General features: G+C 71.6%; 94 protein-coding genes (1 of these 94 running past the window's edge). 33 read left to right on the top strand and 61 right to left on the bottom strand.

Features of this window, described 5'->3' with window-relative positions; translation table 11 throughout:
- Positions 1-486 precede the first annotated feature (486 nt).
- From proC to QQM67_RS29770, 3 genes are all read right to left on the bottom strand, one after another.
- A complete protein-coding gene (gene proC / locus QQM67_RS29780) occupies positions 487-1296 on the bottom strand; it encodes a pyrroline-5-carboxylate reductase (RefSeq protein WP_314178359.1) in 810 nt (269 codons plus the stop codon).
- Between the two features lie 134 nt (positions 1297-1430).
- Positions 1431-2168, bottom strand: a complete 738-nt coding sequence (locus QQM67_RS29775) for an ABC transporter permease (RefSeq protein ID WP_314178357.1) — start codon at positions 2166-2168, stop codon at positions 1431-1433.
- A 71-nt stretch (positions 2169-2239) separates the two neighbouring features.
- Entirely contained in the window at positions 2240-3034 is a 795-nt protein-coding gene (locus QQM67_RS29770) for an ABC transporter ATP-binding protein (RefSeq protein WP_314178355.1), read from the bottom strand.
- A 207-nt stretch (positions 3035-3241) separates the two neighbouring features.
- Between QQM67_RS29770 and QQM67_RS29765 the strand changes: the two genes are divergently transcribed.
- The gene (locus QQM67_RS29765) at positions 3242-3616 is read left to right on the top strand and encodes a hypothetical protein (RefSeq protein WP_314178353.1); all 375 of its coding nucleotides are present in this window, start codon (positions 3242-3244) and stop codon (positions 3614-3616) included.
- A gap of 209 nt (positions 3617-3825) precedes the next feature.
- Positions 3826-5322, top strand: coding sequence for a SulP family inorganic anion transporter (locus QQM67_RS29760; RefSeq protein ID WP_314178351.1), 1497 nt, complete (start codon positions 3826-3828; stop codon positions 5320-5322).
- A 105-nt stretch (positions 5323-5427) separates the two neighbouring features.
- On the opposite strand, the gene QQM67_RS29755 is transcribed toward QQM67_RS29760, so the two are convergent.
- From QQM67_RS29755 to QQM67_RS29735, 5 genes are all read right to left on the bottom strand, one after another.
- Positions 5428-5721: a hypothetical protein gene (locus tag QQM67_RS29755; RefSeq protein WP_314178350.1), complete on the bottom strand. Its 294-nt coding sequence runs from the start codon at positions 5719-5721 to the stop codon at positions 5428-5430.
- A 256-nt stretch (positions 5722-5977) separates the two neighbouring features.
- On the bottom strand, positions 5978-7819 hold the full coding sequence (gene ilvD, locus QQM67_RS29750; RefSeq protein ID WP_314178348.1) for a dihydroxy-acid dehydratase: 1842 nt from the start codon (positions 7817-7819) through the stop codon (positions 5978-5980).
- 248 nt (positions 7820-8067) lie between these two features.
- On the bottom strand, positions 8068-8685 hold the full coding sequence (locus QQM67_RS29745; protein ID WP_314178346.1) for a TetR/AcrR family transcriptional regulator: 618 nt from the start codon (positions 8683-8685) through the stop codon (positions 8068-8070).
- Positions 8682-9536: a sugar phosphate isomerase/epimerase family protein gene (locus QQM67_RS29740; protein WP_314178344.1), complete on the bottom strand. Its 855-nt coding sequence runs from the start codon at positions 9534-9536 to the stop codon at positions 8682-8684. The genes QQM67_RS29745 and QQM67_RS29740 overlap by 4 nt, the downstream gene beginning before the upstream one ends.
- Before the next feature lie 158 nt (positions 9537-9694).
- Positions 9695-10627 carry a Ppx/GppA phosphatase family protein gene (locus QQM67_RS29735; protein ID WP_314178342.1) on the bottom strand — a complete coding sequence of 311 codons (933 nt, stop codon included), beginning with the start codon at positions 10625-10627 and terminating at the stop codon, positions 9695-9697.
- Between the two features lie 48 nt (positions 10628-10675).
- On the opposite strand from QQM67_RS29735, the gene QQM67_RS29730 reads away from it, so the two are divergent.
- A complete protein-coding gene (locus QQM67_RS29730) occupies positions 10676-11671 on the top strand; it encodes a hypothetical protein (RefSeq protein ID WP_399067911.1) in 996 nt (331 codons plus the stop codon).
- Between the two features lie 67 nt (positions 11672-11738).
- Here the strand turns inward: QQM67_RS29730 and QQM67_RS29725 are convergent, their stop codons facing one another.
- The gene (locus QQM67_RS29725; RefSeq protein WP_314178341.1) at positions 11739-13622 is read right to left on the bottom strand and encodes a hypothetical protein; all 1884 of its coding nucleotides are present in this window, start codon (positions 13620-13622) and stop codon (positions 11739-11741) included.
- Positions 13623-13842: 220 nt separating this feature from the next.
- On the opposite strand from QQM67_RS29725, the gene radA reads away from it, so the two are divergent.
- Both radA and disA read left to right on the top strand, forming a co-directional pair.
- Positions 13843-15288, top strand: a complete 1446-nt coding sequence (radA, locus tag QQM67_RS29720) for a DNA repair protein RadA (protein WP_314178339.1) — start codon at positions 13843-13845, stop codon at positions 15286-15288.
- Between the two features lie 70 nt (positions 15289-15358).
- Positions 15359-16486, top strand: a complete 1128-nt coding sequence (disA, locus tag QQM67_RS29715; protein ID WP_314178337.1) for a DNA integrity scanning diadenylate cyclase DisA — start codon at positions 15359-15361, stop codon at positions 16484-16486.
- 80 nt (positions 16487-16566) lie between these two features.
- On the opposite strand, the gene QQM67_RS29710 is transcribed toward disA, so the two are convergent.
- Complete coding sequence (locus QQM67_RS29710; protein WP_314178335.1) at positions 16567-17430, bottom strand: hypothetical protein; 864 nt, start codon at positions 17428-17430, stop codon at positions 16567-16569.
- Positions 17431-17856: 426 nt separating this feature from the next.
- Here QQM67_RS29710 and QQM67_RS29705 point away from each other — a divergent pair, with 426 nt between their 5' ends.
- Positions 17857-18813, top strand: a complete 957-nt coding sequence (locus QQM67_RS29705; protein ID WP_314178333.1) for an HhH-GPD family protein — start codon at positions 17857-17859, stop codon at positions 18811-18813.
- A 70-nt stretch (positions 18814-18883) separates the two neighbouring features.
- On the opposite strand, the gene QQM67_RS29700 is transcribed toward QQM67_RS29705, so the two are convergent.
- From QQM67_RS29700 to QQM67_RS29690, 3 genes are all read right to left on the bottom strand, one after another.
- Complete coding sequence (locus tag QQM67_RS29700) at positions 18884-19366, bottom strand: VOC family protein (RefSeq protein ID WP_314178331.1); 483 nt, start codon at positions 19364-19366, stop codon at positions 18884-18886.
- Positions 19367-19446: 80 nt separating this feature from the next.
- Positions 19447-19926, bottom strand: a complete 480-nt coding sequence (locus QQM67_RS29695) for a helix-turn-helix transcriptional regulator (protein WP_314178329.1) — start codon at positions 19924-19926, stop codon at positions 19447-19449.
- Between the two features lie 12 nt (positions 19927-19938).
- The gene (locus tag QQM67_RS29690; RefSeq protein WP_314178327.1) at positions 19939-21555 is read right to left on the bottom strand and encodes an MDR family MFS transporter; all 1617 of its coding nucleotides are present in this window, start codon (positions 21553-21555) and stop codon (positions 19939-19941) included.
- A gap of 112 nt (positions 21556-21667) precedes the next feature.
- Here QQM67_RS29690 and QQM67_RS29685 point away from each other — a divergent pair, with 112 nt between their 5' ends.
- Positions 21668-22228 carry a TetR/AcrR family transcriptional regulator gene (locus tag QQM67_RS29685; protein WP_314178325.1) on the top strand — a complete coding sequence of 187 codons (561 nt, stop codon included), beginning with the start codon at positions 21668-21670 and terminating at the stop codon, positions 22226-22228.
- Between the two features lie 129 nt (positions 22229-22357).
- Here QQM67_RS29685 and QQM67_RS29680 read toward each other — a convergent pair whose 3' ends face one another.
- Positions 22358-23104: a M23 family metallopeptidase gene (locus tag QQM67_RS29680; protein WP_314178324.1), complete on the bottom strand. Its 747-nt coding sequence runs from the start codon at positions 23102-23104 to the stop codon at positions 22358-22360.
- A gap of 454 nt (positions 23105-23558) precedes the next feature.
- Between QQM67_RS29680 and QQM67_RS29675 the strand changes: the two genes are divergently transcribed.
- The gene (locus QQM67_RS29675) at positions 23559-26237 is read left to right on the top strand and encodes an NACHT domain-containing protein (RefSeq protein ID WP_314178322.1); all 2679 of its coding nucleotides are present in this window, start codon (positions 23559-23561) and stop codon (positions 26235-26237) included.
- A 391-nt stretch (positions 26238-26628) separates the two neighbouring features.
- The gene (locus tag QQM67_RS29670) at positions 26629-29286 is read left to right on the top strand and encodes an NACHT domain-containing protein (protein WP_314178320.1); all 2658 of its coding nucleotides are present in this window, start codon (positions 26629-26631) and stop codon (positions 29284-29286) included.
- 839 nt (positions 29287-30125) lie between these two features.
- Here QQM67_RS29670 and QQM67_RS29665 read toward each other — a convergent pair.
- Positions 30126-32654 carry an ATP-dependent Clp protease ATP-binding subunit gene (locus QQM67_RS29665; RefSeq protein WP_314178319.1) on the bottom strand — a complete coding sequence of 843 codons (2529 nt, stop codon included), beginning with the start codon at positions 32652-32654 and terminating at the stop codon, positions 30126-30128.
- A gap of 570 nt (positions 32655-33224) precedes the next feature.
- Here QQM67_RS29665 and QQM67_RS29660 point away from each other — a divergent pair.
- Positions 33225-33728 carry a hypothetical protein gene (locus QQM67_RS29660; RefSeq protein ID WP_314178317.1) on the top strand — a complete coding sequence of 168 codons (504 nt, stop codon included), beginning with the start codon at positions 33225-33227 and terminating at the stop codon, positions 33726-33728.
- Here QQM67_RS29660 and QQM67_RS29655 read toward each other — a convergent pair.
- From QQM67_RS29655 to QQM67_RS29615, 9 genes are all read right to left on the bottom strand, one after another.
- On the bottom strand, positions 33707-34039 hold the full coding sequence (locus tag QQM67_RS29655; protein ID WP_314178386.1) for a histone-like nucleoid-structuring protein Lsr2: 333 nt from the start codon (positions 34037-34039) through the stop codon (positions 33707-33709). The two genes, QQM67_RS29660 and QQM67_RS29655, sit on opposite strands and share 22 nt — an antisense overlap.
- Positions 34040-34230: 191 nt before the next feature.
- Positions 34231-34758: an amino-acid N-acetyltransferase gene (locus QQM67_RS29650; protein ID WP_314178314.1), complete on the bottom strand. Its 528-nt coding sequence runs from the start codon at positions 34756-34758 to the stop codon at positions 34231-34233.
- Between the two features lie 199 nt (positions 34759-34957).
- Positions 34958-35365, bottom strand: coding sequence for a BlaI/MecI/CopY family transcriptional regulator (locus QQM67_RS29645; protein WP_314178313.1), 408 nt, complete (start codon positions 35363-35365; stop codon positions 34958-34960).
- Positions 35366-35416: 51 nt separating this feature from the next.
- Positions 35417-35587: a hypothetical protein gene (locus QQM67_RS29640; RefSeq protein WP_314178311.1), complete on the bottom strand. Its 171-nt coding sequence runs from the start codon at positions 35585-35587 to the stop codon at positions 35417-35419.
- Positions 35588-35688: 101 nt separating this feature from the next.
- Positions 35689-36486 (bottom strand): type III pantothenate kinase, encoded by a 798-nt coding sequence (locus tag QQM67_RS29635; protein ID WP_314178309.1) that lies wholly within the window; start codon positions 36484-36486, stop codon positions 35689-35691.
- A complete protein-coding gene (gene nadC, locus QQM67_RS29630) occupies positions 36486-37646 on the bottom strand; it encodes a carboxylating nicotinate-nucleotide diphosphorylase (RefSeq protein ID WP_314178307.1) in 1161 nt (386 codons plus the stop codon). Before nadC ends, QQM67_RS29635 begins: the two co-directional genes overlap by 1 nt.
- On the bottom strand, positions 37643-39553 hold the full coding sequence (locus QQM67_RS29625) for an L-aspartate oxidase (protein WP_314178304.1): 1911 nt from the start codon (positions 39551-39553) through the stop codon (positions 37643-37645). Before QQM67_RS29625 ends, nadC begins: the two co-directional genes overlap by 4 nt.
- Complete coding sequence (panC, locus tag QQM67_RS29620; RefSeq protein WP_314178303.1) at positions 39550-40617, bottom strand: pantoate--beta-alanine ligase; 1068 nt, start codon at positions 40615-40617, stop codon at positions 39550-39552. The genes QQM67_RS29625 and panC overlap by 4 nt, the downstream gene beginning before the upstream one ends.
- On the bottom strand, positions 40617-41570 hold the full coding sequence (locus QQM67_RS29615) for a DUF2520 domain-containing protein (RefSeq protein ID WP_399067906.1): 954 nt from the start codon (positions 41568-41570) through the stop codon (positions 40617-40619). Before QQM67_RS29615 ends, panC begins: the two co-directional genes overlap by 1 nt.
- A 292-nt stretch (positions 41571-41862) precedes the next feature.
- Between QQM67_RS29615 and QQM67_RS29610 the strand changes: the two genes are divergently transcribed.
- Positions 41863-43020, top strand: a complete 1158-nt coding sequence (locus QQM67_RS29610; protein ID WP_314178301.1) for a threonine aldolase family protein — start codon at positions 41863-41865, stop codon at positions 43018-43020.
- An 11-nt stretch (positions 43021-43031) separates the two neighbouring features.
- Here QQM67_RS29610 and QQM67_RS29605 read toward each other — a convergent pair whose 3' ends face one another.
- Both QQM67_RS29605 and QQM67_RS29600 read right to left on the bottom strand, forming a co-directional pair.
- Positions 43032-43760, bottom strand: coding sequence for a response regulator transcription factor (locus QQM67_RS29605; protein WP_314178299.1), 729 nt, complete (start codon positions 43758-43760; stop codon positions 43032-43034).
- Between the two features lie 61 nt (positions 43761-43821).
- Complete coding sequence (locus tag QQM67_RS29600) at positions 43822-45087, bottom strand: sensor histidine kinase (RefSeq protein WP_314178298.1); 1266 nt, start codon at positions 45085-45087, stop codon at positions 43822-43824.
- A 121-nt stretch (positions 45088-45208) separates the two neighbouring features.
- On the opposite strand from QQM67_RS29600, the gene QQM67_RS29595 reads away from it, so the two are divergent.
- On the top strand, positions 45209-46378 hold the full coding sequence (locus QQM67_RS29595; RefSeq protein ID WP_314178297.1) for an SAM-dependent methyltransferase: 1170 nt from the start codon (positions 45209-45211) through the stop codon (positions 46376-46378).
- Positions 46379-46388: 10 nt separating this feature from the next.
- Here QQM67_RS29595 and QQM67_RS29590 read toward each other — a convergent pair whose 3' ends face one another.
- Both QQM67_RS29590 and QQM67_RS29585 read right to left on the bottom strand, forming a co-directional pair.
- Positions 46389-47933 (bottom strand): PH domain-containing protein, encoded by a 1545-nt coding sequence (locus tag QQM67_RS29590; RefSeq protein WP_399067921.1) that lies wholly within the window; start codon positions 47931-47933, stop codon positions 46389-46391.
- A 5-nt stretch (positions 47934-47938) separates the two neighbouring features.
- Positions 47939-48361: a PH domain-containing protein gene (locus QQM67_RS29585; protein WP_314178381.1), complete on the bottom strand. Its 423-nt coding sequence runs from the start codon at positions 48359-48361 to the stop codon at positions 47939-47941.
- 360 nt (positions 48362-48721) lie between these two features.
- On the opposite strand from QQM67_RS29585, the gene QQM67_RS29580 reads away from it, so the two are divergent.
- Positions 48722-49915 (top strand): NADH-quinone oxidoreductase subunit D, encoded by a 1194-nt coding sequence (locus QQM67_RS29580; RefSeq protein ID WP_314178294.1) that lies wholly within the window; start codon positions 48722-48724, stop codon positions 49913-49915.
- Between the two features lie 103 nt (positions 49916-50018).
- Here the strand turns inward: QQM67_RS29580 and QQM67_RS29575 are convergent, their stop codons facing one another.
- The 4 genes from QQM67_RS29575 to QQM67_RS29560 form a co-directional block, all read right to left on the bottom strand.
- Positions 50019-52217 (bottom strand): hypothetical protein, encoded by a 2199-nt coding sequence (locus tag QQM67_RS29575; RefSeq protein ID WP_314178292.1) that lies wholly within the window; start codon positions 52215-52217, stop codon positions 50019-50021.
- 417 nt (positions 52218-52634) lie between these two features.
- A complete protein-coding gene (locus QQM67_RS29570) occupies positions 52635-53609 on the bottom strand; it encodes an ABC transporter substrate-binding protein (RefSeq protein WP_314178290.1) in 975 nt (324 codons plus the stop codon).
- Positions 53610-53704: 95 nt separating this feature from the next.
- On the bottom strand, positions 53705-54529 hold the full coding sequence (locus QQM67_RS29565) for an ABC transporter permease (RefSeq protein WP_314178288.1): 825 nt from the start codon (positions 54527-54529) through the stop codon (positions 53705-53707).
- Positions 54530-54531: 2 nt separating this feature from the next.
- Positions 54532-55332, bottom strand: a complete 801-nt coding sequence (locus QQM67_RS29560; protein WP_314178379.1) for an ABC transporter permease — start codon at positions 55330-55332, stop codon at positions 54532-54534.
- 356 nt (positions 55333-55688) lie between these two features.
- Between QQM67_RS29560 and QQM67_RS29555 the strand changes: the two genes are divergently transcribed.
- The 8 genes from QQM67_RS29555 to QQM67_RS29520 all read left to right on the top strand — a co-directional run bounded on the left by QQM67_RS29555 (position 55689) and on the right by QQM67_RS29520 (position 61563).
- Positions 55689-56927 (top strand): ABC transporter ATP-binding protein, encoded by a 1239-nt coding sequence (locus QQM67_RS29555; RefSeq protein WP_314178286.1) that lies wholly within the window; start codon positions 55689-55691, stop codon positions 56925-56927.
- Positions 56928-57286: 359 nt separating this feature from the next.
- Complete coding sequence (locus tag QQM67_RS29550; RefSeq protein ID WP_314178284.1) at positions 57287-57865, top strand: cupin domain-containing protein; 579 nt, start codon at positions 57287-57289, stop codon at positions 57863-57865.
- Positions 57862-58326 (top strand): rhodanese-like domain-containing protein, encoded by a 465-nt coding sequence (locus QQM67_RS29545; protein ID WP_314178282.1) that lies wholly within the window; start codon positions 57862-57864, stop codon positions 58324-58326. Before QQM67_RS29550 ends, QQM67_RS29545 begins: the two co-directional genes overlap by 4 nt.
- The gene (gene folP, locus QQM67_RS29540) at positions 58323-59327 is read left to right on the top strand and encodes a dihydropteroate synthase (RefSeq protein ID WP_314178280.1); all 1005 of its coding nucleotides are present in this window, start codon (positions 58323-58325) and stop codon (positions 59325-59327) included. The genes QQM67_RS29545 and folP overlap by 4 nt, the downstream gene beginning before the upstream one ends.
- Positions 59324-59803 carry a nuclear transport factor 2 family protein gene (locus QQM67_RS29535; protein WP_314178278.1) on the top strand — a complete coding sequence of 160 codons (480 nt, stop codon included), beginning with the start codon at positions 59324-59326 and terminating at the stop codon, positions 59801-59803. The genes folP and QQM67_RS29535 overlap by 4 nt, the downstream gene beginning before the upstream one ends.
- 301 nt (positions 59804-60104) lie before the next feature.
- Complete coding sequence (gene folB, locus QQM67_RS29530) at positions 60105-60464, top strand: dihydroneopterin aldolase (protein ID WP_314178275.1); 360 nt, start codon at positions 60105-60107, stop codon at positions 60462-60464.
- Positions 60461-61057, top strand: a complete 597-nt coding sequence (folK, locus tag QQM67_RS29525) for a 2-amino-4-hydroxy-6-hydroxymethyldihydropteridine diphosphokinase (RefSeq protein ID WP_314178274.1) — start codon at positions 60461-60463, stop codon at positions 61055-61057. The genes folB and folK overlap by 4 nt, the downstream gene beginning before the upstream one ends.
- A gap of 14 nt (positions 61058-61071) precedes the next feature.
- Complete coding sequence (locus QQM67_RS29520; RefSeq protein ID WP_314178272.1) at positions 61072-61563, top strand: DUF3180 domain-containing protein; 492 nt, start codon at positions 61072-61074, stop codon at positions 61561-61563.
- Between the two features lie 37 nt (positions 61564-61600).
- Here QQM67_RS29520 and folE read toward each other — a convergent pair whose 3' ends face one another.
- From folE to dacB, 6 genes are all read right to left on the bottom strand, one after another.
- Positions 61601-62209: a GTP cyclohydrolase I FolE gene (folE, locus tag QQM67_RS29515; protein WP_314178270.1), complete on the bottom strand. Its 609-nt coding sequence runs from the start codon at positions 62207-62209 to the stop codon at positions 61601-61603.
- A 120-nt stretch (positions 62210-62329) separates the two neighbouring features.
- Positions 62330-64354 carry an ATP-dependent zinc metalloprotease FtsH gene (ftsH, locus tag QQM67_RS29510; protein WP_314178268.1) on the bottom strand — a complete coding sequence of 675 codons (2025 nt, stop codon included), beginning with the start codon at positions 64352-64354 and terminating at the stop codon, positions 62330-62332.
- 172 nt (positions 64355-64526) lie between these two features.
- Positions 64527-65066, bottom strand: a complete 540-nt coding sequence (gene hpt, locus QQM67_RS29505; RefSeq protein WP_314178377.1) for a hypoxanthine phosphoribosyltransferase — start codon at positions 65064-65066, stop codon at positions 64527-64529.
- Between the two features lie 83 nt (positions 65067-65149).
- Entirely contained in the window at positions 65150-66235 is a 1086-nt protein-coding gene (gene tilS, locus QQM67_RS29500) for a tRNA lysidine(34) synthetase TilS (protein WP_314178266.1), read from the bottom strand.
- 309 nt (positions 66236-66544) lie between these two features.
- Positions 66545-67678, bottom strand: a complete 1134-nt coding sequence (locus QQM67_RS29495; RefSeq protein ID WP_314178263.1) for a zinc-dependent metalloprotease — start codon at positions 67676-67678, stop codon at positions 66545-66547.
- A 108-nt stretch (positions 67679-67786) separates the two neighbouring features.
- Positions 67787-69415, bottom strand: coding sequence for a D-alanyl-D-alanine carboxypeptidase/D-alanyl-D-alanine endopeptidase (gene dacB / locus QQM67_RS29490; protein WP_314178261.1), 1629 nt, complete (start codon positions 69413-69415; stop codon positions 67787-67789).
- An 85-nt stretch (positions 69416-69500) separates the two neighbouring features.
- Here dacB and QQM67_RS29485 point away from each other — a divergent pair, with 85 nt between their 5' ends.
- Positions 69501-69992, top strand: a complete 492-nt coding sequence (locus QQM67_RS29485) for an inorganic diphosphatase (RefSeq protein ID WP_028432807.1) — start codon at positions 69501-69503, stop codon at positions 69990-69992.
- A gap of 190 nt (positions 69993-70182) precedes the next feature.
- Here QQM67_RS29485 and QQM67_RS29480 read toward each other — a convergent pair whose 3' ends face one another.
- From QQM67_RS29480 to QQM67_RS29450, 7 genes are all read right to left on the bottom strand, one after another.
- On the bottom strand, positions 70183-71838 hold the full coding sequence (locus QQM67_RS29480; protein WP_399067898.1) for a threonine/serine exporter family protein: 1656 nt from the start codon (positions 71836-71838) through the stop codon (positions 70183-70185).
- Between the two features lie 212 nt (positions 71839-72050).
- The gene (locus tag QQM67_RS29475; RefSeq protein WP_314178373.1) at positions 72051-72815 is read right to left on the bottom strand and encodes an ABC transporter permease; all 765 of its coding nucleotides are present in this window, start codon (positions 72813-72815) and stop codon (positions 72051-72053) included.
- An 11-nt stretch (positions 72816-72826) separates the two neighbouring features.
- Entirely contained in the window at positions 72827-73903 is a 1077-nt protein-coding gene (locus tag QQM67_RS29470; RefSeq protein ID WP_314178258.1) for an ATP-binding cassette domain-containing protein, read from the bottom strand.
- A gap of 105 nt (positions 73904-74008) precedes the next feature.
- A complete protein-coding gene (locus QQM67_RS29465; RefSeq protein WP_314178256.1) occupies positions 74009-74629 on the bottom strand; it encodes a PadR family transcriptional regulator in 621 nt (206 codons plus the stop codon).
- A gap of 171 nt (positions 74630-74800) precedes the next feature.
- Positions 74801-75385, bottom strand: coding sequence for a DinB family protein (locus tag QQM67_RS29460; RefSeq protein WP_314178255.1), 585 nt, complete (start codon positions 75383-75385; stop codon positions 74801-74803).
- Between the two features lie 193 nt (positions 75386-75578).
- Complete coding sequence (locus QQM67_RS29455; protein WP_314178253.1) at positions 75579-77036, bottom strand: aldehyde dehydrogenase family protein; 1458 nt, start codon at positions 77034-77036, stop codon at positions 75579-75581.
- 99 nt (positions 77037-77135) lie between these two features.
- On the bottom strand, positions 77136-78002 hold the full coding sequence (locus tag QQM67_RS29450) for a helix-turn-helix domain-containing protein (protein ID WP_314178372.1): 867 nt from the start codon (positions 78000-78002) through the stop codon (positions 77136-77138).
- A 323-nt stretch (positions 78003-78325) separates the two neighbouring features.
- On the opposite strand from QQM67_RS29450, the gene QQM67_RS29445 reads away from it, so the two are divergent.
- A complete protein-coding gene (locus QQM67_RS29445) occupies positions 78326-78853 on the top strand; it encodes an ATP-binding protein (RefSeq protein ID WP_314178251.1) in 528 nt (175 codons plus the stop codon).
- 203 nt (positions 78854-79056) lie between these two features.
- On the opposite strand, the gene QQM67_RS29440 is transcribed toward QQM67_RS29445, so the two are convergent.
- Complete coding sequence (locus QQM67_RS29440; RefSeq protein WP_314178249.1) at positions 79057-79296, bottom strand: DUF397 domain-containing protein; 240 nt, start codon at positions 79294-79296, stop codon at positions 79057-79059.
- Between the two features lie 401 nt (positions 79297-79697).
- Between QQM67_RS29440 and QQM67_RS29435 the strand changes: the two genes are divergently transcribed.
- The 4 genes from QQM67_RS29435 to QQM67_RS29420 all read left to right on the top strand — a co-directional run bounded on the left by QQM67_RS29435 (position 79698) and on the right by QQM67_RS29420 (position 84963).
- Positions 79698-81686, top strand: a complete 1989-nt coding sequence (locus QQM67_RS29435; protein ID WP_314178248.1) for an ABC transporter ATP-binding protein — start codon at positions 79698-79700, stop codon at positions 81684-81686.
- Positions 81687-81741: 55 nt separating this feature from the next.
- Complete coding sequence (locus tag QQM67_RS29430; protein WP_314178370.1) at positions 81742-82773, top strand: rod shape-determining protein; 1032 nt, start codon at positions 81742-81744, stop codon at positions 82771-82773.
- Between the two features lie 113 nt (positions 82774-82886).
- A complete protein-coding gene (locus QQM67_RS29425) occupies positions 82887-83093 on the top strand; it encodes a DUF2277 domain-containing protein (RefSeq protein WP_314178246.1) in 207 nt (68 codons plus the stop codon).
- Positions 83094-83241: 148 nt separating this feature from the next.
- Positions 83242-84963: a BCCT family transporter gene (locus QQM67_RS29420; protein ID WP_314178368.1), complete on the top strand. Its 1722-nt coding sequence runs from the start codon at positions 83242-83244 to the stop codon at positions 84961-84963.
- Between the two features lie 204 nt (positions 84964-85167).
- Here the strand turns inward: QQM67_RS29420 and QQM67_RS29415 are convergent, their stop codons facing one another.
- Positions 85168-86109 carry a DUF389 domain-containing protein gene (locus tag QQM67_RS29415; RefSeq protein ID WP_314178243.1) on the bottom strand — a complete coding sequence of 314 codons (942 nt, stop codon included), beginning with the start codon at positions 86107-86109 and terminating at the stop codon, positions 85168-85170.
- Positions 86110-86379: 270 nt separating this feature from the next.
- Here QQM67_RS29415 and QQM67_RS29410 point away from each other — a divergent pair, with 270 nt between their 5' ends.
- From QQM67_RS29410 to QQM67_RS29400, 3 genes are read left to right on the top strand one after another with little or no spacing between them, the layout of a single operon-like run.
- Positions 86380-87363 (top strand): Bug family tripartite tricarboxylate transporter substrate binding protein, encoded by a 984-nt coding sequence (locus QQM67_RS29410; protein WP_314178241.1) that lies wholly within the window; start codon positions 86380-86382, stop codon positions 87361-87363.
- The gene (locus tag QQM67_RS29405) at positions 87360-87947 is read left to right on the top strand and encodes a tripartite tricarboxylate transporter TctB family protein (protein WP_399067893.1); all 588 of its coding nucleotides are present in this window, start codon (positions 87360-87362) and stop codon (positions 87945-87947) included. The genes QQM67_RS29410 and QQM67_RS29405 overlap by 4 nt, the downstream gene beginning before the upstream one ends.
- Positions 87948-87950: 3 nt before the next feature.
- On the top strand, positions 87951-89534 hold the full coding sequence (locus QQM67_RS29400; RefSeq protein ID WP_314178239.1) for a tripartite tricarboxylate transporter permease: 1584 nt from the start codon (positions 87951-87953) through the stop codon (positions 89532-89534).
- 125 nt (positions 89535-89659) lie between these two features.
- On the opposite strand, the gene QQM67_RS29395 is transcribed toward QQM67_RS29400, so the two are convergent.
- Complete coding sequence (locus QQM67_RS29395) at positions 89660-90403, bottom strand: DedA family protein (protein ID WP_314178237.1); 744 nt, start codon at positions 90401-90403, stop codon at positions 89660-89662.
- 194 nt (positions 90404-90597) lie between these two features.
- Complete coding sequence (locus QQM67_RS29390) at positions 90598-91572, bottom strand: hypothetical protein (protein ID WP_314178235.1); 975 nt, start codon at positions 91570-91572, stop codon at positions 90598-90600.
- Between the two features lie 870 nt (positions 91573-92442).
- On the opposite strand from QQM67_RS29390, the gene QQM67_RS29385 reads away from it, so the two are divergent.
- Complete coding sequence (locus QQM67_RS29385; protein WP_314178233.1) at positions 92443-93264, top strand: alpha/beta fold hydrolase; 822 nt, start codon at positions 92443-92445, stop codon at positions 93262-93264.
- 58 nt (positions 93265-93322) lie between these two features.
- On the opposite strand, the gene QQM67_RS29380 is transcribed toward QQM67_RS29385, so the two are convergent.
- From QQM67_RS29380 to QQM67_RS29340, 9 genes are all read right to left on the bottom strand, one after another.
- Entirely contained in the window at positions 93323-94135 is an 813-nt protein-coding gene (locus QQM67_RS29380) for an N-acetylmuramoyl-L-alanine amidase (protein ID WP_314178231.1), read from the bottom strand.
- 158 nt (positions 94136-94293) lie between these two features.
- Complete coding sequence (locus tag QQM67_RS29375) at positions 94294-94806, bottom strand: VTT domain-containing protein (protein WP_314178229.1); 513 nt, start codon at positions 94804-94806, stop codon at positions 94294-94296.
- A gap of 219 nt (positions 94807-95025) precedes the next feature.
- A complete protein-coding gene (locus QQM67_RS29370; protein ID WP_314178227.1) occupies positions 95026-95850 on the bottom strand; it encodes a hypothetical protein in 825 nt (274 codons plus the stop codon).
- The gene (locus QQM67_RS29365; protein WP_314178225.1) at positions 95847-96191 is read right to left on the bottom strand and encodes a PadR family transcriptional regulator; all 345 of its coding nucleotides are present in this window, start codon (positions 96189-96191) and stop codon (positions 95847-95849) included. Before QQM67_RS29365 ends, QQM67_RS29370 begins: the two co-directional genes overlap by 4 nt.
- A gap of 77 nt (positions 96192-96268) precedes the next feature.
- Positions 96269-96613 (bottom strand): VOC family protein, encoded by a 345-nt coding sequence (locus QQM67_RS29360; RefSeq protein WP_314178224.1) that lies wholly within the window; start codon positions 96611-96613, stop codon positions 96269-96271.
- Between the two features lie 257 nt (positions 96614-96870).
- Entirely contained in the window at positions 96871-97500 is a 630-nt protein-coding gene (locus tag QQM67_RS29355) for a hypothetical protein (protein WP_314178222.1), read from the bottom strand.
- Between the two features lie 190 nt (positions 97501-97690).
- Positions 97691-97873, bottom strand: coding sequence for a hypothetical protein (locus QQM67_RS29350; protein WP_314178220.1), 183 nt, complete (start codon positions 97871-97873; stop codon positions 97691-97693).
- Between the two features lie 184 nt (positions 97874-98057).
- On the bottom strand, positions 98058-98864 hold the full coding sequence (locus QQM67_RS29345) for a hypothetical protein (RefSeq protein WP_314178218.1): 807 nt from the start codon (positions 98862-98864) through the stop codon (positions 98058-98060).
- Complete coding sequence (locus QQM67_RS29340; protein ID WP_314178217.1) at positions 98861-99241, bottom strand: hypothetical protein; 381 nt, start codon at positions 99239-99241, stop codon at positions 98861-98863. The genes QQM67_RS29345 and QQM67_RS29340 overlap by 4 nt, the downstream gene beginning before the upstream one ends.
- Before the next feature lie 84 nt (positions 99242-99325).
- Between QQM67_RS29340 and QQM67_RS29335 the strand changes: the two genes are divergently transcribed.
- Complete coding sequence (locus tag QQM67_RS29335) at positions 99326-102781, top strand: CHAT domain-containing protein (RefSeq protein ID WP_314178216.1); 3456 nt, start codon at positions 99326-99328, stop codon at positions 102779-102781.
- A gap of 68 nt (positions 102782-102849) precedes the next feature.
- Positions 102850-103743 carry a tetratricopeptide repeat protein gene (locus QQM67_RS29330; protein ID WP_314178213.1) on the top strand — a complete coding sequence of 298 codons (894 nt, stop codon included), beginning with the start codon at positions 102850-102852 and terminating at the stop codon, positions 103741-103743.
- 185 nt (positions 103744-103928) lie between these two features.
- On the opposite strand, the gene rox is transcribed toward QQM67_RS29330, so the two are convergent.
- From rox to QQM67_RS29315, 3 genes are all read right to left on the bottom strand, one after another.
- The gene (gene rox, locus QQM67_RS29325; protein WP_314178211.1) at positions 103929-105365 is read right to left on the bottom strand and encodes a rifampin monooxygenase; all 1437 of its coding nucleotides are present in this window, start codon (positions 105363-105365) and stop codon (positions 103929-103931) included.
- A 412-nt stretch (positions 105366-105777) separates the two neighbouring features.
- A complete protein-coding gene (locus QQM67_RS29320) occupies positions 105778-106581 on the bottom strand; it encodes a hypothetical protein (RefSeq protein WP_314178207.1) in 804 nt (267 codons plus the stop codon).
- A gap of 287 nt (positions 106582-106868) precedes the next feature.
- Positions 106869-107377, bottom strand: partial view of an ROK family protein gene (locus QQM67_RS29315; protein ID WP_314178205.1) — the 3' portion only. It continues 448 nt past the right edge of the window; only the last 509 of its 957 coding nucleotides appear in the window; its start codon lies beyond the right edge, outside the window — the gene reads right to left on this strand; it ends in the stop codon at positions 106869-106871.

The following is a 107377-nucleotide window of genomic DNA, read 5'->3' as shown; positions in this document are numbered from 1 at the left end:
CCCCAAGACAAACAACATCCCGGAGGCACGGGGTATCAACATATCTGGCGTTGACTTTTGGCACACTGTTGAGTTCTCAAAGAACGAACGCTTCCATCACAACCCATATCCCAGGGCCACTCCGGGCGCATCCCTCTCGGTAAACCCCGACTCTACCAGAGGCTTTTCCGGCCTGTTTCCAGGCCCGGATTCACACATCCGATTCCCCGTCGGGCGGGGGCGCCTTCCGGCGCGACCGCTACTTTAGAGGCAACTCCCCGACACCTCAAAATCGAGACGCCACACACCCCACACCGAACTGATTTCCGCACACGAACACACGAAAAACAGCCCCACAGGGGGCCAGGAAACACACCCAAAGAAACAGCCGACGAACGGCGGAAGTGCTGCCGGGCAAACCATTACGGCTGACTGGCAACTGTTGGAGCCTACACCACCCTCGAACGTGTCCCAAACCGGCACCTGGTCGAGGGACGTAGGCCCGAATCAGCCCTTGCCCGCGGCCAGTTCGCGGCTGCGGTCGCGTGCCGCCTCGAGGGCGTCGAGCACCGCTGCGCGCACCCGGTGGTTCTCCAACTCGCGGATCGCGTTGATGGTGGTACCGGCGGGGGACGTCACGTTCTCGCGCAGGGTCACCGGGTGGTCGCCGCTGTCGCGGAGCATCACGGCGGCCCCGATCGCCGCCTGGACGATGAGGTCGTGGGCCTTGTCGCGAGGGAGCCCCAGCAGGATCCCGGCGTCCGTCATCGCCTCGACCAGGAAGTAGAAGTAGGCCGGGCCGGAGCCCGACAGGGCGGTGGCCGCGTCCTGTTGGCTCTCCGGGACGCGGAGCGTCTTGCCGACTCCGTTGAAGATCTCTTCGGCGAGGGCGAGATGGGCCTCGGTGGCGTGTGTGCCTGCCGAGACCACGGACATGGCCTCGTCCACGAGGGCCGGGGTGTTCGTCATCACGCGGACCACGGGGGTGCCGGGCTGGAACCGCTCCTCGAAGAGCGAGGTCGGAATGCCGGCGGCGCCGCTGATCACGAGGCGTTCGGCAGGGGTGTGCGGTGCCAGCTCGTCGAGCAGGGTGCCCATGTCCTGCGGCTTGACCGTGAGGATGAGGGTGTCCGCGCGCTTCGCGGCGTCCGTGTTGCTGACGGCCTCGACGCCGTGCCGCTCGCGGAGTTCCCGTGCCCGCTCCGGACGGCGCGCGGTCACCAGCAGGTTGGACGGTGACCAGCCGCCCCTGAGCATTCCGGAGAGCAGGGCCTCACCGATCTTGCCGGTGCCGAGGACGGCGACTTTCTGGGTCATGGGGTGGTTCACCTCGTCCAGTGCGTACGCGTGCTCTCCTCATCCTCGCACCGGCCGGACGGCCGCAGCGCAACCGTCCGGCTGGTGGATGCGCCGTGGCCGCGTCGTCAGGACCCAGTCGTCAGGGAGTGCCGTCAGGGAGTACGGCGGCGGAGCGTCGCCGCGCCCACGAGGAGTACGAGGAGCGCCGAGCCCGCGACGATGACGGCGTCGCGTACGAAGTCGCCGGTGGGGTCGGTGTGTTGGAGCACCTCGTTCATGCCGTCGACCGCGTACGACATGGGCAGGACGTTCGAGATGTACTCCAGGACCGGCTGCATGGTGTCGCGCGGCGCGAAGAGACCGCAGAGCAGGATCTGCGGAAAGACGATCGCCGGCATGAACTGCACCACCTGGAACTCCGACGAGGCGAAGGCGCTCACGAAGAGCCCGAGGGCCGTGCCGAGGATCGCGTCGAGCAGGGCGATCATGAGCAGCATCCCGGGCGAGCCCGCGAAGTCGAGGTCGAGGAGCCAGACGGCGACCCCGGTGGCGATGGACGCCTGCACCACGGCGAGCACGCCGAACGCGAGCGCGTACCCGGCGATCAGGTCGCCCTTCCCCAGCGGCATCGACAGCAGCCGCTCCAGCGTGCCGGAGGTGCGTTCGCGGAGGGTGGCGATGGAGGTGACCAGGAACATCGTCACCAGCGGAAAGATGCCGAGCAGGGACGCGCCGATGCCGTCGAAGGCCCGGCGGTCGGCGTCGAAGACGTAGTACAGGAGGACGAGGAGCAGGACGGGCACGAAGAGCAGCAGCGCGATCGTGCGACGGTCGTGGCCGAGTTGGCGCAGTACGCGCCGGGCGGTGGCGAGGGTTCGGGCCGGCTTCATGGCTGATGTTCTCCATGGGAGGGAAGTTCGGAGTTCTGGGGTCGGCGGTGGCCGGACGGGCCGGGCGCCGTTCAGGAGACGGCGGATTCGGCCCTGCGTGCCTCGTCCACGAGATGCAGGAAGGCGTCTTCGACCGATTCGGTGTGCGTACGGGTGCGCAGCGCGTCCGGGGAGTCGTCGGCCAGCAGCCGGCCCGAGCGCATGAGCAGGAGGTTCTGGCAGCGGTCCGCCTCGTCCATCACGTGGGAGGAGATGAGGAGCGTGGTGCCGCGCTCGGCGAGGCGGTGGAAGAGGTTCCACAGGTCGCGGCGGAGCACGGGGTCGAGGCCGACCGTGGGCTCGTCCAGGACCAGCAGCTCGGGCGAGCCGAGCAGGGCGACGGCGAGCGAGACGCGTGAGTGCTGGCCGCCGGAGAGGTTCGAGGTGAGGGAGTCGGCGTGGGAGGAGAGATCCACGTCGTGCAGGGCGCGGTCCACCATCCCGGCGCGCTCCCTGCGGGGGATGCCGAGAACGGCCGCGTAGTAGTCGAGGTTCTGGCGCGCGGTCAGGTCCCCGTACACGGACGGGTCCTGCGTGACGTAGCCGACGCGGGCGCGCAGCGGTGCCGTGCCGGCGGGGCGGCCGAGCACGTCGAGGGTGCCGGTGACCTTGGCCTGGGTGCCGACGATCGCGCGCATGAGCGTGGACTTGCCGCACCCCGAGGGCCCGAGCAGGCCGGTGACGGTGCCCGGTGGGACGTCGAAGGTGAGGTCGTCCACGACCGTACGGCCGCCTCGGACGACGCTGAGGCCGGCGGCGTGGATGGCGGGGCGGCCCGGCCCGGCCGGCTCCTGTGAGACCGGCCCTGCGGGACGTTTATTCATCATGCGATGAATTGTGTGACGGGTCTCCCGCCCGCGTCAAGCGCGAGATGACGCCTCCTTCGTGGGCCCTCGCACGGCGGGGTCGGGATACAGCCATCTGTACGTCGCTTTTCACGCACGGTGCATGTGCCGACTTGCAAACACACACGGGCTTCTCGACAAAATGAAGTCTCCTGTCAACGAGCCGGGAAGCGAGCCGAGGGAGCCTTGATGCCGGTGAGCGCGGACCGCGCGATGCGCGGACTCGTGACCGCCGTCGTGCTGCTGCTCGCCGCGCTGCTGGGCATGGAGACCGCATCCGCGCAGGCCATCGGGCAGGACGGACGTACGGCCGCGACGGCGCCCGCATACGCGGCCGTCCCGCACGAGCACTCCGGCACCGCCGAGGACGACTGCAAGCCGAGGCACGGACCGCGCCGCGCGACCGCCGTCCAGGCTCCGGCGAGGGCGCCGGCGCGCATGTGCGGCTGCGATGCGGAGTGGCGGACGGGCCGCCGCTGGGCGGATTCGGTCACCGTGCGTGAAGGGCCGCCCAGGAGTCGTTCCGTCGGCGTGCCCGTACTCCACCAGACGTTCCGCTGCTGATCGTTCGCGCGTTCCCGCGTCCGTTCGACCACCGCCCGGAGGAATCCGGCTGAGCGGGCCTGCCGCCGCCAAGCGCGCCCGCTGCCCTCGCCCTCTCCGGGCCGGCGAACCCTCCCTTCAGCGAACCCTCAGCGAACCTCGCAGCGACCCGCTCGCCGTGCCTCCGTGCGCTCTGCGCGCCGGGCGGCGGAGCGGGCTGGAGATGCCTCATGCGTACGCAGTTCACGGCCCACGCGAACCTGCGGGCCGATGTCACCGCTTCCCTCGTCGTCTTCCTCGTCGCAATTCCGTTGTGCGTGGGCGTGGCCGTCGCGTCCGGAGTACCGGCCGAACTGGGCCTGGTCACCGGGATCGTGGGCGGCCTCGTCACCGGGCTGCTGCCGGGCAGCAGCCTCCAGGTGAGCGGCCCCGCGGCGGGTCTCACCGTGCTCGTGTACGAGGCCGTGCAGTCGTACGGGCTCGGGGTGCTCGGCGTGCTCGTGCTGGGCGCCGGAGTGCTCCAACTGGCCATGGGCGCGCTGCGCCTGGGCCGATGGTTCCGGGCGATCTCCGTCGCCGTCGTGCAGGGCATGCTCGCCGGAATCGGGATGGTGCTGATCGCCGGACAGGTCTACGCCCTCGCGGACGCGGAGGCGCCGGGCAGCGGCCCCGGAAAGCTCATGGGGCTGCCCGGCCTCGTGGACGGGCTGCTCAGCGACGGCGCCGCCCGGACCGCCCTCCTCGTGGGGACGGGGACCATCGCGGTGCTGGTGATCTGGCCGAAGTGGCGGCGCGCCGCGCAGGTGCTGCCCGCGCCGCTGGCCGCCGTGGGCCTCGCGACCGCCGTGACGGCCGTCCTCGATCTGCCGGTCGCGCGCGTACGGGTGCGGGGCCTGCTCGACGCCGTACAGCCGCCCGGCGCCGAGGACTTCGGGGCGCTGGCGTCCTTCGGCGTGGCCACGACCCTCCTCGCCTTCACGCTCATCGCCTCGGCCGAGTCGCTCTTCAGCGCGGCCGCCGTGGACCGGCTGCACGACGGTCCGCGTACGGACTACGACAAGGAGCTGATGGCTCAGGGCGCGGGCAACACCGTATGCGGCGCGCTGGGCGCGCTCCCGATGACGGCCGTCATCGTGCGCAGCTCCGCGAACGTGTCGGCCGGTGCGCGTACGAAGCTGGCGCGCGTGCTGCACGGCGCGTGGCTGCTGCTCTTCGTGGCGGTGCTGCCGGGTGCGCTGGGGATGATTCCGGTGGCGGCGCTCGCAGGGGTGCTGGTGCACGCGGGCTGGAAGCTCATCCCCGTACGGGAGTTCGTGCCGCTGTGGCGTGAACACCGCGCGGAGGCGGTGGTGTTGGGTGTGACGGCCCTCGCGATCGTGGGGATCAACATGTTCGAGGGGGTGCTGATCGGGCTGCTGCTGGCGGTGGTCAAGACCGCGTGGGAGATGTCGCACGTACAGGTCGAGACGGACGACGCGGGCGGCGAGGGGGCGCTGCGGGTACGGGTGCTGGGCAACGCGACGTTCCTGCGGCTGCCCAAACTGCTGGACCAGCTGGAGGCGCTGCCCGCGGACCGCGCGGTGGAGCTGAACCTGGCGGGACTCCGGCACGTGGACCACGCGTGCGGGATGGCTCTGGCGGCGTGGGAGGAGGAGCACAACTCGCGGGCCGCCGCGGCGGCTTCGGGTGCAGTGGCCGCGGCGCGGTCCTCGTCGCCCTCGACGTGACCGAGGTGCCCGAGGAGACCGAGGTGACCGGCGGTCACAAGCTTGGCCGTACGGCGTTCGCCGTCCGGCGTCCGGCGTCCGGCGTCCGGCGTCCGGCTCAGGCCGTCATTCGACCTCGCGCATCAGCTTCCGGTCCATCGCCTCGATGGACCGGCGGGCCGTCGTGAGCTCCTCGGCACTGCGGCGGTGCAACTCGACGTTGTCCTCCAGCAGTTCGGCGTACTTGCGGGCGAGCTCCTTGTACTGCTCCTCGCGCGCCGCGAGCATGCGGGCCCGCCAGGTCGCGGCGATCTGCCACACCAGCACGATCAGGAGGGTGAACACGCCCGCGGTGCCGATGGCCGCCGCCCAGACGCCGGCGGGGTCGGCGGCTGCGAGGCCGAGGGGATGCTGACTCACGGTGCTGCCTCTCTCCGGCTCCTGCGGGGACGTGTGCGGACTCGATGATGCGCACCGCGGGAGGGACGGGAAAGACAAAACGACGGATATCGGGGGCGGTTCAGGGTTCTCCCCGAGGCCCTTCCGGGTGGTTCACCGGAGCACACCCGGAAGCGCCGGGCGGACGGGAGTCCGTCCGGCGTACGTACGGACGGGCCGCCGAAGCCTTCTGAAATCCGAACCGGGCGAGGAGCCGCGGCCCGCTCGCCCGGGCGGATCAGCCGCCGAGCTGCGTCAGATCGCGCACCGCGCCCTTGTCGGCGCTCGTGGCCATCGCCGCGTACGCCCGCAGGGCCGTGGAGACCTTGCGCTCGCGGTCGCGGGGGGCGTACGTGCCGTTCAACGCGGCCCGGCGCGCGGCCAGTTCCTCGTCGGGCACGTTCAGCCGGATGGTGCGGTTCGGGATGTCGATGACGATCTCGTCGTCGGTCTCGACGAGCGCGATCGCGCCGCCGCCTGCCGCCTCCGGTGAGACGTGGCCGATGGACAGGCCCGAAGTGCCGCCCGAGAACCGCCCGTCCGTGACCAGCGCGCACGCCTTGCCGAGCCCGCGGCCCTTGAGGAACGACGTCGGGTAGAGCATCTCCTGCATGCCGGGGCCGCCCTTGGGGCCCTCGTAGCGGATGACGACGACGTCGCCCTCCTTGACCTGCTTGGCCAGGATGGCCTCGACGGCCTGCTCCTGCGACTCGCAGACCACCGCCGGGCCGGTGAAGGTGAGGATCGACTCGTCGACGCCGGCCGTCTTCACGACGCAGCCGTTCTCGGCGAGGTTGCCGTAGAGGACGGCGAGGCCGCCCTCGGTCGAGTAGGCGTGCTCGATGTCGCGGATGCAGCCGCCGGCGGTGTCGGTGTCGAGCGCGTCCCAGCGCTCGGACTGGGAGAACGCCGTCGCGGAACGGACGCAGCCGGGCGCGGCGTGGAACAGCTCCGTCGCCTTCGAGGAGGGCGAACCTCCGCGGATGTCCCAGCTCTTGAGCCAGTCGGCGAGGGACGGCGAGTGCACGCTGTGCACGTCCTCGTTGAGCAGGCCCGCGCGGTACAGCTCGCCGAGGATGGCGGGGATGCCGCCGGCGCGGTGCACGTCCTCCATGTAGTACGTACCGTTGGGCGCGACCTTCGTCAGGCAGGGCAGCGCGCGGGAGAGCGCGTCGATGTCCGCCATGGTGAAGTCGAGTTCGGCCTCCTGGGCCGCGGCCAGCAGGTGCAGGATCGTGTTCGTGGAGCCGCCCATGGCGATGTCGAGGGCCATGGCGTTCTCGAAGGCGGCGCGGGAGCCGATGCTGCGGGGCAGCACGGTCGTGTCGTCCTGCTCGTAGTAGCGCCGGGCCAGCTCGACGACGGTCGCTCCGGCGTCCTCGTAGAGCGCCTTGCGGGCGGTGTGCGTGGCGAGCACGGAGCCGTTGCCGGGGAGGGAGAGGCCGATCGCCTCGGTGAGGCAGTTCATCGAGTTGGCGGTGAACATGCCGGAACAGGAGCCGCAGGTGGGGCAGGCGCTGTCCTCGATGCGGCGCATGTCCTCGTCCGAGACGCTGTCGTTGGCCGACTCGGAGATGGCGCTGATCAGATCCAGCTTGCGGACCGTGCCGTTGACCAGCGTCGCCGTGCCGGACTCCATGGGGCCGCCGGAGACGAAGACGGTGGGGATGTTCAGGCGCATCGCGGCGTTGAGCATCCCGGGCGTGATCTTGTCGCAGTTGGAGATGCAGATCAGCGCGTCCGCGCAGTGCGCCTCCGTCATGTACTCGACGGAGTCCGCGATCAGGTCGCGCGAGGGCAGCGAGTAGAGCATTCCGCCGTGGCCCATCGCGATGCCGTCGTCGACGGCGATGGTGTTGAACTCGCGGGGGATGCCGCCCGCGGCGTGGACGGCCTCGCTGACGATCCGGCCGACCGGCTGGAGGTGCGTGTGGCCCGGCACGAACTCGGTGAAGCTGTTGGCCACCGCGATGATCGGCTTGCCGAAGTCCTCACGCGCTACGCCCGAGGCCTGCATGAGGGCTCGGGCGCCCGCCATGTTGCGGCCGTGTGTGACGGTACGGGACCTCAGCTCGGGCATGGTGGCACTCCTCGTACGGTGCGTGCGCTCTCGGACGGCGCGCGGGGACGCCCGGTGCGTGCCGTCCGGCGCCTGCGGCGCCTCGGCTCGGGCGGCAGCTCGCACATCGGTAGCCCCCGAGGGTACGCCTTGCCGACCGGGATCCGGACCCGGGGATCACATGCTGAGACCCTTCGGGACCGGGCTCCGGACGGGTCGGGGCGATGGTCCGGGGCCGGTCCCCCGACGCACCGCCGGGGACCCGGGCCTCAGCCGGTCAGATGCCGCTGCACCACCGGCGCGAGCCGCGGGATCAGCTCCTCCGCCGGGACCGAGGCGATCGGCTCCACCTTGATCACGTAACGCAGCATGGCGGTGCCCACGAGCTGGGCGAGGGCCAGCTCCACGCGCAGGGCCGCGTCGGGCTTGTCGAGCCCGGAGGCGACCCGCTGAAGGAGGTTCCGGGAGATGAGGCCGCGGAAGATGGAGGCGGCCGTCTCGTTGCTGACGGCCGAGCGCATGATGGCCAGCAGCGGATCGCGGGTGACCGCGTTCTCCCAGATCCTGAAGATGTGGCCCACGAGCCGCTCGCCCCACTCCTCGGGGCTGCCGGCCAGCAGCATGTCGGGGACGCCCATGGCCGGGGCGAACGCGCCCTGGACGGCGGCGGCGAAGACCTGCTCCTTGGTGCCGAAGTAGTGGTGCACGAGAGCGGAGTCCACGCCGGCGCCGCGCGCGATGGCACGGATCGAGGCCCTGTCGTAGCCGCGTTCCGCGAACTCCGTGCGCGCCGAGCTGAGGATCCGGTCCCGCGTGGCCGGCTCTCCCGCGGCCTTCTCCGCGGAGGCGGGGCGGCCGCGTCTGCGCACCGGTCCGTGCGGGGTCATCGCTGCCCCTGAGGGGACGCGCCCTGCGGGGCGGCGCCGCCCACGGCCGCCGAGGCGAGGTGGAGCCGGGTGTAGGCGAGCGCCTCGGCGAGGTCGCTCTCGCGCTCGGTCGATGACATCGCGCGGCGGGTGTTGACTTCCACGACCACGTGACCGTCGAAACCACTCTCCCCCAGCCTCTCCAGGAGCTCCGCGCACGGCTGCGTGCCGCGGCCCGGGACGAGGTGCTCGTCCTTGTTGGAGCCGTTGCCGTCGGCGATGTGTACGTGGCCGAGCCGGTCGCCCATGCGGTCCACCATGGCGAGGGTGTCGGTGCGGGAGGTCGCCGTGTGCGAGAGGTCGATCGTGAAGTGCCGGTAGTCGTCCTGCGTGGGGTCCCAGTCGGGCGCGTACGCCAGCATCTCGCGGTCGCGGTAGCGCCACGGGAACATGTTCTCGACGGCGAAGCGCACATCGGTCTCGCCCGCCATCCGCCACACGCCGCGCACGAAGTCGCGGGCGTAGTTCCGCTGCCAGCGGAAGGGCGGGTGCACGACGACCGTCGACGCACCGAGCCGCTCCGCGGCATAGCGCGCCCGCTGGAGCTTGACCCACGGGTCCGTGGACCACACGCGCTGCGTGATCAGCAGGCAGGGGGCGTGTACGGCGAGCACGGGCACGCCGTGGAAGTCGGAGAGGCGGCGCAGCGCCTCGATGTCCTGGCTGACCGGGTCCGTCCACACCATGACCTCGACACCGTCGTAGCCAAGGCGTGCGGCGATCTCGAAGGCCGTCGCCGTCGACTCCGGATAGACGGAGGCCGTTGACAGGGCGACCTTCACATCGGGGACGCGCGCAGCAGGTTGAACCACAGCAGACAGCCTAAGGCTCCGGACGGACGATCAACCCGGGAGCGGAAGAGCACCCCTCCACGGCACACCCCCTGGTCGTCCCGCTGGTCACGACGGTGCCACGAGGGCGAGCGGAGGCCGCGGCCGTGCCCGTACGGCCGCCGCCTCCGTGAGGGATCTCACGACCCGCGCAGATGGTCGAGGCGGCGCAGGATGACCCCCTCGCGCAGCGCCCAGGGGCAGATCTCGACCTCCTGGACCCGGAAGAGGTCCATCGCGCCCTCCGCGACGAGGGCGCCGGCGAGGAGTTGGCGGGCACGGCCCTCCGAGACGCCGGGCAGCTCCGCGCGTTCGGCGGTGGGCATGCCGGCGAGGCGCGGGACCCACTCCTCCAGCGCCTCGCGGGTCAAGCGCCGGTCGACGTACGGGCCTTCGCCGGTGCGTGCCGCGCCCGCGATGCGCGCGAGCTGCTTGAACGTCTTGGACGTGCCCACCACGTGGTCCGGTGCGTTGAAGCGGCTGAACTCGCCGACGACGCGGGCGATTTCGGCCCGCACATGGCGGCGCAGCGCCCGCAGGTCCTGCGAGTCGGGCGGGTCGCCGGGCAGCCACGCGGTGGTGAGGCGGCCCGCGCCGAGCGGCAGGGAGACGGCGGCGTCCGGCTCCTCGTCCTGGCCGAACGCGACCTCCAGCGAGCCCCCTCCGATGTCGAGGAGCAGCAACTGGCCCACGGACCAGCCGAACCAGCGGCGCGCCGCGAGGAACGTGAGCCGCGCCTCGTCCTCGCCGGTGAGCACCTCCAGCTTGACGCCGGTCTCCTCGGCGACGCGGGCGAGGACGTGCTCCGCGTTGGAGGCCTCGCGCACCGCCGAGGTGGCGAACGGCAGAAGGTCCTCGACGCCCTGGTCCTCGGCGACCTGGAGGGCGTCGGTGACGGTGGCGGCGAGGCGGTCGACGCCGTCGGAGCTGATCGCGCCCTCCTCGTCGAGGAGTTCGGCGAGTCTGAGCTCCGCCTTGTGCGAGTAGGCGGGAAGTGGCCGCGCACCCGAGTGCGCGTCTACGACGAGGAGGTGGACCGTGTTTGAGCCCACGTCGAGGACACCGAGTCTCATGTGGTCACGCTAGCCGTACAAGGCCACGCCGCGGTTACGCTGGGGCACGTGGGAAAGACGAAAGCGGCGAAGCGCCGGAAGCAGGGCGGAAAGATCAAGCCGGGGCAGTCCAGACAGTCAGGGCAGCCGGGGCAACAGGCCCGGGAGGCGCAGAGAGTTCAGGAGACACACGAGGCTTACGAGGCACCCGACGGCGCCGGTCCGCGCGCCGAGGAGACGGGCCTGGACTTCCCCCGGGCCTGGGTCGAGTTCCCCGACCCCGCCGACGACGAGCAGCTCTTCCGCTGCGATCTGACATGGCTCACCTCGCGCTGGCACTGCGTCTTCGGGCAGGGCTGCCAGGGCATCCGGCCCGGCCGGGCGGACGACGGCTGCTGCACGCTGGGTGCGCACTTCGCCGACGAGGAGGACGAGGAGCGCGTGGCCTCGCACGTGGCACGGCTGACGCCGGAGATCTGGCAGTTCCACGACGTGGGCACGGAATCCGGCTGGGTCGAGAAGGACGAGGAGGACGGCGAGCGCCAGACGCGCCGCTGGGAAGGCGCCTGCATCTTCCACAACCGGCCGGGGTTCTCCGGCGGCCAGGGCTGTGCCCTGCACAAGCTCGCGCTGCGGGAGGGCCGGGAGCCCCTGGAGACCAAGCCGGACGTGTGCTGGCAGCTGCCGATCCGCAGGACCTTCGAGTGGGTCGAGCAGGCCGACGGCGAACAGATCCTGGTCGTCTCGATCGGCGAGTACGACAGGCGCGGTTGGGGGCCGGGAGGACACGACCTGCACTGGTGGTGCACCTCGGCACCCTCGGCGCACGGTGCGGGAGAGCCCGTATACGTCTCGTACGGGCCGGAGTTGACGGAGCTGATGGGCGAGGCGGGATACGAGATCCTCGCCGGGCTCTGCGAACAGCGCCTCGCCGCGGCGGGGCCGGGCTCCGGGGCCGACGGCGCGGGCTCCGGGACGGAGGCGGGTTCGCGGTACGCCCCGCTGCCGCTGCTGGCCCCCCACCCGGCCGACCCGCCGCAGCGGGCGCAGCCGGCGCGGAGCTGAACGGCGGCCGGGGGCAGGCCCGTTCGGGATTGACCGCCTGCCGGCGTCCCGACCGGGCGGCCCGCGCTCAGCCGGGCGACGAGCTCGGGTCGCCGGAGGAGGGGGGATCCGACGGCGGCGGCGAGCTCGGATCGTCCGAGGGCGGGGGGCTCGAAGGGTCGTCCGACGGCGGCGGCGAGCTCGGATCGTCCGACGGCGGAGGGGTCGGGGAGCTGGATCCGGAGCCCCGGCCCTGAATCGTCACGACGGCACCGGACGGCGCGACCCGGATGTGCGCGGCCCAGGCCCCCGCGGGCTCACGGCTGCGCAGGACGGTGACCCGGACCGTCGCGGTCTCGCCGGGGCGCAGCACCCCGCTCGTACGGCTGTAGGCGAGCCATGACGCGTCGCCGGACATCGACCAGCGCACGGGCGAACTCCCGCTCGCCGTCAGCCTGATGAGGGTCGCGCCCCCGACGGGCTGCGCGTCGACCGTGAGCCTGCCCGCGCCGGTGCCCGGGGCGTCGCTGCTCTTGCCGTCCTTGTCGTCGGCGCCCGCGCGGCGGTGCTTCTTGCGGTCGGAGGCGTCCTTGTCGTGCTTACGGTGACCGTCGTGCGCGCGCGTGCGGTCCTGCGCGGCGTTCTCGAACGGCTGCCCGCGCAGGGCGGATTCGTCGTCGGGGCCCGACGCGGAGATCGAGGAGCCGTCCGACTCGCCGGTCAGCGGCGCACCCCGGTAGGCGGCCCACAGCGCGAGCACGGGAGCGGCGATGACGGTGGCCACGACGGTGGTGGTCACGGCCCTGCTGCGCAGCCTGTCGCGGCGGGCGCCGCGGTCCTTGATCTCCACCGGGAAGCCGGTCTTGTCGAAGCGGGGCGTGTGCCGGCAGCGCGCCCGCTGCACGGCCAGCACCGCCGCCTCGACGGCGGGGACCGGAGCTTCGAGCACGGCCAGCACCGACGTGCCGGCCGGAGCCGTGCCGGGCCAGGCGACGCCCGACATCGCGCGCTCGGCGGCACGGCGGCAGTGCGCGCACTCGTCCACGTGCTTGACGAGTTCACGCCTGAAGGCCGGGCCCAGGAGCAGCTGGTCCTCACCGGCGAGGCCCGAAACCGCCGGGCAGCCACCGGACTTGACGACGGCGAGCGCGGCGCGGGTGCGCTCCACCTCGCAGGCGGCCTGTGAGAGCAGCGCACTGGCGGCCTCGGCGGTCAGCGACAGCACGGCGGCGACCTCGTGCGCGGGCAGCCCGTGGCGGACGGCCAGCTCCAGCGCCTCGCGCTGCTCGGGCGTGGTGCCCGCGGCCTCCGGCCACGCGAGGGCGGCGAGGTCGCGGCGGCGCTGCGTGCGGGCGGCGTCCGTGAGGTGGGGCGCCGTGGAGGGGACCGTGCCGCGGTCGCCGCCGCGGCTGTTCTGCTCGGCCAGACGGCGCAGGCAGACCCAGCGGGCGAGCGCGTACAGCCACGGGCGGTGGAGCGTGCGGCGCGACGGTGCGCGGTCGCGGTCGTGCTGCCGCTCCGCGATCACGAGCGCCTCGGCGACGGCACTGATCGCCGCGTCGTGCTCGCACATCACCGACAGGCAGTACGTGAACAGGCCGTCCAGATACGGCTCGTAGCGCGCCATGCCGCGGTCCGGCGAACCCTCGGCGGGCGCCGCACCGGCGGTGGCCGTCGCAACGGAGGCCGGGCCCGGGCCGGTTGAGTGCCCGTCCGCCCCGGCCTTGGCGGGAGAGGGGACGGTGCCGGCCGTGGCGCCCGCCGTCCGCGCGGTGCCGCGGGTGCCGTGCGTGCCGTCGGCGACGGCCGAAGTCGCCGCCCGGGCGGGGCTGTTCGCCTCGGCCTTCAGGGACGCTCCGGCTCTGCTGAAGACCTTCGACGGACCGGAACGCTGGTGCTGCTTCGGCCGCCGCACCGAGTGCGCACGGTGTGCGCCGGTGGTGTGCGTGGAGTGGTCGCGCCTGCTGCTCATCACCCGGAGACGGTAGGCGGGCCGCGCGTCCGGTGCGGACCCAGTTGCCCAGGTTTAATCCTTACGGGTGACGATCTCCCACGAAAGGGGACGTGCGGCATCTCGAAGGGCCCAGAGGCGTCCCCTCGTGGGTGACGGGCGCGGGCGCGCAGCGGGCGCGTGGCCGGGCGGACGGGCGGCCGTGGTCCCGATGTCACCGCGCCCGTCTACGGTGACGTCCATGGCTGCCCGCAAACCCTCCGCCAAGGACCGCCCGTCGTACCGCTGTTCAGAATGCGGCTGGCAGACGGCCAAGTGGCTCGGCCGCTGCCCGGAGTGCCACGCCTGGGGCACGGTCGACGAGGTGGGCGGCGCCCCCGCAGTGCGCACGACCGCTCCCGGCCGCGTCTCGGCGTCCGCGCTGCCCATCGGCCAGGTCGACACCACGGAGGTCGCCGCCCGCAGCACGGGCGTCCCCGAGCTGGACAGGGTGCTCGGCGGCGGGCTCGTGCCGGGAGCGGTGGTGCTGGTCGCGGGCGAGCCCGGCGTGGGCAAGTCGACGCTGCTGCTCGACGTGGCGGCGAAGGCCTCCGACGAGGCCCACCACACCCTCTACGTCACGGGCGAGGAGTCCGCGGGCCAGGTGCGGCTGCGCGCCGACCGGATCGGCGCGCTCGGCGACCACCTCTATCTCGCGGCGGAGACGGACCTGTCGGCCGTCCTCGCGCATCTCGACGAGGTGAAGCCCAGCCTCCTGGTCATGGACTCCGTGCAGACCGTCGCGTCTCCCGAGCTCGACGGCTCGGCGGGCGGGGTCGCACAGGTCCGCGAGGTGGCCGCGGCCCTGATCCGCGCCTCCAAGGAGCGCGGCATGTCGACGCTGCTCGTCGGCCATGTCACGAAGGAGGGCTCGATCGCCGGGCCGCGCCTGCTGGAGCACCTCGTCGACGTCGTCCTGCACTTCGAGGGCGACCGGCACGCGAGGCTGCGCCTGGTGCGCGGCGTGAAGAACCGGTACGGGACGACCGACGAGGTCGGCTGCTTCGAGCTGCACGACGAGGGCATCACCGGCCTCGCCGACCCGTCGGGCCTCTTCCTGACCAGGCGGGCCGAGCCGGTGCCGGGCACCTGTCTGACGGTGACCCTGGAGGGCCGCCGCCCCCTGGTCGCTGAGGTGCAGGCGCTGACCGTGGACAGCCAGATCCCCTCGCCCCGGCGCACGACCTCCGGGCTGGAGACGTCCCGCGTCTCGATGATGCTGGCCGTGCTGGAGCAGCGCGGCCGGATCAGCGCCCTCGGCAAGCGCGACATCTACAGCGCGACGGTCGGCGGTGTGAAGCTCTCCGAGCCGGCCGCCGATCTCGCGGTGGCGCTGGCGCTCGCGAGCGCCGCCAGCGACACCCCGCTCCCGAAGAACCTCGTCGCGATAGGCGAGGTGGGCCTCGCGGGCGAGGTGCGCAGGGTCACGGGCGTGCAGCGCAGGCTCGCCGAGGCTGCTCGTCTGGGCTTCACCCACGCCCTCGTACCGGCGGACCCCGGGAAGATCCCCGAGGGCATGCGGGTGCGCGAGGTCGCGGACATCGGGGAGGCGCTGGCCGTGCTGCCCGCACGGTCCCGGGCGTCCGGCAGGCTCCAGCCCGGTGCCGAGCCCGGTAGTCAGCCCGGTACCGCCGCGCCAGCGCAGTAGGGTGCGGCGCGCGCCGCCGGTAGACTTTGCCCCGGTCCCGCCCGTACGCACGAACGACCGAAGGAGTGCCGTGGCAGCCAATGACCGGGCAGCAGCTCCCGGCAGGACCGGTGGGGGAGGATCCGGTGCCGAGGGCCTGATGCGCGCCACGCTGAGCGCGGTGGCGCCCGGTACGGCCCTGCGTGACGGCCTTGAGCGGGTCCTGCGGGGCAACACCGGCGGACTCATCCTCCTCGGCATGGACAAGAACGTCGAACCGCTGTGCACCGGCGGTTTCATCCTCGATGTGGACTTCACCGCGACGAGGCTGCGCGAGCTGTGCAAGCTCGACGGCGCGCTGATCATCGACCGGGACGTCACCAAGATCGTGCGCGCGGGCGTGCAGTTGGTGCCCGACGCCTCGATCCCCACGGAGGAGACGGGCACCCGGCACCGCACCGCGCAGCGCATCTCGATCCAGACGGGATATCCGGTTGTCTCGGTCAGCCAGTCGATGCGGCTGATCGCGCTGTACGTGGACGGGCAGCGCCGCGTGCTGGAGGACTCGGCCGCGATCCTCTCCCGCGCCAACCAGGCCCTGGCCACGCTGGAGCGCTACAAGCTGCGGCTGGACGAGGTCGCGGGCACTCTCTCCGCCCTGGAGATCGAGGACTTGGTGACGGTGCGCGACGTCTCCGCGGTCGCGCAGCGGCTGGAGATGGTGCGCCGCATCGCCACGGAGATCGCGGAGTACGTCGTGGAGTTGGGCACGGACGGCCGTCTGCTCTCCCTCCAGCTCGACGAGTTGATCGCGGGCGTGGAGCCGGAGCGCGAGCTGGTCGCGCGCGACTATGTGCCGGAGCCGAGCGGGCGCCGCTCCCGCACGGTCGGCGAGGCGCTCGGCGAGCTCGACAGGCTCACCCACTCCGAGCTGCTCGAACTCCCCACGGTGGCGCGGGCGCTGGGCTACAGCGGCGCCCCGGAGACGCTGGACTCGGCGGTCTCGCCGCGCGGCTTCCGGCTGCTGGCGAAGGTGCCGAGGCTGCCGGGCGCCGTCATCGAGAGGCTCGTCGAGCACTTCGGCGGTCTCCAGAAGCTGCTCGCGGCGAGCGTCGACGATCTCCAGACGGTCGACGGGGTGGGCGAGGCGCGGGCCCGTTCCGTGCGGGAGGGCCTCTCCAGGCTCGCGGAGTCCAGCATCCTGGAGCGGTACGTCTAGGACGGGCGTTCACGGGGCGGGCGTTCGCACGGACGAGTGGCGCACGGACGCGTGCGCGGCCCACCCGGCGGGCCGGGCTCCTATTTCAGTTCGAAGGAGGCGTCGAGCTTCTTCAGGCCCTTGACGTCCACCTCGATCTCGTACTCTCCCGACTTCACCGAATCCTCCGCGGGCGTGCCGCAGTTGGGTGCGCTGGGCTCGCGGTACCAGGTGAACGTGTGGGTCGTGGTCCCGCTCGCGGGCAGCTGGAAGAGGGCGGGCTCCTCGTCGCGCAGGCAGTCGTCGGAGGCCCAGATCTTCTTTCCGCCGGCGCTCTTGATGGTGACGACCGACGCCGCACGTCCCAGGTCGAGCTTGCAGGCGGTGCCGCGCTTGTTCGTGGCCGTCAGCTCGAACTCGGGCTTCTCACCTGCCTCGTACTCCTTGTGCACGGTGCGCAGGGAGACGGTGACGCCGGAGCCGCAGCCCGGCAGCTTGGAGTCGGCCGGTACCGCCGCGCCGCCGGCCGAACCCCCGCCGGAGCCGGAGCCCCCGCCGCTCGCGGAACCGCCGCCCGCACTGTCGCCGCCGCCGGAGCCCGAGGAGCCGCTGCCGCCGGGCCGCCAGCCCGAGCCGCCGTCGGACCCTCCGCCGTCCGCACCGCCGGAACCGCCGACGTCGCCGCCGCCGGAGCCGCCCTGTGAGCCGCCGCCTTCCGTCGACTCGTCGCGCCCGCCGGGGTGTTCGGTGATCGCAGGACCGGAATCCGTCGGCCCCGGGGTGATGGTGCTGACGGGCGGCTTGTTGTCGTCGCCCTTGCCCTGGTTGCCGCTGGGACCGCCGCCCAGGCCGAGCGCCCAGACCGACAGCAGAACCAGCAGCGCGAGGACGGCAAGAGCAACTGCCCTTCTGCGCCAGTAGATGGAGGAAGGGAGGGGTCCGATCGGATTACGCAGTGATCCCACGCGGAAACCTTACGAGACGGCGCGGATCCCATAGCCCGGTACCCGTCGCACGATGCGGCAACTTTTATGATGAACGTGCGTGCCACTCGTGGCGGAACGGCGAAAGCCCTGCACACGCACGTCTCATCGGCTGATGTGACGACCGTGCCGACAGGGCGCCGCTCGCCCCGCGCCGGCCCTCTGTACAAATCCGGCCGCACGAACCCGGCCGCACGGAACCGGAGGCCGGCCCCGCCGTGTCCAGAGGGCCCGGCACGACCCCGTACACCCACGATCTCGCCCGCGCCGCCGCGCACTTCACGCCGCCCGGCCCCAACTCGCCGTAGCGCGAGGCGCCGACGTGCGCCGACAGTCTGAGGACCACACTCGCCGGCCTGTGCGTCGCGTTTCCCGGGCGGCTGCCTCCGTGTCAGGATCGGTCCTGCCATGACTGCGACCACCGAGACCGCACCCCCCGAGCCCGAGCCCGGCCCCGAGTCGGCAGAGACCGCCGGCTCCTTCGAGCAGACCGCCCGCGCACTCCACTCCCCCGTCGTCGACTGGTTCGACGCGAACGCCCGCGACCTTCCCTGGCGCCGACCCGAAGCGGGGGCCTGGGGAGTCATGGTCAGCGAGTTCATGCTTCAGCAGACCCCCGTCAACCGGGTTCTGCCGGTGTACGAACAGTGGCTGAGCCGCTGGCCGCGCCCCGCAGACCTCGCCGCCGAACCGCCCGGCGAGGCCGTACGCGCCTGGGGCCGGCTCGGCTACCCGCGGCGTGCGCTCCGGCTGCACGGCGCGGCGGCCGCCATAGCGGAACGGCACGGCGGCGACGTACCGCGGGAGCACGCACAACTGCTCGCGCTGCCCGGCGTCGGCGAGTACACGGCGGCGGCCGTCGCCTCCTTCGCCTACGGACAGCGGCACGCGGTCCTGGACACCAACGTCCGCCGCGTCTTCGCGCGTTCGGTCAGCGGCCGCCAGTACCCGCCGAACGCGACCACCGCCGCCGAGCGCAAGCTCGCCCGCGCGCTGCTTCCCGAGGACGAGGCGACGGCGGCGCGCTGGGCCGCGGCGACGATGGAACTCGGCGCGCTCGTGTGCACCGCACGCGCGCCCGACTGCTCGCGGTGCCCGATCACGCAGCTCTGCGCGTGGCAGCTGGCGGGCGCTCCCGAGCACGTCGACCCACCCCGGCGCACCCAGACCTACGCGGGCACCGACCGCCAGGTGCGCGGCAAGCTGCTGGCCGTGCTCCGCGAGGCGGTGACGCCCGTACCGCAGGCCACGCTCGACCGCGTGTGGAACGACTCCGTCCAGCGGGCCCGCGCCCTGGACGGGCTGGTGGCCGACGGCCTCGTCGAGCCGCTGCCCGGCGGGGTCTACCGGCTGCCGCTCGGCTGACGCCTCCTGCCATACGGCTCCGCCGGTGCCGGACACCGGCGGCGCCACCCGCCTCGGCCTCCCCGTCCGCCTACTTCGCCGGCCCCTCCGGCTCCGCCTCGTCCGAGACGCAGTCGCTCCATGGCTTGCTCAGATCGAGCCCCTCCATGTCCCGCTGCTGCGTGAGCGAGTACCAGTTGCCGGACGGGTCGCGGAAGAGGGCCTCGATGCCGTACGGACGCTCCTGCGGCTCCTGGACGAACTCCACGCCCTTCGCCTTCAGTTCGGCATACGTGGCATGGCAGTCGTCCGTGCTGAACACGCCCGCGCTGAGCGCGCCCTTGCTGACCAGCTTCAGAACCGCCTCCTGCGACTCCGGGTCGAGGCCCGGACCGTCCGGGCGCATCAGCGTGAGCTGCACCTCCGGCTGGCCGGGTGGGCTGACGGTGACCCACCGCATGTCGCCCATGTGCATGTCCATGCACTCGGTGAAGCCGAGCGTCTCGACGAAGAACTTCTTGTCCCGTTCCTGGTCGGTGGACCAGACGGTGGCGATGGCCAGACTCTTGATCACGGCTGACTCCGGATCTGTCGCAGTGGAAGTGACGGAAGAGAGGGCCGGGAGCGCTGCGCCCCCGGTGCCGCTTCACGGTGTCAGAGCCGCTTCTGCTCCGCTTCTCCGTTGTTGCGCTCTTGCCCGTCCGGCGGCTGGGGTGGCAGGAAGCCGCGCTCCTTGAACCCGCCGGTGAACAGCATCGCGTAACAGCCCGGGATCATCGCCGCCGCGCGGCGCCCGTGCCGGCTGCGGTACTCGCTGGGGCTGGTGCCGGTGTGCTTCTTGAAGCGCGCGGAGAAGGTGCCGAGGCTGGTGAAGCCCACCGCCATGCAGATCTCCGTGACCGACAGGTTCGCCGAGCGCAGCAGCTCCTCCGCGCGCTCGATGCGGCGGCGGCTGAGGTACTGGCCCGGCGACTCCCCGTACGTGGCCTTGAAGGCGCGGACGAAGTGATAGCGCGAGTAGCCGGCGTGGGCCGCCACCGCGTCCAGGTCGAGACAGGGGTCCGACCAGTCGCGGTCCATGGCGTCCTTGGCGATGCGCATCGCGCGCAGCCGTGCCATACCCGGCGTGTTCATGCGCTCAGGCTGTCACACGGGGCTGACACTGCCCTCCGGCTCGGGCGAGGGCTCCGCGTCCTCCTCGGGGGGCTGCTCGCCGCCCTTGAGCGGAACTTCCTTGACGAACCACGCGGCGACGAAGCTGAGCAGCGCGGCGGTGGCCGCGACGAGGAACACGACGTGCGTGCCGTCGGCGACCGCGTGTTCGTACGCCTCTCGCACCTGCGCGGGCAGGCGTTCCAGGGAGGCCGCGTCCAGCTGGGCGGGCGAGCCGTCGCCGCCCGGTGCGCCACCCGGTCCGCCGCCGGAGCCGCCGGCCGCGGCGGCCCGCTCGGTCATGGTCTCCCGTACGCGGTCCGCGAAGAGGGTGCCCATGAGGGCGACGCCGAAGGAGCCGCCGATCGTCCGGAACAGGGTGGTCGTGGACGAGGCGACTCCCATGTCCTTCAGCTCCACGCTGTTCTGCGCGATGAGCATCGTGAGCTGCATGAGGAAGCCCATGCCGGCGCCGAGGACGACCATGTAGAGCGCGGAGGTGATCCGGCTCGTGCCGACGTCGAGCTGTGCGAGCAGGAAGAGCCCGGCGGGGATCAGGGCGCCTCCGATGAGCGGATACGCGCGGTACCTGCCCGTACGCGTCGTGGCCCGGCCCGTGGCCACGGAGACGACCATCATCGGAAGCAGCACGGGCAGGAGCAGCAGCCCGGAGTTGGTGGCCGAGGCACCCTGGACGCTCTGCTGGTAGAGCGGCAGGAACGTGATCGCCCCGAACATCACGAAGCCCAGCAGGAAGCCGATGATCGTCATCAGCGAGAAGTTGCGGCTGCGGAAGATGCCGAGCGGCAGGACGGGCTCCGCGGCCCGCCGCTCCACCAGGAGGAACGCCACGATCGCGGCCAGGGCCAGCACGGAGAGCCCGATGATCTCGGGCGAGGACCAGTCGTACTCCGTACCGCCCCAGCTGGTGACGAGGACGGCCGAGGTGATCCCGACGGTGAGCAGTGCCGCGCCGGTGTAGTCGATGCTGCCCTCCGCCCGCCTCCTGGGCAGGTGGAGCAGGGTGACGACCATGGCGAGCGCGATCCCGCCGAGCGGGACGTTGATGTAGAAGGCCCAGCGCCAGCCGAGGTGGTCCGTGAGAGTGCCGCCCACCAGGGGCCCGCCGATCATGGCGAGCGACATCACACCGGCCATCATGCCCATGTACTTGCCGCGCTCGCGGGGTGGCACCAGCTCGCCCATGATGGCCATCGCGCCGACCATGAGCCCGCCGGCGCCGAGGCCCTGGAGCGCGCGGAAGCCGATGAGCTGGGCCATCGACTGCGCGGCACCCGAGGCGACCGAACCGGCGAGGAAGACCACGATGGACGTGAGGAAGACGCCCTTGCGGCCGTACATGTCGCCGATCTTTCCCCACAGGGGCGTCGAGGCGGCGGTGGTGAGGGTGTAGGCGGTGACGACCCACGAGAGGTGCTCCAGGCCGCCCAGCTCGCCGACGATCGTGGGCATCGCGGTGCCGACGATCATGTTGTCGAGCATGGCCAGCATGACGGCGATCATCAGGGCGAACACGGACATCCGTACGCTCGGCCCCGGCCCCCCGGCGGGCGCCTCCGCGGCCGGCTCTCTTGCCGTTCCGGTGCTCATTCCGCTCCCCCAGTTCCTTACTTGCCGCCCGGCTGGTTCAGTACGATGAGCAACGTAAGACGTCGCTAGCCGGGCGTCAAGTAAGTTCTGTGGAGACGAGGAGCCAAGGCTCATGAGCAGGGGCAATACGCGGCAACGGATTCAGGACGTGGCCCTGGAGCTGTTCGCGGTACGCGGTTACGAGAAGACCTCGCTCCGGGAGATCGCAGAGCATCTGGGCGTCACGAAGGCCGCGCTCTACTACCACTTCAAGACCAAGGAAGACATCGTCGTCAGCCTCTTCGACGATCTGGGCCGCCCCTGCGACGAGTTGATCGCCTGGGCCGCGGAGCAGACTCCCAGCCTGGAGACGAAGCTGGAGGTGCTGCGCCGCTACAGCCAGGTGCTGCACGATGCCGCCCCCGTCTTCCGCTTCATGCAGGAGAACCAGGCGACGATGCGGGAGCTGAGCATCGGCGAGTCCTTCAAGGGCCGGCTGATGAAGCTCCTCGGCTTCATCCAGCTGCCGGACGGCGAGCTGCGCGATCAAGTGCGCTGCTCCGCGGCGCTGTTCACGATGCACGTCGGGATGTTCACGTTGCAGACCATCGAGGGCGATCCCGAGGACAAGCGGCACGCGGTCCTCGAAGTCGCCCAGGAGATGCTGACGACCGCACACGAAGGGCACGGCTGACGCCTTCGCAGCGCAGCGGCGGCGCTCGCCGTCGGCGTCCTCCGCGTCCCGGCATGACAGCGGGACCGCGACGGCCACACCGGCCGCCGCGGCCCCGCTTCCGGGTCCCGTGGTCGCGGGTTCCGGTCGTCACACCTTGACGCCGTGCGAGCGCATGACCTGGATCGGCTCCTTGCCGGACCCGTAGTCGGGCGTCGTGCGGATCTCGAAGTGCAGGTGCGGACCGGACGAGTTGCCGGTCGAGCCGGACAGGCCGATCTTCTCGCCCGTCCCGACGTGCTGACCCGCCGTCACGTTCAGCTTCGAGAGGTGCGCGTACTGCGAGTACGTGCCGTTCTTGTGCTTGATCACGACCGCGTTGCCGTACGAGGAGCCGTCTCCGGCGCCGTTCGGGCCCGCCTTGACGACAGTGCCGCTGTGCACGGCCTTCACGGGAGTGCCGGTCGGCACCGCGAAGTCCTGGCCGGAGTGCTTGTGCGACCAGCGGCCGCCGCTGTTGCCGAATCCGGCGCTCAGCTCGTACTCGCCGGAAACGGGCTTCGTCCACGCGTTGGCCTTCTTCTTCGCCTCGGCCTTCTTCCCGGCCGGGGTCTGGCGGTCGGCGTTGCGTGAACTCCGGTCGTCCTTGCGGTCCTTGTCGCGCTGCTCGGCCTTCTTCTTGACCAGGGCCTCCTTGGTCTGCTGGTCGGCCTGTGCGCGGGCGGAGTCGGCCAACTGCGACGCGGTTCCTGACGCGAAGACGTCGCTCTGCCCGTCCATGTGGGCGGCGACAGCCGAGCCCGCGCCCAGCAGCATCGAAGCGCCGAGACCGGTCGCTATTACGGCGACTCTGGTGCGGCCACGAGGCTTGTGCGCGTTCTTGGGCGTCTTCGGCATACGGGTACTACCTCCGGAAATGGCTTGGGTGACCCCGAGGCGTGGGATCTCGGGGGACAAATCATTGGTAACCCGCCCGATCCGGCATACCAAAGAGCGTTATTACTAATAGGGCCCGTATGGACAGAGCAGACAGCAAGGCACCCTTACGGATTATTCGGGCGCCAGCCATGCGGACGCGCCGCGCGCGGCGCTCTGTGCCGCGTCCGTTCCGGTGCGCGGGAGGCCCGCACTCCGTCTCGCGTGGCTCCTACTCCTGCTCGTAGAGGCCCGCGGGGCTGTGCCGCACCTCACGCGCGGGGCGCCCGTACGCCCCGAGAACTGGCGCCGGAATGTGACCCGCGTCGCGTGACCGTGTGTGCGCCGGGGATCGGGGAGCGTGCACGCCCGGGTGGCCGCCCCACTATCCGACTCCCTGCGCAGGGTGCCCGCCCCGTCACCTACGATCCCGCCCATGGAGCCTGTCACGGTCGCCACGCGCATCGCCTCGGCCGCGGTCGCACCGATCGTCAAGAAGCTGTTCGTGCAGGAGGGGGCGGGGGCGGGGCTGGCCGACAGGCCGGTGCGCATCTCGTCCCTCGTCTCCTTCCGGGGAGAGCAGCGCACCCTCACGGAGCGGGATCTGCGCAAGCTCGCCGCCGAGTTGACGGAGCGTGCGGCACTGTCGTCGGGACCGCGGGACGGCCCCGGCGAGGAGACCCGGCGCGAACTGGCCGACGCGTTGACGACCGCGCTGCACAGCCTCGGCGATCTGGAGATGGACGACGTGCAGGCCGTACGCCTCGGGCCGCAAGGTCTGGCCCGGCGGCTCACCCGCCCCCGCTCGCTCTCGGCCGACGCCGACGCGTACTTCGGATCGCTGCTGAACACGGCCTGCCTGCACATCCTGGACTTCTTCAGCCGGCGTTCGGCGTTCATCCCCCGCACCCTCACCGAGCAGACGCACCAGCTCGACCGCCTCATCAGCGCCGCCGACCTGCTCCTCGAACGCATCCCCGCACGCTCGGCGGAGGACGCCCGCTTCGAGCAGCGGTACGCCGAGCACATAGCGCGCGGGTACGGCGAACTGACCATCTACGGCCTGGACTTGGGCCACGCCCGCGAATGGCGCCTCGACACCGCCTACATACCCCTGGAGGCCACGCGGGACGAGCAGGAGCCGCGGGACGCCGAGGCCGCCGCCGCGCCGCACGCCGACGCGCCCCGGCCTCCCCGCCCGGGCACACCGCTTCCCGCCGACCGCGTACTGGCCGCCCACAATCGCGTACTGCTGCGCGGAGGCGCCGGTTCTGGCAAGACGACGCTGATGCAGTGGCTGGCCGTGACGGCCGCCCGGCAGGCCTACGACGAGCAGATGACCCATCTCCTGGGCCGGGTCCCCTTCGTACTGCCGCTGCGCCGGATCGCGCACGGTGACCGGCGCGACGGCGGCCTGCCCACCCCGGACCGCTTCCTGCACGCCGTACGCAGCAACCTGGCCGGAACGCAGCCGGACGGCTGGGCCGAGCGCGTGCTGAGCGCGGGGCGTGCGCTGCTCCTGATCGACGGAATCGACGAGGTGCCCGCGGACCGGCGGGACGAGACGCGGCGCTGGCTGCGGGAGCTGACGGGCGACTTCCCCGGAAACCTCTGGCTGGTGACGTCCCGTCCGTCCGCGGTGCCGGAGAACTGGCTGACCGGCGAGGACTTCGCCGAGCTGTCGCTCTCGCCCATGTCCCGATTCGACGTGGCAGCGTTCATCAACCGCTGGCACAGCGCCGCCGAGGCCGAACCGGGACTGGCCGAGGCCCTCGTCCATGCCGTGCGCACCAACCCCGACCTCGGGCGGCTGGCCGTCAACCCGCTCATGTGCGGGCTGCTGTGCGCGCTCAACCGCGAGCGGCGCGGGTCTCTTCCGTACGGCCGCAGGGACCTGTACGACGCCGCGCTCTCGATGCTGCTGGAGACCCGCGACCGCGAGCGCTCCGTCGAGGTGCCCGACCGGCTGGACCTGACCAAGGACGCCAAGATCCTGCTGCTTCAGCGGCTCGCGCACTGGATGATCCGCAACGGCCGTACGGAGATGGACGAGGACGACGCCGCCGCGCAGCTCGCCCGTTCGCTCCCGATGGCCGGGGTCGAGTCCGGGCTCGCGTCGCCCAGGGGCGCCACTCCGTACGAACTGCTCAGGCACCTCCTCGACCGCTCCGGGGTGCTGCGCGAACCGGCCGAGGGGCGAGTCGACTTCGTCCACCGCACCTTCCAGGACGCGCTGGGCGCCAAGGCCGCCGTCGAGGAGGGCGACTTCCCGCTGCTGCTCGACAACGCGCACAAGGACCAGTGGGAGGACGTGATCCGCATGGCGGTCGCGTACGCCCGGCCCATGGAACGCGCGCGGCTGCTTCGCGGGCTCGTCGCGCAGGTGCCGGACGAGGAGACGGCGCAGGGCGGTACGGCCGGGCGCGGGTCCGGCGGCGTACGGAACCTGCTGCTCGCGGCGGCCTGTCTGGAGCACGCGACCGATCTCCATCCGCAGGTGCGCGAGGAGGTCACGGCCCGTACGTCGCGCCTCTTCCCGCCCCGGAGCATGGCTGCGGCCCGTCATGTGGCCGACGTCGGCGGGCCGATGCTGCTGGGGCTGCTGCCGGGGCCCGAGGGGCTCACGGACGCCGAGGCCACCTGCGCGGTCGTGGCCGCGTCGCGTACGGGCACGGAGGCCGCGCTTCCCGTGCTGGCCCGGTTCCGCGGACACCGCTCGCTCGACCTCAGGCGCCAACTGGTGTGGGCGTGGCACCGGTTCGACACGCAGGAGTACGCACGCGAGATCATCGCCCATCTCGACGAGACCGATCTGTACTTCACCGCGCACCACACCGACCATCTGCGGGCGCTGCGAGCGATGGGCGGCCGGGCGCGCGTACAGATCGTCGGCCGGTACCACCCCGCTCAGCTGGTCGAGCACCTCGATCCCGGGAAGCTGACCCATCTGTGGCTGCGGGACGGCTATGCGCGCCACGGAGGGGAGGACTGGCTCTCGGCGTTCCCGCATCTGCACACGCTCGTCCTGCCGGAGACGACGCCGCGCTATCCGGGCGCCACGCTGCCCTCGCATCTGACCGTCGTCGCGGAGAGCGAGCTGGCCGCGGCCGGTTGAGAACGGTGAGGAACTCCCGGCCGGCGTGGGCGAGTTGCGTCGCCGGGCCGGACGCGGGCACTTCGGGATGCACGTGTCGTCGCTCGTGTGCAGGCTCGCGTACGCGAGCCTGCGGGCGCGTGAGTCCATGCGCCCCCGTGCGCCCGGAGGGGCGTGAAGCGGCATGGTCCCGTCGTGCCGTGCCCAATAGGCTTGGCATTCCCGCTTCCTGACAGGTGTTCAGTTCAGGGCTCTTTCTTGCCTGTCCGTCCGTTGGTCGTCCGTCCGAGAGTTGTCCGTCCGATAGTTGTCCGTCCGAGAGTTGTCGGTCGTTCCCGCACGCCTCACATCTCAGACCGCAGAGCACAGACCTCACACCGAACCCGCAGCCCGGCCTGGAGCCCCCAAGCTCATGGAACCAGTCGTACGACTCGCGTCCTCCGTCGCCGATCCGCTCATCGGCAGACTCCTCAGCCCCGAGCCGCCGCGCACGGAGCCGTCCGGTTCGGGACGGCTGATCGCCGGCCTCGTCTCCTTCCGGGGAGGCGATGCGGCCGTCGGCTGGGAGGAACTGCTGGAAGTGGCACGCGAGTTGGTGACTCTGGGGCTGGCCGCTGCGGGCCAGCGCCTGCCCGCCGAGGAGGAGGCGGGCGTGGCCGCGGTCCTCGCGCGTACGCTCTGGGTCATCGGCGAGCTGGACACGACCGACGCACAGGCCGTACGACTGGGGCCGCAGGACTACGCCCGCCGGCTGCGCTCGGCCGTGCCGGGCGCCGACCGCGAACTGACCTCCGAAGCCGCCTGGTTCCACGACAGCCTCCTTGTGACGATCTGCCTCCACCTCCTCCATCTTCTGATCGTGCGCTCACCCGACCTCGCCGAGCGGATGCCCGAGCGCAGCCACCGCATCGGCCAGCTCGTCGACCTCAACGACGTGGAAGCGCTGCGCGGCCGTTCCGAACCGGCCGTCCAGGACGCCGAGTTCGAGGAGCGGTACCTGCGGCACGTCGCGGAGCAGTACAACCGCCTCACCATCTACGGCATCGACCTGCCGAACCCGAACACGCCCGACAACTGGTCCCTGGACGCGAGCTATCTGAGCCTCGCTGCGGAGTTCAGCTCGGGCGGGGAGGCCGGCGGCGACGAGGCGTCCGCGGAGGGCGGGGAGAGCGCCGGAGGCGGTGACGACGACACGGCGGTCACGGGCTCGGGCGGCACCGCGCCGGCCGAGCCCGTGATGACCGCCGACCGTGCGCTGGCGGGGCACGAGCGCGTTCTGCTGCGCGGGGTCGCCGGGTCCGGCAAGACCACGCTCATCCAGTGGCTCGCCGTCTCGACCGCACGCGGTGAACTCCCTGCGGAGCTGCGGACGTTGCACGGCCGCATCCCGTTCGTCCTTCCCGTACGCCGCTTCGCCCGCGACGGCTTCCCCCCTCCGGACGACTTCCTCGCGGCGGTGCGCCATCCGCTCGCGGACGAGGCCCCGGAGGGCTGGGTCGTGCGCGTACTCGCCTCGGAGCGCGCGCTGATCCTCGTCGACGGCATCGACGAGGCACCCGAGCAGCAACGCGTCGACGTACGCGACCAGTTGCGCCGCCTGCTGCGCATCTACTCCGGCAACCCGTGCCTGGTCACCTCGCGCCCGCCCGCCGTCGACGCCGACTGGCTCGCCGAGGAGGGCTTCGCGGAGCTCACGCTCGCGCCCATGAACCGCGACCAGGTCTCCGCCTTCATCACCGCATGGCACACCGCGGCCCGTACGGACGAGGGCAAGGACCACTCACGGCTCGACGACTACAAGGACCTGCTGCTGCGCTCGATCCCGCTCTACCGGGAGCTGCGCGTCCTGGCCACCAACCCGCTGATGTGCGGGCTGATCTGCGCCCTGAACCGCGACCGGTCCGGCTCGCTGCCCAAGGGGCGCCGCGAACTGTACGAGGCGGCCATGGAGATGCTGCTCCAGCGGCGCGACCCGGAGCGCCGCGTCCTGTACGCGGACACGATCGACCTCCAACGGGCGCCGCGCGAGCGGCTGTTGCGCAAGCTGGCTTACCGCATGCTCGTCGACGAGGCCGCCGTTCTCGACCATGCGACGGCGCTGGGCGAGATCGAGAGGCATCTCGCCGCGATCCCGGCCGTCGCCCGGCAGGGAAGCCCGGAGGAGATCTTCGACCACCTGCTGCTGCGTACGGGGCTGCTGCGCGAACAGGCCGACAGGTCGGTCGAGTTCGTGCACCGCACGGTGCAGGACTATCTCGCCGCGAAGGAGGCCGTCGAGCGGGGCAACTTCACGCTGCTGCTGGAGCACGCGCACGAGGCGGAGTGGGAGGAGGTGATCCGCATGGCCGTCGCCCACGCCCGTCCCGACGAGTGCGCGACGCTGCTTCAGGGACTGCTGGCCCCCGGCAGGACGGGCATGAAGCGGAACCGGCGGCGCCTGCTGGCCGCCGCGTGCCTGGAACATGTGACGGAGCTCGATCCCGACACCCATGCCCGCGTGCGCCGCGAGACGCGGAACATGGTGCGCCCCGCGACCGTGGCCGCGGCCCGCGGGCTCGGCTGGGTGGGGCCGATCGTGCTGGAGATGCTCCCCGATCCGACGGCGGTCCCGGAGGACGAGGCGTACCGGCTGGCCGTGACCGTGACCCGCATCGACGACGACGCCGCGGTGGACTATCTGGCACAGCTCCGCGACCGCAAGTCGCTCGCGCTCCGCGCGGAACTCGCCCGCGGCTGGGGCAACTTCGAGACGGAGCGGTACGCGGCGGAGGTCATACAGCACCTCGACCCCGAGGGGCTCTACTTCCCGGTCGGGGACCGCGTCGAGCTGTCGGTGCTGCGGAAGCTCGGCGGCCGCGAGCGCGTCCAGATCGTCGGCGCCTTCACCCCGGACGAACTCGTGGAGGGCCTCGTCGCGGACCGGCTCACGCATCTGTGGATCGCCTACGACCTTGGCGAGGGGATGGAGATGGAGTGGCTCAGCGAATTCCCCTCGCTGACGACGCTCCGGGTCAACCCCCGCCTCCCCCGTGTCAGCGGCGTCCCGCACGGCGTCCGCATCATCGCCTGACGGCTGGTAGCCGACGAGACGAGGCGCCGCACTCGTCGCGCTCGCCGTGTCCAACGGCGCGGCAGGGCCCGCGCCATGCGCCGAACCCCCCGGCACGCCAGTGCGAGGCAACGGCCATGCGGGACGCTCCGAGGAAGCGGGCACCGCGGCCGACCCGCGCCGCCGCGGACGGCGCCCGCGCGATCGCCTGACGACTGGCAGCCCACGGCGCGAGGCGCCGCACTCGGCGCGCCAGGGCTCGCGCCATGCGCCGAACCCCCCGGCACGCCAGTGCGAGGCAACGGCCATGCGGGACGCTCCGGGCAAGCGGCGCCCCGACCGACCCGCGCCGCCGCGGACGGCGTCCGCACGATCGGGCCCGCAGCCGATCCATCGCGCACCCGAGGGCACCCGCACAGGACCCCGCCGAGTGGGCCCGCACAGCACGCGATGGCCGCTGTGCGCGCGGCCGCCGCGCGCACAGCGGCACGGCCCGTATGACAGCCGCTCAGCCCCCGCCCCGGAGCCCCTGGCGAGCGCCGAGGCGCATCAATCGGCAATGGCCCCGGACGCGTTGAGGGCGTCAGGCCGTGCATGCCCGGCGCCCTCGCCGTGTCCTGCGTGGTGCCCGTTGGGCACCACGCAGGACGCGGTCGAACGGCCGGTGGGGCGGGCAGACCTAGCGGGCCGCGAGCACCCCCGCCCAGTCGGGTCGGCTCACGGCGAAACCGGAGCCGCAGGCGTAGCCGCCGCCCGCAACCCGTGCACGGGTCAGATCCCCCCACAACGCGCTGTGCGCCGTGGCGGAATTCCGCCACGGCGCACAGTCGCGTGCTGGGAACGCTCCGGCGTGAGCCGGGTCACGCCTCCTTGGAGAGGTTGGGGCCGCCGCCCGCCGCGGACTCCACCGGAGGTGCGTCCGGCAGCGCGGCCTTCTCCTCACCGCGGAAGGTGAACTTCTTGTCCTCGTCGGTGTCCCCCTCGGTGTCCACGACCACGATGTGGCCGGGACGGAGGTCGCCGAAGAGGATCTTCTCGGACAGCTGGTCCTCGATCTCGCGCTGGATCGTCCGGCGCAGCGGCCGGGCGCCCATCACCGGGTCGTAACCCCGCTTCGCGAGCAGCTCCTTGGCGTCCGTGCTCAGCTCCAGACCCATGTCGCGGTCCTTGAGCCGCTCGTCCACCATCGCGAGCATCAGGTCGACGATGCGGATGATGTCGTCCTGCGTCAGCTGGTGGAAGACCACCGTGTCGTCGACACGGTTGAGGAACTCCGGGCGGAAGTGCTGCTTCAGCTCGTCGTTGACCTTGGCCTTCATCCGGTCGTATCCGGCGCTGACATCGCCCTGGCCTGCGAAGCCCAGGTTGAACCCCTTGGAGATGTCCCGGGTGCCGAGGTTGGTCGTCATGATGATGACCGTGTTCTTGAAGTCGACGACCCGGCCCTGGGAGTCGGTCAGCCGGCCGTCCTCCAGGATCTGGAGCAGGGAGTTGAAGATGTCGGCGTGCGCCTTCTCCACCTCGTCGAAGAGGACGACGGAGAAGGGCTTGCGGCGGACCTTCTCGGTCAGCTGACCGCCCTCTTCGTACCCCACGTATCCGGGAGGCGAGCCGAACAGCCGGGAGACGGTGTGCTTCTCGCTGAACTCCGACATGTCGAGGGAGATCAGCGCCTCCTCGTCGCCGAACAGGAACTCGGCGAGCGTCTTGGACAGCTCCGTCTTACCGACGCCGGACGGGCCCGCGAAGATGAACGAACCGCCGGGACGCTTCGGGTCCTTCAGGCCGGCGCGCGTACGCCGGATCGCCTGGGAGAGCGCCTTGATGGCGTCCTCCTGCCCGATGACGCGCTTGTGCAGCTCGTCCTCCATGCGCAGCAGGCGCGAGGACTCCTCCTCGGTGAGCTTGAAGACCGGGATGCCGGTGGCCGTGGCCAGGACCTCCGCGATCAGCTCCTCGTCGACCTCGGCGACGACGTCCATGTCGCCGGCCTTCCACTCCTTCTCCCGCTTGGCCTTCTGCGCCAGCAGCTGCTTCTCCGTGTCCCGCAGAGAGGCCGCCTTCTCGAAGTCCTGCGAGTCGATCGCGGACTCCTTGTCACGGCGGACGTTCGCGATCTTCTCGTCGAACTCCCGCAGGTCCGGCGGCGCGGTCATGCGGCGGATGCGCATCCGGGAACCGGCCTCGTCGATCAGGTCGATCGCCTTGTCCGGCAGGAAGCGGTCGGAGATGTAGCGGTCGGCGAGCGTGGCCGCGCCGACCAGGGCGGCGTCGGTGATGGAGACGCGGTGGTGCGCCTCGTACCGGTCGCGCAGGCCCTTGAGGATCTCGATCGTGTGCGGCAGCGACGGCTCGGCGACCTGGATGGGCTGGAAGCGGCGCTCAAGAGCCGCGTCCTTCTCCAGGTGCTTGCGGTATTCGTCGAGCGTCGTGGCACCGATGGTCTGGAGCTCGCCGCGGGCCAGCATCGGCTTGAGGATGCTGGCGGCGTCGATCGCGCCCTCGGCGGCACCCGCACCGACCAGCGTGTGCAGCTCGTCGATGAACAGGATGATGTCGCCGCGGGTGCGGATCTCCTTGAGCACCTTCTTCAGGCGCTCCTCGAAGTCACCGCGGTAACGGGAGCCTGCGACCAGGGCGCCCAGGTCGAGGGTGTAGAGGTGCTTGTCCTTCAGGGTCTCGGGCACCTCGCCCTTCACGATCGCCTGGGCCAGGCCCTCGACGACCGCGGTCTTGCCGACGCCGGGCTCGCCGATGAGCACCGGGTTGTTCTTCGTACGGCGCGAGAGCACCTGCATGACCCGCTCGATCTCCTTCTCGCGCCCGATGACCGGGTCGAGCTTGGATTCGCGGGCGGCCTGCGTGAGGTTGCGGCCGAACTGGTCCAGGACAAGGGAGGTCGAGGGCGTGCCCTCGGCGGGGCCGCCTGCGGTGGCCGCCTCCTTGCCGCCGGAGTAACCGGAGAGCAGCTGGATGACCTGCTGCCGCACCCGGTTCAGATCGGCGCCCAGCTTCACGAGGACCTGGGCGGCGACGCCCTCGCCCTCGCGGATCAGGCCGAGCAGGATGTGCTCCGTACCGATGTAGTTGTGGCCGAGCTGAAGGGCCTCGCGGAGCGACAGCTCCAGCACCTTCTTCGCACGGGGCGTGAAGGGGATGTGGCCCGAGGGCGCCTGCTGGCCCTGGCCGATGATCTCCTCCACCTGCTGACGGACCGCCTCGAGCGAAATCCCGAGGCTCTCCAGTGCCTTAGCGGCGACACCCTCACCCTCGTGGATCAGGCCCAGGAGGATGTGCTCGGTGCCGATGTAGTTGTGGTTGAGCATCCGGGCTTCTTCCTGAGCCAGGACGACAACCCGCCGCGCGCGGTCGGTGAACCTCTCGAACATCGTTAATCGCTCCTCAGAGCGGTCAGGCAGTAAGGGGACGCTCCCCTCTCTGTCCTTCCGCAGCTTAGTCCCGCAAGCGGGGACCGCTCATTCCAACTGCCGACTCCGGCCCGGCTGCGCCGACGGCCGGCCACGCTCCCGTGGGAAGCACAGACGGGCTCCTTCCCCGAACAGCCGACAACAGTTCCAACCCGATGGTGCGAGACGATGTTCCCGCAGGCCAGGCGTATCCACCCTGATTCACTACGCCCACGGCGAACGGCTCTTGGCCGAAACGCCACCGGCTCGCCGTCATCGTCCTTCACACCCCCGTGTCACCAGGTCTTTGTGCTGATGTCCGGCCTGAAGCAGGCAGGACCGACCTCAGAACCTTCTTACCCGCTCGTACTGACACTCCATGCCGGGATTGTCGGAGTCCGCTGAAGGCATCCGCTCTGGGCGAACAGCCTTGCACCTGGCGCTTCTCACGGGGATCACGCTGCGCATACGAACGGACACACAGCGGAGCGAAAAGTGTAGCGGGAGGTCAACGCCGCGTAACCCGGCGGAGGTTCGTCAGTTGCTCCCGGCGTGAGCCTCGCGATTCCACCGCCGCGGGCGTCCGCCGCCGCGGGCGCCCCGCCGGGAGCGCGCGAGCGCGCCCGGGAAGCGGGAGAGGCCGGCAAGATCGGGACGGCCGGTGAGGCCGTCGAGCCCGCCCGCGGGTACGACGCGCTCGTGCTGGCCGCGGATGCCGGCCTGGCGCTGCTGCGGCGCCCCGGTGTGCACACGGGGCCCGTCGCCTTCGACGGGAAGAGCGGAAGCGTCCAGCTGCTCGTTCCGGAAGGCAGCGCCGAAGAATTGCCGGGACTGCTGGAGTGGCTCGAATGGGGCGGTATCGAGCTGGGACTTACGGGCCGAGCCGCTTACGACCCTCGGGAGGCCGCCGTATGGCTGCGGCCTCCCGAGCCGGGGCGTGAGGCGGATCGCGTCGATCTCGTACGGCTGGTCAGCGCTGCGGCGACGGAATGCCACCGGGCACGGCTGCGAAGCACCGCACGTATGTCCCGGGATCAGCCGTTGGCCTTCTCGTAAGCCTCTCGGATATTGGCCGGAACGCGGCCTCGGTCGTTGACCTCGTATCCCTGTTCCTTGGCCCAGGCGCGGATCTTCGCGGTGTCCTGACCGCTGCCGCCGCCGGAGGCGCGGCCCTTTCCGCGCGCCGAACGGCCACCGGTGCGGCGACCACCCTTCACATACGGCTCGAGCACCGTACGGAGCTTGTCCGCATTAGAGGTGGAGAGGTCGATCTCGTAGGTCTTCCCGTCCAGAGCGAACGTCACTGTCTCGTCCGCCTCGCCCCCCTCGAGGTCGTCGACCAGAAGAACCTGAACCTTCTGCGCCACCGCATACTCCCATTCGTCATCGATAACTCGATTACTGATACTGACGAAGAAAGCAAACCGCTTTTCGGGGAGAAACACAAACCCTCAGTTGAGTTTGTACGGTCCACCGGCGGGATTGGTGGGATCTTTCGGACAAAGCGCCTCACTCATCGCGAGGACGAGTGAGCCCCGTGCGGTCACCGTGCAGTCACTCAGAGATGCAGAAGCATGCGGCTGTTGCCCAAGGTGTTCGGCTTCACTCGTTCGAGACCGAGGAACTCTGCCACGCCCTCGTCAAAGGAACGCAGCAGTTCGCTGTAGACATCGCCGTCCACCGGAGTCTCGCCGATCTCGGTGAAGCCGTGCCTGGTGAAGAAGTCCACTTCGAAGGTGAGACAGAAAATGCGCCGCACACCCAGCCACCGTGCGGTGTTCAGGAGCTTCTCCAGCAGGAGATGGCCGACGCCGGTGCCCTTGAGCGCCGGATCGACGGCAAGCGTCCTGACCTCGGCCAAGTCCTCCCACATCACATGGAGAGCGCCGCAGGCGACGACCTCCGCGTCGTGGTCCCGTTCCGCGACCCAGAACTCCTGAATGTCCTCGTAAAGCGTGACGGTGGCTTTGTCGAGCAGGATGCGGTCGCGCGAGTAGACATCGATGAGACGGCGCACAGCGCGCACATCTGTCGTACGTGCACGGCGAACGGTGACTTCTGATACGGCCGGGGATGCTGACGCCATGAACGGGACGCTATCGCCCTTGCCGAACGCGGCCTTCTCCGGGTCCGCGCCCGTTACCGCCGCCTTCCGGCGCCCTTCAGTACGGCTTCCGCACGGCTTCAGTACGGCTTGCGGCGCGGGTTCCGTTGTGCCGAGTTCGGATCGTCCGCGCCTTCGGCGCCTTCGGCGGGTTCACGGCGACTTCGGCTCGTACAGCCGGCTAGTGGCTCTCGCGCGGCGCTCTCTCGGGAGCTTCAACGTGCACATCGTTGAGCTGCACGACGCGCAACGCGTCGCGTACGGCATCGAGCTGTTCCGGAGTCATCCGGCCGAAGAACTCCACGAGAGCGGCAGCGGCGTTGTCACTCGACGCCCAGGCCTCGTTCATCAGTGCGGCCGAGTACGCGGCACGCGTCGAGACCGGCTCATATCGATAGGCACGGCCTTCTTGGCGTCTGGTCAGCCAGCCCTTCTGATGAAGGTTGTCCATTACCGTCATGACCGTCGTGTAGGCGATGGACCGGTCGTCCCGCAGATCCTCGAGGACTTCCCGCACCGTGACCGGACGGTTCCACCGCCATACCCGCGTCATGACGGTGTCTTCCAACTCTCCCAATGGCCGAGGCACGCCGTGAATAATAGTCGGAGATGTCCCGAATACCGCAGGGGAGAGCCCGGATCAGCTCTCTTTCTTCTGCTGCACGCTCTCGGCGCGGGCGAAGGCGGCGTCCACGGCGGCGTCTTCCTTGGCCTTGTTCGCGCCGCCCTGGCTCTTCACGATCGTCACGATGAGAGCGGTGAATGCCACCGCCATCACGACCGGCGGGGTCAGTGCCGCGATGTAGTCCATGCCTTTCTGCCTCCTTCAGAACAGGCTTCCAGCCTACGGCAGGGGCTCACGGCGCCCGCTCGCGGCCACGGGCGGGGACGCGCGCGTGCGAGCGCTCACGCTTACGTACGGCTGACGTTGCGTTCGTAGACGAGGCGGAGGCCGATCAGCGTCAGCCACGGCTCGTGCTCGTCGATCGCCGAGGCCTCGCCCAGCACCATCGGGGCGAGCCCGCCGGTCGCTATGACCGTCACTTCGTCCGGATCGTCGGTGAGTTCGCGTGCGATGCGGTCGACGACGCCGTCGACCTGCCCGGCGAATCCGTAGAGGATGCCGGACTGCATGGCCTCGACGGTGTTCTTGCCGATGACGCTGCGGGGCCGGGCCAGCTCGATCTTGCGCAGCTGCGCGCCGCGGACGCCGAGCGCGTCGACGGAGATCTCGATGCCGGGGGCGATGACGCCGCCGACGTACTCGCCGCGCGCCGAGACCGCGTCGAAAGTGGTGGCTGTGCCGAAGTCGACGACGATGCACGGACCGCCGTACAGCTCCACCGCCGCCAGGGCGTTGATGATGCGGTCGGCGCCGACTTCCTTGGGGTTGTCCATGAGGATCGGCACGCCCGTCTTCACGCCCGGCTCGACGAGCACGGCCGGGATGTCGCCGTAGTAGCGGCGCGTCACCTCGCGCAGCTCGTGCAGCACGGACGGGACGGTCGAGCAGATGGCGATCCCCTCGACGCTGTCGCCGAGTTCCTCGCCGAGCAGGGGGTGCATGCCCATCAGACCCTGGAGCAGCACGGCCAGTTCGTCCGCTGTGCGGCGGGCGTCCGTGGAGATGCGCCAGTGCTCGATGATCTCCTCGCCGTCGAAGAGGCCGAGGACGGTGTGGGTGTTCCCGACGTCGATCGTCAGCAGCATCAGTCATCCACCTCTTCGCGGTTACGGGCGGTCGCGTCGGTGTTGTCCGTGCCGTCGGCGCCGTCCGTGTCCCGGAGGTCCAGGCCGATGTCGAGTATCGGGGAGGAGTGCGTGAGCGCTCCGACGGAGAGGAAGTCGACGCCGGTCGCGGCGTAGTCCGCGGCGTTCTCCAGGGTGAGCCGCCCCGAGGACTCCAGCTGCGCGCGGCCCGCGACGAGGGCGACGGCGGCCGCCGTCTCGTCCGGCGTGAAGTTGTCCAGCAGGATCAGGTCGGCGCCCTCGGCGAGCACCGGCTCGATCTGGTCGAGACGGTCGACCTCGACCTCGATCGGCACGTCGGGGAACTCGGCCCGTACGAGTCTGAACGCCTCGGCCACGCCGCCCGCCGCGACGACGTGGTTGTCCTTGATCAGGGCCGCGTCGGAGAGGGAGAAGCGGTGGTTGGTGCCGCCGCCGCAGCGCACCGCGTACTTCTCCAGGGCGCGCAGACCGGGCGTCGTCTTACGGGTGTCCCGTACGCGCGTCTCCGCGTGCGTACCGGAGTCGGCGGCGGTGGCGGCGCGCAGGACCTCGTCCGCCCAGCAACGGGTCGCGGTGGCGATCCCGGAGAGGCGGCACAGCAGGTTGAGGGCGCTGCGCTCGGCGGTGAGCAGGTCGCGGGTGCGCGTGCTCACGGTCAGCAGCCGCTGGCCCGCCTCGACGTGGTCGCCGTCCTGTACGTGGCGCTCCACCTCGAACTCGTCCGTGCAGACGACCGACAGGACGGCCTCGGCGACGTGCAGCCCGGCGACCGTGCCGTCCTGCCGTGCGGTGAAGTCCCCTGTGGAGACGGCGTGTTCGGGGATGGTGGCGACGGTCGTGACATCGACCCCGTGGTCGAGGTCCTCCTCGATGGCGAGGTGCGCGATGTCCTCGACCTGTACGGGGTCGAGGCCCGCGTCCGCCAGCAGCCGCGCGAGGTCGGGGTCGAGGCCGCAGTCCAGCGGGTCCATGTCCCATGCGTCCCCGTCCGCGCCCTCTCCGCCGCAGCCGCATGCGTCGCCGCAGCCGCCGCCGGACTGGGCGGTCGCGGCCGTGGCCGGGCCGCCGATCTGGAGCAGGGGCACGTCGACGGGCTCGGGGCGTCGCTCCTCCGGGGAGTCCGGGAAGGGGCTGGTCACGGCTTCTCCGTAGGGGTGTGTGGTGGCGGGGCCTGGGGAGCCTGCGAGCGGCCCGGAGCCTCGCGGAGCTCCGGGTGGGGTGCCGTCGTCGGCGGGAACGCTGTCGTGGGGGTCGTACGGACGTCGAGACTACGGCCCGTCCCGGGCAGGGCGACGACGAGGTGGCGTCGCCAGGCGTCGTCGTCCCTGCCGGGGTGGTCCTCGCGCCAGTGGCAGCCGCGGGTCTCCTCGCGGCGCAGGGCAGCCGCGACGAGGACGCGGGCGACGAGGTGGAGGTTGGCGGTCTCCCAAGTCTCCACGCCGGGATCGGCGGGCTTGTGCGCCGTCTCGGCCGGGAGCGCGTCGAGGCGGGCCGCGGCCTCGGCGAGGCTCGCGGCGGAGCGGAGGACGCCGGCGCCGCCGCTCATGATGCGCTGGATGTCCGTACGGGCCTCCGCGGGGAGCAGCGGCGTGACGTCGGCCGCCCCGGCTCCGGTCACGGCTTCGGTTCCGGTCACGGCTTCGGTTCCGGTCACGGCCTCGGCTCCGTGCCCCGAGGAAGTGGCGTCTCCGGATGCCGGTGCGGCCGGCGGGCTCCCCGCGCCCCGCGCGATCGCCTCCGCGATCCGCTCGGCGAACACCAGGCCTTCCAGCAGGCTGTTGGAGGCGAGCCGGTTCGCGCCGTGCACGCCGGTGCAGGCGACCTCGCCGCACGCGTAGAGGCCGGGCACTGTCGTACGGCCGTGCAGATCCGTGCGTACGCCGCCGCTCGCGTAGTGCGCCGCGGGCGCCACGGGCACGACCTCGGTGACGGGGTCGATGCCCTGTGCGCGGCAGGCCGCGAGGATCGTGGGGAAGCGGGACTCCCACATGGCGGCGCCGAAGTGGCGGGCGTCCAGATACATGTGCTCGGAGCCGGGCTCCGCGCCCAGCTCGGCGGCCCGCCGCACGATCGCCTTGGCCACGATGTCGCGGGGGGCCAGCTCGGCCAGCTCGTGCTGCCCGGCCATGAAGCGGACGCCGTCGGCGTCCACGAGATGGGCGCCCTCGCCCCGTACGGCCTCCGAGATCAGCGGCTGCTGGCCCTCGGCACCGGCCCCGAGGAAGAGCGCGGTCGGGTGGAACTGCACGAACTCCAGGTCGCTGACCTCGGCACCGGCGCGCAGCGCGAGCGCGACCCCGTCGCCGGTGGAGACGGGCGGGTTGGTCGTGGCCGAGAAGACCTGGCCCATGCCGCCCGTGGCGAGCACGACCGCCGGGGCGTGCACCGCGCCGACTCCGTCGTGCTGGCCCTCGCCCATGACGTGCAGCGTGACGCCGGCCGCCGCGCCCTCGGGTGTCTTGAGGAGGTCGAGGACGAGCGCGTTCTCGACCGTGCGGAGGCCGCCGCGGCCGCCGTGCCCGTCCCGTACGGCGTCGAGGAGCGCGCGGGAGATCTCCGCGCCGGTCGCGTCGCCGCCCGCGTGCGCGATGCGGCGGCGGTGGTGGCCGCCCTCCCGGGTCAGCTCGATCTCGCCGGTGCCGGGGTCGGCGTCGAAGCGGGCGCCGGTCCCGATGAGGCGGCGCACCGCCGCGGGTCCCTCGGTCACCAGCGTGCGGACGGCCTCCTCGTCGCAGAGGCCCGCGCCCGCGACGAGGGTGTCGTCGAGGTGCTGTTCGGGGCTGTCGCCCTCGCCGAGGGCCGCCGCTATGCCGCCCTGCGCCCAGCGCGTGGAGCCGTCGTCGAGACGTGCCTTGGTGACGACGACCGTACGGAGTCCGGCGGCGTCGCAGCGCAGCGCGGCGGTCAGCCCGGCGACGCCGGAGCCGACGACCACGACGTCCGCGTCGATGCGCCAGCCGGGGGCGGGCGCGCGGAGCGGGGCCGTGCCGGCGGCGGATATGGGGGTGCCCGCCTGGTCCACTTCCGCCCCGCCAGCTCCCGTCATCGCGGTGCTCCGAGCGGGAGGGGGATGTTGTCGATGAGTCTCGTGGCGCCGACGCGGGCCGCGACGGCGAGCACGGCCTCGCTCGCCCGCGCTCCCGCTCCGGACTCCCCCGCGGGCCCCGTGAGTTCGGTGAAGTCGGCGGGATCGACCAGCGCCAAGTAGTCGACCCTCAGCGGGGGTTCGTAGCGGGCGGCGGCGTCAAGGACGGCGCGCGCCGCCGCGAGCGCGGCGTCCTGGCCGCCCGGCAGCGCGTCCCGCGCGGCGAACAGCGCACGGGAGAGGGCCAGTGCGCTCTCCCGTTCCTCGGGCGAGAGGTAGCGGTTGCGGCTGGAGAGGGCAAGGCCGTCGGGTTCGCGGACGGTCGGCACGGCGACGATCTCCACGGGGAAGTTCAGATCGGTCACCATCCGCCGGATCAGGGCCAGTTGCTGGGCGTCCTTCTGCCCGAACAGCGAGACGTCCGGTGCGGTGATGTGCAGCAGCTTCGCGACGACCGTGAGCACGCCGTCGAAGTGGCCCGGCCTGTAGGCCCCTTCGAAGCGGTCGCCCATCGGTCCGGCCGCGACGCGGACCTGCGGCCCGTCGTGCGCCTGGCTCTGCCCCCGGCCCTGCCCCGCGCTCTCGTGCCCTTGCCGGGCGGTCTCGGGGTAGACCTCCTCGACGGACGGCGCGAACACCACGTCCGCGCTCGCCTCTTCGGCCACGGCCAGGTCGGCATCGAGCGTACGGGGATAGCGGTCGAGGTCCTCGGACGGGCCGAACTGGAGCGGATTGACGAAGACCGTGACGACGACCTGCCCGTGCCGCCCCACGAGCTCACGGGCCGTGCGGATGAGCGAGGCGTGCCCGGCGTGCAGGGCGCCCATCGTCATGACGACGGCCCGCCGTCCGTGTGCGGTCCCTTGGGGCGTCTCACCGCCGAATCCTGGTTCCGTGGCGCGCAGTTCGGCCGCCGTACGGACAAGTCGTATGCGCCGCGGGCGCGTTCGGACGGCGCCGTCGCTCTCCGCGCGGGCGGTGTCCGGCGACGCGGCCGCCTGTGCGTTCTCCGCCGTGCCGCTCATCAGCTCCGGCCCCCTTCGGACAGTACGTCGAGGAGTTCCTCGGCGAGTTCGGGCTTGAGGAGACCGTGGTCGATCGCGCGGTCAGCCGTCGCGCGCGCCATCGCCAGATAGCTCGCGACCATGCGGGGCGCGTGCTCGCCGAGTTCGGCCAGGTGCGCGGAGACGGTGCCCGCGTCGCCGCGCGCCACCGGGCCGGTCAGGGCGGCGTCGCCGGAGCGCAGGCTGTTGTCGAGCGCGGCGCCGAGCAGCGGCCCGAGCATCTTCTGGGGCGCCTCGACTCCGGAGGCGCGCAGCAGGTCCATGGACTGGGACACGAGCGTCACGAGGTGGTTGGCGCCGATCGCGAGCGCCGCGTGGTACAGCGGACGCGCCTCTTCCGGGATCCACTCGGGCTCGCCGCCCATCTCGATGACGAGGGCCTGCGCGGCGAGCCGCAGCTCCTCGGGCGCCGTGACCCCGAACGAGCAACCGGCCAGGCGCTGTACGTCGACGGGCGTGCCCGTGAACGTCATCACGGGATGCAGCGCGAGCGGCAACGCGCCCGCGCGCAGGGCCGGTTCGAGCACGCGCGTGCCGTACCGGCCGGAGGTGTGGGCGATGAGCTGCCCGCTGCGCACGGCACCGGTCGCGGCAAGCCCCGCGATCAGCTCGGGCAGCACGTCGTCCGGCACCGTGAGCAGCACGAGGTCGGCCTGCGCCAGCACCTGGGGCGGGTCGACGAGCGGCACGCCGGGCAGCAGTTCCGCGGCGCGGCGGCGCGAGTCCTCGGAGACGCCGGAGGCGGCGACGGGACGGTGCCCGGCCTGCCGCAGCGCGGCGCCGAGGGCGGGGCCCACGCGGCCGGTGCCGACGACGCCCACGCAGAGGCGTGCGGGCCGGTCCGCCGCCCGGCCGTGGCCGCCCTGGCCTTGGCCGGAGTCGTCCGGGGGTTGGGCTGGGTGCTGATCGTTCACGGCGTGGCGGCCTTCCGTAATCCGTTCCGGTCCTCGCCGGGTACCGGACGTCCTGCGGGCCATGCTATTCCTTCGCGTCCGGCACCCGGACCGCGCGGGGCGCACACCGCCGGCGGGCGGCAGCGCGACGGTGCGCGAGGTCCATGCTTCACACCGGGTTCGTGCCGCACGCGGGGAGGAGCTGGGGAGGAGGACCGGGCCGGGTCCGCCCGGCATCCTCGCCCGGCGGCAAGGCGGCAAGGCGGCAAGGCGGCCTGGCGGCACGCGCCGCCGCCGCGCGAGGATGCCGGGCATGACCGAGTCGGAGCAGGACGAGCGCGCGCGGCTGCTGCGCGCGTGGGCCGGTGCCGAGCGCAGGCTCGCGGAGATCCCCGGCCGCGAGCCCATCGGGGAGCGGCTGGCGCGGCTGGCCGAGGAGGGCGCCGGGGCGTACGAACTCACCGACTGGACCGACCAGTACGGCAACGAGGACGGCATCCTCGGCGAGCTGGAGCGCCGCACGGCCGCCGCCCTCGGCACGGAGGCGGCCGCCTTCTTCCCCACAGGCACGATGGCCCAGCAGACGGCCCTGCGCTGCTGGGCCGGGCGCACGGGCAACGACACCGTCGCCGTACATCCGATGGCGCACCCGGTGCGCTGGGAGCGCGACGCGCTGCGGCAGCTCGCCGGTCTGCGCGTGGTCCACCCGACGGACGCGCCGAGGCTCCCGACCGCCCGTGAAGTACGGGACTTGTCCGAGCCGTTCGGCACCCTCGCGCTCGAACTGCCGCTGCGCGAGGCCGGGTTCGTGCTGCCGTTTTGGGACGAGCTGACGGAGACCGTGGCCGCGGCGCGCGACCGCGAGGCCGTCGTGCACGTCGACGGCGCCCGACTCTGGGAGTGCACCACGCACTTCGGCCGCTCCCTGCCCGAGATCGCCTCGCTCGCCGACACCGTGTACGTGAGCTTCTACAAGTCGCTCGGCGGTCTCTCCGGAGCCGCCCTCGCCGGGCCGGAGCCGGTCGTCCAGGAGGCGGCGGCATGGCGTCACCGCTACGGGGGTCTGCCCTTCCAGCAGTGGCCCGCCGCGCTGGCCGCGCTGGTGGGGCTTGAGCGCGAACTGCCGCGCCTGCCCGGGTACGTGGCGCACGCGAGGGTCGTCGCGGAGGCGCTGCGGGAGGCGCTGGCGCAGTCGGACGTGCCGTGGTGGACGGTGTGGCCGCGCGCACCGCACACGCACCAGTTCCAGGTCTGGCTGCCGTACGGCGCGCGGGAGTTGACCGAGGCGGGCGCGCGGCAGGCGGACGAGACGGGGACGCTGCTCTTCAGGCGCTGGTCCGAGCCCCCGGGCGCGCCGCCCGGGCTGTCGATGCACGAGGTGACGGTCTCCGCGCCGGGGCTGTCGTGGTCCGCGGAGGACGTACGGGAGGCGGTCGCGGGCTTCCTCGGCTTCCTGAACTCCCCGCGGTAGCGGGCGGAGCGCTAGCGCGAAGGGCCGCCGGTGCCGCTTCCCGTACCGGTCCCGGTTCCGGGGCCGCCGCCGGCGCGCACCAGCCGCGTCTCGTACGCGAGGACTACCGCCTGCACGCGGTCGCGCAGTTCGAGCTTCGCGAGGATGCGGCCCACGTGGGTCTTCACCGTCGCCTCGGAGAGCACGAGTTCCGCGGCGATCTCGCCGTTCGAGAGCCCCTGCGCGACGAGCGTCAGCACCTCGCGCTCGCGCTCGGTCAGCCGCTCCAGGCCGCGCGAGAGGGGCTCCGGCGTGGTCGCGGGAAGCACCGTCGAGAAGCGGTCGATGAGGCGGCGCGTGGTGCTCGGCGCGACCACGGCGTCCCCGCTGTGCACGGCGCGTATCGCGGCGAGCAGGTCGCCGGGGGGCACGTCCTTGAGCATGAACCCGCTGGCACCGGCCTTCAGCGCGGAGAAGGCGTACTCGTCGAGGTCGAAGGTCGTGAGGATCAGCACCTTCGGCGAACCGGCGCCGCCCTCGCCGCCGGAGCAGATGCGGCGCGTGGCCTCCACGCCGTCGACGTTCGGCATCCGTACGTCCATCAGCACGACGTCCACCGCCGTCGAACGCAGCTGTGCGACGGCCTCGGCGCCGTCCCCCGCCTCGGCGACGACCTCCATGTCGTCCTGCGCCGCGAGCACCATCCGGAATCCCGTGCGCAGCAGCACCTGGTCGTCGACGAGCATCACGCGGATCGTCATCGGGGCCCCTTCCAGGCAGACGCGGGCTCGACGGCCCGGGTGGCTCGGCCGGCGACGCGCATCAGTGGGCGGCCTTCAACGGCAGGACGGCGCTGATCCGGAAGCCGCCGCCGGGCCGCGGGCCGGTCTCCAGGCTGCCGCCGACCATGCCGACGCGTTCGCGCATTCCGATGAGCCCGTGGCCGAGGCCGTCGGTGCCGCCGTCCTCGTACAGGGCGCGCTCCGCGCCCCGCCCGTCGTCCTCGGCGAGCAGCGACAGCTCGTCGGCGTCGTAGCGCAGCCGGACGGTCGCGCCGACCTCCGGGCCGCCGTGCTTGCGGGTGTTGGTCAGCGCCTCCTGCACCACGCGGTACGCGGTGAGTTCGACGCTGCTGGGCAGTGGCCGCGGAGTCCCCTCCACCGTGAACTGCACCGCGAGCCCGGCGCCCCTGACCTGCTCTATCAGCTCCGAGAGCTGCTCGACGCCGGGCTGCGGCAGATACTCGCCGATGCCGTCCCTGCCGCTGCGGCCGTCGCCGCCACCCACGGCGCCGACGGCGGCGCCCTCGCCGGTGCGCAGCACACCGAGCAGCCGGCGCATCTCGGCGAGCGCCTGGCGGCCCGTGCCGGAGATGGTCTCCAGGGCCTGCTTGGCCTGGTCGGGCGCGGAGTCCAGGACGTAGGCGGCGCCGTCGGCCTGCACGACCATCACCGAGACGTTGTGCGCGACGACGTCGTGCAACTCCCGGGCTATGCGTGCCCGTTCGGCCGCGGAGGCGATCTTCGTCTGTGCCTCGCGCTCCTTCTCCAGGCGGGTGGCACGCTCTTCGAGCTGTGCGTAGTACGCACGGCGGGTGCGCAGCGAGTCGCCCAGCACCCAGGCGAGGACGAACGTCACGGTCATGAAGACGTCGCCGAGGATCGCACCGGCGGGGCTCTGGTTCTCGTTCGGCCAGCGCAGCGCGGCGATGGTCGGCGCGAGGAGCGCGCCGCAGAGGGCGAACCGCGACGCCCAGCGGATGTTGCGGGAGGCAACGGTGAAGACGATCACCAGCATGGCGAAGTTGCTGGGCCCTATGTCGACGTGCGTGACGACCTGGGCCACGCCCGTGCCCGTGGCAAGGACGAGCATCTTCTCCGGCACCTTGCGGCGCAGGGCCACCACCGTGCACATCGCCAGCACGATGGGGACCGCGGCTATCTGCTCCTCGGGCCCCTGCGGCAGCCCCGACTGATCGCTCTGCACGCTGGAGACGAGCCACACCGCCGACATCATCAGCAGCAGGACAGCCCACCAGCTGTCCACCCAGGTGGGATGCCGGCGGATGAAATCGTAAATGCGGTTCACATAACCCAGCGTATTCAGGGCGCGCACGTGCCGGGGTCAGCCCGCGGGCCGATCCCTGAGCGCCCGCATACTCCGCAAGGTGGAGGAAGTCCGTCCGCACCGCTCGCCTAACGTGGCCCGCGTGGAGACACCGGACACCGAGGCCGACGGCCCATGGCTGCCATGGCGGACGGCCGCTGAGCGTGCGTTGTACGGGGTGGCGGGAGCGGACGGGGCTGCTGGTGCGGCCAAGCTGGAGGACGGCTCCGGCGGCGGCTTCTTTCTGCGCGAGGCGCCCGCGGCCCACTTCCGTACGTCCGTGCACGCCTCGCCGCTCTTCGCGGTCGCGGTAGCGCGCCTGCTGCGGCACGTCGACGACGCCCTCGGTCATCCGGAGCGGCTCGCCATGGTGGACGTGGGCGCGGGCCGGGGCGAGCTGCTCGGCGGCGTACTGAAGGCGCTGCCCGAGGACGTCGCGACCCGCGTGCGCCCGTACGCGGTGGAGCACGCGCCGAGGCCCGAGGGCCTGGACGAGCGCATCGTCTGGTCGCACCGGCTGCCCGATCCGGCGGAGCGGACGGGCCTGCTCTTCGCGAACGAATGGCTCGACAACGTGCCCCTCGACGTCGCCGAGACCGGCCCGGACGGAACGCCCCGCACCGTGCTCGTACGGGCGTCGGACGGTGCCGAGCGGCTCGGCCCTCCCGTGCACGGCGCGGACGCCGAGTGGCTGGAGCGCTGGTGGCCGCTCGCGCGCAAGGAGGGGCCCGGCGACGGCCCCGGCCGCGGGGACCCCGGCGTCCTTCGTGAGGACGACGGCCCGGAGCCGGGGCTGCGCGCCGAGATCGGACGGCCCCGCGACGAGGCGTGGGCCGCAGCCGTACGGACCCTCACACGCGGTCTCGCCGTAGCCGTCGACTACGCGCACTTCCGCGAGGACCGCCCGCTCTTCGGCACGCTCACCGGCTTTCTCGACGGCCGCGAGGTGCCTCCCGTACCGGACGGCAGCCGCGACCTCACAGCGCACGTCGCGATCGACGCGTGCGCGGCGGCGGGTGCGCGGGCCGCCGCGGAGGCGGCAGGGGCCGCGGGGGCCGCGCCCCCGACCGTGCGCTCCCAGCGCGACGCCCTCCACAGCCTGGGGACCGACGGCACCCGCCCCCCGCTCTCACTCGCTTCAAGCGATCCGCCCGCCTACGTACGGCAGTTGGCCACCGCCACCGAAGCCGCCGAACTGACCGGCACCGCAGGGCTGGGCGCCTTCAGCTGGCTCGTCCAGCCCGTCGGCGACGTCCCGTCACCCTTCGCCTGACCGGCGCTCGTCACGCGGAGGGCGGGGTCTGCGAGCCGCCGGCGGCCGCGTCGCCGGGCTCCGCTCCACCGCCCGTCATCCAGCGCTCCGGACGCGCCTCCCGGCGCCCCGTACGCGAGCGCTCCGCCTGAGCGTGCACCAGAGCCCGCGCCTCCTCGGCGTCGCGCAGCCGGGCCGCGGTCCAGCCGTTCGCCCCGTGGTCGACGGCGACGTCGGCCAGGCGCATCCTGCGCTGCCACGGCCCCTGCGAGAGGCGCACGCTCTGAACCTTGGCGTGCGGTACGAGCGTGACGCGGCGTGCGACCAGTCCGCTGCGGGTGACGAACACGGCGGCGGTCGACCCGTACCCGTAACCGCGCCACAGCACCGGCACGCACCAGCGTGCCCGGCGCGGTACGGGAGCGGCCACGTCCGCCGCCGCGGCGAGATCGGTGCCGGGCAGTATGCGCGCGAGGACGCCGGCCGCCTCGGCCCGGGGGGCGACCGGGATCAGCACCCCGCCCTTGTCCTTCCCCGCGCCCGCGATCTCCAGCTCGACGCGCACCCAGCCGCGGCGGCGCCACAGCAGCGGTTCGCTGATCCGCACGGACTGCACACGTCCCGGCGGAACGGTGGCGTGGTCGCGGTCCAGCAGGCCGTGGTCGAGGCGCAGGCCGTCGGGCGACTCGGCCACCGTCCAGTCGTACTCCTTGAGGAAGCGCCCGCCCGTGCTCGCCCAGACTCCGCCCAGGGCGGGCACGAGGGCCGCGAGGGCGCCCAGGATGCTGTCGCTCGCGAGGTAGACGACGGCGGGGACGAGGAGGGTCGCGAGCAGCGCGCCCCAGCCCGTGCCCATCAGCAGGAGCCCCGTGACGAGCGTGCGCATGTCCACGCGCAGCAGCTCGCGGGCCGGAGCCTCACCCGCCTCCGGTGCGGCCTCGGGGGCGATGCCCGCGGCTCGGGCGAGGAGTTCGGCGCGGAGGGCGACGGCCTCGCGCTCGCCGAGGAAGGCCAGTTCGTCCTTGGCCTCGGTGCCGACGACGTCCAGCTTGAGCTTGGCGACCCCGGCGACGCGGGCGAGCAGCGGCCTGCTCACATCGACGGCCTGAACCCGGTCGAGCCGTATGTGCGCGGTACGCCGGAAGACCAGGCCGGTGCGGATGCGCAGCTCGGTGTCGGTGACGAGGTAGCTCGTGAACCACCAGGAGAAGAAGCCGTACGCGGCCGCCACCGGCAGCAGCACCCCGAAGGCTGCGAGCAGCCAGCCGGTCGTGAGATGTGTGAACCACTCCCGGGTGCGCTCGAAGTCGTGCACGGAGAAGGCGACCAGCCCGGCGACGGGCGCCCACGCTCGCCGCCACGGCGTGACGGGGTGCAGCCGCTTGCCCTCGCTCCGGGCGGGAGACGGGCCACCGGGCGCCGCCCCGGGAGTTCCGGGCCGGGCTTCGGGCCCGGCGCTCGCCCGTTCCTTTCCGGCGGCCGGCGCCGGGCCGGTCGCGGCCGGCCCGCTCGCGACCGGCCCGGAGCCGGGGCCGGGGCCCGCCGCCGTCCCGTCGTCCTCCGTACTCCCGCGCACCTCGCTCACAGCCCTGCCGACCTCGCGCCGCCGAGCTCCGTGAGCCTGTCGCGCAGACGCTCCGCCTCGTCCGGTGCGAGCCCGGGGATCTCGGCGTCGGTCGTCGCCGCGGCCGTGTGCAGCTGGACCCGCGCGAGCCCGTAACGCCGCTCCAGCGGCCCCGAAGTGACCTCGACGAGCTGCATGCGTCCGTACGGCACGACCGTCAGTTCGCGCCAGAGCACCCCGCGGCTGATGAGCAGGTCGTCGGCGCGCTCGGCATACCGCCACGAGCGCCAGTTGCGCTCCAGCGCACCCCAGCCCCAGGCCGCCGCGGCGAGCGGCAGCAGGGCGAAGGCGGCCCACGCCGGGCCCGCGGTCAGCCAGAGGACCACGGCCGTCGCGGCGGCGAGCGGCAGCAGCGTGCAGAGCAGCACAAGGCGGCGCATGCCCAGCAGCGAGCGCTCGACGCCGTTCCAGCGCTCGGGCTCGTTCTCCGGCGCGGCTTCCGGCGCGGTCTGCGGCTCCGGCCGCTCCGCGTCCGGGCGCTCTGCGAAGGCCCCGGCTCCGGTCTCGGCTCCGGTCTCGGCTCCGGTCGCCGCCTCTGAGGACGCGGCCTCCGAGTGGGCTCCGGCCTCGGCTCCCCGCCCCTTCTCCGCGTCGGACCTGCCCGTCCCCGTCGTCATGCCGCCACCCTACGGCCGGTCACGCGCCTCCGGGCGGGCTCGGCGAGAGTCATCGCAGTCGCCGCGGTCCCGGCATCCACCGCCGCCGGACGCCCCCGCGGGAACGGGTGCGAGACTGAGCCCATGAGTCAGCGGACGATGACGGACGGCTCCCCCGTCGCACCGGGCGGCCCCGGTGAGCAGACCACGGTCGGCATCGGCGGCGCCGCGGAGAGCTCCGACATGGTGCTCAACATCGGCCCCCAGCACCCCTCCACGCACGGCGTGCTGCGGCTGCGGCTCGTCCTCGACGGCGAGCTGATCAGCCAGGTGGAGCCCGTCGTGGGCTATATGCACCGGGGTGCGGAGAAGCTCTTCGAGGCCCGCGACTACCGGCAGATCATCGTCCTCGCCAACCGCCACGACTGGCTGTCCGCGTTCTCCAACGAACTCGGAGTCGTGCTCGCCGTCGAGCGCATGCTCGGCATGGAGGTCCCCGAGCGCGCCGTGTGGACGCGGACGCTGCTCGCCGAACTCAACCGCGTGCTCAACCACTTGATGTTCCTCGGCTCCTATCCGCTCGAACTCGGCGGCATCACGCCCGTCTTCCACGCGTTCCGCGAACGCGAGGAGCTCCAGCACGTGATGGAGGAGATCTCCGGCGGCCGGATGCACTACATGTTCAACCGCGTCGGAGGCCTCAAGGAAGATCTCCCCGCGGGCTGGCAGGGCCGGGCGAGGCAGGCCGTCTCGGACGTACGGTCACGAATGGACACCTTCGACCGGCTGGTCACGGGCAACGAGATCTTCCGCGGCCGTACGCGCGGCGTGGGCGTCCTCGATCAGGCGACCGTGCACGCGTACGGGGTCAGCGGCCCCATCGCCCGCGCCTCCGGCGTCGACTTCGACCTCCGCCGCGACGAGCCGTATCTGGCGTACGGGGATCTCCAGGACACCCTCAGGGTCGTCACACGGACCGAGGGCGACTGTCTCGCCCGCTTCGAGGTGCTGCTGGAGCAGGTGCACAACTCCCTCGACCTGGCCGACGCCTGCCTCGACCGGCTCGCCCAACTGCCGCCCGGGCCCGTCAACCAGCGGCTGCCGAAGGTGCTCAAGGCGCCGGAGGGCGCGACGTACGCGTGGACCGAGAACCCCCTCGGGCTCAACGGCTACTACCTCGTCTCCAAGGGCGAGAAGACCCCGTACCGGCTCAAGCTCCGCTCGGCCTCGTTCAACAACATCCAGGCGCTGACGGAACTGCTGCCGGGGACGCTGGTCGCCGACATGGTGGCCATCCTGGGGTCGTTCTTCTTCGTGGTCGGCGACATCGACAAGTAGCGCACGGCACGCGGGTGCTGGACGGCCTCCGGCACTACGGCACACGGCAGTACGGGGGACGGGGACGGAGTACGAAGAAGCGCGGGCCCGGCCCCGCGGCCCGTCAGCCGGCGTTGCGCACGCCGGTGTCGGACCGCGGCTTGGAGCCCGGCGACGTCCGCGGCTTGGGCGCGGAGTGCCGGGAGTTCGCCCCCGGGCCCGACCCGGACTCCGGCTCCGAGTTCTTCCCGGACTCCGGCTCGGCGGCCTCCCCGGACTTGGCGGAGGGCTCGGCCTTCGTGTCCGACTCGGCCTTGGTGTCCGACTGGGCCTTCGTGTCCGGTTCGGTCTGCGTGTCCGGCTTCGTCTCTGCCTCGGTCTTCGTCTCGGACTTTGAGTCCGGCTCGGTCTTCGTCTCCGGCTCGGACTTCGTCTCCGATTGCGGCTTTGAGTCCGGCTGGGGCTTCGCGTCCGGCTCGGTCTTTGACTCCGGCTTCGGCTCCGACTCCCGCGCCCCGGGCTTCCGTTCGGCGGACGGTCCGGCCTTCTTCTCGGGCTCCGGCTCCTGCTTGGCGTCGGGTTCCGGCTTGGAGCCGGAGGCGGACTGCTCGGGCTTGCCGGACGGTTCGGGCTTCTTAGCCGGTGCCGACGCCTCGGCCTTCGTGGAGTCCTTGGCGGAGTCCGTCGACGGCTCCTTGCCGGGCTCCGAACGGGCCTCGCTCACAGGGGACTTGGAGTCCGTGCCGGTACCGGCACGCTTGGCGTCCACGGCACCGCTCCCGGACGACGACCCGGCGGACTCCCCGCCCGCAGGGTCGTCACGCCTGGCATGTCTGCCGGAACGGCTCGGCACCTCGGCGGTCGTCGAGCCGGAACGGGCCTCCGGAACGTCGCGCCCGGAAGGCATCCGTGAAGAGGAGACTCCGGAACCCGCCTTCGCCACGGGCTCGTTCGGCTTCTCCTGGTCCTTCGGCTTCTCGCCGTCCTTCGACTGCTTCTCGCCGTCCGGCTTCTTCTCGTCCTCGGGCTTCTCCGAGCCCTTGGGCCCGTCCGCGGCAGGCGCCTTCTCCGGCTCCTTCGCCGAGTCCCGACCCGCGGGCGGCGAAGCCTGCGGGCTGAGGGAGCCGTACCCGGGGGCGTACTGCGAGCCCGGTCCCTTCGCGCCGCCGGTGCCACCCGCGCCGCTCGCCCCGCCCGCATCACTCGTACCGTTCGTACCGTTCGTGCCGGGCTGCGCGCCCGCACGGTCCGGTTCGGCCTGCGTGGCGCGGCCGTTCAGCGTGGATTCCGCCGCACCCGGCTCGCGCGCCTCCGTGGTCTCGCGGGTCTCCTCCGCCGTGCCGTGCTCCCCGAGTTCCCCACGCTCCTCGCGTGCTTCACGCGCCTGGCGCGCCTCACGGTCCTCGCGCCGCTCGAACAGCTCGGACGCCTCGCGCGGTTCGCGTGCCCTCGTCGGTACGGACGACGCCGATGCGCCCTGCGGAACCGGCGGCCTCTTCGCACGCCGCTTCGGCTTGCCCATGCTCCCGGTGCCGAAGAAGTCGAACTTGCCGGTCTCCGGTTCGGCGGGCCGTCGCTCCTCGAGAGCCGGCCGCGCCGGCTCCGGCGCCGCCTGCCGCGCGGCCTCCCGCTCGCGCTCACGCTCGCGTTCGCGCACCTCGCGCTCCTTGCGGAGCGCCTCCTGCCGGGCCTCTTCGCGCTCCTGCTCTTCCCGTTCCTGCTTCCGCGCGACGTTCCTGCTGAGGTTGCGCAGCGCCTCGTTCGCCTGGAGATACGTCAACGGGGTCGGCGCACCCGACGGATGACGGTGGTCCGTGGCCGACACGGTCAGCGCCTTCGTCGGCTCGCCGGACTCGAGCTCCAGCTGGCGCCGCCCCTCCAGGGCGCTCGCCCGCTCCGTCTCGGCGTGTGCGTAACGGCGGAGCAGAGCCGCGTGTTCGCTGCGCAGCCGCGCAAGTTCGGAGCGCTTGTCCCGCAGCCTGCCCCGGGTCTTCTCGCGCGCCTGGCGGGCCTCTTCGAGCTCGCTCTCCAGCTCGGCCTGCCGCTCCTCCGAGCGCCACTCCGTACTCGCCTGCTTGGCCTTCAACTCGCCGACCCGTTTGCCCGCTGCGCGGTCCCAGACCCTCAGCAGTACGGCGCCGGCCACGGCAGCTGCGGCAGCACCGGCCGAACAGACGCGAAGCAGCACCGTGTCCGTGTCACCGACACCGGCTTCACCGAACAGCCAGGCGCCTCCCGCGCAGAGCAGCGCGGCCACCGCGACGGTTACCGGGCCGAGCACCCGGTGCAGTGGCTGCGAATGGCGATGACGTCCACGAGGCATGGCCTGGAATGTACCTTGCGAGACTGCGATCAGGCACCGGACAAGGGTCATTGTTACGCCGCCACAACCCGGGGCTGTCCTCTTTCGCCGCCGCTGTCCGCTTCTGGAATTCCTCCCTCCGAAAGACCGCGCCCGCCGGCCCCGAGACCGCTCTGCGACGCCTCACCGGCCGTCCCGGAACGCCCCGTTCGGGACCCGCCGAAGAGCCCCCGAGGGGGACCCGGACCACGACTCGAACCGGGCCTCCGAACCGGCCTCTGACCGGACCGCGAACCGGACCCCGGACCACGATCGGCCGGGCCGGGCCGAGACGCCTCACGGACGGTCCCGTAAGACGCCTCGACGCGGGCTCCTGGACGTTCGGAGCAGGCTCCGGCCCCTCCGGCCGCTCCCGGCCCGTCAAGACTTCCTAGACCCTCACAGCAGGTCCTTGGACTTGAGATACTCCTCGGCGACGTCCTTCGGCTTCTGCCGCTCGGCGTCCACCTTCCTGTTGAGGTCCGCCAGGTCCTCGGTCGTGAGCACCTTCGTCAGCTTGTCCAGCGCCGCGGAGACCTTCTCGCCGCCCGCCTTCTTCGCGTTGACGACGGGCAGCACGTTGTCGGCGTTCTGGAGTCCCTTGTCGTCCTCCAGGAGCACCAGCCCGAAGTCCTCCAGAGTGGCGTCGGTCGTGGTCGTCAGCACCAACTGGTCGGTGCCGTCCTTCACGGCCTCCTTCGCCTGGGTCGTACCGACGCCCTTGGGGTCGATGCCGGTGACGTCGATGTCGTACGTCTTCTCCAGACCGGGACGGCAGAAGGGCCGCTCCTCGCACTCGTCGCTCGCCGCGAGCTTGACCTTCTCGCCCGACTTCCCGAGATCCGAGAGGGTCTTGAGCTTGTGCTTCTTCGCGAAGTCCTCGGTGACGGCGAACGCGTTCTGGTCGACGGCCTTGCCGGCGGGCAGCACCTCCAGGCCGCGGGGCTTCGCGAGCTTCTCCAGCGCGGCGACCGTCTCGTCGACGTCGTTGGAGGCCACGGGCTTCGCCTTGGGCCCCTTCTCCTTCGCGTTGAGGAACTCGGCGAGCGTCGCCGCGTACTCCGGTACGACGTCGATCTCGCCCTTCTCCAGGGCCGGTTCGTACAGCTCGCGGTTCTTCAGCTTGCTGATCGAGGTGCTGTAGCCGGCCTTCGTCAGCAGTTTCGAGTAGAGCTCCGCCATCACCTGCGACTCGGTGAACCCGGCCGAGCCGACCACGAGTTCGCCCTTGGAGCCGCCGTCCGCGGATCCGCCGCCCTCCTTCTCCAGGCTGTCGCCGCCGCACGCGGTGAGCGACGCGGCCAGTACGGCGGCGGCGCCCGCCGCGAGCAGGGCGCGTGCCCTGCGCGGGTTCCGGTCTGCTGCCTCGTTCATGATGTCCACCGTTCGTCGGGGGTACGGGTGTACGCGTTATGGGGGGCACCCGAGGCATCGGAACCCCAGGCCAGGGTGTGTTCGTGTGTCTGCGGTCAGGACGTCGGCTGCGCGGGAATCACCTTTTCATCGAAGCCCGGGGCCGTCGAAGGGGTATGCGAACCGGGCTCCGGGTCCCCGGACTTGCCGGAACCTCCGGGCCTTCCCGGCCTTCCCGGCCTTCCGGGTCTCGCGCCCTGCGGCAGTCCACTGCCGCCGCGGCCGCGCATGGGGTCGAGCAGCCGCTGGGCCACTACGAGCACCCCCTCCACCAGCAGCGCGAGCAGCGCGACGAGCGCCGCGCCCGCGACGACCTGCGGAGTGTCGTACGTTCCGAAGCCGGCGGTGATGATCCGGCCGAGCCCGCCGCCGCCCGGCAGCGCGGCCAGGGTCGCGGTCGCCACGACCTGTACGGCGGCCGATCTCACTCCCGTCATGATCAGCGGGAAGGCGAGCGGCACTTCGACACGGGCCAGCAACTGCCGTCCGGACATGCCCATTCCGCGTGCCGCCTCCACCACGTCGCGATCGGCCTCGCGCACGCCTACGTAGGCGTTGGTCAGCAGCGGCGGGATCGCGAAGAGCACCAGCGCGATGATCGTCGGCAGGTCGCCCTGCTTGCCCAGCGGGCTCAGCGTCAGCAGTACGAGCACCGCGAAAGTGGGCACCGCACGGCCCGCGTTGGAGATGTTCACCGCGAGCGCCCCACCGCGGCCCACGTGCCCGAGCCACAGCGCGACGGGCAGCGCCACGGCGCACGCGACACCGAGACAGACCACCGTCAGATAGAGGTGCTGGACGAGCCGGTGCGTCACGCCGTCGCCGCCGGCCCAGTTGGCGCCCGTGCTCAGCCACGCGAGCGCGTCCACGAAGAAGTCCACCGTCACGCCCCCTTGCCGGCCGGCTCGGGCACCCCGCGGACGCCGCTGCCCGGACCGTCCGCGCCGTCCGCCGCGTCCGCACCCCCAGAGTGCGAGCGCCCCGTGCCCCGGCCGCGCCCTCGCGTACGGGCCCACGGCGTGAGCACCCGCTGCAACCCGAGCAGCAGCACGTCGGCCACCACCGCGAGCAGAACGCAGATCACCGACGCCGTCAGCACCTGCGCCCTGAAGAAGCTGTCCATGCCGTCGTAGATGAGGTTGCCGAGACCGCCGAACCCGACGATCGCCCCGACCGTCGTCAGCGCCACCGCCGAGACCGTCGCGATGCGCACCCCCGCCATCAACGCGGGCAGTGCGAGCGGAAGTTCGACGCCGAAGAGCAGCCGGTACGGGCCGTAGCCCATGCCGCGCGCCGCCTCACGGGCCTCCTCCGGCACCGATTCGAGACCGGCCAGGATGTTCCGCACGAGCACGGTCAGCGAGTAGAGCACGAGCCCCGTCACCACCACCGCCGCACCGACCCCGAAGAGCGGGAGCAGCAGCGCGTACATCGCCAGGGACGGCACCGTGTAGAGCACCGTGGTCAGCCCGAGCACGGGCCCGTGGGCGCGCTGCCAGCGGCGCGCGGCGAGCGCCAGGGGGAAGGCGACCAGGAGCGCGAGGAGCACCGACGCGGCGGTGATCCAGACGTGCTCCACGGTGGCGTCCGTCAGCTCCTGCCCGCGCGTACTCACGTACTTGGCGCAGATCCAGTCGTTCGCGGAGAGGCAGTCGCCTCCGGCCCTCGCCGCTCCGCCGGCCACGCCTCCGGCCCAGGCCGCCACGTGCTCGACCCCGTGCAATCCGCTCACCCCCTCAGCCCGCTGGCTCCGCTCGCTGCGCCTGCCGCGGCCCGGTCACGCCGGGCACTTCCGTCACACGGCGCGTCCAGTGCGCCGTAAGCATGCCGGGAGACCTTACAGTCCGCTACCGACAGCGGCCCCGAACTGCCACACTCCTGCAACACAGACTTCATCCGGCCAACGGAAGAATGCCGTCGGAGACGACGGCACACAGAGCAGACGCACGGACAAAGGCAGCGCAGAGCGCGCAGACCAGCGCAGACCAGATCCGGCGCCCACGACGGCGGCGCCCGAGCCGAGCGACGAGAATGAGACCGATGATCCGCTTCGAGAACGTCACAAAGCGCTACCCGGACGGCACCACGGCCGTGCACGAGCTGTCGCTGGAGGTGGCGCGGGGCGAACTCGTCACCCTCGTCGGCCCGTCCGGCTGCGGCAAGACGACGACGATGAAGATGGTCAACAAGCTCATCGAGCCGACGTCCGGACGGATCCTGCTCGACGGCGAGGACATCTCCGCGGTCGACCCCGTCGAACTGCGCCGCCGCATCGGCTACGTCATCCAGCAGGTCGGTCTCTTCCCGCACAAGACGGTGCTCGACAACACCGCCACCGTCCCCTTCCTGCTGGGCTGGTCGAAGGCCGACCGCCGCAAGCGCGCGGCCGAACTGCTGGAACTGGTGGGCCTGGACCCCGCCCGCTACGGCGACCGCTACCCGGACCAGCTCAGCGGCGGCCAGCGCCAGCGCGTCGGCGTCGCCCGCGCGCTCGCCGCGGACCCGCCGGTGCTGCTCATGGACGAGCCGTTCGGCGCCGTCGACCCGGTGGTCCGCGAACACCTCCAGAACGAGTTCCTGAAGCTCCAGTCCACGCTCCACAAGACGGTGCTCTTCGTCACGCACGACATCGAGGAGGCCGTGCGGCTCGGCGACCGCATCGCGGTGTACGGGGACGGCCGCATCGAGCAGTTCGACCCCCCGGCGAAGGTGCTGGGCGCACCGGCCACGCCGTACGTCGCAGACTTCGTGGGCGCCGACCGCGGTCTGAAGCGGCTCTCGGTCACCCCGATCGAGCGCGGCGACCTGGAGGAGCCGCCGGTCGTGCACCTCGACGACCCGATCGACAAGGCCCGTGCCCGCATGCGCAGCCAGGGCGCGCGCTGGGCCGTGGTGCTGGACGACGCGGACGAACTGCACGGATGGCTCGCCGCCGACGCGCTCGGAGCCGGCAGCGGCACCGACGGCTCCACCGGCGAGGGCACCGGCGCCACCGTCACGCAGGGCGTCAAGGAGGCCGAGAAGAGCGCACCGGCGACCGTCGCGGACCACGCCCGCCGCATGGAGGCGTGGCTGCCGCTCGGCTCGCCTCTGAAGCAGGCGTTCAGCAGCATGCTCCAGCACGACGCGGGGTGGATCGCGGTACTGGACGACGCGGACCGCTTCGTCGGCGTACTGACGCCCGGCAGCCTCCACGAGGCGCTGCGGCGCTCGATCGACGCCGACGAACGCGACGTGAGCCGCGACGAAGTGGAGCTGGAGACGGTCGCCGACGCGTGACGAGGCACGCGCGCCCGCGCGAGACCGGTTGCACAACCCGTCGCGACCCGCTGCGGTCCGGCACGGGACCGTCCGGCCCGACCAGCATCGGGACCGTACCGGGGGACCCGCATCGGCACCCGTCCCGGGACCCTCACTAGGGCCCTCGTCCCGGCCTGCGGACGCAAGTTGACCGGCACAAGGTCTCGTGCTTCACTCCACCGCATGAACGGCACCGAGTTGCACCCCTGGCGGAGGGTCCACCTGGATCTGCTCCGCTACGTGGGCTGCCTGTGTCGTCCGTCCTGCTGATCAAGTCAGGCCATTCGGCGCGCTCTTGGTGAGCGCGCCGCCCTCGATCACACTCAGGACGGTTCTCCGTGTCATCCGCATCCCCCGCAACAGCTGTGTCCGATTCTGGTTCCGCTCCGGAAGCGGCGTCCGCGCCCGCGCCCGGCAAGGCGCCGGCGCCCACCGAGGCGGAGCTCCTCGACTTCGTACGCAGGACCGCCGCCGACGCCGAGCTCATCGCCTCCCTCCCCCTCGACCCCGAGGGCCGCACCTGGCTCCGGCTCAACGGCCCCGGCGGCAGCGAGGCCTGGATCATCGGCTGGCCCCCCGGCACCGGCACGGGCTGGCACGACCACGGCGGCTCGTACGGCGCACTCGCGACCGCCGGCGGCCGGCTCACCGAGCAGTCCCTCGCCGCCCGGCTCCCCACCGAAGGGTGGAAGACCCTGGAGCTCGCGGACGGCGTGGACCGCGAGCGGCAGCTTCCCGCCGGCAGCGGCCGCGCCTTCGGCCCGCACCACGTGCACCAGGTCCTCAACGAGACCGAGGAGGAGCACGCGGTCTCCGTGCACGCCTACTACCCGCCGCTGCCGCTCATGCGCCGCTACAGCCGCACGGGCGGACTGCTGCGCCTGGAGCAGGTCGAGCGCCCGGGTGAGTGGGAATGACGGAGGTCCCCAAAGCGCCCGCGTACGACGGCGAGAGCCCGAGCCGCGTCGACTCCCTGCTGGAGTCGGCCCGCTCGGGCCTCGCCCGCCTCACCGCCGAGGACGCCGCACGCGCCCAGCGCGACGAGGGCGCGCTGCTGGTGGACATCCGTTACGCCGCGCTGCGCGAGCGCGACGGCACGATCCCCGGCGCGCTGATCGTCGAGCGCAACGAGCTGGAGTGGCGTCTCGACCCGACGTGCCCCCACCGCTCCCCCGAGGCCACCGGTCCCGACCTGCCGGTCGTCGTGGTGTGCAACGAGGGCTACGCCTCCAGCCTGGCCGCCCGTTCGCTCCAGGCCCTGGGCCTGCACCGGGCCACGGACCTCGACGGCGGCTTCCAGGCCTGGCGCGCCGCCGGACTCCCCGTCGCCCCACCCGTCGCCCTTCGAGCGGAGGCTCGCCCTACGCTGGAGCCATGAACCCATCGCGTGGCCGCGTCACCGGACTCCCGGACTGGAACCGCTGTGCCGTGATGGGGGTGGTCAACGTCACTCCGGACTCCTTCTCCGACGGCGGCAAGTGGTTCGACATCGAATCCGCCGTGAAGCGCGGCCTCGATCTGGTCACCGAGGGCGCCGACCTGGTCGACGTCGGCGGCGAGTCGACGCGTCCGGGCGCTCCCCGCGTCGACGAGGACGAGGAGCTGCGCCGGGTGCTCCCGGTCGTACGGCGCCTGGTCTCCGAGGATGTGCTCGTCAGCGTCGACACCATGCGGGCCTCCGTCGCCGAGCGGGCCCTGGAGGCGGGCGCGGTCCTCGTCAACGACGTCAGCGGCGGCCTCGCGGACCCCCGCATGGTTTCGATGGTGGCCTCCGCCGAGGTGCCCTTCGTGGTCATGCACTGGCGCGGCCAGTCCATCGACATGAACAACCGCGCCGTCTACGCCGACGTGATCGCTGAGGTCGTCACGGAGCTGCGCGCGAGCCTCGACCGCGCGGTGGACGGCGGCGTCTCCCCGGACCGGATCGTGGCCGACCCGGGACTGGGCTTCGCCAAGCAGGCCGAGCACGATCTGCGCCTGGTGGCCGAACTCCGGCGGCTGCGCGAGGAGTTGGGCCGCCCGCTGCTGGTGGCCGCCTCCCGCAAGCGGTTCCTCGGCCGCGTGCTCGCCAGCACCGACGGTGCGCCGGTGCCGCCTGCCCGCGAGCGGGACGCCGCCACGGCCGCCGTCTCCGCCCTGGCCGCCCGCGAGGGCGCGTGGGCGGTGCGCGTGCACGAGGTACGGGCGAGCGCGGACGCCGTCCGCGTCGTACAGGCCGTCGAGAGCGCCGCGCAAGGCCAGGACCCGGACGCCGAAGACCCCGGCGGCCCACCGATCAGCGCGAGCCCGGGCAGTACGGGCAGTACGGGCAGTACGGGCAGTACTGCGGGCAGCACGGAAGAGACCCCGGGCACCGACCGTGCGGGGCGGCACGGGTGAGCCGGGGCGCCCGTACGGACATCGAGGCGGTCGAAGCCGCCAACACGGCCCTGTACGACGCCGTGGAGCACGCCGACCTGGACGCCCTGCAAGAGCTGTGGATGGACGACGGCATCAGCGTCGTGCACCCCGGCTGGCCGGTGCTCACCGGCCGGGAGGAGGTGCTGCGCTCCTACGCCCTGATCATGGCCAACACGGACTACGTGCAGTTCTTCCTCACCGACGTCGAGGTCTCGGTACACGGCGACACCGCCCTGGTGAGCTGCACCGAGAACATCCTCAGCGGCGGCCCCGCCGAGGACGACGGCTCCGCCGGCCCGCTCGTCGGCGGGCTCGTCGTCGCCACGAACGTCTTCCGCCGTGACGGGGGCGGCCGTTGGAAGGTGTGGTCGCACCACGGCTCGCCGGTCCTTGTCGAGCGCGAGGACGAGGACGAGGACGAGGGCGGCCTCGACGACGGCGACGTCCAGCTCTGACCCACGCCCTCCCCGGTCGGCCCTGCCCGCATCGCCCGCCGGTCGCCTGCGCACCCCCGCGCACGCCCCGCCTCGCGGGGCTCGTGTCCGTACGCCCCACCGCGTCGACGCATTCGCGCCACCCCGTGTGTGTCCCGTGCCACTCCTTCGCAGCAGCCCATCCGGAATGCGAGCGTGGGCCTCGGCGCTGTCGGGTAGGCACCCGCCCCGGGCAGGTACCTCACCGCCCGTGGGTAGATTCGATGCGGAAAAAGGCGCGCCCGCGCCGCTGCGACCAGGACCGAGGACGGGAGTGATACGCGTGGACCACCTCGCACTGCGGGGTCTCCGGGCCCGCGGGCATCACGGAGTCCTCGAGCGGGAACGGGAGGAGGGCCAGACCTTCGTCGTCGACGTGGAGCTGGGCCTGGACACCCGGCCCGCCGCGTCCGCCGACGATCTCACCAAGACCGTTCATTACGGCGTTCTCGCCGAGGAGATCACGGGGCTCGTCGAAGGAGAGCCCGTCGACCTGATCGAGACCCTCGCGCAGCGGATCGCCGACGCCTGTCTCGCACAGGAGCGCGTGCAGGAGGCAGAGGTGACAGTGCACAAACCGGACGCCCCGATCACCGTCCCCTTCGACGACGTGACCATCACTATCAAGCGGAGCCGCGCATGACGCCGAACAGTGACCCGACCGTACAGCCGGTGCCCGCGTCCGTCGTTCATCAGGTGGATGCGGCCGACACCACCCTCCACAACCCGCAGCAGGCGGTGATCGCTCTCGGCAGCAACATGGGCAATCGCCTGGAAAGGCTCCAGAGCGCCGTCGACGCGCTCGCCGACACCCCGGGCCTCAAGGTCCTCGCGGTCTCGCCCGTCTACGAGACGGAGCCCTGGGGCGTGGAACCGGGCAGCCAGGCCTCGTACTTCAACGCCGTCGTGCTCGTACGTACGACGCTGCCGCCCGGCTCCCTGCTGGAGCGCGGCCACGCGATCGAGGAGGCTCTCGAACGCGTGCGGGACGAGCACTGGGGGCCGCGCACCATCGACGTCGACATCGTCGCCTACCAGGGCGTCGTCTCGGACGACCCCAGGCTGACCCTGCCCCACCCCCGAGCCCATGAGAGGGCCTTCGTGCTCGTGCCGTGGCACGACGTGGACCCGGGCGCCGAGGTGCCGGGCCGTGGCGCGGTGGCGGAGCTCCTGTCCGCAGTGGGACACGATGGAGTCGCAGCCCGCACGGACCTGGAACTCAGCCTGCCCGAGTAGTCGTTGGGAACCCCGTGAAGGAACTGCGTATCCCCGTGCTGGCGGGTGTCTTCGTCGTCGCCGGGGTGCTTGCCTGGGCGGTCGCACGGCTGTGGAACTCGCTGGGCACGCTGCCCGCGGTGCCGGTCGCGGCTCCCGTCGTACTGGCGATCATCGCGACCGTGCTGCTGGCCACCGCCCTCTCGCTGCGCTCCCGGCTCAAGGCCCAGCGCGAGCGCGAACCGGGCGCCAAGGGCGTGGATCCGATGATGGCGGCGCGAGCCGTCCTCTTCGGGCACGCCAGCGCCCTGGTGGCGTCGCTGGTGGCCGGGATCTACGGAGGCGTCGGGGTCGCCCTGCTGATGGATCCGTCCGAAGCTCCCGCGCGCGAGGACCAGGCGATCTACGCGGGCCTGTCCGTGGCGGCAGGCATCGCGGTGGTGGCGACGGCGATCTTCCTGGAGCGGGTCTGCCGGCTTCCCGAGGACGACGACAACGACGACCCGTCGGCATCGGCCCGCGCCTGACGGCCGGACCGACGTCTCCCGCTTCGTCTGACGCTTCTCAGCGCAGGATCAGGCTCATCGCCTCGGACCGCGTCGCCGCGTCCCGCAACTGCCCGCGCACCGCGGACGTCACGGTCTTCGCTCCCGGCTTCCGGATGCCGCGCATGGACATGCACATGTGCTCGCACTCGAGGACGACGATCACGCCGCGCGGCTCCAGTATCCGCATGAGCGACTCGGCGATCTGCGTGGTCAGCCGCTCCTGCACCTGGGGCCGCCGCGCGTACACGTCCACGAGGCGGGCCAGCTTCGACAGACCGGTGATCTTCCCGTCCGCGGACGGGATGTAGCCGACGTGCGCGACGCCGTGGAACGGCACCAGATGGTGCTCACACGTGCTGAAGACCTCGATGTCCTTCACGAGGACCATCTCGTCGTGGCCGAGATCGAACGTCGTCGTCAGCACGTCCTCGGGACGCTGGTGCAGGCCCGCGAACAGCTCCTTGTACGCCCGCGTCACGCGGGCGGGAGTCTCCAGCAGCCCCTCGCGGTCCGGGTCCTCGCCGACCGCGATCAGCAGTTCGCGCACGGCGTTCTCCGCCCGCTTCTCGTCGAAGTCGGCCTGCGGGAACTCGCCCTCCGCGCCGAGCGTCACCGGGTCGGTCATCTGCTGCCTCGTTCCTGTACCTGCCTCATACGAAATCAGCCACGCCCCTCAGGTTTCACAACCCGGGGGGCGCGGCTTGAATTCCACGGCCCGCTGTGGGCCGTCACACAGTGGCTGGTGTCAGTTCTCCGTCGGATCGGCCGGCTCGACGATGGCTTCCGAGGGGCCGATCTCCTTGCCGCCGCTCTTGTCGAGGCTGGGCGCGGAGCCGTTCCCGTTGCTCAGTGCCGGGGACGAGACCGGAGGACGCGTCGACGGCGTACGCCGCGAGGAGCCCGTCCAGGCCGGGCGGGTCGGACGCTTGACGACCGGAGCGAAGATCTCGGCGATCTCCTCCTTGCCGAGCGTCTCCTTCTCCAGCAGCGCGAGGACCAGGTTGTCGAGGACGTCCCGGTTCTCCACCAGGATCTCCCAGGCCTCGTTGTGCGCCGTCTCGATCAGGCTCTTGACCTCCTCGTCCACCAGCCCGGCAACCTCCTCGGAGTAGTCGCGCTGGTGGCCCATCTCCTTGCCCAGGAAGGGCTCGGACTGGTCGGAGCCGAACTTGATCGCACCCAGCCGCTCGGTCATGCCGTACTGCGTGACCATGGCACGGGCGGTCGCGGTGGCCTTCTCGATGTCGTTCGCCGCACCCGTGGTCGGGTCGTGGAAGACGAGCTCCTCGGCCGCGCGCCCGCCCAGCATGTACGCGAGCTGATCGAGCATCTCGTTGCGCGTGGTCGAGTACTTGTCCTCGTCCGGCAGCACCATCGTGTAGCCGAGGGCACGGCCTCTGGAGAGAATCGTGATCTTGTGTACGGGGTCGGAGTTCGGCGAAGCCGCCGCGACCAGGGCGTGCCCGCCCTCGTGGTACGCGGTGATCTTCTTCTCCTTGTCGCTCATGATTCTGGTCCGCTTCTGCGGACCGGCGACGACCCGGTCGATCGCCTCGTCCAGATACCTGTTGTCGATCAGCTTCTGGTCACCGCGGGCGGTGAGCAGCGCGGCCTCGTTCAGCACGTTGCTGAGGTCGGCGCCGGTGAAGCCGGGCGTACGGCGGGCGACCGCACCCAGGTCCACGTCGGGCGCCATCGGCTTGCCCTTCTGGTGGACCTTGAGGATCTCGTGCCTGCCCTGCATGTCCGGACGGTCGACGGCGATCTGCCGGTCGAAGCGGCCGGGACGCAGCAGCGCCGGGTCGAGGATGTCGGGCCGGTTGGTGGCGGCGATCAGGATGACGCCGCCCTTCACGTCGAACCCGTCCATCTCCACCAGCAGCTGGTTCAGCGTCTGCTCGCGCTCGTCGTGACCGCCGCCCATGCCGGCGCCGCGGTGGCGGCCGACGGCGTCGATCTCGTCGACGAAGACGATCGCCGGGGCGTTCGCCTTGGCCTGCTCGAAGAGGTCACGGACGCGGGACGCACCCACACCGACGAACATCTCGACGAAGTCGGAGCCGGAGATCGAGTAGAACGGCACCCCGGCCTCGCCGGCGACCGCGCGGGCCAGCAGCGTCTTACCGGTGCCGGGCGGCCCGTACAGCAGCACGCCCTTGGGGATCTTGGCGCCGACCGCCTGGAACTTGGCGGGCTCCTGGAGGAACTCCTTGATCTCCTGGAGCTCTTCGCACGCCTCGTCCGACCCCGCGACGTCCGAGAACGTCGTCTTCGGGGTGTCCTTGGTGATCAGCTTGGCCTTCGACTTGCCGAAGTTCATCACCCGCGAGCCGCCGCCCTGCATCTGATTCATCAGGAACAGGAAGACGACGATGATGAGCACGAACGGCAGGAACGACAGCAGCATCCCGACGAACGGGTTCTGCTGCTGCGGCGCGACCGTGTACCCCTTGGGGATTTCCTTCTGCTCGAACTTGCTCTGGAGCTTCTTGGCGAGGTCGACACCTTGGTTGTCGATGTAGCTCGCCTTGATCTTGTCGCTGTCCTCGACCTTGGCGCCGTCCTTGAGCTCGAGCTTGACGATCTGCTCGTCGCCCGTCGTGAGCTCGGCGGACTTCACCTTGTCCTGGTCGATGGCCTGGACGACCTGTCCCGTGTCAACAGTCTTGAAGCCGCCGGACGAGCCGACGACCTGCATCAACACGACCACGGCGAGGACGGCCAGCACGATCCACATGACCGGCCCGCGGAAGTATCGCTTCACGTCCATCCATACGGAGCGCGTGCGCCCCGTCCCTCCTGCCACAGTGAGTTGAAAAGGCTGACCTTCGGACGGTACCTCAGCATTGTCTCAGGGCGCCGCCGAGGACGGTCAAACAGAACCGTCCTGGCTCCTCCAACGGAGCGCGGCCCCGCATGGTTCCCGCTGGGTGCCGGGCCTCTCAGCCGCCGTAGACGTCCGGGGCGAGCGTGCCGACGAACGGAAGGTTGCGGTACTTCTCCGCGTAGTCGAGCCCGTAGCCGACGACGAACTCGTTGGGGATGTCGAACCCGGCCCACTTCACGTCGATCGCCACCTTCGCGGCGTCCGGCTTCCGCAGCAGCGTGCACACGTTCAGCGACGCGGGCTCACGCGACCCGAGGTTGGAGAGCAGCCACGAGAGCGTCAGCCCCGAGTCGATGATGTCCTCGACGATCAGGACGTGCTTGCCCTTGATGTCGGTGTCCAGGTCCTTGAGGATGCGGACCACTCCGGAGGACTGGGTGCCCGCGCCGTACGAGGAGACGGCCATCCAGTCCATGGTGACCGGCGTCGACACGGCACGTGCCAGGTCGGCCATCACCATCACGGCACCCTTGAGCACGCCGACCAGGAGCAGTTCGCGGCCCTGGTACTCCTCGTCGATCTTCCCGGCCAGCTCGGCCAGCTTCGCGTCGATCTCTTCTTTGGTGATGAGCACCGACTTGAGGTCGGTGCCCATGTCTTTCTCGTCCACGCGTGCCGCTCTCGGTCGAGGTCTCCGGCCCACGCGGCCGCCGGCCGGGACCGCCCCGTGAGGGACGGTCAGCCGGTCGGTGTCGGCGGGGTCTGTGAGCCATGCCGGATGACCAGTCTGCCACCCTGCCTCGCGGCCTCGACACGGCCCGGCAGATTGATGGCGCGCTGGCCCCGCCAGGCCGTGATCAGCCTGTCGACTTCCTCGAGATGACGGGCGAAGAGCGAACCCGAGGGCGCTCCCGCGGCGACGGCCGCGCGGCGCAGCACACGGCGGCGGACAGCGGACGGGAGTGCGTAGAGCCGGGCGGTGTCCAGCTCCACCCCGTCCCAGCCGTCGGTGCCGGGCTGGTCGGTTCGCACGGACCGCTCGGCCTGGAGGGCCCAGGCGTCGAGCGCGTCGGCGTCGTCGCGGGAGAGGCGTGCGGTACGGGCGAGCGCCTCGATCACGCCCTTGCCCAATGCTTTCTCCAGCATGGGCAGGGCCTCGTGGCGCACGCGGGAGCGGGTGTATGCGGGGTCGTCGTTGTGGGGGTCGTCCCAGACCGGGAGGGACTGGGCGAGGCAGGCCTTGCGCGTGGTCTGCCTGTCGATGGCCAGGAACGGGCGCCGGTAGCGGTCCGCGGGGCCGGTGACCTCCGCCATCCCCGAGAGGGAGCGCGTGCCGGAACCGCGGGCCAGCCCGAGAAGCACCGTTTCAGCCTGGTCGTCACGGGTGTGTCCGAGCAGCACGGCCTTCGCGCCGTGGCGCTCGGCCATGTCGTCGAGGGCCTCGTACCGCGCGGTGCGCGCGGCTGCTTCGGGGCCGGTGTTCGTACGGCCGATGGTGATGGCGATCGATTCGACGGGATGGAGTCGGAGGGAGGTGAGCCGCTCGGCGACCTCCTGCGCGCGGTCGGCCGATCCGGGCTGGAGGCCGTGGTCGATCGTCACGCCTCCGGCGCGCAGGCCGAGTCGGGGGGCTTCGAAGGCGAGGGCGGAGGCGAGCGCCATGGAGTCGGCGCCGCCGGAACAGGCCACGAGGACGAGCGGGGGCTCGCCCGGGCTGCGGGTGTCGCCGGCGCTCTCACTGACGACGGCTTGTTCACTGAGGACGTCGTGAAGTGCGCGGCGAACCGCCAGACGTATTGCAGCGACCGCGGGGTGGGGACCCATGTCCGATTCACTTCCTCGAAGGAGTCTTGTCACGCTGAGTGTGTCGATGGTGACAGAGATGGGGGTGTTCCCAGAGCATCGCACGCGGACCGGGCATTCTCGGTCCCTCGGACGAGTGATTACCGGGGCTTCCTGTGGTCCGTGCCCGCCCCGCAGAGTAGCCCCCGGCGCCCGGCGGCATGCCTCACGTGCGCATCACCGGGCCCTCCCCTCCCCGTGCTCGTCCCCGTACTCGCGGCTGCTGCGAGTGGCCGAGCCCGGCGGTCGCTTCGCGGGTGTCTCCGCCGACCGGGCCCGGGGCGCCGTGGTTCAGGAGCGCATGCGCGCGATCCAGTCGCCGGGGCTGCCGATCTCGGACTTCGTGGGGAGCGTGTTGGGCGAGGTCCAGACGCGGTTGAAGCCGTCCATGCCCAGCTCCTCGACGACCGCCCGCACGAAGCGCTCGCCCTCGCGGTACTGGCGCAGCTTCGCGTCGAGGCCGAGCAGCTTGCGCAGCGCCTGGTCGAGGCGTCCGGCTCCGGTGGCGCGGCGCTTCTGGAACTTCTCGCGGATCTCCGCGACGCTCGGCACGACCTCCGGTCCGACGCCGTCCATCACGTAGTCGGCGTGGCCCTCCAGCAGGGACATCACGGCCGTGAGGCGGCCGAGGATCTCGCGCTGCGTGGGCGTCTGCACCAGCTCGACGATCCCGGCCCGCTCGGTCTGGGGCTTCTCCTCGGTGCCGGTGCTCTGCGTGCGGCCGCCGGACAGGGACTGAGCCGCCTCGCGCAGGCGCTCCAGCAGCGTCGAGGGGTCCATGTCCGTCTCGCCGAGGAAGGAGTGGATCTCGCCCTGGATGTGGTCGCGGAGCCAGGGGACGGACGCGAACTGCGTGCGATGGGTCTCCTCGTGCAGGCACACCCAGAGGCGGAAGTCGTGCGGATCGACGTCGAGTTCGCGCTCGACGTGCACGATGTTCGGCGCGACGAGCAGCAGGCGCCCGCCGCCGTCGGCTCCGCCGGGCAGCTCGCGCGTCGCCGGTGCGAACGTCTCGTACTGCCCGAGCACGCGCGAGGCGAGGAACGACAGCAGCATGCCGACCTCGACGCCCGTCACCTTGCCGCCGACCGCGCCCAGCACCGCTCCGCCGGGGGTTCCGGCGCGGCGCTCCCGCACCTTGGACAGCAGCGGCGAGAGCAGTTCCCTGAAGCCGGCGACGTTGGCGCGGACCCAGCCCGGCCGGTCCACGACCAGGACCGGGGTGTCCCTCTCCCCGGGCCGGTCGGACCCCATGCGCGTGAATCCGCGGACGTGCTCCTCGGACGCCTTCGCATGGCGGCGGAGCTCCGAGACGACCGCTCGCGCTCCCTCGCGGCTCACTTCGGGGCCCGGCCGTGCGAGCCGGGTCGCGGTCGCGACCGCGAGATTCCAGTCGACCATCTCCACACCACCGAGGCTCGTCATTCCTTCACGGTACGTGGCAGCGCCGCCCGGTGGGAGGCTGCGCCCTGCGCCGCAGGTGGGCGGCCCGCGGGCGCCCGTGCGGGCACCCGGGTACCCCGCGTGTGCGGCTCAGCCGTCGGACGGCGAATCGCGGCAGCCGCAGTTGGCCAGGGCGGCGGCGAGGTCGTCGAGGGAGCCCTGAGCGGCCTTTCCGTCGCCGGCGCCGGACGTCATGAAGGCGAAGACCAGCATCCGGCCGTCGGCGTCCACGACGGTCCCGGCGAGGGCGTTGACCCCCGTGAGGGTCCCGGTCTTCGCCCGTACGAGACCGGCGCCCTGCTTGCCCTTGTCGTCGCCGTACCGGCTGCCCAGGGTGCCTGTGAAGTGGGCGACCGGCAGGCCCGTCAGCACCGGCCGCAGCCCGGCGTGGTCCGGGTCGGCGGCGCGTACGAGGAGGCCGGTGAGCAGCGCGGGCGAGACCTTGTCGGCTCGGGCGAGGCCGCTGCCGTCGGCGAAGTGCGCGCCCTTCAGGGGCACGCCGAGCTTGCCCAGGCGGTGGCGTACTGCCTTGCCCGCGCCCTTGAAGCTCGCGGGCTCCCCGGAGGCGACGGCGGTCTGGCGGGCCAAGGCCTCGGCGATGTCGTTGTCGCTGTAGGTCAGCATGCGCTCGACGAGCGCGGAGAGCGGGGCCGAGCGGTGTACCGCCAACTCCTTGGCCCCGTCCGGGGCTTCGGCCTCTTTCGGATCGCCCTTCACATCGACGCCGTGCTTCGCGAGCGCGCCCGCGAAGGCCTTGGCGGCGTCCTTCGCGGGGTCGGTGGAGCGCGGGGCGGGGCCGTGCGCCGGGGCGCCGCCGTCCTCGTCGCCGCCGGAGGAGCCTGCGAGGCGCGCCTCGTCGACCATGAGCGGGCTGACGGGCGCGAGGTTGTCGTTGGTGCCGATGGAGTGGCGGACGGGACCGCTGTAGCGGGAAGTGTCGTACCGGACGGAGACCTTGCCGCCGTGGCCGCGCAGTCCGCGGGCCGCGTCGCGCGCCATGTCGTCGAGCGCGCCCGCGCTCAGAGTCGGGTCGCCGCCGCCGACGAGGACGACCTCGTCCGCGCTCTTGCCGCGAACTGCCCTTGTCTCGATGCGGTGTTCGGCACCGCGTGCGGAGAGCGCGGCGACGGCCGTCGCCAGCTTCACGGTCGAGGCCGGGGTCGAGGCGGAGCCGGCCTTGGTGGCGTACAGCTTCTTCCCGGTGGCGGCGTCGACCACGGAGACGGCGCGGCGCTTGCCCAAGTCGCCGTCCTTCAGGAGCGGTTCGAGGGCATCGGCGAGCGCTTCCTCGCTCGGGGGCGGCACGCCCGCCGCACCCGGGCCGTGCGAGGGCTTGGCGTCCCGGCCGCCGGCTGCCGCGTCGCTGCGTACGGCGTCCATGTCGAGTGCGGCCAGCACCTCCGGCGCTCCGGGAGCGGCCTTGCCGCCGGACCCTGTACCGGTGTGGTTCCCGCCACTTAGCCCGTCCCGGGCGGCTGCGCGGGAGCGCTCGGCCGTACGCTGGCCCGAGTCCCACGGTCCGCTCGTGGCCACCGCCGTGACGGCGATCACCAGTCCGAGTGCGGCAGCACCGGCCGTCACTCCCACGGTCTGCCGCTGCTGCGGAGTCGCGGTCCGCCAGCGCTGCCGGATCCGCCGCCCGTGACGACGGGCGCGGGCGCGGACGTTCCGGTATGCCCGGATCGCGGTGTCACGCACCTCTGAGGCGGTGTCACGCACCTCGATCAGCCCCTTTCGCGCCCGTGTACGTGCGTAGGGGACACTTAATCACCAGATACATGTGCTGATCATTGAGGAGCCTTCCTTGGAGTTCGACGTCGTCATCGAGATCCCGAAGGGTTCGCGGAACAAGTACGAGGTGGATCACGAGACCGGGCGCATCCGGCTGGACCGGCACCTCTTCACCTCGACCGTGTACCCGGCCGACTACGGCTTCGTCGACCACACCCTCGGCGAGGACGGCGACCCGCTGGACGCGCTCGTGCTGCTCGATGAACCCACTTTCCCCGGATGCATCATCAAGTCCCGTGCGATCGGCATGTTCCGCATGACGGACGAGGCGGGAGGCGACGACAAGCTGCTGTGCGTGCCGGCGTCCGACCCGCGCATGGAGCATCTGCGGGACATCCACCACGTGAGCGAGTTCGACCGGCTCGAGATCCAGCACTTCTTCGAGGTCTACAAGGACCTGGAGCCCGGCAAGTCCGTCGAGGGTGCGAACTGGGTCGGCCGTGCCGAGGCCGAGGCCGAGGTCGAGGCGTCGATCAAGCGGCTTGAGGCCCACGGCGACCACTGAAGCACCGGAGCGGGCAGCGGGCGAGACGGGAGCGTGCAAAAGGCGTACCGAGGTGCCGAAGAGCCGAACTGCCGAACTGCGCAAGTGCAGATGTGCCGAAGGGCCGGCGTCCCGGAGACGTACGTACTGCATCGCGAAGGGCGCGCCCCGGGCGGAGGGCGCGCCCTTCGCGATGTGCGGGCGCCCGCGTCTAGAAGCCGCGGGTGCGCTTGGCCGCGCGGCGGCCGGGCAGCGGCGTCTCGACGCCGGGGCTCTTGATGAACAGCCGGGCGAGCTCCCCGCCCAGGTTGACGCCGATGGCGATGGCGAGCGCGAGGGCGCAGGCCCGCGAGATGCTCAGGATGCCCTCGTCCATGTGGCCCTGCGCGATGTTGAGCAGCCCGAAGTACGTGGCGCTGCCCGGCAGCAGCGGACCGATAGCCGCCGTGATGTACGGCAGCGACGACGCGAACTGGTACCGGGACATCAACTGCCCGAAGAGGCCGACCAGTCCGGCCGCGGCGACCGTCGCCGGGACCGTGTTGACGTTCACCGGAGGGTTGGACAGCGCGCCGTAGACCAGCCACGCCACTCCGCCGTTGAGGGTGGCCAGCAGCACGGTGTGACGTTCCTGCTGGAGCAGTACGCAGAAGGCCAGCGCCAGCAGCATCGCCGCGAAGAGCTGGAGCACCGGGCGTACGGCGCCGTGCGTGCTCTCCGGCGTGAGCTCCGCGCCCAGCTTGGAGCCGATGTAGAGCATCACCAGCACGCCGCCGACGATCCCGACGACGAGGTAGATCACCTCCAGCAGACGGGCGGCCGCCGTGATGTAGAAGCCGGTCAGCCCGTCGTGCACGGCGGCGACCAGCGCCCGGCCGGGGATCAGCGCGAAGAGGCCACCGGTGATGACGGCCGCGGCCTGGAGCTTCGTGTCGTTCGAGGACCCCGCCAGCGCCACCGCGACGCCCATGGCGGCGGGCGGCACCGCCGCGACCGCGAACTGGTAGAACTCCGGCAGCCCGCGCCCCGCGCACAGCCACGCGAGCCGGTCGCCCAGCATCGCCCCCACCGCAGCCAGTACGAAGACGAGGCCGTCGCCGCCGACGAGCAGCGACGCCGCGCCGGAGAGCGCACCGCTCGCCAGCGTGAGCGCGTTCTTGGAGTACGGGTGGCGGTTGCGGCGGATGGCGGCGAGACGCCGGTAGGACTCCTCCAGGGTCACGTCGCCCTTGGTGATGTCGTCGACGAGGCGGAAGACGGCGGCCAGACGCGTGTAGTCGGTGCCGCGGCGCCGCACGGTGCGGCCGACGGTCACCGGGTCGTCGACCAGCGACGGCTGGTGCGTGATCGAGATCAGCGTGAAGGTCACGGTGGGTTCGCAGCGGTCGAGCCCGTACGCGTGTGCCACGCCGAACATCGCCGCCTCGACGTCCTCGGCGCCCTCGCCCCCCGCGAGCAGCAACTCTCCGATGCGGAGCGTGAGGTCGAGCACGCGCGGCACGGCCACGCCCGACTCGGTGTCCTCGGGGCGGCTCGGCCTCTCCGGCGCCGGGCGCTCGGCGAGGGGCATGCGGATCATGGTGCGCATCCGGTCCTGCCAGGGGGCGCCCGGCTTGACCAGCGAGACCTTCGGAATGCCCTCGGGCGGGGTGAAGGCGCTGCCGAACTCCGTCGGCGGGGACGTCAACAGGCCCTCGGGGACGGCGAATTCGGAGGTGGGCTCCTCGTCTTCCGGTATGCGCGGCAGGGGCATGCCCTGAGGCGGCGTGAACGCGCTGCGCACCTCGTCGGCGAGGTGCTGCCTCGCCTCGTCCGAGGTGTCCACTTGCTCCGCCGAACGGCCGTTCCGCTTGGGCTCCCCGACCACTCTCTGCCTGCTCCTTGCACGCTTGCGTCCGCGGCCTTCGCCGCCTCCGCCCCTTGGACGGAAGCATAAGGTCGCCGCCGTACCGAGGTCCCGGTCAGGGTGCCCGTAGTGATGCGGACCGACACGCGTGCGACGGTACGGGGCAAAGGCGGGCGAGGTGGTGCGCGGGCCCCGCCACAAGGGGCGGCGGGGCCCGCACTCCGACCCGGGCCTCAGCGCCCCAGCGCGCGGTACCGGCTCACCGAGAGCGCGAAGAACGCCGCGGACAGCGCCAGCGGCCAGACGACCGCGAGGAGCAGCGCGTGCTCCGCGGGCCACGAACCGCCGCCGCCCCAGACGGGATTGCCGAAGAGCTCCCGTACGGCCTGGGCGGTGGCGGACATCGGGTTCCACTCGGCGATCGAGCCCATCCAGCCCGGCATGGTGCCGGGAGAGGTGAACGCGTTCGAGAGGAACGCCACCGGCCACACGAGGATCTGCACCGCCTGCACCGACTCCGGCCTGCCCGCGACCAGGCCGAGGTAGATCCCGGTCCACAGCAGGGAGAAGCGCAGCAGGAGCAGCAGGCCGACCGCCGCGAGCGCGGCCCCGGCGCCGCCGTGCCACCGCCACCCCATCGCGAGCCCGACGGCGAGCAGTACGAGCAGGCTGAGCGCCGACTGGAGCATGTCCAGGACGCTCCGCCCGACGAGCACCGCGGACGGCGACATCGGCAGTGAGCGGAACCTGTCGATCACGCCCTTCGTGAGGTCCTGCGTCAGCGCGATCATCGTCGACTCCAGCCCGAAGGCCATGGTGAGCGCGAGCATGCCGGGCACCAGGAACTCGCGGTAGTTCTCCACGCCCATGCCGCCGCCGAGGAAGTACCCGAACATCACCAGCATCAGCACGGGGAACGCCAGGCCGACCAGCACCTGCACGGGCTGCCGCCGCCAGTGCGCGAGGCCGCGCCGGGTCATCGTCCAGGAGTCGGTCATCACGTAGGTGCTCACGCGACCGCCTCCGAGGAGTGCGCGGGCTGTTCCGCGGAGGCGTCCGCCGGTTCGGCTTGCGGGAGGCCGGTCCGGCGTCCGTCCGTGAGGTACAGGAAGACCTCGTCGAGGGTGGGCCTGCGCAGCGCCACGTCCTCGGCCTCGATTCCGGCCTCGCCCAGCGCCCGTACGGTCTCGGTCAGCGCGGCCATCCGGTCCGCGACGGGTGCGCTCACCAGCCGCCGGTACGGATCGCGCTCGACGGCGTCCGTAGCGGCCCGGGCACCCGTGCCACCCGCGTCGCCGCCCGTACGCGAGACCGCCGCGGCCACGGCCGACGCGGCGGCGGCGAGGTCGGAGGCGTCGCGCACCACGACGTCGATGCGGTCGGCACCGAGGCGGGCCTTGAGCTCGTCGGTGCTTCCCTCGGCGACCACCTGTCCGCTGTCGATCACGGCCACGGAGTCCGCGAGTTGGTCCGCCTCCTCCAGATACTGCGTCGTGAGCAGCACGGTGGCTCCGCCGTCCGCGAGCGAGCGCACCGCGTCCCACACCTCGGTGCGGCCACGCGGGTCGAGGCCGGTCGTCGGCTCGTCGAGGAAGAGCACGTCCGGGGCGCCGCCGTCCACGGTGCCGAGCAGCGACACCGCGAGATCGAGCCTGCGGCGCATGCCTCCGCTGTACTGCCGCACGGCCTTGCGGCCGGTTTCCGCGAGGCCGAAGCGCTCCAGCAGTTCGTCCGCGCGCGTCCCCGCCCTGCGCGCGCCGATGTGGTGGAGCCTCCCGAACATCTCCAGGTTCTCCCGGCCGCTCAGCTCCTCGTCGAGAGCCGCGTGCTGCCCCAACAGGCCGATGCGGCGGCGCACTTGGTCCGGGCACCGCGTCACGTCCCAGCCCGCGACCTCCGCCCGCCCGGCGCTCGCGCGGACCAGGGTGGCCAGGACGCGTACGAGCGTGGTCTTGCCGGCGCCGTTGGGGCCGAGGAGCCCCTGGACGGTGCCCCGCGGCACGGTCAGATCCAGACCCGCGAGCGCGTGCTTCCCCCCGTAGTCCTTGTGCAGCCCCTCGGTCACGATCGCGTGATCCGTGTCCATCCCGCTTCCTCCGCTGCAATTGGTCAAATTTGACTACCTGCTTTCGCAGACTAACCGGAGCCTGGGGGATTAGTCAAAGTTGATGAGTCGGTTCGACGAGACGGTTCACTTCTGCGCGTACGGGTTCTCCGCACCGGCCGGCAGCACGTTGACCTCCCGCTCGCCCTCGCCCGCCATCACGAACGCGCCGTTCCGCAGGCGTTCCACGAGACCGCGCGCCCACTGCGCGCCGCTGTCGGCGTTGTGCACCCAGAGCTTCATGATCTCGCCGATGTGGCCCCACTCCTCGGGGGTGGACTCGTCCGGCGTCCAGTGCCGCGTGACCTCGCGGCGCCACTCCTCCAGGGCCGCGATGCGCTTCTCGAGCAGGTCGACGGCCTCCTCGCGCGGCAGGTCGACGATGAAGCCCACGCCCGAGGTGAGCATGTCCTGCTTCTCGTCGATCGACGTCAGCGCGTGCCGCAGCAGCTTCATGAACTCGGCCTCGCCGGCGTCGGTCAGCTCGTACTGCGTACGGGGCGGGCCGCCGGCGGTGCTCGGTGCGGTCTCGTACGGGCGCAGCAGGCCCTGCTTCGCCAGCTGCTTGAGCGCGTGGTAGATCGATCCCGGCTTGGCGTTGGACCACTCGTGGGCGCCCCAGAACTCCAGGTCGTTGCGGACCATGTAGCCGTGCGCCCGTCCGTGCTGACGCACCGCTCCCAGCACCAGCAGCCGGATCGCCGACATCGTCTCCCTCTCGCCCTGCGGGCCGTTCGCACCCGGTGGCCCCGCGTCGACGCCAGCCTAGACGGGCGGTACGCGGGGCAGAGACGGGGCCGGGGCCGGGCAGTGACCGGGCGGGGACCGGGCGGAGGCGCTGCGGAGCCGGGGAATCGGGACCGCCGGAGCCGGGGCTCCCTACTTCGGGGGCTCGCTGCCGAAGGCCGCCCAGTCCGGCTCGGGCATCGCACCCGTCTCGAAGACGAGGTCGAAGGCGCCCTTGCCGTCGATGCTCTCCCGGATCACATCGGCGTGGCCCGCGTGCCGTGCCGTCTCCTCGATGAGGTGCAGCACGGCCCAGCGCCAGGAGCGCTTGCCGCCCTCGTCCCACGGGACCTTGGGCGCGACGAACGTCTCGTCGAGCGAGTCGAGGGCGAGGACGGCCGCGTCGGTCTCGCGGGCCACCTGCTCGTACAGGCCGAGCAGCGCTTCGACGGTCTCGCCCGCGCCGGGAGTGAAGCTGCCCTGCCACTCCGCGGAGGCCGCCGCGAAGTCGTACTCCTCGCCGTCCGCCTGGAGTCTGCGCAGCCAGCCGCGTTCCCCGAGCGCGACGTGCTTGAGCACACCGGCCAGCGAGAGCGCGCTCGCCGACGGGACGCTGCGTGCCTGCTCCTCCGTCATTCCGTGCAGCGCGCGCCGGATGCCGCCGCGCTGGGCGTCGAGATACGCGAGGAGCGCGCCGCGCTCGTCGCCGGGTGCCTCGGGCTTCACCACTACGGGCATGGTCGTCACCTTCCGCCGGGAGCCGCCCTGTCCGGCGCCTCTGTGAAGACCACGCTATGAAGGCTTGCGGTCAGCAAGCGTCCTCAAGGCCCGCGGGTTCCGAAGAGGATTGCGAACCGGCTTCCGAAGCGGATTGCGAAGCGGTCTCGCGGGGCCACGGAAGCGGGGAGCGGCGGGGCGGGAACGACCGGGCTCAGAAGGGGAAGCCGCTGCGGTCGTGCTGGATCGAGATCCACTTGATGGTGGTGAACGCCTCCACCATCTGCTCGCCGTTGAGACGGCCCAGCCCCGAGTTCTTCTCGCCGCCGAACGGGACGATCGGCTCGTCGGCCACCGTCGTGTCGTTGATGTGGACCATGCCCGTGTCGATCCGGTGGGCCACGCGCAGACCGCGGTCGATGTTGCCTGTGTGCACGGCGCCGCCCAAACCGTACGGGGTGTCGTTGGCGACGCGCACGGCCTCGTCGTCGCCGTCCACCGGGATCACAAGGGCCACGGGGCCGAGGATCTCCTCGCGCAGGGCCGCCGACCCGTCGGGCAGGTCGGTGAGGATGCTGGGCGAGACGAGGTTGCCCCGCTTCGTGCCGCGCACGAGGGCGGTCGCCCCGTCCGCGATGGTGCGCTCCACAAGGGAGTTGACCTTGTCGGCCTGTACGGCGTTGATGAGCGGGCCGATCTGCGTGTCCGGATCCCTCGGGTCGCCGACCTTCAACGTCTCCACCTTGGCGGTGAACTTGTCGGTGAACGCCTTGCACACGTCCTGGTCGACGATGATGCGGTTGGCCGACATGCACACCTGACCCTGGTGCACGAAGCGGCTGAAGACCGCGGCGTCCACCGCGTAGTCCAGGTCGGCGTCGTCGAGGACGAGAAGGGCGCTGTTGCCGCCCATCTCCAGCACCGCGCGCTTGAAGTGCGAGGCGGCGACGGTCGCGACCTGGCGGCCGACCGGCTCGGAGCCGGTGAATGCGATGACCTTCGGCACCGGGTGGGAGATGAAGATGTCGCCGATCTCGGCGGTGTCGGTGATCACGACGTTCAGCAGGCCGGGCGGAAGTCCCGCCTGCTCCAGCACCTTGGCGACGAGCGAGCCGCCGCACACCGGCGAGTTCTGGTGCGGCTTGAGGACGACGGCGTTGCCGAGCGCGAGCGCCGGGGTGACCGTCTTCAGCGAGAGCAGGAACGGGAAGTGGTACGGCGTGACGACGCCGACGACCCCCACGGGGACGCGGTGTACGCGGTTCTCCTTGCCGTCGACGGGCGACGGCACGATGCGGCCCTCGGCGCGCAGCGCCAAGTGGACGGTCTCGCGCAGGAATTCCTTGGTCTGGTGGAGCTCGATGTCCGCCTTCAGCCGGGTGCCGCCGACCTCGGCGATGAGCGCCTCGCTGATCTCCTGCTCGTTCTCCTCGATGATGCGGATCGCACGCTCGAAGACCTGCCGCCTCGTGTACGGATTCGTCTTCGCCCAGTCGCGCTGGTGCCTCTCGGCTGCCCTGTACGCGCGGTCGACCTCCTCGGAAGTGGCGACCGTGATGGAGGCGAGCTTCTCGTCGTTGAACGGGTCGAAGTCGATGACGTCCCAGGAGCCGCTGCCCTGGCACCACTGGCCGTCTATGTACTGAAGCGCCAGGTCCGTGAAGTAGGACATGTCATTCCTTCGTGGGGCAGGAGCAAGCCGAGCGATGTCGCCTTGGGGGCGCGACACAGCACCAACTCCGTACTGATGACCGGTCATCGTACTTGCAATTCAGCCGAGTTGGCGTATTGCCTGTAGATGATCGCGCGTACGCGTCGGGGAGAGACTGTCCTTGACCAACCGGCTCAACACCTGGTCATAGTGAGCTACTTCATCTTTCTTGTCCAGGTAAAGAGCACTGGTCAGCTGCTCCAGATACACCACATCGTTGAGGTCCGACTCCGGGAAACGCAGGAGTGTGAAGGCTCCGCTCTCGGCGGGATGCCCCCCGAGCTCGAACGGGACCACCTGAACGGTGATGTTGGGCGACTCCGAGACCTCGGCGAGATGCCTCAGCTGGGCGTCCATGATCGCGTGCGAGCCGAACGGGCGGCGCAGCGCCGCCTCGTCGAGGATGCAGAGGAAGTTCGGTGCGTTCTCACCGAGCAGCAGCTTCTGGCGCTCGACGCGGAGCGCGACCCGTCGCTCGACCTCGTCGTGCGGGATGTGGCTCTGGTGCCCGGCTATGACGACGGCGCGTGCGTACTCCTCCGTCTGCAACAGGCCGTGCACGAACTGCACTTCGTACGTGTTGATGTGGGAGGCCGAGCCCTCCAGGCCGACGTATGTCTGGAACCAGCCGGGCAGCACGTCGCTGTAGCTGTGCCACCACCCGGCTATGCTCGAATCCCGCGCGAGGCCGAGCAGCGGCTCGCGCTCGCTGTCGTCGACGACTCCGTAGAGCGTCAGCAGATCGGCCACATCGCGGGCCTTGAAGCTCACACGGCCCAACTCCATTCTGCTGATCTTGGATTCGGACGCGCGGATCGAGTAACCGGCGGCCTCCCGGCTGACTCCGCATGCCTCGCGGAGCCGGCGGAGCTGAGACCCGAGCAGGATTCGGCGCACCATCGACCCGCTTGAGCCACTCGCCCCGATTGCGCCGCCGCTCGCACCCATTGCCGGTTGTGTCTCCATTTTCGAGAAACCCTTCACCCTGCTCTGAAGGAAGTGTGCCATCAATGCGCTTCGTTGCGTGCCCGGGTGATTACACACGATCGAAAGTCTCTCGTGCACGTGCATCTGCCCTTGCATCTGCCGAGGGCATTGGGAACCATGGGGATCGCACAAGTGCCCTGCATGCCAGCGCAGTTGTGGCACACGGGGAACGGCAGACGAGGAACAGCGAGACCCATCGGGACAGCAAGCCGACCGGATCCACACAGGATCATCACTGCCGCGAACGCCAGGAGTGGCTCGTCATGGGGACCGAAGGATCGACCGTGCTGGAGCCGCTGTGGCGCGGGCTCCCGCACCTCGACCACGCGACCGTCTCCGGTTCCGCCACCTGCGCGCTGCCCGCGCGGTTCGACGCGGTGAAGAGCGCACGCGACTTCACTCGCGAGACCCTTCAACGGTGGCAGCTGGACGGCGAGTTCGACACCGTCGCGCTGGTCGTCTCGGAACTGGTGACCAACGCGCTGCGGCACGGGCTGCCGGCCCCTCCGGCACCCCCGCCCGCGCCGGCGCCCGAACTCGCCTCCCCCGTGAGACTGGACCTGATGAGATGGGCGGCCCGGCTGGTGTGCGCCGTACGCGACCCGAGCGGCGCACCGCCCGAGAGCACCAACAACTGCACCGAGTACGGGGACTTCACAGCCGAATCGGGTCGCGGGCTGTGTCTGGTCGAGTCGTTCAGCGACGGCTGGGGCTGGCATCCGCTGACCGGCATGATGCGCGGCAAGGTGGTCTGGGCGCTGTTCCGGCTGACACCCGTGCGGGCGGTTTAGCGGGCGGGGCATCTCGTTACGGCTGACCGCCGTCCGGCTCGCCCGTCGTATGTAGGTCGCCCGGCGTGCCCGTCCCGTCGCGTCCCCGGAGCCGACGGCGCCTCAACTCCCGCCGATCGTCGGTGATTTCACCCGGAGACCGGCTCAACCTCCACCGGGCGGCATGCGTCTTCACGGTCGGCCCCGGTGCCGCCGCGGCGGGGTCAGTCCTGCACGAGGTGGTCGAACTCGCCGTCCTTGACGCCGAGAAGCATCGCTTCGACCTCGGCGGGTGTGCAGACCAGCGCCGGGCCGTCCGGGAAGCGTGAGTTCCGTACGGCTATGTCGCCGCCGGGAAGCCTTGCGAACTCCACGCAGGTGCCCTGCGAATTGCTGTGCCGGCTCTTCTGCCACTCGACCCCGTGCAGGTCCCTGGCGGCCATGCCGTTGTACGGGTGAGGCACTTGGATCTCCCGGGCTGGTGCGGTGGGGGGTGTCGCACGGTGCGCGGTACGGACACCGCTGTCCGTCGTCAACTGCACTGGATCATAACCTCGTTCATGTGCCTATGCATGTGCCGATGCACGTGCACGACACCCTGTCGCTGCGCCATCACAGCCGGTCAAAGCCCCTTGCGGACCGCTGATCACCCGTCACCCGGAGTCTTCTGCTTCCGCTTTCCCGCGAGCCCGCGGCGCTCTGCACGTCACGTCCCGTGACCCCACGTGACGTCCCGCGCCGCGCGCCACGAGCCGCACCGCGCCTGACGAGCCGTACCGTCCGCTCTTGACTTCAAGGAAACTTCAACTTCTACGGTCGTCCCGTACCGCCCACATCCGCCACCAGGCACCCGCAGGAGAGACCGATGAGCATGGAGACGACCGCGTGGCACGCCCTCTACGCGTCACGCTTCGCCCAGCAGGACAAGCGTCCCTTCTCGCGGGCCACTTTGAGACGCATTCTCCGGTTCGCCCGCGGCCACCGCGGGGCGCTCGCCGCGTTCCTGGCCTTCAGCAGCGCGCTCGCGCTGCTCACCGTCGCCACTCCCCTCCTCGCCGGCCGGGTCGTCAACGCCATCACGAGCGGAGCCCCGGTCCGTACCGTCGTCGTCCTCTCGTCGGTGATCGCGCTCATCGCCCTCGCCGAGGCCCCCACGGGACTCCTCACGCGCTGGCTGTCGGCCCGCATCGGCGAGGGCCTCATCCTCGATCTGCGCAGAGCGGTCTACGACCATGTGCAGCGCCTGCCCGTCGCGTTCTTCACGCGCACGCGTACGGGCGCGCTCGTCAGCAGGCTCAACAACGATGTGATCGGGGCGCAGCGGGCGTTCAGCAACACCCTCTCCCAGGTCGTCAGCAACCTCGTCACGCTGCTCGCGACCCTCGTGGTGATGCTCCGTCTGTCGTGGCAGATCACGCTGCTGACGCTCCTGCTGCTTCCGCTCTTCATGCTGCCTGCCCGCAGGATGGGCGCCCGGTTCGCCCGGCTGGAGCGCGAACGCGCCGACCACAACGCCGCGATGGGCAACCAGATGACCGAGCGCTTCTCGGCCCCGGGCGCCACGCTCGTGAAGCTCTTCGGCCGGCCTCAGGAGGAGTCAGCCGAGTTCGCGCGCCGCGCCGGACGCGTACGGGACATCGGCGTCCGTACGGCGATGGTCCAGCACATCTTCATCGCGTCGCTCACGCTCGTCTCCGCGCTCGCGCTCGCTCTCGTCTACGGGCTCGGCGGCTACTACGCGCTGCGCGGCACCCTCGACCCGGGCACCGTGGTCTCCCTCGCGCTGCTGCTCACGCGGCTGTACGCGCCGCTGACCGCGCTCGCCGGCGCGCGGGTCGAGGTGATGAGCGCGCTCGTGAGCTTCCAGCGGGTCTTCGAAGTGCTCGACCTCAAGCCGCTGATCGACGAGAAGCCGGACGCGGTGACGGTGCCGGAGGGGCCCGTCTCCGTGGAGTTCGACGATGTGCGGTTCGCCTATCCGTCGCCGGAGAAGGTCTCGCTCGCCTCGCTGGAGGACGTCGCCACGCTCGACGCACGCGGCGGCGAGGAGGTGCTGCACGGCGTCTCCTTCCGCGCGGAGCCCGGGCAGATGCTGGCGCTGGTCGGCTCGTCGGGGGCGGGCAAGTCGACGGTCGCGTCCCTCGCCCCGCGCCTCTACGACACGGACAGCGGCACGGTGCGGATCGGCGGCACGGACGTACGCGACCTCACCGCGGCCTCGCTGCGCCACACCCTCGGCATGGTCACGCAGGACGGGCACCTCTTCCACGACACGATCCGCGCCAACCTGCTGCTGCCCCGCCCCGAGGCCGGAGACGAGGAGCTGTGGGACGCGCTGCGCCGCGCACGCCTCGACGGCCTGGTCGCCGCGCTCCCCGCGGGCCTCGACACCGTGGTCGGCGAGCGCGGCTACCGGCTCTCGGGCGGCGAGCGTCAGCGGCTGACCATCGCACGGCTGCTGCTGGCGCAGCCCCGCGTCGTGATCCTCGACGAGGCGACGGCCCACCTCGACTCGACCTCGGAGGCCGCCGTGCAGGAGGCGCTGGGCGAGGCGCTCTCCGGACGCACATCCGTGGTGATCGCGCACCGGCTCTCGACCGTACGGGCCGCGGATCTCATCCTCGTCATGGAGAGCGGACGCATCGTGGAGCGCGGCACGCACGACGAACTGCTCGCGCTCGGCGGACGCTACGAGCAGCTGTACCGGACGCAGTTCAGCGAGCGGCCCCCGCTGCCGGACGCGGAGGTACGGGTCGCGCCGGACGTCCCCGGCGGCGTCCCCGCGGAGCCGTCCGGCGAGTCACCCGTGCAGAGCAGCCCAGCGGGCGGCGTCCCGGGCCCCGGCGCAGGCTGAGTCCAGGGTCGCCACGCGCGGGGCGGACCCCTCCAAGGCACCGGCAAGGATGGGGATCACCGTGAGCAAGCCTCTTGACCAGCTGCGCCGTTGCTCGGTCGCCGTGGACGTCGGCTCCGCCCGCACCCGTGTCCACATCAAGGGCGCGGGGCTCGTGGTGGACGAGCCGTCCGTCGTCGCGGTGAACACGTTCTCCGGGGCGCTGATGGCTGTCGGCACCGCCGCCGAGCGCATGGACGGGCGCACGCCGGGCCACATCCGCGTCGTACGTCCCGTCAACAACGGGACCGTGATCGACATCGAGATGGCCCAGCGGATGCTGCGGTCGCTGGTCGGCTCGTCGGTACGGCGGGCGTGGCGGCGCCGGGGCGCCATGCAGCGCGCGGCGGTCACCATCCCGCACAACGCCGATCCGCTGGCGCGCAGCGCCGCCGTCGAGACCCTGACCGGGGTGGGCGCCAAGCAGGTCGAGCTGGTCGACACCCCCACGGCCGCCGGGGTCGGCTGCGGCCTGCCCGTCGAGCAGCCCGAGGCCACGATGATCCTGGTCTGCGGGGCCACCACGACGCAGGTCGCGGTGCTCTCGCTCGGCGCGATCGTCTCCGCCGCGACCGTTCCGATGGGCGGCGACACGATTCACCACGCGGTCATCCAGCACATGCGCAACCACCACGAGCTGATCCTGCCGAGCCAGGCGGTCCGTCCGCTGCACCTGGCGCTGACGGGCGCGGGCGAGACCGGGCAGGCGACGGAGGTTTGGGGCCGTGACGTGGCCACCGGCATGGCCCGCACCGTGATCATCAACCCCGACGACGTGCGGGCGGCCATACAGGCTCCGCTGACCGGGCTCTCCGACACGATCCGCGGCGTCCTCCACAACTGCCCGCCCGATCTGGTCGCGGATCTCGCGGACCGCGGCATGGTGCTGGCGGGCGGCAGCGCGCTGATGCCAGGGCTCGACGAACGTCTGCGTACGGGGACGGGCATGCCCGTCCACATCGCGGACCAGCCGGCTCTCAGCGCGGTCAACGGCCTCGCGGCCATGGTCGAAGGGCAGGTCATGCCACTGAACGTCGACGTCCACTGAACTCGCAGACAGCCACTGACCGTCCACCGGTCTCCTCGGCGGCGGCAGAGCGGGAGGTCCGGAGGCCGTCCTGGACGGTGACCCGGCGGCCACGCCGGACGTAGCGTCGGAGTATGTGCAGAAACATCAAGACACTCCGGCCGCCCTACTCCGAAGCCGTCACCGAGGACGACATGAGGGCCGCGGCCCTCCAGTACGTACGCAAGGTGTCGGGCTTCCGGCACCCCGCGGCACACAACTCCGAGGCCTTCGACAAGGCCGTCGATCGAGTAGCAGCGGCGACCGAGGAACTGTTGTCGTCACTGGTCGTACGGAGCTGAAGACAAACAGATATCCGGACGGCATGCTGATCAGGAAGTCGGGTAGCTGCTCCCCGATCTGATCCAGAACTGAAAGGTCCTCAGCGTGCCGGATAAACGGGTGGAACAGAACGCGACAGGAGAGCCGCCGGGCGGCGACTCCGGCGGTCTGCGGGCGTCACTGAAGCCACAGACCGACCGGGTGGTGTTCGGTGTCACAGCCTTGCTGACCCTGGCCTTCGTGATCTGGGGGGCCGTCGCCACGGACTCCCTGGACAGCGTCGCGACCACGATGCTCAACAGCACCATGCACAACGGCGGATGGGCGTTCGTGCTCGCCGCCTCCGGCTTCGTCGTCTTCTCGCTGTGGCTGGCCTTCAGCCGCTACGGGAAGATCACCCTCGGCAAGGAGGGCGAGGAGCCGGAGTTCAGGACCGTGTCATGGGTCGCGATGATGTTCAGCGCGGGCATGGGCATCGGCCTGATGTTCTACGGCGTGAACGAGCCGCTCAGCCACTTCGCCGACCCCCCGCCCGGTACGGGCGGTTCGGCGGCCGAGCGCATGCAGACCGCGATGGCGACGACGCTCTTCCACTGGACGCTGTACCCGTGGGCCATCTACGCGGTCGTCGGGCTGGCCATCGCCTACAGCTGCTTCCGGCGAGGCCGCCGGCAGACCATCAGCGCGGTCTTCACACCGCTCATCGGCGAGAAGAACGCCAACGGGACGTTCGGCCGCGTCATCGACATCCTGGCCATCTTCGCCACGCTCTTCGGCTCCGCGGCCTCGCTCGGCCTCGGCGCGCTCCAGATCGGCAGCGGCGTGAAGGAGATCAACTGGGCGGAGAAGGTCGGCACCCCGATCCTCGTGGTCATCATCGCCGTGCTGACGGCGGCGTTCGTCGCGTCCGCGATCTCGGGCGTCGAGAAGGGCATCCAGTGGCTGTCCAACATCAACATGGTGCTGGCCGCGCTGCTCGTCGTCTTCGTCTTCGTCGTGGGCCCCACGGTTCTGATGCTGAACCTGCTGCCCACGTCCGTGGGTTCGTTCATCGGTGACCTTCCGCAGATGGCCGCGCGCACCGACTCGACCGCGGGCAAGGGCGTAGCCGACTGGCTCTCCACGTGGACGGTCTTCTACTGGGCGTGGTGGATCTCCTGGACGCCCTTCGTCGGCATGTTCATCGCGCGCATCAGCCGCGGCCGTACGATCCGGCAGTTCGTCGGCGGCGTGATCCTCGTGCCGAGCGTCGTCAGCCTGATCTGGTTCGCGATCTTCGGCGGCACGGCCATCAGCCTGGAGCGCCACGGCGCCAAGCTCACGGACCAGTCGACGGCCGAGGGCCAGCTGTTCGCGATGCTGCGCGAGTACCCGATCGCGGGCATCACCAGCCTGATCGTGATGATCCTCGTGGCGATCTTCTTCGTCTCCGGCGCCGACGCGGCGTCCATCGTGATGGGGACCCTGTCGCAGAAGGGCACGCTGGAGCCCGGCCGGAACGTCGTCATCGTCTGGGGCGTGCTGACCGGCGCGGTGGCCGCGGTCATGCTGCTGATCGGCGGCGGCGGAGCCTCGGCGCTGACAGGGTTGCAGAACCTCACGATCCTGGTGGCGGTGCCGTTCACGATCGTCATGGTCGGAATGTGTGTCGCCATGACCCGGGATCTGCGGCGGGACCGGCTCATCGTCGTCGGCGAGCGCGGCGACGAGGCGATCGAGACCGCCGTCATCGCGGGTCACGAACAGTACGGCGGGGAGTACGAGATCCTCATCGGGCCGACCAACGGCGCCTCGTCGGGCGGCGGTTCGGACGGCGGCTCCGGAGTGGACGGCGTGAAGGACCCGTTGCCGGGAGACCCCATGCAGACGGACACCTTGCAGAAGGAGTGACCCGGAGGCCCGCCGACGGCCCGTCAGGCCGGTGGACCGGCGGTCCCGAGCCGGACCGGTACACCGAACAGGACGGGCAGCACGGGCAGTACGGGCAGTACGGGCAGTACCTGCGGTACGTGCGGTAGCACGTGCGGTACGGCAGCACAGCGCCCCGTCACGGCATCGGCCGTGGCGGGGCGCAGCCGTCGCAACGGCCGCGCGTCAGGCCGTACGTGGGAGATCCCGGCGCTTCCAGGCCCAGAACGCCTTCTGGCCGGACAGGGTGAGCGTGCCGGCGACGAGGATCCCGCCCAGGTTCAGGGCCAGTTGCTCCGCCGACGCCCATGCCTCGTGCGGGCGGCCGTAGCTCAGCGCCATCGCGGCGTTGGCAGCCGCCGGCACCGTCGTCACCGAGATCGCGACGCCCACCAGCGCGCCGGACTTGGCCGAGGTGAGCGAGAGCATCCCCGCGATGCCCGCGAGCGCCGCCACCACCAACGACATCCAGTCCGGATTCCACACGAACGAGCTGACGGGATGCGGCTGTTGATACTTCGCCTCCGTGAACAGGCCGAAGGCGTCCATCAGTACGGTGAACCCTCCCGTGGCGAGCATCGCCAGCGGGAAGCCGACGACCAGCGCGGTCAGCGAACGCAGCGCCAGGCGCGGAGCACGCCGCACGACCGCCGTGCAGACACCGGCGAGCGGCCCGAACTCCGGCCCCACGACCATCGCTCCGACGATGAGGATCGCGCTGTCGAGCATCACGCCGCACGCGGCCAGCATCGTCGCCACGACGAGGAACGCCAGAAAGGTGAGCGACAGCCGCGACTCCTCGTGCGTGGCGTCGGCCAGCGACTCCCACAGCACCGCGTCGACGCCCTCGCCGGGGGCGTCGACCTCGGCCTGGTCGCCCCGTTCGGAGAGGGACAGGTCGATGTCGTGCACGGCGATCGCGCCGTCGCGGTCCAGGCCGAGGCCGCGCAGACCCGTGAGGAGCTCGTCCGCGGCCTCGCGCGCGACGTCGCACATCACGACGTCGCCCTGCGGATCGCGGGCCGCGCCCGGCAGCACCACGAGATGAGCGGTGCCGACGGTCGAGTCCAGGAGCGACGTGACCTCGCCGGTGCGCGACGGGGGGCTGATCAGCCGGAGATGCAGCATGGGCGAAGCGTAGACGTGCATCGCGGCCCTGCTCCCGGCCGCCCGCGGAATCCGCGCCCCGAGGGCTCCGGCGGACCCCCGAAGAGCCCCGAACCGCCCCTGTACGGCGGTGAGTTGGCCCGCCTCAGGCCCCGTCGTGCGGCCTTGTGAACACAAAGACCACAACGACCATTAAGTTCTTTCCCGCACAGGGGGCGAAACCGCCGCGTACCCCGTGCACCATGTGGGCCGTCCCCAGCCGGACCACACTCACGAAAGGCGGTGCCCCGCGTGCGCCAGCGCACTCTCCTGTCTCTTCTCGGGGCGACGCTGCTCGTACTGATCGGCCCCCCGCTGATCACCACGGGCAGCGGTGCCGAGACAGGGACCAACATCCCCGGGCTGAAGTTCATGGTGCCCAACACACCAGGCGGCGGCTACGACATCACCGCGCGTACGGCCGCCAAGGACGCCGAGAACGCCGGGCTCAACCACAACGTCGAGGTGTACAACCTGCCCGGCGCGGGCGGCACGGTCGGCCTGACCCGGCTCGTCAACGAGCGCGGCAACGGCAAGCTCGCGATGTCGATGGGCCTCGGAGTCGTGGGCGCCGTACGCACCAACGACTCCCCCTCGACGCTCGCGGACGCGACGCCGATCGCGCGCACCGTGGAGGAGCCGGACATCGTCGTCGTCTCGAAGAAGTCCAAGTACAAGACCTTCGAGCAGCTTCTCGCCGACTGGAAGAAGAAGCCCGGCTCGCTGCCCGTCGGCGGCGGCTCCTCGGCGGGCGGCCCCGACCACCTGGCGCCGATGCTGATGGCCAGGGACGCCGGCATCGAGCCCAAGTCCGTGAACTACGTGCCCTTCGACGGCGGCGGCGAACTCCTCGCCTCCGTCCTCGGCGGCAAGGTCGCCTTCGGCATATCCGGCATCAGCGAGTACCGGGACCAGATCAAGTCCGGCGAACTCCGCCTGCTCGCCACGACCGGAGGGAAGCGGATCCCGGGCTTCGACGCGCCGACGCTCAAGGAGGCGGGCATGGACGTGGAGTTCACCAACTGGCGCGGCATCATGGCGCCGCCCGGGCTGTCGGAGGCCGAACGCACCAAGCTCACCCACTTCTTCGACGAGCTGCACCGCAGCCCGCAGTGGAAGAAGTCGCTCAAGCAGAACGGCTGGGACGACGCGTATCTGACCGGTGAGAAGTACGGGCGCTTCCTGGACGCGCAGGACAAGCGCGTCGAATCCGTCCTCAAGGAGGTGGGCAAGTGAGCACCGGATCAACGGAGTCCAGGGAGACCGCCCACGCGGCGGCGACGGCGTCCGGTTCCGGCCCGGCGGACTCCTCCCCGGCGCCCGGCAGTCGGCGCGAATGGCTGCGCGGCCACTCCGAACTCGGCGTCAGCGTGCTGCTGTTGATCGTCGGAGTGCTGGTGCTGAGCGACACGCTCACCATGGGGACCGTCTCCGGGCAGCGAGGCCCGGTGGGTCCCAAGACCGTCCCGGTGGTCGTCGGCGTCGCCCTGCTGGTCGTCGCCGTCGTACTCGCCGTCGACGTGCTCCGCGGCGGCCGCGGTGAAGGCGACGCGGGAGAGGAGGCGGGCAGCGAGCCCGCCGACTGGCGCACCGTCGCGCTGCTCGCCGGGATCTTCCTCGCCGCCGCGGTCCTCATCGACCCGCTCGGCTTCCCGATCACCGGCGCGCTGCTCTTCTGGGGCTCCGCGTACGCGCTGGGCAGCCGCAACCTGTCCCGCGATCCGCTGATCGCGGCCGTCCTGTCCATGGCCACCTTCGCGGCCTTCAACACCCTGCTGGGCGTGCCGCTGCCCGGCGGCCCGCTGATGGGGGTGCTCTGACAGATGGAATCTCTCTCCTCCCTGCTCGACGGCTTCGGCACGGCGCTGACGCCGCTCAACCTGCTGTGGGCGGCGGTCGGCGTGCTGCTGGGCACGGCCATCGGCGTACTGCCCGGCATCGGTCCGGCCATGGCCGTCGCGCTGCTGCTGCCCGTGACGTACGGGCTGGACCCGGTCGGCGCGTTCATCATGTTCGCGGGCATCTACTACGGCGGCATGTTCGGCGGCTCCACCACCTCGATCCTGCTCAACACCCCAGGTGAGAGCGCGGCGGTGGTCACCGCCATCGAGGGCCATCCGATGGCCAAGTCGGGACGCGGAGCACAGGCGCTCGCGGCGGCGGCCATCGGTCACTTCGCGGGCGGCATGATCGGCACGATCCTGCTGGTCGCCCTGGCGCCGACGGTCGCGGCGCTCGCCGTGGACATCGGTGCGCCCGACTATTTCGCGATCATGGTGCTGGCCTTCATCGCGGTCACCTCGGTGCTCGGCAGCTCCCGGGTACGGGGCTTCGCGGCGCTCCTCATCGGGCTCACGATCGGCCTGGTCGGGCTCGACCAGATGACGGGACAGCAGCGGCTCACCTTCGGCAGCCTCCAGCTCTCGGACGGCATCGACGTCGTCATCGTCGCCGTGGGCCTCTTCGCCATCGGCGAGGCGCTGTGGGTCGCCGCGCACGCGCACAGGACGGCCGGCGAGTCGATCCCCGTGGGGCGGCCCTGGCTGGACCGCTCCGACCTGCGGCGCACCTGGAAGCCGTGGCTGCGCGGACCGGCCATCGGCTTCCCCTTCGGGGCGGTCCCGGCCGGCGGCGCCGAGATCCCCACGTTCCTCTCGTACGTCACCGAGAAACGGCTCTCCAAGCACAAGAAGGAGTTCGGCAAGGGCGCGATCGAGGGCGTCGCGGGGCCGGAGTCGGCGTCGTCGGCCTCGGCCGCCGGAACGCTGGTCTCGCTGCTCACGCTCGGCCTGCCGACGACCGCGGTGGCGGCCGTGATGCTGGCCGCGTTCCAGCAGTACGGCATCCAGCCCGGCCCGCTGCTCTTCGAGCGTGAGCCCGACCTGGTGTGGGGCCTGATCGCCTCGCTCTTCGTCGGCATGGTGCTGCTGCTGGTGCTCAACCTGCCGATGGCGCCGGTGTGGGCGAAGCTGCTGCGCATCCCGCGCCCGTACCTGTACGCGGGAATCCTGTTCTTCGCCGCCGTCGGCGCGTACGCGGTGGGCGGCGAGGCGATCGACATGGTGATCCTGCTCATCATCGGGATCGTCGGGCTGATGATGCGGCGCTTCGGGCTGCCGGTGCTGCCCGCGATCATCGGCGTCATCCTCGGCCCGAACGCCGAGCAGCAGCTCCGGCGCGCGCTCCAGATCAGCGACGGCAGCGTGACGGGCCTGGTGAACACGCCGTTCGCCGTCACGGTCTACGTGGTGATCGTGGTGCTGCTGGCGTGGCCGTGGCTGCGGCGCCTGGCCGGCCGTGGAAGGCCGGAGGGACCGCGGGGGCAGGGCGGGCCCGGAGGGTCAGACGGGCCCGCCGGTGACGAGGCCGCCGACGACGAGGAAGACAAGGAGGGCACCCGGGCCTGAGGGCTCGGGTCCCAACAGGGCGCCCCGTCCGTCCGGTTCACGCCGGGCGGGCGGGGCGTCGTCGTACGCCGGGCGCCGCCGCCGCGGTGGATTCGGGCGGACTGGACCGGGGTTCTGGGGGCGGATCAGCGGCGGGCGTGGCGGCCGCGCTGACCGCCGTCCTCCGGCGAACCGGACGGAGCGCTCCCCGGCCGGACGTCTCCGGAGGCTCCGGACGCCGGGGCGTCGCCGGAGTTCCCCGACTCGCGCTTCTTCCTGCGGGCGCGCAGATACTCGACGACGATCGGCGACACCGACAGCAGGACGATGCCGACCAGCATCGCCTCGATGTTCTCCCGTACCGCCGCGATCTGCCCCAGCAGAGCGCCGAGGAGCGTCACGCCCGCGCCCCACAGCACGCCGCCGACGACGTTGAAGACCAGGAAGGAGCGGTACCGCATCTCGCTCACGCCCGCGATGATCGGCGTGAACGTCCGCACGATCGGCACGAATCGCGCCAGCACCAGCGACTTCGGGCCGTGCTTCTCGAAGAACTCGTGGGCCTTCTCCACGTTCTCCTGCTTGAAGAGCCGGGAGTCGGGACGGCGGAAGAGGGCGGGGCCGACCTTCCGTCCGAAGAGATAGCCGGCCTGGTCGCCGAGCACGGCGGAGATCACCACCAGCGTGCAGACCAGCCACAGCGGATAGTGCAGATACTGATCCGTCGCGACGAGCAGCCCGGCCGTGAACAGAAGCGAGTCGCCGGGCAGGAAGAAGCCGATCAGCAGGCCGGACTCCGCGAAGACGATCACCAGGATGCCGATCAGACCGAACGTCTGGATCAGATAGTCCGGGTCGAGCCAACTCGGTCCCAGCGCGAGGGCGGTCACGTCACAGGCTCCTCATCAGGCCCGCCGCTGAGCGGCTGTCGTCGGGGGGTGTACACGCTATCAACGCGCGCGGGGGCCGAGTCGTGCCGCCCGTCCGGCCACGGCCGCGCCGTCGCGAACGCGGGGTACGGGGGCCCTCGGCCGGGGTTCGCGGGGCCCGGGGCGCGCGGGGCCGCGAGCGGTGACGGGCCCGGTCAGCCCTGCGGAGCGGGCAGCATCTCGTTCCAGTTCGCCCAGTACCCGCCGTAACCGTCCGGAACCAGGCCGTCGGGCAGCAGCATGTCACCGGGCGAGCTCATCTGCTGGGTGGGGATGCCCGAGTGCGGAACGGTCTCCCGGCGGTGCTTGCCGCCCTGCCGCCCCGTCTCCTCCGGTGCCACGAACAGCCGCCCCTGGGCGGAGAGATACTGCGCGCGGGCGGTCAACCGCCGCAGGTCGGTGCCGAGTTCGAGGGCGAGGATCTCCAGGTCGACGCCGGACTGCCAGCCGTCGACCAGCACCGCGTCCTGGACGGGCGACCAGCCCATGTGGTCCGGCAGTTGGGTGTGGTCGTAGGCCTGGTAGTGCTCCTGCGGCTGCTGGTAGTGCTCCTGGTGCTGGTAGTACGACTGCGCGGCGTGGTGCTGCATCTGGTGCTGATGCTGGAGTTGGTGCTGGTGCTGCGACTGGTACTGGGCGTGCGGCTGCGCCTGCTGCTGCGACGCCATCTGCTGGGCCGGCTGCGCCTGCGGCACCTGCTGCTGTTGCTGGCCCTGCGACGGGTACTGCGGCTGCGGCTGTGTCTGGTCGTGTGCCGGCATGTGGTCCGCGGACTGCGCGGCAGCCTGGGTGTGAGGGTGGCCCGCCTCCTTCGCCCGCGCGGTCTCGTCGTGGGCACCGGGGCCCGCCGGCTGCTGGAGCGGCGGCGGCATCAGCAGGTCGTCCGCGAGCGAACGGGCGTCCTCACGGCCCACGGTGCGGCGCGCGATGCGCACCTCGCGCTCCGGGAGGCCGAGCATCTCGGCGACCGCCTTGTCGTTGCCGACCACCACCGCGAACGCCGCGAGGGAGCGGGCCCGGCTCGCCTGCGCGTCGTCCAGCGTGGTCTGCGCCGAACGCACCTCCTCGTCGCTCTGGCAGAAGGCTCTCGCCAGCACCGTGTGCCGTTCCCACAGCTCCCGAGGCTCCATGCAGACCCCGTGTCCTCTCGATCCTTATGTACTGAATTCACAGTCCAAATCATGCAATCCGTATCTTCGTAGCTCTCAATCTAGTGGCGAGATCGCCGTTGTCCGCGGTGCCGTGGCGGCGTCCGGCGCGTTTCCCCGCGATTCCCCCGGGGTACACAAGTGCGGCTCGGCGGACGGCTTTCAGGCCGTCACTTCGAGGCGTTCCGCTCGTATGCACGTCCCTTCACAAGACCGTTCCGCACCGTCGCGGGCTTCTGCGGGGATGCGCGTACGCTCCGGGCATGTCCCCAACTTCCCGTCCGGCGGCGGCAGTTGGGCGGCTCTGACCTGGGCGCGCCGTAGTGCACGGAGGCGATGCGCACCACGGGCGGGCGCCCGACCGGCCTGCCGTGGCGGGCGGACCGAGCGCGCTCCCCGTCCCGTACGGCCACGCTGAGCACATCCGGCGCACCGGCCGCAGCCGTGCTCGCGGGCCTCCGCGGGTATCGCCCGATGGAAGTACCCGCCGTGCACGGACGGGACGCACACGGCAAGGCGAACGTGAGGCGCACGGAGGCCTCGTGGGGGCGTCATCGGCCTTCCGCACGCCCCGCGCCCGCCGACTGCCGCTCCGCGCGGCCCAGTTGGGGGTGCGGACGGCGCCGCCGCGTCCGCGTGCCGGGCCCCGGCCCGCCTCCGGACCCCGAGCCGGCACCGAGGCCGCACCCCGGGTCACCGCGGCAACACGTACTGCCGCTCCCCCGCCGACCTGCGACGACGCCGTCCGCGTTCGCGAGGCCGAGGGTCGCTTGCGACGGTGGGAAACGAGTCCCCCTCCCGACTGACACGGGAACGGACCCGGCAGAACCGGACGAAGGAAGGAGTCCAGCCATGGGCACCATCACCACCGCGGACGGGACCGAGATCTTCTACAAGGACTGGGGATCCGGACGCCCTGTCGTCTTCAGCCACGGCTGGCCGCTGACCGCGGACGTCTGGGATCCGCAGCTCTTCTTCATCGCTTCCCAGGGCTACCGCGTCATCGCGCACGACCGGCGTGGTCACGGCCGCTCGGGCCAGCCCTGGACCGGCCACGACATGGACACCTACGCCGACGACCTCTCGCAGCTGATGGACACGCTCAACCTCAGCAACGCCACGCTCGTCGGGCACTCGACGGGAGGCGGCGAGGTGGCGCGCTACCTCGGCAAGCACGGGACGTCGCGCGCGGCGCAGGCCGTGCTGCTCAGCGCCGTGCCCCCGCTGATGCTGAAGACGGACGCCAACCCCGAGGGGTCGCCCATCGAGGTCTTCGACGAGATACGGGAGGGCGTGCGGAAGGACTGCTCGCAGTTCTACCAGGACCTCACGGCGTCCTTCTACGGAGCCAACCGGGGCTCGGACGTCTCCGAGGGCACGCGTGACGCGTTCTGGCTGATGGCGATGAGCGTCTCGCTCAAGGCGTCGTACGACTGCGTGAAGGCGTTCTCCGAGACGGACTTCACCGACGACCTGACCCGCATCGACGTGCCCGTCTTCATCGCGCACGGCGACGAGGACCAGATCGTTCCCATCGAGGCGGCCTCACCGAAGACCGCGGAGCTCGTCAAGGACCCGGCCCTGAAGGTCTACCCGGGCTATCCGCACGGGCTGTACGGCTCGCATCACGACGTGTTCAACAAGGACCTGCTGGAGTTCCTGAAGTCCGCCTGAGCGCGGCGCCGGACAGCAGGCGGCCGGGCGGGGCGGGAGCGGTCATGAGGCCGTCCCGTCACCGTCCGTCCGGCTCCGTCGACGGACGGTGGCCCGGGCCGTCGGCACCGTCCCCGGCCCGCTTCCTCAGCCGCTGGACCTCGTCCCGTATCTCCCCGAGCTTGCCGTAGAGCGCCTTGCCGGGACACGACGTCTCGTACGCGTCCCGGTGGCCCGCTATGACGTGGAACCGCGCGTGCTCACCCTTGTCGAAGCGGCTGTCGCCGCTGGAGGAGACGAGCCGCGTCGTGCCGCTCACGTCGGCGCCGGGGCGCAGCTTCCACGCGGCGACGGCGGCTATGGAGCGGAGCATCGGCCGCGGCACCGCGTTCCCCTCGTCGAAGGTGCCCATGGCGGCTATGCCGAGGCTGCGTCCGTTGAAGCCCTTCGTGTGCGCGCCCTCGACGGAGCGGCCGAGGGCGCCCGAGCGCCCCTCGTAGATGGTGCCGCAGTGGTCGACGACGAAGTTGTAGCCGAGGTCGTCCCATCCCCGCTCTACGTGCTCCTTCTCCAACTGCCGGAGCATGCGCGGCACTTCGTGGCAGTCGTAGCCGTTGGGCTGGCTCGTGTGGTGGACGAAGACGACCTGCACGTTCTTCATCTCCGAGGCCCGCTCCCGCACCAGGCTCTCGTCCGCGTGCCAGGCGCTGCGCGGGACTATGCGCGGCCGCGGGGCGTCCGCCTCGGCGGGACCACGGTGGTGCGACCGGTGGGCGGCGGGCGACACAGCATCCCGCACGGGCTCGTTCCAGCTGATGACGAACGCGAGCGGCAGGAGCGCCGCGTACACGTACCTGGAGGGGCGCCTGCGCTTCGGCTTACGGTGCCGCATAGGACAAAAGGTGCACCGGACTCCCCCGCCCGCACAGGTGACCGGACCCGTTCGGGTGACGGGGCGGGGGGACGGGCGGGGACGGGCGGCCCGGGTGAGCCGCCCGGCGAGGCGGTTCCGGGAAGCTCACGATCAAGGGAGATCGCCCATCGGCTCCGTCACGGCGCGGGGCCACTCGGCCGACGGCGGCAGACCCGCTGCACCGTCAGCGTGACCCCCGCGACGAGCAGTGAGACTCCCGGCCCGATGAACAGCGGGGCGAGACCGCCCGAGGCCAACTGGCCGCCCAGATAGCCCAGTCCGAGTGTGGACGAGACGAAGACGGCCTCGGCGATGACAGCGCCGAGCAGGTAGCTCCGCATCGGATAGTCGACGACGCCGGCGGTCAGCCCGCCCAGCCCCCGGCCGGTCGGCACGAACCGCACGGCGATCACCGAGGGCACCCCGTACCGCTTCAGCCGCTCGACCGTCCACTGCAGCATCGATCTGCGCCTGGCGTTCCTCCTCAGCCAGGCGAGCGAGCGGCTGCTGAAGCAGCGCCCAGTGAGGAACACGCCCAAATCGCCCGTGACCGTGCTGATCAGCAGGATCAGCACCAGGAGAGGAAGGCTGAGACTCCCCGCGGCGGCCAGGGCACCCGCGCCGGCTAACAGCGCGGAATTGGGAATCACGGGAGGCATGGTGACAAGTACCAGCACTGCGTAAATCCACTGCGTACTGCTCTCCATACCGGTCGACACCCCCTGATTTCCCGTGTCATCACCTGCATACGAACTCTGGCAGGTGCCACGGCGGGTTACAACGCGTCACGGACGGGCCCGGTGGATCTGCGAGCCGTCTCGGGGTGCGCCGCGCAGCGCAGAGCCCGTACGGGGTGCCGGGCGCGGGGGCTATTCACCGCCCGACGCGCCCTTCCGCAGGGCCGAGCGCCACAGCCCCCACGCGGCCGTCCCGGCCACGGTCAGACCCACGATGGCCCCGGCGACGGTGCTCGGGTCGGTGAAGTCCGTGGTGCGCACGCCCCACCAGGCGACGGCCACTGCCGCCAGTGCGCATGCCGCGATCCAGGCGTAGATCCACTTGCCGATGTAGACACGCTTGCGTGGCGGCGCGGGAGGCGCGGCCAGCGCCGCGGCGGGCCCGTCGTGCACCGCGGCCGGGCGCTTGTAGTACGTGAACGGGCCCCACACGCCGCACAGTTCCCAGCCGTCCGGCCCCAACCGGGCGGTGTTCTCCGCCCTCTTGACGTGTCCTGCCGTCTCGCGCCGGTACTCCCAGCGCATCGGGTGTTCGAGGTCGCGGCGGCACACGAACCGGCCGAGCTTGTCGAGCCGTTCGACCTCCCAGCCCTGACCCCCGAACCGGTCGAGGAGCCGCACGTCCTTGAAGGCGTCGGCCGTCCACACCCACGTCTCGGCGCCGTCGCCGGGCGCCGCCGAACCGTCCGTGAGGCCCGTGGCCTCGCGCTCCGACAGCTGCTCCGCCAGCTCCGCCACCGGGCCGAACTCCTCCGCGACCTCGCCGCCCGCCTCGTCGGCGTACGCGGCCAGCTCGCGCGTCAGCAACTCGACGCGGGTTTGCGGGACTCCGCGCTCGCGCATCAGCACGGCGAGCCTCTCGAAGTAGGTGTCACCGGTGGTCCCGGTCCCGGTGGCGTCCGCGCCGCCCGCGCCCTCAGTCCCGGCCGTCTCATGCGTCTCGTCCGCGCCGTTCATCGCCCGCTCTCCTCCCCGCTCTCGAGCATCCGCCGCACCGCGTCGTGGAAGCCGAGCCACGCCTCGCCCTGCTCCTTGAGGCCGTCCCGGCCCTCCTCGGTCAACCGGTAGTAGCGCCGGCCGGGTCCGCGCTCCGTCGCCCGGAACTCGGCCCGCACCAGGCCCGCCTCCTCAAGCCGGTTGAGCACCGGGTAGAGGGTGCCGCCCTTGATCCGGCCGAGACCGGCCTCGTCGAGGCGCTTGGCGATCTCGTATCCGTAGCTCTCCCCGCCCCTCAGGCAGGCGAGCACCAGCAGATCGAGTACGCCCTTGAGCCAGCTGGCTCGTCTCTCGGTCGCCATGCGGAGATGAGACCACAACCTAGGTAGCAGTACAACCTATTGAGCAGAGCGACCTAACGGGGCGAGCCGCACCACCCTCAGGGCTCCTGCACCAGACCGATGACGTTGCCGTCCGCGTCCTGCACGGCGGCGATCCTCTTGCCGCCGCCGACGTGCTCCACCGGCTGGAACACGTCCGCCCCGGCATCGGTCAGCGCCTTCACGGACGCATCGATGTCCTGGACCTCCCAGTAGCCGACGGGGGCGGTCAAGCCCTTGCTGTGGCCGTTGGGGTCCAGGCCGATCTCCTGCCCGCCCGCCCGGAACCCGACGTAGTACGCCTCGTCGACATAGGGCTCCACACCCAGGAGTTCACGGAAGAGGGCCTTGGACTGCCCGAGATGGGCCACGGGGAAGATGACCGTCTTCATGCCGTCAGTCATGGGATGCTCCTGCCGCTCGTGTGCTCGTCGTGTGCTCGTGTGGCTCATGCCGTCGACGGACCCGCGTCCGTCACCGACATGACACGCGACGGACGACGGAAGTGAGCGTCGGACACACGAGCGCGGGCCCGGCCCGCGCCGTACGGACGCCTTACGGACGCCGTACGAAGGCTGAACGGATGCCGTACGGACGCGTGCCGTCGGCCCCGCGCCCCGGCGCGGGCCGGCGCTCGCTCCGGGTGCGTGCCCGTTCGGGCTTACAGCGGTTCGCAGAAGGTGATGCCGAGATGCCGCCGGAGCCCCTCGCGCTGCTCGGCCGTGGCCAGAACCATGATGTCGTCGGCCCTCCCCGGGGGAGTTCCGGGGCCGTTGTCCGCGCGACGGAAGTCGCGGTCGTCGTCCGGGCTGAGTGCTTCGATGGCGGCCTGTGCCGCGCCCATGTCGAGGTAGTCGTTGGACTCCTGCTCCACGGGGAACGAGAGCGGCTCCCCGTTGCGCTCGAAGTGCATCACGCCGCGGCCGTCCTCTTCCTCGAAGCCGTCCTCCTCCTCGAAGCCGTCCCCGTCGTCCTCGTCGTCTTCGTCCTCCCGCTCGAAGCGGTAGCCGGAGACGGTGACCGTGCCGCCGGTGAGCGCTGCGGCCCTGCTCAGGAGCCGCCCGTAGTGCTCGTCGGCGAAGTCGACGTCGTCGGCGTGGATGGCGACGGCAACTCCGAAGGATTCGAGGGCGGAGACGACGTGGCTGTGCGGCGTCAGCTCCTCGTGTGCGATGCGGGCGAACTCGTCCAGGACGCCCTGGGCCTTCTCCCGGGAGACCATGCCGAGTTCGGTGAGGACTTCGGCCATACGGGCGTACGTGACGTACGTGATGCGCTGCGCCTGCGACATGGCCGCAGTCTCCCAGCCGGGGAATTCGCCGAGTCGCCGGCACCTGCGCCGCCGTCGGCGCTCTCGCGCGGGCCTTTGTGAACCTCCGGCCCCCGCCGCCACGCCCGAAGTCGCCCTCGGCCCGGGCCCGTTGCCCGGGACGGCGCTCCGCCCGACCGGGTAACACGGGGGCGGAACGCCACCCCAGGTGCTACGGCTGCTGAGTCGGCGACTGCTGCGGCTCCGCCGTCCTGCCCGGTACGACCAGGGCCAACGTGGAACGCGCTTCCCGCCTCAACTCCCCCCGACGCGCGAAAGTCGCCGTGAACGCCAGGAACGAGACCGTTCCGGAGTAGACGAGCGCGGCGACCGCGGAGACCAGCACGCTGCCCATCGGGCACGCACCTTTCTCCCCCAACTCGGGAGCGCCCGGCCCCATGGCCGGGCGGATACCTCTGCGGCGAGTGTACGGAGCGGCACGCCCACGCTCCAGACCGCACTCCCGTCACCCCCGGCATCCCGTCACCGGCCCGACGCCCGGCCGAACGCGGGGCCCAACGCAAGGCCCAAGGACCCCGTCACGCCCGCTTGTTGAGGATGTCGTTGATTTGCAGCCCCTCCGCCGGCGTGACCCGGCCGTGCGGCAGGCCGACTCCGAGCGCTTCGGCGAGCTGCCGCTGGTGGTTGTCGACGGCTGCCTCCACGAGGTCCGCGAGCGCCGCCCCCGACGCCAGCCCCCTCCGGTGGCCGACCAGCACGGTGAGCCCGCCGACGAGCAGGGCGGGCCACCACATCAGCCCGAGGGCCACGGTGAGCAGGCCCCACGCGGTCGTCTCCGCCGAGCCCTGGTAGCGAGTGTGCGCGTCGCCGATCACCGGCCGTACGGTCTCCGGCAGCAGCAGCCACAGCCGGGGCCACACGAGCGCCACCGACAGGCCGTACTGCGCGTCCACACGCTCGTCCACCAGCCGGAACCGGTCCCCGATCTCCGTTGCACGGGCCGGGAGATAGCGCTCCGGGTAGCGGTGACCGTCCCGCTCCCGTACGGCCGCCGCCCGTGCCCTTCGCCGGGCGACCAGGCCGTGCGGGCGGCGCGCGACCCACGCCCTTCGTACGCCCACGGCCAGGCCCTGGACAACCAGCCCCGCCGCGGTGGCGGCCAGCAGGCCGACCGCCACCGTGAGAACCGCCGCGGCCGGGCGGGAACCGAGCCGGTCGCCGAACCGGGTCAGCTCGCCGGTGAGCCGTGCCGCGTCAAGTGCCGCCGCCTGCCCCAGGATTGCGCCGCAGCAGACCGCCGCCACGAAGAGCAGCCCGGGCAGCACCAGCGCGCTGAGCCAGCGGTCCGCGAGCCGCTTGCCCAGCTCCGCCACGAACGCGTTCACGGCCCGAGCCCGGCGCGAAGGACCATCGGGGCGCCGTCGACCTGGCAGAGCGGCTGCCGGCCCTCCGCGTCCGGCCGGGCACGGCGCGGGCAGCGGCCCGCCGGGCAGTGGTAGTCGCCCTGGACGCGTGGGATGTCCAGCCCGAAGTCGTCGAGTGCGCTTCCGGCCGCCGGATCGGAGGAGTGCTTGTCGGGCTCGGTGCGCACCGGGTAGCCCAGCCGGCGGCACACGGCGACGGCCGACTCGCCGTCACGTACGGCCGCTGCGGCCTCGTCGATCCAGGCCAGCACCTGTTCGTCCTCGAGAGCGCCGGCTCGCAGCTCCGGAAGGGCGGCGCACAGCCACGCCGCGGCGGATCGGTCCTCGGAGGTGGGCAAGGCTGACGAACTCCTTCGCGGGCGGGCCGCAGAGCGGCGCGTGTCGCTTACGGTAGAACAAGAGGCCTGTCAGCGGGGGAAGTTGTGACGTTGCGGGATGACGACGACGCCCTGGCTTTCGTACGGGGGCGGCTGGAGCTGTACGAGCGGACGGGCGACCGCGGCGCCGTGCTGGGCCCCGGGGTGCTGCCCCGTGCGGGGCGTCTCTGGCGTGCGTTTCTCTCCCCTGACGGAACCTCCGTCGAGGCCGCACACGCCCTGGCGTGGCTGCACTGGTCACGCCACGGGGCGCTGGGCGCAGACGCCCCGATCGACGAACTGTGGGGCGCGCTCCTGCTGTTCGCCCGGATCGGCGGCACCGATCCGGGGCTGATCCCGGACGAGGCGCGGCGGCTGCTCGCCGGGGGACCGCTCATCGATCACAGCTTCCTCGGCCCGGAGCACTGGGGCCGCAGGGCGATCCAGCTCCTCAAGAGCGCGCAGGTCGCGGACGAGGACGGCCGCCTGCTCGACGAAGCCGTCGAGCTGTTCAGCGGGACGACCGAGGCGTATTCGCAGGAACACCGGTTCTGGGCCGGGGACATGGCGAACCTGAGCCTGGCGCTGCGCATGCGGTACGAGCAGCGGGGCGACCCGGCGGATCTCGAAACGTCGGAGCGGACGGCCCGTACGGCATTGCGCGCCGTCGACCCCGGCGACCCTCATCTGCCGAGCCTCCTCAACAACCTCAGCACGGCCCTGGTTTCGCGGTCCTCACGTACCGGTGACGCCGTCGCCGTCACGGAGGCGATCCGGCTTCTCTCCCGCGCGCTTCGTACGGCACCACCGCCGGACCCGAACCGGCGGATGCTGGAGGAAAACCGGGCCGCCGCCCGCATGCGCCGCTTCGACCTGACCGGCGACCGCGACGAACTCGACCGGGCCGTCGGCGAGTTGAAGCGCCTGGTGGCCGATACCCCCGACGGCGACGCGACCTTGGGCAAGCGACGGGGCCTGCTCGGCGGGGCGCTGCACAAGCTGTACGGACTCACCCGTGATCCGCAGCAGCTCCACGAGGCCGTGGAGTCGCTGACCAAGTCCGTCGACTCCACCCCGCTGAACTCCATCGACCGGCCTGCCGCGCTCTCCGACCTGTGTGCCGCGCTGCTCACTCGCTTCGACGAGACCGGCAGCCCGCAGGACCTGGACGACGCCCTCACCGTCGGCGAATCCGCCGTCGAGAAGGCGCAGTTCGACGATCCCCGGCGCCCGGCGCGGCTGCACACCTGGGGGCAGGCGCTGCTCGCCGCGGCCGATCACACCCGGCGGCCGGACCTCCTCGACCAGGCCGTCGACGTCTTCCGGCAGGCCGTGCGCACGCTCCCGCCGGGAGCACCGCAGGCAGCCGCGTACAGCGCCAGCCTCGCCGAGGCCCTGATGGCCCGGCAGTTCGGCTCGCTCGTCGACGTCACCCCGTTCGGCGTCACCGAGTTGGCCGCCGAAGCGGCCCGGCGCCGGCTGGAGCGCTTCAGGGAGGAAGGGGACCCGGCGACCGCGCCGGACCCCGAAGAGCTGGCTGACCTGACCGACGCCCACGAGGCACAACTGCGGGCAGTCGAGCGAGCCGGACCCCACCACCCGGACCGGGGCATGTATCTGCAGGGCCTCAGCAACACCTCGTACAGCCACTACGTCCTCTTCGGCCGGAGACAGGACGCCGACCGGGCACTCGAACTCTCCCGGCAGGCCGTCGAGGCGACCCCGCCGGAACACCCCGGACACGGCGAGGCGGTGCACCAACTCGCCCGGCTCCTGGTCGACATCGGCGATGCCGAGGACGCCGAGGACGCCCTCTCCCTGTGGGAAGGGCTCGTCTCGCTGGACTCCGCACAGCCCTCCGTCCTCGCCCGGGCGGCCGGTGACGCGGCGCGCGCCCGCTGCCGGCGGGGCGAGTGGGCCGCGGCGGCCGGACACTACGCGCGGGCCCTCCAGATCCTGCCGTCCCTCGTCTCCCCGGCCCGGGACCGGACGGCACAGGAGAGGCTGCTCACGTACTGGAGCGGGCTGTCGGCCGAGGCGGCGAGCTGCGCGATAGCCGCCGGCCAGCCGGATCGCGCTCTGGAGCTGCTGGAACAGGGGCGCGGCGTCCTCTGGTCCCGACTCCTCGACGCGCGGACGGACATGAGCGCCCTGGAAGCCGTGGACCCGGCGTCGGCCGAGCGCCTGTCCCGGCTGGAACGGGAGCTCAACGCCTCACCGGCGGCCGGGTCCGCCGAGCGGTGGTGGGGGCGAATCGCCGACCACCGGCTGACGTTGGCGGCCGAACGCGACGAACTCCTCGCCCGCATACGGTCGTTGCCGGGGCTCTCCGGCTTCCGGCGCCCCGCCGGGGCGCGGGAGCTGCGCCGCGCGGCGGCCGACGGGCCGGTCGTGGTGATCGTCTCCAGCCAGTGGAGCACCGACGCGCTGATCGTCACCGTAGACGAAACGCGGGTCGTACCGCTCGGCGGACTCGACCACGGACTCGACCACCCCGCCCTGCTGACCAGGGCGCACCGCTACCTCACGGCGCTCGCCCAGTACGAGGAGGGGCCGCGCGACGCCGTCGCCCGGGTCAAGCTGAACCTTCTCATCACCAGCACCCTGGAGTGGCTGTGGCGGGACATCGCCGATCCCGTGCTCACCGCGCTCGGCCACACCGGGCCACCGGCCGGGGACCGGGACCTGCCCCGGCTGTGGTGGTGCCCGACGGGCCCGCTGGCTCTGCTGCCGCTGCACGCCGCGGGGCTCCCGGCGTCCGGCGGCCCGGCCGATGCGGGCGCCGCCGGCCCTGACGGCGATGCGAGCGGCGGCGCGGATGCCGGTTGCTGCGTCCTGGACCGGGTGACCCCGTCGTACACCCCGACGCTGCGCGCGCTGCTCGCGAGCCGCGGCACCGGCGGCGACTCTCCTGGCGGCGGCGCCGCGCGGCCGCCGGAGCGGATGCTGACCGTGGCGATGCCGACGACCCCGGGCCACCCGCCGCTGCCGCAGGTCATGGACGAACTCGGCGTCCTGCGCGGCGCGTTGCCGGGCTCGACGGTGCTCCAGGGCGACCAGGCCACGCACACGGCCGTACGGGACGCGCTGCGCAACCACCGCTGGGCGCATCTGAGTTGTCACGGCGGACAGGATCTGCTGCGCCCCTCGCAGGGCGGACTCGTCCTGCACGACGCCGTGTTGACGGTGGCCGACCTGCGGGCCGACCAGCACCCGCACGGCGAGTTCGTGTTCCTGTCCGCCTGCCAGACCGCCCTCGGCGGAGCCGCCGTCCCGGACGAGGCGATCACCATGGCGAGCGCGCTCCAGTACGCGGGGTGGCGGCAGGTGATCGGCACCCTGTGGTCGGTGGGCGCCACCACCGCCGTCGAACTGAGCGCGGATCTCTACGGTGCGCTCGTCAGGGACGGGGACCTGCACACCGAAGGAGCCGCCGAGGCCGTCTACCGCACCGTCCGGCGGCTCCGTGCCGACGGCCACGCGCCCGTGGTCTGGGCGCCGTTCGCGCACTCAGGGATCTGACCCCGGCGGACTTCCCGACCGGGCTCCCCGGCTGCCGTGACGAGAACTACGAGAGCGAGGTCCGCATCATGCGCATCGGACGCCGTAACCCGGACAAGGCAGCTGCATCTGCATCCACGGACACGGCAGAGACGACGCACACCACGGAGGCGGCGATCACCGAGAACACCAAGGACGCGAAGGACACGAAGCACGCGGCGAACTCGGCGAACTCGGCGAGTTCAGCCGCACCGCCCGCCGACGGCATCCCGGACTTGCCCCCGGAGACCGCCGAACGGCAAAGACGCGTCGCGGAGTTGCTCGACCACGAACTCCACGAGAGCGCCGAGCCGGAGATGCGCGCCCTGCTCTCCGACTACGAACGCCTCCTCGGCCACGCCGACCCCATCACGATCTCCTGCTACGACGCGCTGGGGCACACGCTGTACCAGATGGGGCTGATCCCCGAGGCGGAGGCCATGCACCGCGAGGCGTACGACCGCGGCACGCGGCGCGACGGCCCCGACCACCCGGACACCCTGGCCTACGCCCACAACCTGGGCGCGGCCCTGGTGATGGGCGACGAATGGGAGGAAGGGCTCGCCCTGCTCGAAGACACGCTGGAACGCAGGGAACGCGTCCTGGGGCCCGACCACGGCGACGCCCTGACCACTGCCGCGCTGCTCGGCGCCGTGCTGTTCAAGCACGGTGAGCAGCAGCGCGGCTTCGAACTGCTGGACCGCGCGTACGCCCGCTACGTGGCGACCTTCGGAGCGGACGACCTCGAGACTCTCGCCGTCGGCGGCAATCTGGCGGCGGCGGTGCACACGCTCGGGCGCAAGGACGACGCGGTCGCGCTTCTCATCGACATCCTCAAGCACTACGCCCGCCTCTTCGGCCCGAACGATCCGCAGACGCTGCACATCCAGCAGCGCCTCGCGGCAATGGGAGTGGTCGTGACCTTGAACTTCCGCCGCGGGTGAGAAGCCCTGCTGGGGCCGGTGCCCGCGGCGGTCACTCCGGTACAACCGTCCGCCGCGGTACGGGACTTGGCCCCGGGGAGGCGGCCGGCGCCGGGACCGGGTCTTTCGGCGGCAGGCTCGTGACCGCCTCAGCCCACGTCCTGGCCGCCGCCCCACCGCCTCACGGCCGTGTCCCCGCCGGGCGGTCAAGCGGCCGGTGCGCCGAACCACCTCTCCATCCGGCCGAGCAGCTCCGCCTGGTCCTCCCCGACCCAGGCCACGTGCCCGTCCGGCCGGAGCAGCACGGCGGGCACGTCCAGCTCCTCGCTGCCGTCCACGACGTGGCCGACCCGGTCCGCCCACCCGGCGACCGACAACCTGCCGGTCTGGTCGAGCAGCAGCCCGCGCCCGTCGTGCATCAGCTCGTAGAGGCGTCCCCGCTTCAGCGGCAGGTCCCGCATCCGCTTGCCGAGCAGCTCGTGCCCCTCGCCGAAGTCGTAGCGGACTCCGATCGCGGTGATCTTCTCGATCAGGTACCGGTTCACGTCGTCGAAGTCCATCAGCTCCGACAGCAGGCGCCGCACCGCCTGAGGGCCCGGCTCGGAGGACATCAGCTCCATCTGCGCCCGGGTGTTGTCCAGGACGTCGGCGGCCACCGGGTGCCGTTCGGCGTGGTACGTGTCCAGCAGGCCCTCCGGCGCCCGGCCGCCGATCTCCGCGGCCAGTTTCCAGCCGAGGTTGAACGCGTCCTGGATGCCGAGGTTGAGCCCCTGGCCGCCGGCCGGCGGGTGGACGTGCGCCGCGTCGCCCGCCAGCAGCACCCGGCCGGTGCGGTAGCGCTCGGCCTGCCGCGTGCCGTCGCCGAAGCTGGACAGCCAGCGCGGCGAGTGCACTCCGAAGTCGGTCCCGGCGTATGCCCGGAGCTGCTTCTTGAACTCGTCGAGAGTCGGCGCGACCGAGCGGTCCTCGACCACTTTCGCGGCCGGTACGACGACGCGGTACACCCCCTCCCCGAACGGCCCGACGCCGAACCGCTTCTCGGTCTCGCGGACCTCGGCCACCACCGCGGCGACCTCCTCCGGCGGCACGCCCACCTCCATCTCGCCCAGCAGCGTGTCGGCCCTGGAGGGCTGACCGGGGAAGCCGACGCCGAGCAGCTTCCGCACGGTGCTCCGGCCGCCGTCGCAGCCGACGAGGTAGCGGGCGCGCAACTGCGCGGGGGCGTCGCGGCCGGCCAGCTCGACGGTCACCCCGTCCTCGTCCTGGCTCAGCCCGACCAGCTCGCAGCCGCGCCGGATCTCGGCTCCGAGCTCGCTCGCGCGCTCGGCCAGCAGGCGATCGGTGGTGGGCTGCGGGATGCCCAGTACGTACGCATGCGCGGTGTCCAGCCCGTCGGGTGCGGGCTTGGTGAGGGCGGCGAAGAAGCCGCCGAGCGGATGCCGCTTGCCGAGTGCGAGGAACCGGTCCAGCAGGCCGCGCTGGTCCAGCACCTCGATACTGCGCACGTGCATGCCGAGTGACCGCACGTACGCGGCCGGCTCCGGCTCCTTCTCCACCACGACCACGCGCACGCCGTGCAGCCGCAGCTCGGCGGCCAGCATCATGCCGGTCGGTCCGCCGCCGGTAACGATCACATCGATCATCAAAGCCCCCCACTTTCGACAAGGTCGGATTCGGCCGGCTGCTTCGCGCGGTGTGGGTGCTGCGTACTGCGTACTCCGCGCACCTCCGCGCCGGACCCCCGCGGCCGCGCCGCGGGTTCCCGGGTTCGACCTGCGTTCCGACGTCCCCGCGAGGAGCCGCACCGCCCGCCCGCATCGCGCGCAGTGCAGGCAGTGCAGACAGTGCAGGCAGTGCACGCACGCCGACGAAAGCCCACGTACGTCGCGAAGCTCTGATTTCCGCAGGTTCCGGCCTGGGTCGGCAATTCTGGAGCACGACGGGGGGCTTGCCGCAAGGCCCCCCTCGCGCTATACGTTGAGAGTGGCAAGGAGCGGAGACTCTCCTTGCCCTTCGTCTTTCTCGGCTACTCAGGCCGCCACGCCCGGCCTTCCCCTACGCCCCGGCCTCCGGCGACGGCGACGACGTCTTGGCATCGAGCAACTCGGCGCCCGCCGCGGGCGGTTCGTGGCGTCCGGTGTCCCATGAATCACCCAGGACCCCGTCGTGGCTGCTGTGCAACGCCGTCAGCGCGGCGAGCAGCCGCGGGTCCCAGCCCTCCGTCCCGGCCGTCAGATGGCGGGCCTCGAAGCCGCTTCCGTAGTCGAGCACGCGGGACTTTCCGGCGAAGTAGCGGACCCGCCTCGGCGTACGGAAGAGGTCGCCGTCACCACCGAGGACGCACAGCACAGCGAGCACGCTCTGAAGCGGGGAGATCAGCCACCACACGCACCACCAGAACCATCGCCCCTTGTATCCGACGGCGACGGGCCCACCGGCCTGCTGCACGGTCCAGCGCGTGCGGACGTGACCGCCGCTGAAGGACCGCTCACGGGTGATGCGGCCGACGTCCTCACCCGCCGGGCCTCGTACCTCGTACCGGACCGGCTGCCCTTCGGCAGCGGCGGCGGTGACGACGCGGGCCCAGAGACGTCGCCGGTACGGATCGGTCCACATCGCGAACGAGCGGACACCCCGCTTGCGTGCGGAGAGGTACTCCTCGGCTCCGCCGGGCGGCAGTTGACGGTCGAGGTAGACGGGGGAGCCCGCGGCCTCCAGGGCCGTGCCCCCGATCTCGTACCGGGCCCGGCCGTCCTCCGCCGCTGCGGCCTTCCGGTCCCGGCGGGCCTTCCTCCCGGACTTCTTCTCCTTCTCCGTCGCAGGACTCGCGGAGCGCCGCAGCACGACCGTCACACTCATGTCCCCCACCCCTCTCGGCACTCCTCCCGGCACTCTCTCGGCACCGGCTCCCGACGCGTGCACGATGCGCCGAGGAGGGCAACGTAACAGCGGCGGGTGACGGCGAGGACCGAGCGGATTCCGCCGGAGGAACACCCGGTCCGGAGACCCCGACCGAAGCCGGAGCGCGGGGAGTTCGCCCGCCCCCGTTCGCCGCGCGGAAGGCGTGCCGGCGGGCGCCCGTACACCTTCGTCAGGTCGTCGGACAGCGCCGGTCGCTGTGCGCCCGGCGCTTCACGCACCACCGCTCAGCCGTCGCTCGGCTCGTCGTCCAGGGCGAGCGCGATGGCGCCGCGCAGCGCCGCGTCGTGGCTGAAGCGGGACGGACGCAGATCCACCGCGAAGGGGGCCGCGTCCGCGAGCTGCGCACGGAGGACCGGCAGAATCACCTCGGCGGAGTGCATCAACCCGCCCCCGACCACGATGCGTTCAGGATCGAGCGCGATGGCGAGGTTGGTGACGTGTACGGCGAGCTGCTCCAGCGCGTCCCGTACGAGCGAGCGCACCCGCTCGTCGTCCCGGCCGGCGAAGAGTTCGGCCGCGGTGACCGGGCGGCCGAGCAGCGTCTCGCCGCGGTCCGCGAGCGCCCGCCCGGAAACGTGCTCCTCCAGCGGCGCGTGTCCCGCGGCGAAGGCCGGCTCCCCGAAACTTCGCACGTTGTAGCCGATCTCCCCCGCCGTCCCGTGCGCGCCCTCCAGGACGCGCCCCCCGACAACGAGCCCGCAGGCAAGGCCCGTTCCGAGGTTGACGTAGACGC

The sequence above is a fragment of the Streptomyces winkii genome (assembly GCF_032248595.1).
GTDB classification, from domain to species: Bacteria; Actinomycetota; Actinomycetes; order Streptomycetales; family Streptomycetaceae; genus Streptomyces; species Streptomyces winkii.
This window is presented reverse-complemented; position numbering and strand designations above follow the sequence as displayed.

What these genes read in the sequence shown, in the direction of transcription:
- tilS (WP_314178266.1), bottom strand. Translation starts at nt 66,235, where the DNA reads ATGGGTCCCCACCCCGCGGTCGCTGCAATACGTCTGGCGGTTCGCCGC.
- QQM67_RS29650 (WP_314178314.1), bottom strand. Translation starts at nt 34,758, where the DNA reads ATGGCGTCAGCATCCCCGGCCGTATCAGAAGTCACCGTTCGCCGTGCA.
- folP (WP_314178280.1), top strand. Translation starts at nt 58,323, where the DNA reads ATGAACCCATCGCGTGGCCGCGTCACCGGACTCCCGGACTGGAACCGC.
- QQM67_RS29625 (WP_314178304.1), bottom strand. Translation starts at nt 39,553, where the DNA reads ATGACGGGAGCTGGCGGGGCGGAAGTGGACCAGGCGGGCACCCCCATA.
- QQM67_RS29635 (WP_314178309.1), bottom strand. Translation starts at nt 36,486, where the DNA reads ATGCTGCTGACGATCGACGTCGGGAACACCCACACCGTCCTCGGCCTC.
- QQM67_RS29465 (WP_314178256.1), bottom strand. Translation starts at nt 74,629, where the DNA reads ATGTCGGCGATCCGGCTGCTGGTGCTGGGAGCGGTGCGTCAGCACGGA.
- panC (WP_314178303.1), bottom strand. Translation starts at nt 40,617, where the DNA reads ATGAGCGGCACGGCGGAGAACGCACAGGCGGCCGCGTCGCCGGACACC.
- QQM67_RS29470 (WP_314178258.1), bottom strand. Translation starts at nt 73,903, where the DNA reads ATGGACACGGATCACGCGATCGTGACCGAGGGGCTGCACAAGGACTAC.
- hpt (WP_314178377.1), bottom strand. Translation starts at nt 65,066, where the DNA reads ATGGGCACCGACCTCAAGTCGGTGCTCATCACCAAAGAAGAGATCGAC.
- QQM67_RS29775 (WP_314178357.1), bottom strand. Translation starts at nt 2,168, where the DNA reads ATGAAGCCGGCCCGAACCCTCGCCACCGCCCGGCGCGTACTGCGCCAA.
- QQM67_RS29695 (WP_314178329.1), bottom strand. Translation starts at nt 19,926, where the DNA reads ATGAACACGCCGGGTATGGCACGGCTGCGCGCGATGCGCATCGCCAAG.
- QQM67_RS29390 (WP_314178235.1), bottom strand. Translation starts at nt 91,572, where the DNA reads ATGGAGCCTCGGGAGCTGTGGGAACGGCACACGGTGCTGGCGAGAGCC.
- QQM67_RS29365 (WP_314178225.1), bottom strand. Translation starts at nt 96,191, where the DNA reads ATGGCGACCGAGAGACGAGCCAGCTGGCTCAAGGGCGTACTCGATCTG.
- QQM67_RS29685 (WP_314178325.1), top strand. Translation starts at nt 21,668, where the DNA reads ATGAGCAGGGGCAATACGCGGCAACGGATTCAGGACGTGGCCCTGGAG.
- QQM67_RS29495 (WP_314178263.1), bottom strand. Translation starts at nt 67,678, where the DNA reads ATGACGAGCCTCGGTGGTGTGGAGATGGTCGACTGGAATCTCGCGGTC.
- folE (WP_314178270.1), bottom strand. Translation starts at nt 62,209, where the DNA reads ATGACCGACCCGGTGACGCTCGGCGCGGAGGGCGAGTTCCCGCAGGCC.
- QQM67_RS29575 (WP_314178292.1), bottom strand. Translation starts at nt 52,217, where the DNA reads ATGCCTCGTGGACGTCATCGCCATTCGCAGCCACTGCACCGGGTGCTC.
- folK (WP_314178274.1), top strand. Translation starts at nt 60,461, where the DNA reads ATGACGCCGAACAGTGACCCGACCGTACAGCCGGTGCCCGCGTCCGTC.
- QQM67_RS29735 (WP_314178342.1), bottom strand. Translation starts at nt 10,627, where the DNA reads ATGAGACTCGGTGTCCTCGACGTGGGCTCAAACACGGTCCACCTCCTC.
- QQM67_RS29370 (WP_314178227.1), bottom strand. Translation starts at nt 95,850, where the DNA reads ATGAACGGCGCGGACGAGACGCATGAGACGGCCGGGACTGAGGGCGCG.
- proC (WP_314178359.1), bottom strand. Translation starts at nt 1,296, where the DNA reads ATGACCCAGAAAGTCGCCGTCCTCGGCACCGGCAAGATCGGTGAGGCC.
- QQM67_RS29580 (WP_314178294.1), top strand. Translation starts at nt 48,722, where the DNA reads ATGAGTCAGCGGACGATGACGGACGGCTCCCCCGTCGCACCGGGCGGC.
- QQM67_RS29570 (WP_314178290.1), bottom strand. Translation starts at nt 53,609, where the DNA reads ATGAACGAGGCAGCAGACCGGAACCCGCGCAGGGCACGCGCCCTGCTC.
- QQM67_RS29555 (WP_314178286.1), top strand. Translation starts at nt 55,689, where the DNA reads ATGATCCGCTTCGAGAACGTCACAAAGCGCTACCCGGACGGCACCACG.
- QQM67_RS29675 (WP_314178322.1), top strand. Translation starts at nt 23,559, where the DNA reads ATGGAGCCTGTCACGGTCGCCACGCGCATCGCCTCGGCCGCGGTCGCA.
- QQM67_RS29760 (WP_314178351.1), top strand. Translation starts at nt 3,826, where the DNA reads ATGCGTACGCAGTTCACGGCCCACGCGAACCTGCGGGCCGATGTCACC.
- radA (WP_314178339.1), top strand. Translation starts at nt 13,843, where the DNA reads ATGGCTGCCCGCAAACCCTCCGCCAAGGACCGCCCGTCGTACCGCTGT.
- QQM67_RS29400 (WP_314178239.1), top strand. Translation starts at nt 87,951, where the DNA reads ATGGAATCTCTCTCCTCCCTGCTCGACGGCTTCGGCACGGCGCTGACG.
- ftsH (WP_314178268.1), bottom strand. Translation starts at nt 64,354, where the DNA reads ATGGACGTGAAGCGATACTTCCGCGGGCCGGTCATGTGGATCGTGCTG.
- QQM67_RS29705 (WP_314178333.1), top strand. Translation starts at nt 17,857, where the DNA reads ATGACTGCGACCACCGAGACCGCACCCCCCGAGCCCGAGCCCGGCCCC.
- rox (WP_314178211.1), bottom strand. Translation starts at nt 105,365, where the DNA reads ATGATCGATGTGATCGTTACCGGCGGCGGACCGACCGGCATGATGCTG.
- QQM67_RS29380 (WP_314178231.1), bottom strand. Translation starts at nt 94,135, where the DNA reads ATGCGGCACCGTAAGCCGAAGCGCAGGCGCCCCTCCAGGTACGTGTAC.
- QQM67_RS29455 (WP_314178253.1), bottom strand. Translation starts at nt 77,036, where the DNA reads ATGTCCTACTTCACGGACCTGGCGCTTCAGTACATAGACGGCCAGTGG.
- QQM67_RS29360 (WP_314178224.1), bottom strand. Translation starts at nt 96,613, where the DNA reads ATGACTGACGGCATGAAGACGGTCATCTTCCCCGTGGCCCATCTCGGG.
- QQM67_RS29665 (WP_314178319.1), bottom strand. Translation starts at nt 32,654, where the DNA reads ATGTTCGAGAGGTTCACCGACCGCGCGCGGCGGGTTGTCGTCCTGGCT.
- QQM67_RS29605 (WP_314178299.1), bottom strand. Translation starts at nt 43,760, where the DNA reads ATGACGATCCGCGTGATGCTCGTCGACGACCAGGTGCTGCTGCGCACG.
- QQM67_RS29350 (WP_314178220.1), bottom strand. Translation starts at nt 97,873, where the DNA reads ATGGGCAGCGTGCTGGTCTCCGCGGTCGCCGCGCTCGTCTACTCCGGA.
- QQM67_RS29385 (WP_314178233.1), top strand. Translation starts at nt 92,443, where the DNA reads ATGGGCACCATCACCACCGCGGACGGGACCGAGATCTTCTACAAGGAC.
- QQM67_RS29765 (WP_314178353.1), top strand. Translation starts at nt 3,242, where the DNA reads ATGCCGGTGAGCGCGGACCGCGCGATGCGCGGACTCGTGACCGCCGTC.
- QQM67_RS29640 (WP_314178311.1), bottom strand. Translation starts at nt 35,587, where the DNA reads ATGGACTACATCGCGGCACTGACCCCGCCGGTCGTGATGGCGGTGGCA.
- QQM67_RS29680 (WP_314178324.1), bottom strand. Translation starts at nt 23,104, where the DNA reads ATGCCGAAGACGCCCAAGAACGCGCACAAGCCTCGTGGCCGCACCAGA.
- QQM67_RS29610 (WP_314178301.1), top strand. Translation starts at nt 41,863, where the DNA reads ATGACCGAGTCGGAGCAGGACGAGCGCGCGCGGCTGCTGCGCGCGTGG.
- QQM67_RS29460 (WP_314178255.1), bottom strand. Translation starts at nt 75,385, where the DNA reads ATGCCCGTAGTGGTGAAGCCCGAGGCACCCGGCGACGAGCGCGGCGCG.
- QQM67_RS29475 (WP_314178373.1), bottom strand. Translation starts at nt 72,815, where the DNA reads ATGACCGACTCCTGGACGATGACCCGGCGCGGCCTCGCGCACTGGCGG.
- QQM67_RS29355 (WP_314178222.1), bottom strand. Translation starts at nt 97,500, where the DNA reads ATGTCGCAGGCGCAGCGCATCACGTACGTCACGTACGCCCGTATGGCC.
- QQM67_RS29415 (WP_314178243.1), bottom strand. Translation starts at nt 86,109, where the DNA reads ATGCTGCATCTCCGGCTGATCAGCCCCCCGTCGCGCACCGGCGAGGTC.
- QQM67_RS29330 (WP_314178213.1), top strand. Translation starts at nt 102,850, where the DNA reads ATGCGCATCGGACGCCGTAACCCGGACAAGGCAGCTGCATCTGCATCC.
- QQM67_RS29725 (WP_314178341.1), bottom strand. Translation starts at nt 13,622, where the DNA reads ATGAGCAGCAGGCGCGACCACTCCACGCACACCACCGGCGCACACCGT.
- QQM67_RS29745 (WP_314178346.1), bottom strand. Translation starts at nt 8,685, where the DNA reads ATGACCCCGCACGGACCGGTGCGCAGACGCGGCCGCCCCGCCTCCGCG.
- QQM67_RS29425 (WP_314178246.1), top strand. Translation starts at nt 82,887, where the DNA reads ATGTGCAGAAACATCAAGACACTCCGGCCGCCCTACTCCGAAGCCGTC.
- QQM67_RS29545 (WP_314178282.1), top strand. Translation starts at nt 57,862, where the DNA reads ATGACGGAGGTCCCCAAAGCGCCCGCGTACGACGGCGAGAGCCCGAGC.
- ilvD (WP_314178348.1), bottom strand. Translation starts at nt 7,819, where the DNA reads ATGCCCGAGCTGAGGTCCCGTACCGTCACACACGGCCGCAACATGGCG.
- QQM67_RS29320 (WP_314178207.1), bottom strand. Translation starts at nt 106,581, where the DNA reads ATGAGTGTGACGGTCGTGCTGCGGCGCTCCGCGAGTCCTGCGACGGAG.
- QQM67_RS29670 (WP_314178320.1), top strand. Translation starts at nt 26,629, where the DNA reads ATGGAACCAGTCGTACGACTCGCGTCCTCCGTCGCCGATCCGCTCATC.
- QQM67_RS29435 (WP_314178248.1), top strand. Translation starts at nt 79,698, where the DNA reads ATGAGCATGGAGACGACCGCGTGGCACGCCCTCTACGCGTCACGCTTC.
- QQM67_RS29445 (WP_314178251.1), top strand. Translation starts at nt 78,326, where the DNA reads ATGGGGACCGAAGGATCGACCGTGCTGGAGCCGCTGTGGCGCGGGCTC.
- QQM67_RS29770 (WP_314178355.1), bottom strand. Translation starts at nt 3,034, where the DNA reads ATGATGAATAAACGTCCCGCAGGGCCGGTCTCACAGGAGCCGGCCGGG.
- QQM67_RS29690 (WP_314178327.1), bottom strand. Translation starts at nt 21,555, where the DNA reads ATGAGCACCGGAACGGCAAGAGAGCCGGCCGCGGAGGCGCCCGCCGGG.
- QQM67_RS29585 (WP_314178381.1), bottom strand. Translation starts at nt 48,361, where the DNA reads ATGCGCCGCCTTGTGCTGCTCTGCACGCTGCTGCCGCTCGCCGCCGCG.